Consider the following 100125-nt stretch of genomic DNA (forward strand, 5'->3'; position numbering starts at 1 on the left):
AACTTTGATTTTTAATAGAATGCGCTAAAAAGCGAATGGATTAGGTAGAATTACATTCAAATACCTAACGGCTAAGCACTTACATCTCCGCCCTAAAGGACGGAGTTTTTCGTGCTAGTGGGATAAAATCTTAAAAATCTTTATTGACAACGCCCTCCTTTTCTAATCCTTATATTTTTAAACTAATGAAACTTGATACAAATAGACTTAATAATCCTTATAATTATAATCTTATGTTTGGTTTTATGGCTTGACTTATCCCTAAAAATGCGCTATAGTTGTGTCGCTTAATAACAATAAGCGCTAAATTTCTATTTTATTTATCAAAACTTAGGAGAACTGAAATGAAGTTTCAACCATTAGGAGAAAGGGTCTTAGTAGAAAGACTTGAAGAAGAGAACAAAACCAGTTCAGGCATCATCATCCCTGATAACGCTAAAGAAAAGCCTTTAATGGGCGTAATCAAAGCCGTTAGCCATAAAATCAGTGAAGGTTGCAAATGCGTTAAAGAAGGCGATGTGATCGCTTTTGGCAAATACAAAGGCGCAGAAATCGTTTTAGACGGCACTGAATACATGGTGTTAGAACTAGAAGACATTCTAGGTATTGTGGGCTCAGGCTCTTGCTGTCATACAGGTGATCATGACCATAAACATGCTAAAGAGCATGAAGCTTGCTGTCATGATCACAAAAAACACTAAAAAACATTATTATTAAGGATACAAAATGGCAAAAGAAATCAAATTTTCAGATAGCGCAAGAAACCTTTTATTTGAAGGCGTGAGGCAACTCCATGACGCTGTTAAAGTAACCATGGGGCCAAGAGGCAGGAACGTGTTGATCCAAAAAAGCTATGGCGCTCCAAGCATCACCAAAGATGGCGTGAGCGTGGCTAAAGAGATTGAATTAAGTTGCCCGGTGGCTAACATGGGCGCTCAACTCGTTAAAGAAGTAGCGAGCAAAACCGCTGATGCTGCCGGCGATGGCACGACCACAGCGACCGTGCTGGCTTATAGCATTTTTAAAGAAGGTTTGAGGAATATCACGGCTGGGGCTAACCCTATTGAAGTGAAACGAGGCATGGATAAAGCCGCTGAAGCGATCATTAATGAGCTTAAAAAAGCGAGCAAAAAAGTAGGCGGTAAAGAAGAAATCACCCAAGTAGCGACCATTTCTGCAAACTCCGATCACAATATCGGGAAACTCATCGCTGACGCTATGGAAAAAGTGGGTAAAGACGGCGTGATCACCGTTGAAGAAGCTAAGGGCATTGAAGACGAATTAGATGTCGTAGAAGGCATGCAATTTGATAGAGGCTATCTCTCCCCTTATTTTGTAACCAACGCTGAGAAAATGACCGCTCAATTAGATAACGCTTACATCCTTTTAACGGATAAAAAAATCTCTAGCATGAAAGACATTCTCCCCCTATTGGAAAAAACCATGAAAGAGGGCAAACCGCTTTTAATCATCGCTGAAGACATTGAGGGCGAAGCTTTAACGACTCTAGTGGTGAATAAATTAAGAGGCGTGTTGAATATCGCAGCGGTTAAGGCTCCAGGCTTTGGGGACAGGAGAAAAGAAATGCTCAAAGACATCGCTATTTTAACCGGCGGTCAAGTCATTAGCGAAGAATTAGGCTTGAGTCTAGAAAACGCTGAAGTGGAGTTTTTAGGCAAAGCCGGAAGGATTGTGATTGACAAAGACAACACCACGATCGTAGATGGCAAAGGCCATAGCGATGATGTTAAAGACAGAGTCGCGCAAATCAAAACCCAAATTGCAAGCACGACAAGCGATTATGACAAAGAAAAATTGCAAGAAAGATTGGCTAAACTCTCTGGCGGTGTGGCTGTGATTAAAGTGGGCGCTGCGAGTGAAGTGGAAATGAAAGAGAAAAAAGACCGGGTGGATGATGCGTTGAGCGCGACTAAAGCGGCGGTTGAAGAAGGCATTGTGATTGGCGGCGGTGCGGCTCTCATTCGTGCGGCTCAAAAAGTGCATTTGAATTTACACGATGATGAAAAAGTGGGCTATGAAATCATCATGCGCGCCATTAAAGCCCCACTAGCTCAAATCGCTATTAACGCTGGTTATGATGGCGGTGTGGTCGTGAATGAAGTAGAAAAACACGAAGGGCATTTTGGTTTTAACGCTAGCAATGGCAAGTATGTGGACATGTTTAAAGAAGGCATTATTGACCCCTTAAAAGTAGAAAGGATCGCTTTACAAAATGCGGTTTCGGTTTCAAGCCTGCTTTTAACCACAGAAGCCACCGTGCATGAAATCAAAGAAGAAAAAGCGGCCCCAGCAATGCCTGATATGGGTGGCATGGGCGGTATGGGAGGCATGGGCGGCATGATGTAAGCCCCCTTGCTTTTTGTATCATCTGCTTTTAAAATCCCTCTTCTAAAATCCCCCCTTTTGGGGGGCTTTCATTTGATAAAACCGCTCGCTTTTAAAAACGCGCAACAAAAATCTCTGTTAAGCTTTTATCATTAGCGCTCCATTAAAACAAAATCTAAAAACTCTTTCCAATACCACCCAAACAAACGCGCAAAAAATGCAAAAATTCTAAATTTTCTCCAAATGACAAAAAAAAAAAAACGATTTCATGCTATAATGCTTTTAATACATTCTTAATGTATAAAATTCCAATCACTCAATTTAATTTCAAGGAGAATATTTATGAAAAAAACCCTTTTACTCTCTCTCTCTCTCTCGCTTCATCGCTTTTAAACGCTGAAGACAACGGCTTTTTTATCAGCGCGGGCTATCAGATCGGTGAAGCCGCTCAAATGGTGAAAAACACCGGCGAATTGAAAAAACTCTCAGACACTTATGAGAATTTGAGCAACCTTTTAAACAATTTCAACAACCTCAATCAGGCGGTAACGAACGCGAGCAGCCCTTCAGAAATCAATGCGGCGATCGATAATTTAAAAGCCAACACGCAAGGGCTGACTGGCGAAAAAACCAATTCCCCGGCGTATCAAGCGGTGTATTTGGCGTTGAATGCTGCGGTGGGGCTGTGGAACGTGATAGCCTATAATGTCCAATGCGGTCCTGGTAAGAGTGGGCAAGCAAGCGTAACCTTTGATGGCCAACCAGGACACAATTCAAGCTCCATCAATTGCAATTTAACCGGTTATAACAACGGGGTTAGCGGCCCTTTATCCATTGATAATTTTAAACAGCTTAATCAAGCTTATCAGGTTCTTCAACAAGCGTTAAAACAAGGGGTACCCACTTTGAACAACACGAATCAAAAGATAGAAGTCAAAGTAACAACGCAAACTAATGGATCTAATAAAAGTGAAACTACTACTACTACTACTACTACTAATGACGCTCAAACCCTTTTGCAAGAAGCCAGTAAAATGATAAGCGTCCTCACTACAAACTGCCCATGGGTCAATCACAATCCAGGACAAAATGGAGGCGCGCCGTGGGGTTTAGATACGGCAGGGAATGTGTGTCAGGTTTTTGCCACGGAATTTAGCGCCGTTACTAGCATGATCAAAAACGCCCAAGAAATCGTAACGCAAGCTCAAAGCCTTAACGCTAACCAAAACAATCAAAACGCGCCACAAGATTTCAATCCTTACACCTCTGCTGATAGGGCTTTCGCTCAAAACATGCTCAATCACGCGCAAGCGCAAGCCAAGATGCTTGAACTAGCCGCTCAAATGAAAAAAGACCTTAACGCTATCCCAAGCCAATTTATCACAAATTACTTGGCAGCTTGTAGAACTGATGGCACAACACCTAATCAAGGGGTTACTAACAACACTTGGGGGGCCGGTTGCGCGTATGTGGAAGAGACGATAACGGCTTTAAACAACAGCCTTGCGCATTTTGGCACTCAAGCCGAGCAAATCAAGCAATCTGAGTTGTTGGCGCGCACGATACTTGATTTTAGAGGCAGCCTTAGCACTTTAAACAACACTTATAACAGCATCACCACGACCGCTTCAAACACGCCCAATTCCCCATTCCTTAAAAATTTGATAAGCCAATCCACTAACCCTAATAACCCTGGGGGCTTACAGGCCGTTTATCAAGTCAACCAAAGCGCTTATTCGCAATTATTAAGCGCCACGCAAGAATTAGGGCATAACCCTTTCAGACGCGTTGGATTAATCAGCTCTCAAACCAATAATGGTGCCATGAATGGGATCGGCGTGCAAGTGGGCTATAAGCAATTCTTTGGTGAAAAAAGAAGATGGGGATTAAGGTATTACGGCTTTTTTGACTATAACCATGCTTATATCAAATCCAGTTTTTTCAACTCCGCCTCTGATGTGTTCACTTATGGGGTAGGAACAGATGTCCTCTATAACTTTATCAACGATAAAGCCACCAAAAACAATAAGATTTCTTTTGGGGTGTTTGGGGGTATCGCCTTAGCCGGCACTTCGTGGCTCAATTCCCAATACGTGAATTTAGCGACCTTCAATAATTTCTATAGTGCTAAAATGAACGTGGCAAATTTCCAATTCTTATTCAATTTGGGCTTGAGAATGAACCTCGCTAAAAACAAAAAGAAAGCGAGCGATCATGCCGCTCAGCATGGCGTGGAATTGGGCGTGAAGATCCCCACGATCAACACGAATTACTATTCTTTGCTAGGCACTCAACTCCAATACCGCAGGCTTTATAGCGTGTATTTGAATTATGTGTTCGCTTACTAATATCTGGCTCTTTGTGAAACTCCCTTTTTGAACCCTCTTTCTTTTTAGGGGGTCAAGCGTAAAATTCACCCCTATCCCTTTAGAAAATAAAATAAAAGAAAATGCGTTTTACAACAAAATGAGATCTAAACAATAAAACAAAACCCCATTTTTTAAAAATGAAATTTTTTAAACAAAAAAGCATTAAATCCTAATAAGATTTGTTAGATCTTGATAAAGCTTTTTTAAAACCCCAAAAACAATACTAACCAATAACAAAAACGCATCTATTGTGATCCTTATAGCATAAAACCAAGTTTTTATTTAAGCAAAAATCTGTTATGCCGTTTTAAAAGCGTGTCGTTTCTATAAAAACCGCAATATTTTTCAGTTATTCTTGACAAGCGTTAAAAAAAATTGTATCATTATCTTTTTGTGAGACCCGTTAGCTCAGCTGGTAGAGCAATTCCCTTTTAAGGAATGGGCCGTTGGTTCAAATCCAACACGGGTCACCATGAGCATCGTGGCTCCTTCATCTAGTGGTTAGGATACCACCCTTTCACGGTGGTTACAGGGGTTCAAATCCCCTAGGAGTCACCACTCTTTTATACGGGTTTAGTTGGATTTATCTCAATATTTTGGTCGCTTAGCTCAGTTGGTAGAGCGCTACCCTTACAAGGTAGATGTCATAAGTTCGAGTCTTATAGCGACCACCATGACTAATCTTCAAGCTATTTTAGGCTATGGGGTTTGGATAGGGAGCGGTAGTTCAGCTGGTTAGAATATCTGCCTGTCACGCAGGGGGTCGCGGGTTCGAGTCCCGTCCGCTCCGCCACCAAGAACTTTTTAAATCATTTTCTACGCTTTATTTCCAATATAATAGTCAATCGTTAAAAATGACCCTTTCATCTAGTGGCCAAGGATACCACCCTTTCACGGTGGAAACGGAAGTTCAAATCTTTCAAGGGTCGCCACAAAGATTTCAAACTACACCCACAAATTATCTAAAAGCCTGGTTTTACCCGCACGAGCCGCCACTAAAATGAGCGTGTTAGCCGGCTCTATGGTTTTTAAAGGCTCTAGCTTGTGGTTACAACATTCCAAATAATCCACTTCTAAATTTTTTAAAATTTCAAGCCCTAGTTTTTTAAGCTTTTCGCACGCTTTTTCGCCCTTATCTATGGCCTGCTTGATATTTTCTAAAGCTTTTGGAATGGCTAGGGCTTGTTTTCTTTCTGTGGCATTCAAATACACATTCCTAGAGCTTAAAGCCAAATGATCGCTATCGCGCATAATCTCGCATGGCGCTATTTCAATGTCTAAAAGCAAATCTTTAACTAAATGCTGGATGATTAAAAGCTGTTGGGCGTCCTTTTTGCCAAAATACGCTCTGGTAGGATTGATAAGATGGAACAATTTTAACACGACCTGAACAACCCCATCAAAATGCCCCTTACGCACCGCTCCCTCTAAAGAATGGGATAAAAATTTAGGGGCGTAGAGTTTTAGGCGTTGCTCTATTTCATAGGGATACATTTCGTCAATTTTAGGCAAAAATACCGCATTAACGCCCAATCCTTCACATAAAGCCAAATCCTTTTCTAAAGGGCGCGGGTAAGCGCTAAAATCTTCGTTAGCCCCAAATTGCGTGGGATTGACAAAAACGCTTACAATCGTGTGGGAATTTTCTTTCAAACTCCTTTCTATCAGGCTTTGATGCCCTTTGTGTAAAGCCCCCATAGTCGGCACAAACCCCACGCTTTCTTTCAAACTTTTACGATATTCTCTTAAAGCAGCAATCGTTTCTAACACCCGCATTTAACAATCCTTTAAAAGCTCTAAAACCACTTCTCTAGGCTCTTTAGCCTGATAAATGGGGCGGCCCACCACGATAAAATCGCTTGAATTTTGTTTAGCTTCTTTAGCGTTCGCCACCCTTTCTTGATCTTCTTTATCGTTTTGATCCAGCCTTATGCCAGGGGTTAAAGTCAAAAAGTCCTTACCTAAAGCCTCTTTAATCGCTAAGCTTTCAAACACCGAACACACCACCCCATCAATCCCACTCTCTTTACCCATAGCGCTCAATTTTATCGCTTGCGTTTTTAAAGGGGCGTTATACACCATCAAAAATTCCTCTTCGCTAAAGCTGGTTAAAGCGCTCACGCCCATAATCAAGGGGCGTTTTTTAAGAGCGTTTAAGCGTTGCATTAAAATGGTTAGCGCGCTTTTAGCGCTGCTTAAATGCACGGTGAGCATGTCAATTTCTAATTTCGCGCATTCTAGCGCGGCATTTGCCATAGTATAAGGAATATCATAAAGCTTCAAATCCAAAAAGATCTTAAAATTTTCATCAATCTTTCTGATTTCATCTAAAAAAACAGCCCCATCCCTTATAAAAGATCTAAGCCCCACCTTAGCCCATAAATCTAAGCCTTTTAATTCTTGCAATAAAGAAAGGTTGTCCTCTTTTTTTTCTAAATCCAATGCGACACATAATTGCATGAAAGCCCTTTAAAGTGTAAAATAACGCCATTATAACAAAAAGAAATGCAAGATTTTTAGCTATGATTAGCGTTTTAAAATGAAAACCAAGTTTAAAAAAAATGAGATTTAAGGGTTAAAGAGTGAAAGCGTTTTTAGGAGCGTTAGAGTTTCAAGAGAATGAATATGAAGAGCTTAAAGAGCTTTATGAGAGTTTAAAAACCAAGCAGAAGCCCCACACTTTGTTCATTTCTTGCGTGGATTCACGAGTCGTGCCTAATCTAATCACTGGCACCCAACCGGGCGAATTGTATGTGATCTGCAACATGGGCAATGTGATCCCCCCTAAAACAAGCTATAAAAAGTCCCTTTCTACTATTGCGAGCATTGAATACGCTATCGCGCATGTGGGCATTCAAAACTTAATCATTTGCGGGCATAGCGATTGTGGGGCTTGCGGGAGCATTCATTTAATTAATGATGAAACCACCAAAGCTAAAACCCCTTACATTGCAGATTGGATACAATTCTTAGAGCCTGTTAAAGAAGAATTAAAAAACCACCCGCAATTCAGCAACCATTTCGCCAAGCGTTCATGGCTTACAGAGCGTTTGAATGCGCGCTTGCAACTCAACAACCTCTTAAGCTATGATTTCATTCAAGAAAGAGTAATAAATAACGAATTAAAAATTTTTGGTTGGCACTATATCATAGAAACAGGCAGGATTTATAATTATAATTTTGAAAGCCATTTTTTTGAGCCGATTGAAGAAACCATTAAACAAAGGATAAGTCATGAAAACTTCTAGCACAAAAACCCCTAAATCCGTTTTAATCGCTGGGCCATGCGTCATTGAGAGTTTAGAAAATCTAAGAAGTATCGCTACTAAACTACAACCCCTAGCCAACAACGAGCGGTTGGATTTCTATTTCAAAGCGAGTTTTGATAAGGCGAACCGCACGAGTTTAGAGAGCTACAGAGGGCCTGGTTTAGAAAAAGGCCTAGAAATGTTACAAACCATCAAAGATGAATTTGGCTATAAGATTTTAACCGATGTGCATGAGAGCTATCAAGCAAGCGTGGCAGCCAAAGTAGCGGATATTTTACAAATCCCGGCGTTTTTGTGCCGCCAAACGGATCTGATTGTAGCAGTGAGCCAGACTAACGCTATTGTCAATATCAAAAAAGGGCAATTCATGAACCCAAAAGACATGCAATATTCTGTCTTAAAAGCCCTTAAAACAAGAGATAGTAGCATTCAAAGCCCCACTTATGAAACGGCGTTGAAAAATGGCGTGTGGCTGTGTGAAAGGGGGAGCAGCTTTGGGTATGGGAATTTAGTGGTGGATATGCGTTCTTTAAAAATCATGCGAGAGTTTGCACCGGTGATTTTTGACGCTACCCATAGCGTGCAAATGCCAGGGGGAGCGAATGGGAAAAGTTCAGGAGACAGCTCTTTTGCCCCTATTTTAGCCAGAGCGGCGGCTGCGGTGGGGATTGATGGGTTATTCGCTGAAACGCACATTGATCCTAAAAACGCCCTAAGCGATGGGGCGAACATGCTCAAACCTGATGAGTTAGAACAATTAGTAACCGACATGTTAAAAATCCAAAATTTATTTTAAAGGAATTTCATGCGAATCATAGAAGGGAAATTGCAATTACAAGGGAATGAAAAAATCGCTATTTTAACCTCGCGCTTCAATCATATCATCACAGACAGATTAAAAGAAGGGGCGATGGATTGCTTTAAAAGGCATGGGGGCGATGAGGATCTTTTAGACATCGTGTTGGTGCCTGGGGCTTATGAATTGCCTTTGATTTTAGACAAATTGTTAGAGAGCGGAAAATACGATGGCGTGTGCGTTTTAGGAGCCATTATTAGAGGGGGGACTCCGCATTTTGACTATGTGAGCGCGGAAGCGACTAAGGGCATTGCCAGTGCGATGCTCAAATACAGCATGCCGGTAAGCTTTGGCGTGCTTACCACGGACAATATTGAACAAGCGATTGAAAGAGCGGGCAGTAAAGCCGGCAATAAGGGCTTTGAAGCGATGAGCACCCTCATTGAATTGTTGAGCTTGTGCCAAACCCTCAAGGGTTAAAATGGCGACACGAACTCAAGCCAGGGGGGCTGTGGTTGAATTGTTGTATGCGTTTGAGAGCGGTAATGAAGAAATTAAAAAAATCGCTTCCAGCATGTTAGAAGAAAAAAAGATTAAAAACAACCAGTTGGCTTTTGCCTTAAGCCTTTTTAATGGCGTGTTAGAAAGAATCAATGAAATTGACGCTCTCATTGAACCGCATTTGAAAGACTGGGATTTCAAGCGATTAGGGAGCATGGAAAAGGCGATTTTACGCTTAGGAGCGTATGAAATTGGCTTCACGCCCACACAAAACCCTATCATCATCAATGAATGCATAGAGCTTGGCAAACTCTACGCTGAGCCTAACACCCCTAAATTTTTAAACGCTATCTTGGATTCTTTGAGCAGAAAGCTCGCTCAAAAACCCTTGAATTGAGGGCGTTTTATATTTAATAGTTTTAAAAAATGATGCTATAACCACTAATCACTAATCACTCATCACTTCACTAAAGAGGGGGTTGGTGGGATTTGAGTGAGCGGTAGAAATAAATTAAAGGAGCAAGTTGTGATTTATATGTTAGTTGTATTTTTTTCCATGATTAGCGTTTTTCTTGAAGGGTAGAGTTTTTTCGGCTGTATTCAGCTTTATTCTTTGGATCATTTTTGGTTATAATATTTTTGCTTTTGTTTTTTCAGGAGGTGGAGTTTTCGGTATTTCTTTGATTTTAGAGTCATTTTTTTTGTGGGTAATACTGACTGTTTGGTGCTGTTTAGTCATGCATTCAGATCAGAAGCAAGAAGACATGGAACAACTTATTAATGTTATTAATGGAATTGTTAAAGCAAATTCCGGTAAATCTTTACACCTAGAAACACAACAAACAAATGAAGCTAATGATATGAAACAATCTATTGGTGAAACCTCTAAAACAAATTCTAACGAAGCTGATGCAACCCGCATTCTTATTTGTGTATTTATTTTCTTTTTAGCCATTATTTTATTAGTTGCTTTTTTTATAAAAGGAGGATACCAATTAAGCAATAACCCAAGCATTGATGCTAAAAACCCTAGCCATAAGAATTACAAAAAAAAATGATAATAACCGCTCCAAATCGCTTAACCCATAATAACCCTGAATAAAAGGGCAAAAAGTAAAGGTTAGAAAAAATGGGGATAAAAATCCCCCTTTAATGTTTAATGTTTAAAAGAATTGATGCTTTAAAGCAATCTTAAGAGCGTTGGGCTTTTGAGTTTAAGCCTTTTTAGAATATTAAGTATAGTTTTAGACAAATGATATTAAAATCAGTAATCACTTTAGAAAAACAGCGATGGGGTGCGAAAAGTCGTTTGTTTTTAATAAGTGATAAAACAATATAAAGGAATAATATGGCATACAAATATGATAGAGACTTGGAATTTTTAAAGCAACTGGAATCTAGTGATTTATTGGATTTGTTCGAGGTGCTTGTTTTTGGTAAAGACGGCGAAAAAAGACACAATGAAAAACTGACAAGCTCTATAGAATACAAAAGGCATGGCGATGATTACGCTAAATACGCAGAAAGAATCGCTGAAGAGTTGCAATACTATGGGAGCAATAGTTTTGCGAGTTTCATTAAAGGCGAAGGAGTCTTATACAAAGAAATCCTATGCGATGTGTGCGATAAATTAAAGGTCAATTACAACAAGAAAACCGAAACGACTTTAATTGAACAAAACATGCTTTCTAAAATCTTAGAAAGAAGTTTGGAAGAAATGGATGATGAAGAAGTGAAAGAAATGTGCGATGAATTGTCCATAAAAAACACGGACAATTTAAACAGACAAGCCTTAAGCGCGGCGACTTTAACGCTGTTTAAAATGGGAGGCTTTAAATCTTATCAATTAGCGGTCATTGTTGCGAATGCGGTCGCAAAAACCATTCTAGGGCGTGGTTTATCGCTTGCGGGCAATCAAGTGCTTACAAGAACTCTGAGCTTTTTAACAGGTCCTGTTGGCTGGATCATTACAGGCGTATGGACAGCGATTGATATTGCAGGGCCGGCTTATAGGGTAACCATACCGGCATGCATTGTGGTTGCCACTTTACGCCTAAAAACACAGCAAGCCAGTGAAGATAAGAAGTCGTTGCAAATAGAATCCATTTAAGCTTTTTTTTAGGGAAAAGGGTATAGAATGGAGACCTAGATGCGAAAACGCATCTAGTTTTTATTTTAATTTAAGGGAGACACAATGAGTAACAGTTGCAGCAATCAAAACCACAATCAAAAAGGTGATGCTAAAAATCAAAACAGCGAAAGTTGTCAAAAAAATAGCCAAAACCAAGCTAATCAATGCAACGCTAACCACGAACATAAAAACGATAAAAAATAAGGGTTAGAGGGTTAAAGGAGGGGGTTTCTTGTGCCAAAAATCAAAGTGGCGTTTCATTAAATTAGCCCTACCCAAAGAAAAAATCAATAAATTTCTGCTTCCAAATCAGATTTGTTTTACATTATTAACATTCGCTTTATTGATATAACGAGTGAAATCGCCATCGCTAACGCTAGAATTAGGCATTCCTATCCAAAATGATAAAGCGTATCAAAACATTTTAATTATTATCATCATTCTTTGGTTGTAAATCAATAAAACCCATTAGCATTTGTAACGCAATATTCATGCGCAGTTAGCGGGTGTGCTTGATCTTTTTAGGGCGTTAGACATGATTTTAAAAAATGATGCTGTAATCACTAATCACTAATCACTAATCACTAATCACTAAAAAAGGGTTTGGTGGGATTTGAGCAGGCGGTAGAAATAAAATTAAAGGGATTGCATGGCTACAGATACGATAGCGATTTGGCATTTTTAAAGCGATTAAGCTCTAGCGATTTGAAAGATTTGTTTGATGCGCTTGTTTATGACAAAGATGGCGAAAAAAGATTTACTGAAAGATTAACGCTTTCAGAAGAATACAAAAGACATGGCAATGATTACGCTAAATACGCAGAAAGAATCGCTGAAGAATTGCAGTGTTATGGGGGCAATACTTTTATTAATTTTTTTAGAAACGAAGGGGTCTTATACAAAGAGATTTTGTGTGAAGTGTGCAATAAATTAAAAGTCAATTACAACAAAAAGTCTGACACAACTTTGATTGAAGAAAACATGCTCTCTAGCATTTTACAAAAAAGTTTGGAAAAAATGAGCGATGAGGAGATTAGAGAGCTTTGCGATGAATTGGGCATGACAAATATTGATAAAGTGATTGGTGAGAACAAACAAATCCTAATCGCATCTGTTTTAATGCTGTTTAAAGCGGGTGGCTCTCATTCTTATGCGTTGGCTGTATCTGTTGCAGATGCAATGGTAAAAAAACTCTAGGGCATGGTTTATCATCTGTGGTGGGTAAAGTCGCGCTTAAAAAAACTCTAGGCATTTTAGCTGGCCCTATTGGTTGGGTCATTACAGGCGCATTAGTGAGCGTCAATCTTGCAGGGCCGGCTTATAGGGTAACCGTGCCTGCATGCGTTTTGATCGCCGCCTTACGCAAAAAATTGAAAGCGAAATAAGAAGCAAAACAGAAAGCTGAACAAGAAGCAAATAAAATTAAGAAAATGTGGTATCTAGCTATTACTTTTCTTATTGGTCTAGCTGTTTTAGCTGTTTTTTTCATCAAAGGAAAACACCATTCAAGCAATGACCCAAGCAATAACCCAAAAAGCGGTGTTGAAAACCTTAAAAACCCTAGCCACAACAATTAAAGAATGGCAACAACCGCTCCAAAACACAAAACCACCCCAAGCACAAAAACAACAAGGGAGCGGAGGTTAAAGAGCGTTAAGGAGAGTAAAATCCCCTTTTAGCGTTTGAGAGAATTGACCGTCTGGAGCATGGCGTCAGCGGTTTGAATGCTTTTAGAATTGGCTTCATAAGCCCTTTGAGCGGTGATTAGATCGGTCATTTCTTCTACCAATCTCACATTACTAAGCTCCAAAAAGCCTTGCCTTAACTTGCCTAAGCCTTGAGAATCCGGGTTGCCCACAATCGCATCGCCGCTAGCGTTGGTGATGGAAAACAAATTATCCCCCATAGAATGAAGCCCCGCTGGGTTGACAAAATTAGCCAAAGTGATTTGCCCAATCACATTAGAAGTCGTTTGCAAGCCTTGAGTCACGCTCACCGTGCCATCCACACCGATATTTACTTGCGTGGTGTCTTCAGGCAAAGTGATTTGAGGGATGAGGAGATAGCCCTCGCTTGTTACAAGATTGCCCTGCTCGTCTAGCTTAAAATTCCCGCTTCTTGTATAAGCGGTGGTGCCATCAGGCAATTGGACTTGAAAAAAGCCTTTGCCCGTAATGGCGACATCTAAATTATTTTCCGTTTCTTTAGGGCTGCCTTGCGAAAACATTTTGGTAATCGCGCTAGGGCGCACGCCTAAGCCCACTTCCATGCCATCTGGCGATAAAGTCGTGTTGCTTGTGTTGGTGCCGGCGTATTGCATCGCTTGGTAAAACAAGTCGTTAAAATCCGCACGAGATTTTTTAAATCCGGTGGTATTGACATTGGCGATATTGTTTGAAGTGGTGTCAATGTGCGTTTGTTGGGCGAGCATCCCTGAAGTGGCGCTATAGAGAGAGCGGAGCATGATTTTACCTTTAAACTAAAACTTAACAACCTAAAATTGTAACCAAAATAAGATTAAATTTGACTAAAACATGCTTTTTTAACACCCTCTTTTTTAAGCTCTTGCCTCAAAATAACCGATACTTGACGCTATTGATAAATTTTAGGGCGTTTTATCATGCGCTTTCTTTTTGTATCCATTCACTCAAAACTTTTTAACAGCGTTCTTGGCGAAATGTTAGCCTTTTCTAAAGGGACAAAGCGCTTTTTTTGATAAGCTTCTAGGCTGGATCGCCCTATCATGGCGGCATTATCGCTGCAAAATTCTAAAGGGGCTAAAACAAGCTTGCAATCAAACGCATCGCACAAGTTTTCAAACGCCTTTCTTAAAGCAAGATTCTGGCTCGCTCCCCCCACAATGCCAAAAATTTTAGGGCGTTTGATTTTAAAATAGCGTTTGGTTTGCTGGATTAAATGCTCAATAGCCACGCTTTGAAAATGATAGCCAATCTTTTGTTTTACCTCATCATTCAAGTTATGGGCGTTTTTTTCAACCTCCAAACGCACCGCATTTTTTAAACCTGAAAAACTAAAAGCCAGATTCGGGCTGTTTTTTAAAGGGATAGAAAACATTAAAGGCTCGTTTGGATGCGCATAATCAAGGGCTAATTTTTCCACTATAGGGCCTCCTGGATAGCCTAAATCAAGCATTTTAGAAACCTTATCAAAACTCTCCCCAAAGCTATCGTCCAAACTCGTGGCAACGATTTTAATATTCTCATAATCTCTAGCCTCTAAAATCAAAGAATGCCCCCCAGAGACTAAGAGCACGCTTAAAGGCATGCAGGTTTGTTTTTCATTGATAAAGAGCGAATACACATGCCCTCTCAAATGATCTTCTAAAATCAAGGGCAAATTCAAAGACAAACTCAAGGCTTTTGCCATCATCAAACCTTCTATTAAAGTAACGCTCAAACCTGGCTGATTCGTGATAGCGATGGCTTTGAGCTTGGAAAAATCCTTATTCAAGCTTATTTTAATGCGTTCCAATAAAAGCGGCAAATTCTCAGCATGCAAGCGCGATGCAAGCTCAGGCACAACGCCCCCATAAGAGCTGTGGTGCTTTTCTTGAGAGATTTTAAAATGAGCGATAAGTTGAGCGTCCTTTATTCTTGTAAGGGCTAAAGAGCTGTCATCGCAAGAACTTTCAATGCTTAAAATCATGTCTTTATCTTTGGGTGGTGTTTTTGCTTGAATTATACCTTGTTAGCAACACTCTAAAGCCTTTAAACCAAAACTAAAAAGTGGATTTACAAAAATACCAATGACAAAAATACCAATGAATAGAAAGCTAGAATTAAACATTGAGCATGAAGAATAAAGAGATGAAATCTAAAATTAAAGCTTTGAATGAAATAAGCCCCTTTTTAGAAAAAGCCTTTAAGCTAAGTATTTGATCGCGTTCAAATAGCTTTTGTTGTTCGCTTTGTTTTGATAAGCAATATCAAACGCCGTGCCGTGGTCAGTGGAGGCGCGTAAAATGGGGGCGTTCAAACTCACATTGATGCTTTCATCAAAATAGAGCGCTTTTAAAGGGGCTAGCCCCACATCATGGCTCATGCTCACATAAAAGGGGGTTATTTTGCGTTTATTAGGGGCAAAAGCGCTATCAGCCGGTAAGGGCCCCAAAAAGCATTCAAAGCCCAGCGTTTGGTTGCTCTTTTGAATGGCTTTTAAAATCTTTTCATCTTCTTTTCCAAACAAGCCCTCTTCACCCGCATGGGGGTTAAAACCACACACTTGAACGATTTTGGCTTGAGTGCTTTTTTGAAACGCTAATAAAAACTTAACTAACGCCTCTACTTGAATGAGTTGAGAAACCGCGCTTAAAGGCACATGGTCGCTAAATAGCCCCACAAAGAGTTTTGAACACCCAAGCATCATAATAATTTGATGATCTTTATAGCGTTGTTTTAAAAAATCGGTATGCCCCATAAAAGGGATTTGAGCTTGTTGCCATGCGAGTTTGTTGATAGGCAAAGTGCAAATGCCATCCACTTCTTTACTATCCGCTAACTCGCAAGCCTTTTTAAAACTCTCAAAACTATACGCCCCGCTTTGAGCGCTGACTTTGCCTATCGTGCTAGAGTTTAATAAGGGTAAGGGGGCATCAATAGCGAGCGCATTAAGCGTTTTAGTTTCATAAGCGTTAGCAAGCAATTGATTGGCCCGCTCTAAAAGTTCGCCATCAATGAGATACAACGGCTCACAAAGCACGCTCACTTCCTTATGGCTTTTTAAAATCAATTCTAAGCCTACGCCTTGAATGTCCCCGCAACTGATCGCAATTTTCTTTTTAGCCATTTTATCGCTTGATAAGTTGCGCCATTTCTAAAATCGCTTTTTCTAAGCCCACTAAAACCGCTTTTGAAACCACGCTATGACCGATATTAAGCTCTCTTAAAGAGGGGATTTTTAACAATTCTTTCACATTAGTATAATTCAACCCATGCCCCGCGCACGCCGTGATGCCCATAAAAAACGCTTCTTTGCTCATCCTCCTTAATTGCAAAAAGGCGTTGTGCAATTCTTCTTTCAATTCTTTGGGGCATTTGTCTTTGAGCGCGCTAATGGCATGGATTTGATTGTTAGCGTTAGAATATAAAGCGTTGTGCAAATTCGCATACACCCCAGTGTGGAACTCCACTTGCTTGACTTGATGCTCCCTTGCAAAATGCAGAGAGTCTTTTAAAGGATCAATAAACAAAGACACTTCAATGCCTTTATTGTGATACGCTCTAATGACCTCTCCTAAACCCTTTAATGAGCAATCCAATCCCCCCTCTGTCGTAACCTCATTTCTGTTTTCAGGCACGATCGTAACTTTACTGGGCTTATTTTTCAAAGAGCATAAAAAATCAGTGATTTCAGCATTAATAGAGCATTCAATATTAATAGGCAAGGGGCTTATTTCAAGCAACTTCAAAACATCTTCATTTTGAATGTGCCGTCTGTCTTCTCTTAAATGAATGGTGATTAAATCCACTTTATGGGTGTTTTTAGCGATGAACAGAGCCTCTAAAATCTCAGGCTCATAAGTCTTTCTTATCTCTCTTAAAGTCACAATGTGATCAATATTCAATCCAAAACGCATGGCTATCCTTTATTTTATAATAATGATTTTTGGAATTGTAACATAAAACCCGCTTCTTACACCTATAAGATTTTATCATCAAGCTATCTTTTGCTATAATACCAAAAAACAAAATACCAATTAAATCCAATAAAAAGTGTTGTGGGTGCTATATTTTTTAACCAGTTTATTTATTTGCTCTTTGATTATTTTGTGGTCTAAAAAATCCATGCTCTTTGTGGATAACGCTAATAAAATACAAGGCTTCCATCATGCAAGAACCCCACGAGCCGGGGGGCTTGGGATCTTTCTTTCTTTTGCGTTGGCTTATCTTCTTGAGCCTTTTGAAGCGCCTTTTAAGGGGTTTTTTGTTTTCTTAGGGCTATCGCTAGTGTTTTTGAGCGGTTTTTTAGAAGACATTAACCTTTCATTAAGCCCCAAAATACGCCTTATTTTGCAAGCCGTAGGGGTTATTTGCATCATCTCATCAACGCCTTTAGTGGTGAGCGATTTTTCGCCCCTTTTTAGCTTGCCTTATTTTATCGCTTTTTTATTCGCTATTTTTATGCTGGTGGGTATCAGCAACGCTATTAATATTATTGATGGGTTTAACGGGCTTGCATCAGGGATTTGCACGATTACTCTTTTAGTCATCCATTATATAGAGCCTAGCAGTTTGGCGTGCCTATTAGCTTACATGGTGCTTGGGTTTATGGTGTTAAATTTCCCTTTAGGAAAGATTTTTTTAGGCGATGGGGGGGCGTATTTTTTGGGTTTGGTGTGCGGGATTTCCCTTTTACATTTGAGTTTAGAGCAAAAAATCAGCGTGTTTTTTGGGCTCAATTTAATGCTTTATCCGGTCATAGAGGTGCTTTTTAGTATCCTAAGGCGCAAAATAAAACGCCAGAAAGCCACCATGCCGGATAATTTGCATTTGCACACCCTTTTATTTAAATTCTTGCAACAACGCTCTTTCAATTACCCCAACCCTTTATGCACGCTTATCCTTATTCTATGCAACCTGCCTTTTATTTTAATAAGCGTCTTTTTCCGCTTAAATCCTTACGCGCTCATTGTCATTAGCCTGGTCTTTATCGCATGCTATTTAATAGGCTATGCTTATTTGAACAGGCAAGTTTGTGCTTTAGAAAAGCGAGCGTTTCAATGAAAAAGCTCAAAAATCTTTTTTTGATCCTGCTCTTATGGGTCTATCCTTTAAGGAGTGAGCCGATCAATGAGGGGGCATACATTTTAGAAGAGATTGGCGATGTGCTTAGGTTTTTGCCTATTTTTGTAGGCACGGTTAGTTTGGCGATGCGCGATTATAGAGGGTTAGGGGAATTAGCGGTCGGCACATTAGTCACTCAAGGCGTGATTTATGGCCTTAAAGGAGCTTTTAGCAACGCCCATAAAGATGGGGCTAGAGTGGAATTTGCTAAACGCCCATGTTGTAATTCTTGGAGAGGCATGCCAAGCGGGCATGCTGGGGGGGCGTTTAGCGCGGCTGGGTTTGTGTATTACCGCTATGGGTGGAAGCCGGCTCTTCCTGTGATCGCTCTTGCAATCCTCACTGACGCTAGCAGAGTGGTGGCAAGACAACACACGATCTTGCAAGTTACGATCGGCAGCCTTATCGCATGGGGGTTTGCTTATTTATTCACTTCACGCTACAAACCTAAGCAATGGATGCTCTACCCTGAAATTTCTAGCGATTTTAAGGGCAGTAGCCGCTATGGGGTGAGCTTTTCTTATCGATGGTAAAGGGATAAAGTGCTAAAAAAATTATTATTCATTGCGCTCTTTTTAGGGTTTTTAAGAGCGGAAGGCGAACATTATGAAATCATCGTTGAGCTTTCAAAGGCTTTTTTGAAAGCCCAAGAAGTTTTGACTGCGATCCATCAAGCTTATAAAACCTGCATAGAAACCGGGCATGATCGCACCCAAATACGCCTTCAAAGCGCTTTTTTAGAGAACTTGTCTCAAACAGAACAGCAATTTGATGACTATTTTGAAAAGGATTTTAAAAGCGTAGAAGTTTTAAAAACCTTGCTTAAAAACCTCCAATCGTTAGAAAAAACTTCCAACAAACTCGCATGCGTTGCCCCAAAAAACGCTAAAAATTTTGAAATTTTAGAGGGAGCGATAACGCAAATCATAGACTTAGAAAAACAGATGGATAAATTTATCAATAAAAACTAACATAAGCTATGATATAGTTTATTTTCACAAAATCTCCAAGGAAAATTGATGCAACATGAAATCCCTATTGCCTTTGCCTTTGATAAAAACTACCTAAAAACAGGGGCTGTTGCCCTTTACTCACTGCTTGATGCCCATCGTGCAGTTGAAAGAATAATTTTTAGTATCTATGTATTCTATAGCGGTTTGAATGAAGATGATTTAAACAGGCTCCAAGAAACTATCAAGCCTTTCAAACATTTTGCCACTTTAAAATGCCAAGATATTAGTGCCACTCTTGATTCTTTGCCCACCATCACGGATAGCACATGGGTTAATCGCTATTCTAGAATGATTTTGGTTAAATACTTTCTCCCTAGTTTATTCCCCCAATACAGCAAAATGATTTGGTCTGATGTGGATGTGGTCTTTTGCAGAGCTTTCGCTGATGATTTTATCGCTTTAGACACAAGCGAATCTTTTCATTTGAGTGGTGTGATAAGTTTAGTATCACAATCAGTTACAGAGGGGTTTTGGTTTTGCAATTTGGATTACATGCGAGAGCACTCTTTTACCCAACAGGTCTTAGAAAAATTTAAAATTCAAGTAATGCGTCCATATTTTAAAGAACCTACATTAATACACCATTTGCATGCCTATATTAGAGAACTTCCCTTACATTATTGTGTTTTGCCTTATTATTATTAAGAAGAACTTGATGATTTGAGACATAAAGCTTCCTTGCCCATTTGCTTTAAAATCATCCACCAAGACAAACCCAATGAATTTATCTATCGCCAGCAAATCCCCTATGAGATCTCTCAAATTCAAGACATTCTTTCAAACCCTATTATCATGCACTATGAATCTGATAAAGATACTCTTGGAATCTACAGTGGCAAACCTCGGGAGTTCCCTTTAGGGAATCAATACCACCTGTGGTTAGAAATGCTTGCACACACTCCATTTTGGAAAGACTTCACTCTAGAAATGCAAAAAAACGCGTAGAATACCAAGATATTGCTCAAAAAATCCATTATTTTTCTCAAGATAAGCGTCTTTATGAAGTGAGCATACGCTCCATTAAGGTTTTTGCATCTCATTACTATAATTTAGTGATCAAAGAACGATGGTCTAAACCGATAAAAACTTTCTTTCAAAAAAAATTTTTTCAAAAAAAGTTCTAATTTGTTGGAATCACAAGGCGAAACCAAATCCCTAATACTTATGCTTTCTTAGGCGTTTCACCACATAATCCCCTGTGCTTTGAATGATTTGCACTAAAACAATAATCACGACCACCGCATAAAAAAGCACATCGCCCCTATAACTTTGATAGCCAATCCTAATAGCTAAATCCCCCAAGCCCCCAGCCCCTAACGCTCCTGCCATAGCCGAATAGCCTATTAAAGAAATTAAGGTGATGGTGATATTATTCGCTAAAGAGGGCAGGCTCTCTAAAAGCATCATTTTAACGACTTCCAAATGAGACGCTCCCAAACTTAAAGTGGTTTCAATCTTGCCATGCTCTACTTCCATTAAAGAATTTTCAAAAAGCTTTGCGACAAAAGGAATGGCTGAAATGGCTAGCGGGATAATGCTTGCGCTAGAGCCAATGCTCGTGCCAATCAAAAAGCGCGATAAAGGCAAGAGCAAAATAATGAGAATGATAAAAGGGAAAGAGCGAGTCATGTTGATAGAAGTGTCTAAAATTTTATGCAAAAGGGGTTTGTTTAACAAATGCCCTTTTTTACTCACTAACAATAAAACCCCCAAAGGCAAGCCAAAAACAACCGCCAAAAAGCTCGCTACAAACACCATATAAAGCGTTTCTAGCGTGGCTTGAATGAGCATTTGAGAAATCATTTTAATCCTTTAATTTTTCCACTTGTAAGCCTAAAGCGTTTAAATACTCTAAAGCCCTTTGAGTCTCTGCAACACTGCCTAAAAACCGCACCACTAAATACCCTATATCTTTAGTCGTAAGCTCTTCAATATTGCCTGAAATGATACTCACATCTATTTTAAAACGCCTGATCAAATTAGAAATGATCGGTTCGTCTAAATGCTCCCCTAAAAACACAATGCGATAAACGTCTTGCGATTTTTGATCCCCATGCTCGTTTTTGATGCCAAGCAATTCTTTAGTAACGGCATGTTTAGGGTTAGCAAAAATTTCTTCTACTGAGCCTCTTTCTACGATTTCGCCGCTGCTGATCACACACATTTGATTGCACAATTCTTTAACCACTTCAATCTGGTGTGTGATGAAAACGACGCTCAAATTGAGCTTTTTTTGAATGCCGCTTAAAAGCGTTAAAATAGAATGCGTGGTTTTAGAATCCAGCGCGGATGTGGCTTCATCGCAAAGCAACAAATCAGGGCAATTCGCTAAACTCCTAGCGATCGCCACTCGTTGTTTTTGCCCACCGCTGAGCTGTTTAGGATAAAAATGCATTTTATCTTCTAGCCCCACTAATTCCAACAATTCATGCACTCTTGATTTGATCTTATTTTTTTCCCATCGGGCGATTTCTAAAGCGAAAGCGACATTTTCAAACACGTTTTTAGCGCTCAATAAATTGAAATGCTGGAAAATCATGCCTATTTTTTGGCGCGCTTTTTGCAATTCTTTAGGCTTTAAGTTTAATAGATTGACCCCATTGACTAAAACTTCGCCAGAACTAGGACGCTCTAAACAATTGATTAGGCGAATGAGCGTGGATTTCCCCGCCCCTGAATAGCCTATCACGCCTAAAATATCGCCTTTTTTTAATTCCAAATTCACGCCTTTTAGAGCATGGAATCCGTTTTCATAAATCTTTTCAATGTTTTTTAATTCTACTACCATCGTTTTAACTTTACATCCCGATCACTTGGACATTTGCGCGTTATTTTCCACGCTATTGAGCCATAAAAACACTTGCACCACGCTTTCATACAATTCTTCAGGTATCGTGCAGTCTAATTCCACCTTTAAAAGCGAATCCACCAGCATGGGGTTAGAAAAGAGCGCTATATCGTATTCCTTAGCTTTTTGAATGATCCTTTTAGCCACTTCGCCCACCCCGCTTGCGATCACTTTTGGGGCATGATCTTGCCCCATGTTATAGGCTAGAGCGGCGGCTTTTATGGTTTTATTCATCTAATACCCTAAAGTCAAAGAATCAGCGTCATTCCAAGAGAAATTTTTTTCAAACCCTTTTGTTTTTTTCAAAATAGACGCAACGCTACGAACCAACATGTCCGTTTCAATATTCACGCGCCGTTTGAGTTTATAAGTCTTAAAAAGGGTGTTTTCTAAAGTGTAAGGGATAATCGTTAGCCAAAACCCCTTTTCTTCTACTTTGCTTAAAGTCAAACTCACCCCATCAATGGCGATAGAACCTTGCTCAACGCACAATAAAAGCGTTTCTTCAGAAGCGCTGATGAAAAAATCCACTTGATTAGCGTTGTGAATGATTTTTTCAATGACCCCGATAGCGTCAATATGCCCTTGCACAAAATGCCCATCCAAACTCGCATCGGCTTTTAAGGCTGGCTCAATATGGACTAAATCCTTGTAATTTTCTAACGCTACGCTGTTTTGGGTTTTCTGGCTCAATTCCACGCTAAAATGCGTTTTTGAACTTTCTATGGCGGTCAAACACGCCCCATTAATTGCAATGCTGTCGCCAAGCTTGGGATTGAGATCGCTCTCTATGCTTAAAATATTGTTGTGGAAACTTTTCACTTTAGCTATTTGATGGATTAGACCGCTGAACATCGTTAATGATTATTTTCCTTATGTTAGAATGCTTAAGTATTGTAACATATTAAATAAAACCATAGGATAGAAGCATGTTTATTGATACGCATTGCCATTTGGATCACAAGGACTATGAAAACGATTTAGAAGAAGTGTTAAAAGAAAGCCTGGAAAAAGGCGTTACTCAATGCGTGATTCCGGGCGCGGACATGAAAGATTTGAATAGAGCGGTAGAGATTAGCGAAAAATTTGAAGGCGTGTTTTTTGCCATAGGCGCTCACCCTTATGATGTGGAGAGCTTTGATGAAAGCCTGTTTGAAAAATTTGTCAGCCATCAAAAATGCGTGGCGATAGGCGAATGCGGACTGGATTACTACCGCTTGCCTGAATTAAATGAGAGAGAGAGTTATAAAAGCAAGCAAAAAGAAATCTTTAAAAGACAGATTGAATTTTCTATCCAACACAACAAGCCCTTGATTATCCATATTAGAGAGGCGAGTTTTGATAGTTTGAATCTTTTAAAAAGCTATCCTAAGGCTTTTGGGGTGTTGCATTGCTTTAACGCTGATAACATGCTTTTAGAATTGAGCGATCGTTTTTATTATGGAATAGGAGGGGTTAGCACTTTTAAAAACGCTAAAAGACTGGTAGAGATCCTCCCTAAAATCCCTAAAAACAGGCTTCTTTTAGAAACGGATTCGCCTTATTTGACCCCACACCCTTTTAGAGGTACTAGGAATAGCCCTACTTATATCCCTTTAATCGCTCAAAAAATTGCCGAAATCATCCACATAGAGACTGAAGAGCTCGCTTCTTTAAGCACGCATAACGCTCAAACGCTCTTTAGTTTCCCCTAAAATTAGGGCTTGTTAGAAAGCGTTATTCAAGTTTAGTTATAATCAAGGCTATTTTAAAAGCTGAATAGCTGTAGTTATTAGGATGCGATGTCAAAAAGAATGAAGTGTTTTAGTCAAAAATGGTTGGTTTTTTTTGTTACCCTTTTATTGGCTTCTTTAGGCCATGCGAAAATGGCTTTTGAATCTAATATTGACACCAAAGCGCTAGAGGCTTTTGGGGTTAATGCGGGCTTTTTATCCCAAATGCCAAACGCTTTAAAGAAAATGAATAAAGAAGAGGAATGGAAAAAGTTAGTCAAAAGATTTGATGTGAATTACCAGTTCATCCCCATCATTAAAAACATGCTCATAGAAGCGAGCGTGCCGCAGGAATTTTTGTTTTTAGCCATGGCCGAGTCTAAATTTTCATCAAGGGCTTATAGCAGGAAAAAAGCGGTAGGGATTTGGCAATTCATGCCAAGCACGGCTAAAGAATTAGGGCTTAAGGTCAATCATTACATTGACGAAAGAAGAGATCCTATTAAAAGCACTCAAGCGGCGATCACTTATTTGAAACGGCTCTACAAGCAAACCGGAGAGTGGTATTTGGTCGCTATGGCGTATAATTACGGCTTACGCAAGGTTCAAAACGCTATTAAAGCCGCCGGCACTTCGGACATTAAGATTTTGTTGGATGAAGATAAAAAATACCTCCCTAAAGAGACACGAGAGTATATCCGCTCCATTCTAAGCCTGGCGTTAAAATTCAACAGCCTAGACAACCTCAAAGATAAAGAATACTTGCTCAATCGTGGGGCGAGGGTGAGTTTGGTGGGCGTCCCGTTTAAAAGGCACACTTCATTAGTCCAAGTGGCCAAAAATTTGAATTTGAGTTTAGAAACCTTAAAATCCTACAACCACCAATTCCGCTATAACATTCTGCCCTCTAAAGACCCCACCTACACCATTTATATCCCTTATGAAAAACTCGCCCTTTTCAAACAACGCCAACTCAAACAAAATAAAAACGCTCAAGCTAATCCTAAAAGCCCTTTTATCACCCATGTGGTCTTGCCTAAAGAAACCCTATCTTCTATCGCTAAACGCTATCAAGTCAGTATTTCCAGTATCCAATTAGCCAATAATCTCAAAGATTCTAATATTTTTATCCACCAACGCTTGATCATCCCCACCAATAAGAAATTGATCGCTACAAGGGAATTTTAATGGGTTTGGCGTTAAAAAAAGTTTGTTTTTTAGGCGTTATTTTGTTGATTAGCGCTTGTGCGGTTAAAAAAGAGGGAATAAAGAATTTGTCTTATAAGCATGAAAGCTTGCGCGCTTATGAAAACGCTAAAGACTATGATCCGACAACCAAAAAAGCCACCTATAAGCGCAATTTTTTTGAACGCCATTTCAAACACCACTCCGATTCGCAAGATAGCAATACAAAACAACCCCTAGATAACGGCATGCGCGATTCTAGCGCGATCCAAAGGGCCACCATGCGCCCTTATCAAGTGGGGGGCAAGTGGTATTACCCCACTAAAGTGGATTTAGGCGAAAAATTTGATGGCGTTGCGAGCTGGTATGGCCCCAATTTCCATGCCAAAAAAACCAGTAATGGGGAAATTTATAACATGTATGCCCACACCGCTGCGCACAAGACTTTACCCATGAACACCGTGGTGAAAGTCATCAATGTTGATAATAACTTAAGCACCATTGTGCGCATTAATGATAGAGGGCCTTTTGTGAGCGATCGCATCATTGATTTGTCTAATGCGGCCGCTAGGGATATTGACATGGTTAAAAAAGGCACGGCCAGCGTGCGTCTTATTGTTTTGGGCTTTGGTGGGGTTATCTCCACGCAATACGAACAATCCTTTAACGCCAGCTCTTCAAAGATCTTACACAAGGAATTTAAAGTCGGCGAGAGCGAAAAAAGCGTGAGCGGAGGGAAATTTTCTTTACAAATGGGGGCTTTTAGAAACCAAATAGGCGCTCAAACTTTAGCGGATAAATTGCAAGCAGAGAATAAGAATTACAGCGTCAAGGTTGCTTTTAAAGACGATTTGTATAAAGTTTTAGTTCAAGGGTTTCAAAGCGAAGAAGAGGCTAGGGATTTTATGAAAAAATATAACCAGAATGCGGTTTTAACGAGAGAATGATTAAGTTATTGCTTTTAGATGTGGATGGCACGCTCACAGACGGATCGTTGTATTTTGATGAAAATTTTCACGAAATCAAGGCTTTTAATGTCAAAGACGGGCTTGGCATGGTGCTATGGCAAAAATTAGGCAAAAAAATCGCTATCATTACAGGAAGAACTTCAATCATGGTGAAAAAACGCATGGAGAGTTTGGGCGTTCAGTTTGTTTTTATGGGCGTTGAAAATAAAAACGCCGTTATAGAGCGGCTTAAAAAAGACTTGCAATTGAGCGCGCAAGAAATCGCATGCGTGGGCGATGATTATAACGATTTAGGCATGTTTAAGGCATGCGCTTGGAGTTTCGCTCCTTTTGATGCGCACCCCTTGCTTAAAAGCAAGGCCTATAAAGTGTTGCAAAATTCAGGGGGCAAGGGGGCCGTTAGGGAAGCGATTGATTATCTTTTAACATTAGAAGGCTTGCAAGATGAAGCGCTCAAGCTTTATCTCTAATAGCGTTTTAAACTTTTTTGTGGTTTTGTCTTTCATCACGATAGGGCTAGTCTTTTTCTTTTTGCGTTCCCAACCCACTAGCGTGGTCTCTAAAGAAAATATCCCTAAAATTGAATTAGAAAATTTTAAAGCGTTTCAAATCAACGATAAAATCCTTGATCTTTCCATAGAGGGTAAAAAAGCTTTACAATACGATGATTACGAAATCTTTTTTGATTCCAAAATCAAACGCTATGATGAAGACACCATTGAAAGCGTTGAATCCCCTAAAGCCAAGCGGCAGCAGGATTTGTATTTCTTCCCTAATGGGGTTACTTATAAAAGAAGCGATGATTCTAGTTTTTGGAGCGAAACAGGGATTTACAACCATAAAGAGCAAAATTTTAAAGGCAAGGGCCGTTTCATCCTCACTTCAAAAGACAGCAAGATTGAGGGGCTTGACATTTCTTATTCGCATGCTTTAGCCATTATTGAAGCTCAAAGCATTCAAGCTAATTTATTCTTAGATGAAATCAAACAAAGCCAGAAAGAAAAGAAAAAATTCCCCACTTTCAAAGGAGGGTTTTAATGCGTTGGTGGTGTTTTTTGGTGTGTTGTTTTGGTATTTTAAGCGTGATGAGCGCTCAAAAAACAGACAATAAAGGTTTGAAAAAAGAAAGAGAACTTTTAGAGATTACTGGCAATAAATTTGTAGCGAACGACAAAACCAAAACCGCCGTTATTCAAGGCAATGTGCAGATCAAAAAAGGTAAAGACCGGTTGTTTGCGGATAAGGTTAGCGTGTTTTTAAACGATAAACGAAAGCCTGAACGCTATGAAGCCACAGGGAACACGCATTTTAATATCTTTACAGAAGATAATCGTGAAATCAGCGGGAGCGCTGACAAGCTCATTTATAACGCACTGAATGGGGAATACAAATTATTGCAAAATGCGGTGGTTAGAGAAGTGGGGAAATCTAATGTCATCACCGGCGATGAAATCATTTTAAACAAAGCTAAGGGTTATGCTGATGTGTTGGGGAGCGCGAAACGGCCCGCTAAATTCGTGTTTGATATGGAAGACATTAATGAAGAAAATCGTAAGGCGAAACAAAAAAAGAAGGACGCTAAGGAAAAACCATGATCGCTATTAAAGACGCTCATTTTCTCACTTCTTCAAGCCAACTTTTTCAATGCCCTGCGAGCTTGACTTCTGAGATGGTCATTTTAGGGCGCAGCAATGTAGGCAAAAGCTCGTTTATTAATACCTTGTTAGGAAAAAATCTCGCCAAAAGCTCAGCGACGCCGGGAAAAACCCGTTTAGCGAATTTTTTTTCCACCACTTGGGAAGATAAAGAAAACGCCTTAACGACCACTTTTAATGTGATTGATTTGCCCGGGTTTGGCTACGCTAAAGTTTCTAAAAGCCTGAAAAAAGAATGGGAGGGGTTTTTATGGGAATTGTTGAGCGTTAGGGTTTCTATCAAACTTTTTATCCATTTAGTGGATGCGCGCCATTTGGATTTAGAAATTGATAAAAACGCTAAAGAAAACATTCAAGCCCTTTTAAGGCCTGATCAAGCCTACCTTACTCTTTTTACGAAATTTGACAAGTTGAATAAAAACGAGCAACACCGCCTTTTTTTAAACGCTCCTAAACCTTTTTTAATCAATACCACCCATTTTAACGCTCTTTCTTCAAAATACCCAACCCTTGAAATAGTGCGTCAAACCCTTTTGAAATACTTGATCACTAACCCTTCATAAGCCACAAAACCATGCTCTCTTTAAAACAAGATTCCTTTTTTTTCTTATGTTTAGGGATCTTGGGTTTTTATTTTTATAGCCTTTTGAGAGACTTAATGCCTTTTTTACCCCCCATGATTGGGTTTTTATTCTTGTTTTATGCGAAAAAATACGATCATTTTTTACCCAGTTTGAGCGTGTTTGGCTGTTTGTTTTGGTTTGAAAGCATGCATTTAAAGACTTTAGGCGTTTTAGCTTTATTGTTTTTAATCTACCATCAAATCGTTTATAAAAACTCTTTAAAGCTTTTTAATGACGGCTTTTTATTCAAAACTTTGCATGTTTTTTTGGTTTATTATCTCTATTTATCGCGCTTTTTTTCGGTGTCTTTGGATTTGAAGATGATCGGCTTTCTCGCTCTTTTTGCTTTAATAGAGAGCGCTTTGTGGGGTTTGTATGAAAAATCTTCGCTATAAGCTTTTGCTCTTTGTTTTTATAGGGTTTTGGGGGTTATTGGTTTTAAATTTATTTATTTTAAGCGTTAAAAATCAAGAATACTATGAAAAATTGGCCGAACGAAACATGACCAAAAAAGAATTTCTAGTCCCTACAAGGGGCGATATTACAGACAGAAACCATGAATTTTTAGCCACTAACGAATTGGTGTTTGGCGTGTTTTTGCCCAGTAGACTGAAACAAAAAGAACTTTTGGAAAAAATTGAAATCATCCAAAAGTTTTTCCCTAACTTTTCCAAAGAAACGCTTTTAAACAATTACCAAAAAGAAAATTCGCTCTATAACCACAACCTCATTAAAGTGGTGGGATTCATTCCTTATGCCGCCATGCAACCTCTTTATGCCAAACTCATCCAAACTCAAGGCATTTTTGTGCGCCCTTTAGACAAGCGCTACTACCCTAATAACGCTTTAGCTTCGCATGTTTTAGGCTATGTGGGGGTGGCAAGCTTGCAAGATTTGAAAGACGATGAAGAGAATCAATACAGCCAGATTGTGGGCAAAACCGGCATTGAAAAAGAATACAACAAGCTTTTACAAGGCAAGGTGGGCTATAAAATCATGCGTGTCAATGCACTCAATCAGGAATTAGCCACTTTAGAAGTAGTGCCGCCAAGCACCAATAACCACTTGCAATTGAGTTTAGACAAACGCTTGCAAAAAGAAGCGGACAAGCTCTTTGAAAATAAAAGGGGGGCTATTTTAGTGATGAACGCAGAAAATGGGGAATTGCTCGTTGCAGGAAGTTACCCTGAATACAATTTGAACGATTTTGTAGGCGGGATCAGTCAAGACAAATGGCAAAAACTTCAAGATGATATTTATAACCCCTTATTAAACCGCTTCGCTAACGCCTTGTATCCGCCGGGATCTGTGGTTAAAATGGGCGTGGGCTTGAGCTTTTTAGAAAACCTTCATATCACAGAAAACACCACCATACCCACCCCCCCTTTTATTGAAGTGGGTAAGCGCAAATTCAGGGACTGGAAAAAAACAGGGCATGGCAATTCCAATTTGTATAAAGCGATTAGGGAGTCGGTGGACGTGTATTTTTATAAGTTTGGGCTTGAAATCTCTATAGAAAAACTCTCTAAAACTTTAAGGGAAGTGGGCTTTGGGGAAAAAACGGGCGTTGATTTGCCGAATGAATTTGTGGGGATTGTGCCGGATAATTTGTGGAAACTCAAACGCTTCAATCAAGATTGGCGCGTTGGGGACACGCTCATTACCGCTATTGGGCAAGGCTCTTTTTTAGCCACGCCCTTACAAGTGCTAGCCTATACGGGACTCATTGCGACAGGCAAACTGGCAACGCCTCATTTTGCTATCCATAACAAACAACCGCTCAAAGACCCCCTAAATAGTTTTCAAAAAAAGAAGCTCCAAGCCTTGCGCGTGGGCATGTATGAAGTGTGCAACCATAAAGACGGCACCGCTTATCATTCCACAAGAGGTTCTAAGGTTACCTTAGCGTGTAAAACCGGCACTGCGCAAGTCGTGGAAATCGCTCAAAACATCGTCAACCGCATGAAAGAAAAGGATATGGAATATTTCCATCGATCCCATGCGTGGATTACCGCATTCTTGCCTTATGAAAAACCCAAATACGCTATCACTATTTTAGTAGAACATGGGGAAGGGGGGTCAAAACTAGGGGGCCTGTTAGTGAAGATGAGTAATAAACTCTATGAGCTTGGCTATCTTTAATAAAATTTTAAATCTTTTCAAAAACGCAACCTTCTAAACGCTAAAGACCATCAGCCAACCTGTTTCCAACTCATTCCACCGCTCTATAACTCATTCTAATGGGTGGTTTAAAACTGGTCTTTATTAAAAACATTCTAAAAGCGTAACTTTAATGAGATTTAGGCTTGCTGTATGTTTGGCTTTGTTTTAATCGCATATTGACAGCTGAAGTCTTGTTTAATGTTTTTAAAAAATGGGGTTTTAGTTGTTTTGCTTCATCGTTTTAGATTTTATCATTATTTTCTTAAAGGATAAGGGGGGTTATTTTGCGCCATTTCCCCCTTTAAGAAATAACGCTTTTAAGAAATTGCTACTTGATTAGTGCAAGCTCTTTTCGTTTTATTTTAAAAATACTTTTAGCGTTTTTAATGCTCAATAAGAAAAGAACTTTTGATTAGCACCTATAAAGCACCCCATTCATCTTAAAGATGGATTTTACCCAAATGGCTTAAAAAGCCGGGATAATCGCCCCTTTATAGGTATCCAAAATAAATTTCCTGGTCTTTTCACTCTGCAAAGCTTCAATCAGCGCTTTTATGGCTTCATCTTGCGCGTTATCCTCACGAGCGGCTATTAGATTGGCATAAGGCGAGTCCTTGTCTTCTGAAAATAAAGCCCCAGTGAGTTTTGCTTGCAAGGCATAATTCCCTGTTACAATAGCCCCATCCACATCCCCTAAAACCTTAGGCAATAGCGCGGCTTCTAAAGGCTTGATTTTGATGTTGTAAGGATTTTTGACAATATCAAACTCCGTAGCGTATAGATTGCTTGGGTCTTTGAGAGCGATAAGGCCTTGCTTATGCAGTAAAATCAACGCCCTGCCTTGATTGGCCGGATCATTTGGTACAGCAATCACTGAGCCTTTTTTAAGGTTTTTAATGTCTGTGATTTTTTGAGAATAAAATCTTAAAGGCTCCACATGGATATTGGCCAAACCAACAAGGTGCATTTTTCTGTCCAAATTAAACCGATCCAAATAAGGGCGGTGCTGGAAGTAATTCGCGTCTAAAGAGCCGTCATTGAGCGCTAAATTAGGCAACACATAATCGGTAAAAGACACGATCACTAATTTGATCCCTTTCTCTTTCAAATCGTCCACGACTGATTGCAAGATTTGCGCATGCGGCACAGGGTTAGCGCCCACTTTAAGCTCACGAGTGATTTTGTGGTCTTCTTTTTTTTCTTTGTGGTGTTTGGCGTCCAAAAGGTTAAACAAACCTAGAGCAATTATTCCCACACTAATAACACGCTTGAATGCATTCATAAAAACCCCTTTATTAACAAAATTAATTCAAAAATGATAAAAAGATAAAACGATACAAAAATTTTAGAAACTGGCAAAGAATAAAAAGAAAAGGATTCAACCAAGAAAAACGAAGTTTCTCTTGATCAAACAGCGAATTGAACCATCAAAGCTTAATGGAATTTTCTTTAAGATATTCTGCAACGCCTTGGTGAGTTGCTTTCATACCTTTATCGCCTTTTCTCCAGCCTGCTGGGCATACTTCACCATGTTCTTCAAAGTGCAAGAGAGCGTCTACCATGCGAAGCATTTCATCTGCATTCCTACCTAATGGCAAGTCATTGATCACTGCGTGTCTTACTTTCATGTTTTTGTCAATCAAAAAAGCTCCTCTCAAAGCGATCGCTTCTTCAAACAGCACATCATAGTCTCTAGAAATGCTCTTAGTAATATCAGCCACCATAGGGAAAGTTACTTGACCAATACCGCCTTTTTCTACAGGGGTGTTTTTCCATGCAAAATGCACTTGTTCGCTGTCAATAGACACGCCAATCACATTAAAGCCTTTTTCTTGGAAGTCTTTCACTCTTTTGTCAAACGCAATGATTTCTGTAGGGCATACAAAAGTAAAATCTTTTGGCCAAAAGAAAAGAACCGCACCGCTCTTACCTAAATTTTTAGAAAGCTCAAAGTGTTCATCAACCTCATTGTTTCCTAAAACGGCAGGCGCTTTAAAATCGGGGGCAAGTTTTGTAACTAACATATACAACTCCTTAAGTGTTTTAAAATTTTGTTGGATCAAAATTAAACCTGAATAGATTTAATTTTATTATGCTTTCCACTCAATCAGCGGAAACATGGTGGAGTATATTCTTAAAAAGTTAATGAAAAGATATTTCCTTTTAAATTTTAAGATTTTGTGAAAAAAAGTTTCATTTTTACTGCTTGTATTTCCTTGAATAGTGTTATAATCGCTTCATAAATCATACGAAAGGAATTGTTATGCTAATCGCTCGCTTTAAAAAAGCTTTAATCTCTTGTTCTTTAGGGATTCTTCTTGTTTCATCGTTATTAGGCGTGGCTAACGCTTCTAATCAAGAAATCCAAGTCAAGGATTATTTCGGGGAGCAAACTATAAAGCTTCCTGTTTCTAAAATAATCTACTTGGGTAGCTTTGCAGAAGTGCCTGCCATGTTCAATACTTGGGATAGGGTCGTGGGCATTTCGGATTACGCTTTTAAATCTGATATTGTTAAAGCCACTCTCAAAGATCCTAAACGCATTAAACCCATGAGCAGTGATCATGTGGCGGCGTTGAATGTGGAGCTTTTAAAAAAACTTAGCCCTGATCTTGTGGTAACCTTTGTGGGTAACCCTAAAGCGGTAGAGCATGCGAAAAAATTTGGGATATCATTTCTTTCTTTCCAAGAAAAAACCATTGCAGAAGTCATGGAAGATATTGACGCTCAAGCTACGGTCTTAGAAATTGACGCTTCTAAAAAACTCGCCAAAATGCAAGAAACTTTGGATTTTATTGCCGAGCGTTTGAAAGGTGTCAAAAAGAAAAAAGGGGTGGAGCTTTTCCACAAAGCCAACAAGATCAGTGGCCATCAAGCCCTCGATTCAGATATTTTAGAAAAAGGGGGCATAGACAATTTTGGCTTGAAATACGTTAAGTTTGGGCGCGCTGACATTAGCGTGGAAAAAATCGTTAAAGAAAACCCTGAGATTATCTTTATTTGGTGGATAAGCCCGCTTAGCCCTGAAGACGTGTTAAACAACCCCAAATTTGCTACTATTAAAGCCATTAAAAACAAGCAAGTTTATAAGCTCCCCACAATGGATATAGGCGGTCCTAGAGCCCCACTCATTAGCCTTTTTATCGCTCTAAAAGCCCACCCTGAAGCGTTTAAGGGTGTGGATATTAATGCGATGGTTAAAGACTACTATAAAGTGGTTTTTGATTTGAATGATGCAGAAATTGAACCCTTTTTATGGCATTAATTTTTAAAAAAGGATAAGCTTTTTAGCCCTTCGTGTATCGTGCTAGGCTTAGAACAAGCCTTGTAGCTAAAATTTTCTTCCCTAATTTTTATCTTATCTTTAACTTTTAAGATTTTATGAAAAATAGTTTCATTTTTACTATTGTTATTTTCTTAGTAATGTTATAATCGCTTTATAAATCATACAAAAAGGATCGTTATGTTAGTTACTCGCTTTAAAAAAGCTTTCATTTCTTATTCTTTAGGTGCACTTGTCGCTTCATTATTATTGAATGTGTGCAACGCTTCAGCGCAAGAAGTCAAAGTCAAGGATTATTTTGGGGAGCAAACGATAAAGCTTCCTGTTTCTAAAATAGCCTATATAGGGAGCTATGTAGAAGTGCCTGCCATGCTTAATGTTTGGAATAGGGTTGTAGGCGTTTCGGATTACGCTTTTAAAGACGACATTGTCAAAGCCACTCTCAAAGGCGAAGATCTTAAACGCGTCAAACACATGAGCACTGATCATACAGTCGCTCTAAATGTAGAGCTTTTAAAAAAACTTAGCCCCGATCTTGTGGTAACCTTTGTGGGCAACCCTAAAGCGGTAGAGCATGCGAAAAAATTTGGTATATCATTCCTTTCTTTTCAAGAGACAACGATTGCAGAGGCCATGCAGGCCATGCAAGCTCAAGCTACGGTCTTAGAAATTGACGCTTCTAAAAAATTCGCCAAAATGCAAGAAACTTTGGATTTTATTGCTGAGCGTTTGAAAAATGTTAAAAAGAAAAAAGGGGTGGAGCTTTTCCATAAAGCCAATAAAATCAGCGGCCATCAAGCCATTAGCTCAGATATTTTAGAAAAAGGGGGTATAGACAATTTTGGCTTGAAATACGTTAAGTTTGGGCGCGCTGACATTAGCGTGGAAAAAATCGTTAAAGAAAACCCTGAGATTATCTTTATTTGGTGGGTAAGCCCGCTTAGCCCTGAAGATGTGTTAAACAACCCCAAATTTGCTACTATTAAAGCCATTAAAAACAAGCAAGTTTATAAACTCCCCACAATGGATATTGGCGGGCCAAGAGCCCCGCTCATTAGTCTTTTTATCGCCTTAAAAGCCCACCCTGAAGCGTTTAAAGGCGTGGATATTAATGCGATAGTCAAAGACTATTATAAGGTGGTTTTTGATTTGAATGATGCAGAGATTGAACCCTTTTTATGGCACTGATTTTTAAAAAAAGGGCGATATTTTTTAGCCTTTGGTGTATCGTGCTAGGCTTAGAACAAGCCCTATAGCGATACAATTCGCTAGAAGCGAACTCCCTCCATAGCTCAAAAACGGCACCGCTAGACCTTTAACCGGAAGAATCCCGCCCACCCCAAAGGCGTTGATCACCAAAGAAAACCCTATTAGTAGCACCACGCCCACGCAAAATAGCGAATATTTTGGCTCTTTCAAGCGGTTAGCGATCCTAAAAATCAAAACAATCAAAACAGAAAACAAAATAAAACAAACGCATAACCCCAAAAACCCCCATTCTTCGGCGATCCCAGCTAAGACCATGTCCGTATGCACTTCGCTCAAAAACCCAAGCTTGATTTGCCCTAGCCCAAGCCCTTGCCCAAACAACCCCCCATTATGCATGGCATTGCCCGCATGAAAGACTTGATAGGATTCGGGCAAGTCGCTTATTCTAAGAGCGTTCGCTAATCTATCCGGCAAGAGCGTGAAAAGCGAATTTTGCAAATTAGACCACCACAATTTCAGGCGCAAAATCCTATGAGCGCTTGTAACAATCGCTAAAACGCTGATCGCAAACGCCCCTGAAACAATCAAGCCAAACAAATGCGCGCTCCCCCCAGAAAAAACCAACAACACCGCTAAAACCGCTCCCAAAAGAACGATCTGCCCCAAATCGTTTTGCAAAACCCCTACCCCAATCGCTAAGGCTACAAACACCACCGAATAAGGCACAAAAGTGATGAGTTCTTCTTTGACATTAGCCTTTTCTTTTGCCACAAAGGTGCGAGACAAACTCCACGCAAGAAAAAAGGTGAAACCAATCTTTAAAAACTCCAAAGGCGCTAGAGAGAAAAACCCAAAACGGATCCAGCGCTTCGCCCCCCCAGCGCTACTGGAAAGGCTTTCTGGCAAAAAAAACATGCCAATAATGAGTAGTGATGGGACAAAAAGGAGAAAAAACCCCAAACGGCTAAACCACTTGCTAGGATCAACCCTAGACAACCCCCACATGATAACAATCCCTATGATCGCGCTTGAAAGCTGGCGTATGAAAAAATGGAATTCCCCATAATGATACAGCACCACTGTGGTGTAAGTTGAGAGCGAATAGCTCATCAATACCCCCAAAAAAATCAATAGCGAAGTGCAAAAAAACAGGTTTCTGTCTGTAATCATTAGGATTTCCTTATTTTGGTTTTTGAATAGGCGTTATTTTAAGGTATTTTAGGGGTATTTTACACTATAATGGCTCTGAATTGGCTTATCGCTCAAGCTTAAGCATGCTTTGAAATTGATCGCATTCTTTAAGTGAAAAAGCGAGCCGGTTTTGGAATGCTTTTTGCATGTTATGAATTTGCAAGGGTTTAAAAAGGGGTTTTAATGGATTTTTCTAAAGCGTTTGGATTGGTTTATAAAGCGTTGGATTATAGGGCTTTAAGGCAGGATATGATCGCTTCTAACATCGCTAATGTGGATACCCCCTTTTACAGGCCAAAGGATTTGGATTTTGAAAGCGTTTTAGCGGAGAAAAAAGCAGAAATTTTTGAAAACCAATCCAGTAAAGTTTTGCCTTTAGCCCACACTAACCCTAGGCATTTAGACTTTGAAAATAGCGCTAAAGAGGGGGCAAGCCTTTTTTTTAGAGATGGGCATTTGGCTAAAAATGATGGCAACAGCGTGGATTTAGACATAGAAACGAGTGAAATGGGCAAGAACTCTACCATGTATTTAGCCTTGAGTTCAGCCTTAAAAAAGTATCGAGGCGTGATCAATTACGCCATTGATTCCAGTAAGAATTTATAGTTAAGGGAAAGCATGTTTTTATCTTCTTTTGATATTAGCGGTTATGGTTTGTCCGCCCAACGCTTAAGGGCTAATTTGATTTCTTCTAATATCGCTAACGCTAACACCACGCGCACGAGCGAAGGAGGTCCTTATAGGAGGCAAGAAGCGGTGTTTAAGGCTTTTGATTTCAATGAGATTTTAAACCAAAAAATCGCCCAAAACAATCAAATTACCCCCTATGAAGACCCCCTAGATGAAGGCGATGACAACCCCTTAATCCCTATCACAAGCGTGGTGGTGGATAAGATTGTGCGCGATGATAACGAGCCTTTGATGAAATACGATCCCAGCCACCCTGACGCTAACGCTCAAGGCTATGTGGCTTACCCCAATGTGAATGCGGTGGTTGAAATGGCGGACTTAGTGGAAGCGACTAGAGCTTATCAAGCCAATGTTGCAGCCTTTCAAAGCGCTAAAAACATGGCGCAAAATGCGATTGGCATGTTACAAACATGAACGATTTTCAACAATTTATGGTAGTATAAGAAAATTTAGGTAGTATTAGCCAAAGATCAGTAGAATACAGAAATGAATAAAATATTTAATAGAGTTAAATTTTTAAAAAAGAGCTTAAGGAGGTTCTATGCAAGCCATACACAATGACAAAAGCTTATTGAGTCCTTTCTCTGAGCTTAACACGGACAACAGGACTAAAAGAGAAGAATCAGGTAGCACCTTTAAAGAACAAAAAGGTGGGGAGTTTTCCAAACTCTTAAAACAATCTATCAATGAGCTTAACAACACTCAAGAGCAATCTGATAAAGCCTTAGCCGACATGGCGACAGGGCAAATCAAGGACTTGCACCAAGCAGCTATCGCCATAGGGAAGGCTGAAACGAGCATGAAACTCATGCTTGAAGTGCGTAACAAAGCGATCAGCGCTTATAAAGAGCTTTTGAGAACGCAGATCTAGTCTCTTAAGTGGCGTCTCTTTAAATGATCGCTTGGTCTTTTTTAAAGAGAGGGTTTGTTTTTGTTACGCCCCATTTTAACAGATTTTACCATCAAAAATTCATGCTCTCATGCGTTGTGAAAATCCAACGCCACGCCATTTTCAAGTAAGCGCTTATGGATAATAAGAATATTGATCCTTACTTCAACCCAGAGCAATTTTTAGAAACCAAAAAATACAAGGGTTCTGTTACGGCTTTAATCTTTTTATTGCTTTTTTTTATTTTTTTAATGGTGGCTTTTAAAAAAGCTTTTTTTGCGCAAGCCAACATGCCTAATCTAGTGATGAGCAAACAAGACACTGCGACTAGAGGGACTATCTATAGTCAAGACAACTACAGCCTGGCCACTTCGCAAACCCTTTTCAAACTGGGCTTTGACACGAGGTTTTTAAACCCGGATAAAGAAGATTTTTTCATTGATTTCCTTTCTATTTATAGCAATACCCCTAAAGAGTCCCTAAAAGACGCGCTCAATACGAAAGGCTACACGATTTTAGCTTACAATCTCACGCCCAATATGGCCGCTAATATTAGAGACTTGAATAAGAAATTTTTAGCTTTTGGGGTTTTTCAAAATTTCAAAGACGCGCACGATAAAGTGTGGCAAAAGCAAGGGCTAAACATTGAAGTGAGCGGCGTTTCCAGGCATTACCCTTATCAAAATAGCCTAGAGCCTATCATTGGCTATGTGCAAAAACAAGAAGAAGACAAGCTCACTTTAACTACCGGTAAGAAAGGCGTTGAAAAATCTCAAGATCACTTGCTTAAAGCCCAGCAAAATGGCATAAGAACAGGCAAAAGAGATGTGAGTTTTAACTTTATCCAAAACCACTCTTACACAGAGATTGAAAGGCTTGATGGCTATGAGGTGTATTTGAGCATTCCTTTAAAACTCCAAAAAGAAATTGAAACCCTATTAGATAAAACCAAAGACAAACTCAAGGCTAAAGAAATCCTAGTGGGCATTATCAACCCTAAAAGCGGGGAAATCTTATCGCTGGCTTCAAGCAAGCGCTTCAATCCTAACGCCATTAAAACTAGCGATTATGAAAGCTTGAATTTGAGCGTTGCTGAAAAGGTTTTTGAGCCAGGCAGCACGATCAAACCCATTGTTTATTCACTGCTGTTAGACAAGAATCTAATCAACCCTAAAGAACGCATTGATTTAAACCATGGCTATTACCAATTAGGAAAATACACCATTAAAGACGACTTTATCCCCAGTAAAAAAGCCGTTGTGGAAGACATTTTGATCCAATCTAGCAATGTGGGCATGATAAAAATCAGTAAAAACTTAAACCCAGAGGATTTCTATAACGGGCTTTTAGGCTATGGATTTTCTCAAAAAACCGGCATTGATTTATCCTTAGAAGCCACAGGAAAGATCCCTCCTTTGTCCGCTTTCAAGCGTGAAGTGTTAAAGGGGAGCGTCTCTTATGGCTATGGGTTGAACGCGACTTTTTTGCAGCTTTTAAGGGCTTATGCGGTGTTTTCTAATGAAGGCAAATTGACTACCCCCTATTTAGTGCAACGAGAAACCGCCCCTAATGGCGATATTTACATCCCTAGCCCCAAACCCACCTTTCAAGTCATCAACCCAAAAAGCGCTAGGAAAATGAAAGAAACCTTAATCAAAGTGGTGCGTTATGGCACAGGCAAAAACGCTCAATTTGAAGGGCTATACATAGGGGGCAAAACAGGCACGGCTAGGGTTGCCAAAAACGGGAGTTATAGCGCAGAGTCCTACAACAGCTCTTTTTTTGGGTTCGCTGAAGATGAAAGGCAGGTTTTTACTATCGGCGTGGTTATCTTAGGCTCGCACGGCAAGGAAGAATATTACGCTAGCAAGATTGCAGCCCCTATTTTTAAAGAAATCACCGAAATTTTAGTGCGTTACAATTATCTATCGCCCTCTATTGCGATTCAAAACATGCTGGAGAAAAACCGCTTTAAGATAAAATAAAAGGCTCTTTTCAACCCAAACCCCAAAAAGGAGTCTTAAGTTGCCGGCTCTGTGGCATTAAGGCCAAATTTAGAGGACAGATTAGAAAAAATCTGTTTAAGTTAGGTTGAACCCAATTAAATAAAATGAGATTTGCATGATCCCTAGAAAGACAATCAAAACTAACCCTTAAATCAAAAAGAATGCGGATTAGCTTGCTATTATAATTTAAACGCAAGGTTTACAACAGGTGAGCGTTCAAAATTTAATCAAAATAATGTAAAATTAGAGCGAATATAAAAAATTGGCAGTATCAACTTAGGCTCATTAAAAGGCGAAATTCAAATGATTAAAAGCATAGAGATTGAAAATTACAAAAATTTCAAACACCTTAAAATGGAAAATTTTAAATAAAGAAAGTTGAAAGGTTAGAAGAAACAACCTTTAAAGGTTGTTTGCTAAAATCTCACTTCATTTGCAAAGCCACTTCTTCAGCGAAATTTTCTGCCTTTTTCTCAATGCCTTCGCCCAATTCAAAACGTGCATACTCAGTGATTTTTAAATCATCATCCCACTCTTTGGAACAATCAGCAATGACTTGAGCGATAGTTTTTTTATCGTCCATGACATAGAATTGCCCTAAAAGGGTTAGGCGTTGATCAATAAGGGTGTTATCAGCGATAAACCTTTCCATTTTTCCAGGAACGATTTTATCCCAGATTTTTTCAGGCTTGCCCTGCTCTTTTAATTCGTCTTCAAAAGCCTTTTTTTGACGGGCTAAAACTTCATCGCTCAATTCAATGCGACTCCCAAAAGCGGGGATGTTTTTCAAAGGTTTACCCAATCGTTTAGCCTCTTCGTTGTCTTTTTCAATTTCAGCGATCAAGGCTAAAGTTTCTTTTTTGACAAAATCAAGGCTAAAGTCTTTGCAATCTAGCACTTGAGGCTTCATCGCTGCGGCATGCATAGCGATGTTTCTAGCTAGTTCAACCACTTTTGGAGCGTTTTTTTCATTATCGTATTTTATACCGATTAACACGCCCACTCTAGCGTTAGAATGTGCATAACCATTGATGATATGAGAGCTAGGGGCTTTTAAATGAGTGATTTTCCTCACTAAAATGTTTTCACCAATCACAGCGATTTGAGAGTGCAAATACTCTTCAAAAGGCTTGTTGTCTAATAGGCTTTTAAGCAACTCTTCTGTGGTATGGATATGGTGGGCTTTGATCGTTTCTAAAGTTTTTTTAACCAATTCCTTAAAGCCCTCATTTTTAGCCACAAAATCCGTTTCGCTATTGATTTCTACCATCATCGCGCTTTTAAAATCAGGTGCTACTTCTAAAGCGACCACGCCCTCAGCAGCGATCCTATCGGCTTTTTTGGCGGCTTTACTCAAGCCTTTTTCGCGCAAGAAATCAATGGCCTTTTGCAAATCCCCAGCCACTTCCACAAGGGCTTTTTTGCAATCCATCATGCCCGCATCGGTTAAATCCCTTAATTTTTTGACTAGTTGAGCGCTAATTCCTGACATTATTCGGCTCCTTGAGTGATTTCTTTTTGGATTTCAGCGAGCATTTCTTCTTTTTCTTCATTGCTCACGAACTCTATCTCTTCGCTATTTTCATCCGCATGGACGATTTCTTCTTGCATGAGTTCTCGCCCCTCTAAAATCGCTTCGCTCATTTCTTTACAAAATAGCCTGATAGAGCGGATCGCATCGTCATTTCCAGGAATGGGGTAATCCACTAAATCAGGATCGCAGTTGGTGTCTAAGGGAGCCACGATAGGGATATGGAGTTTCCTCGCTTCAGCGACAGCGATTTTTTCTTTAGCCACATCAATCACAAAAATCATATCAGGGATTTTTTTCATGTGGCGCACCCCACCAAGATACTTGTCTAGCTTTTCTTTTTTCCTTAAAATCATGAGTTTTTCTTTTTTAGTCAATAGATCAATTTGACCGCTATTTTCCATTTCTTCAATGATTTCTAATTTTCTCACCGATTTTCTAATGGTGCTAAAATTAGTCAGCATGCCACCAAGCCAGCGGTAATTGACATAAGGGACTTGAATGCTTTCAGCAAATTCTTTCAAAGTCTCATTGGCTTGTTTTTTAGTGCCTACAAACATGATGCTCTTGCCTTGAGCGCTCGCATCGCGCACGATGTTATAAGTGTATCTAAAATAGCGCAAAGTTTTTTGCAAATCAATAATATGGATATTTTTCCTAACGCCAAAAATGAATTTTTTGGTTTTAGGGTTCCAACGCCTTGTTTGGTGTCCAAAATGCACACCGCATTCTAATAAATCTTTCATGGTTACCATGAGAATATTCTCCTTAAAGTTATTTTGGTTCTCTTCCTCCATGCTCATTTGATTCTTAAATTCTTAAGAACACCTAAATACAAGGATTAGCATGTGTGAATTTGACGCTGTCTTTGCCTTTGTTCCTATTAAAATGATAGAAAAACGACAAAACCCTATGATTATAGCAAAAGATTAGGGTTTTTTAGCTTAAGTAAAAAAGGCTTTTAGGTTATAATAAAGACAAAATAGAATTTTAGGATAGCTATAATGGATACAAAAAGACAATGCATGGCTTTAAAGGCTTCAGCAGGGAGCGGGAAGACTTTCGCTTTGAGCGTGCGGTTTTTGGCCCTATTGTTTAAGGGGGCTAATCCTAGCGAGATTTTAACGCTCACTTTCACTAAAAAAGCCACCGCCGAAATGAAAGAGCGCATTTTAGACTATTTAAAAATTTTGCAAAAAGAAGACCTTGAAAATGAAAAAGAAAAATCCCAAAATATCTTAAAAGAATTAGAAGAAAAATACCATTTAAACCCTGATTTGGTGCGAAATAGCGCTCCAAAAATCTACCAACGCTTTTTAAACGCTGAAATCAGAATCAGCACTATTGATGCGTTTTTTCAAAGCATTTTAAGGAAATTTTGCTGGTTTGTGGGGTTGAGTGCGAATTTTGAAGTCAATGAAGACACCAAAGCGCACCAGCAACAGCTTAATGAGAGTTTCTTGAGCGCTTTAAATAACAAACAGCTTGAAGAATTGAGCGTTTTTATCGCTCAATGCTTAAGTTATGAGAGTTACACAAGCGATTCTATTTTAGAGCGGTTGCGTTTTTTAAAAAACAAGCTCTATTTATTTGATCCTAATAAGAAAGAGCCTGCATTTGATGAAGAGGGTTTTTTAGAAAAACTAAGGAGCTTAAACAACCAAATTCAAAGCATAGAAACGGCGTCAGATAGGGCTAAAACAGCCATTAAATGCGATAGTTTTAGGGGATTTTTAAACAGCTCTTTAACATGGCTTGAAAAAAAGAGCGAATATCAATCTTTCAAAAAACTCAAAAGTGAAATCCCCACTTTAGAGAGCGAATGTGAAGAGATTGAAAACGATTTAAAACGCTATTATGAAGCCAAAGAAACCGCAATATTTAAAAAATTCCCTAAATTCATCCAGCTTTATGATAAAGCCACTTCTAAAATCCAAGCCCTGGATTTTGATGCGATTAAAGATAAAGTCCATGTCTTATTGAATGGTTATGAAGAGATGCCGGCAGAGTTTTTTTATTTCAGGTTGGACAGCAAGATCGCGCACATTTTGATTGATGAATTTCAAGACACGAGCTTGAACGATTATAAGATTTTAGCCCCTTTTATTGATGAGATTAAAGCCGGGATAGGGCAAGCTAAATGGCACAGGAGCGTGTTTTTTGTGGGCGATGTCAAGCAGAGCATTTATGCCTTTAGGGGGAGTTTTAGTTCTTTGTTTGAAAGCGTTGCTAAGGATTTTTACCACGATAATTTACAATTCAACCACCGCAGTTCGCCTTTGATCATTAATTATGTGAACACCATTTTTAAAAAGGCTTATCAAAATTCCCCCACCGCTTATTTGGAACAAAAATACCCTAAAACTTCTCAAAATAAACATGCTACAGACGGCTATATTAAAGTCTCTTTAGTGGCTGATGAAAGAGAATTGTTATTAGAACAAATCTTACAAGAAGCTCAAAACCTTTTAGAACATCGTATTGATCCTAAAAACATTACCATTTTATGCGCCACCAATAAGGACGCTTTAGAAATCAAAAATTATTTGCAAGAGTATTTGAGCGCAATTTGCCCAAGCACGGAATCTAGCGCTAATTTGTCTCAATTTGTAGAATCCAAAATCATTAAGAACGCTTTAGAATACGCTCTAGCGGAAGAACCTTACAAGCCTTTTTATAAGCACAGCGTTTTAAAACTCGCTGGATACTTGCATGATGATGTGATCGCTTTGCCTGGTTTTAACCCTAAAAAAGAGAGCGTGGCAGGCTTTGTGTGGAAGGTGATGGAATTGTTTGAGCTTTATGGAGAGCCTGCGCAAAGCTGCTTGGAATTAGCGGTTGGGTGCGAAGATGCCGATGGATTTTTAGAAAAATTAGAGGCTAAATCGATCGCTTCTTTCAATTCAAAAGGCGCTCAAATCATGACCATCCATGGATCTAAAGGCATGCAATTCCCTTATGTGATCGTGTGCGAACGCTTGGGCAAGCCTAATTCAAGCCATTCCAATCAACTCCTTGAAGAATATAATGGCACAGAGCTTGCACGCCTTTATTACAGAATGAAAAATCGTGAGGTCGTAGATAAAGATTACGCTAGGGCTTTAGACAAAGAAGAAGCGGCTAAAGATCACGAAGAAACCAATGTGTATTATGTCGCATTCACTAGGGCTGAGTTAGGGCTGATTGTCGTGGCCAAAGACAAAAAAGAAAGCAAAAAAGAAAGCAAGCAAGAAAGCAAAAACAAAACAATGCACGAAAAATTGGATCTTGCACCTTTAGAAGAGGGAGAAATTACGCCGGTTATTTCTCCACAAAAAGAGCCTTTAATTACAAGCACTCTCATCAAGCCCCATGCCTATGGCGAGCAAGTCCAAGAGATAGAAGAAGAGCCTAACGATTATGAAAAGAATAACGACCAAGAAGCGATCAATTTTGGTATCGCTTTGCACAAGGGATTAGAATACCAATACGCTTATAACATTCCTAAAAAAAGCGTTTTAAAATATTTAAACTACCATCATGGTTTTTATGGTTTGGATCACCAAGCGTTAGAAGAGAGTTTAGAGCTTTTTGAAAACGATGCAGAGATACAAGCTCTTTTTAAAAATTATGCCTTAAGGGGTGAAGTGGCTTTTTTATTTGAAGGGGTTGTGTCTAGGATTGATGTTTTATTGTGGGATAAGGGGCAAAATTTGTATGTTTTAGATTATAAAAGCTCTCAAAATTACCAGCAAAGCCATAAGGCGCAAGTGTCTCATTACGCTGCGTTTTTGAAAACTCAAGCCCCCCATTTTAAGATACAAGCAGGCATCATTTACGCTCATAAAAGACTGCTTGAAAAATTATGGGTCTGAAATTAAAAATTTTAAGGTTGTCTATGAATCTCAAAAAAACAGAAAACGCGCTCAGTTTGACGCTTAAGAACTTCATTAAAAGCGAATCTTTTGGAGGGATTTTCCTCTTTTTGAACGCTGTTTTAGCGATGGTGGTGGCTAATTCGTTTTTGAAAGAAAGTTATTTTGCGCTATGGCACACCCCTTTTGGGTTCCAAATAGGGGATTTTTTCATCGGCTTTAGTTTGCACAACTGGATTGATGATGTCTTAATGGCGTTATTTTTTTTAATGATAGGTTTAGAGATCAAGCGAGAATTGTTGTTTGGGGAATTATCCAGTTTCAAAAAAGCTTCTTTCCCTGTGATTGCGGCTCTTGGGGGCATGATAGCCCCAGGATTGATTTATTTTTTCCTTAACGCTGATACGCCCTCTCAGCATGGTTTTGGGATCCCTATGGCGACGGATATTGCGTTCGCTTTAGGCGTAATCATGCTTTTAGGCAAGAGGGTGCCAACCGCCTTAAAGGTTTTTTTAATCACTCTAGCGGTGGCTGATGACTTGGGGGCTATTGTGGTGATCGCGCTCTTTTATACCACGAATTTAAAATTCGCATGGCTTTTAGGGGCTTTAGGGGTGGTTCTTATTTTAGCGGTATTGAACCGCCTGAATATCCGATCGCTCATCCCCTACTTGCTTTTAGGGGTGTTGCTTTGGTTTTGCGTGCATGAGAGTGGTATCCATGCGACAATCGCTGCAGTGGTTCTAGCTTTTATGATACCGGTGAAAATCCCTAAAGATTCTAAAAATGTAGAGCTTTTGGAATTAGGCAAACGATACGCAGAAACGAGTTCAGGAGCGCTTTTGACTAAAGAGCAGCAAGAAATCTTGCATTCTATTGAAGAAAAAGCGAGCGCTTTACAAAGCCCTTTAGAAAGGTTGGAGCATTTTCTAGCCCCCATTAGCGGGTATTTCATCATGCCCTTATTCGCGTTCGCAAACGCTGGGGTGAGCGTTGATTCTAGCATCAATTTAGAAGTGGATAAGGTGCTTTTAGGGGTTATTTTAGGGCTTTGTTTGGGCAAGCCTCTAGGGATTTTCCTAATCACTTTCATAGGCGAAAAGCTTAAAATCACCGCGCGCCCTAAAGGCATCAGCTGGTGGCATATTTTAGGGGCTGGGCTTTTGGCAGGGATTGGCTTTACCATGTCTATGTTTATTTCTAATCTGGCTTTCACGAGCGAGCATAAGGACGCTATGGAAGTGGCAAAGATTGCGATTTTGCTCGGATCTTTGATTTCTGGGATCATAGGTGCTTTGTATTTATTCGCACTAGACAAAAGAGCGGCTTTAAAGAAATAGCTAAAAATGCTATAATTTGAGATTAAAACATCTTTTAAGGAAATTAAATGGGACAAATTAAAGACATTCTAACGACGCTTTTACCCCTTGTGGTGTTGTTTCTTATTTTTTATTTTTTGATCGTTCGCCCGCAACGCCAGCAACAAAAAAAGCACAAAGAAATGATAGAGGGTTTGACTAAGGGCGATAAAATCGTTACTCAAGGAGGGTTCATCGTTGAGGTGCTTAAAGCGGAAGCGAATTTTTTTAGCGTGAAACTCAATGATGACACCACCGCTAAACTTTCTAAAAACTATGTAGCGTTCAAATTAGACGAAGAAGTGGCGCAAAATAACAACTAATGAAACTTTTTAACCCTCGCTTAATCGTTTTTATTTGCGCTCTTCTTTTAGGGGTAGGGTTTTCTGTGCCTTCTTTGCTAGAAACTAAAGGCCCTAAAATCACTTTAGGCTTGGATTTAAGGGGGGGGTTAAACATGCTTTTAGGGGTGCAAACCGATGAAGCTTTAAAAAACAAGTATTTAAGCTTGGCGTCCGCTTTAGAATACAACGCTAAAAAGCAAAATATCTTGCTTAAAGACATTAAATCCAGTTTAGAAGGAATCAGTTTTGAGCTTTTAGATGAAGATGAAGCGAAAAAATTAGACGCGCTTTTATTGGAATTGCAAGGCCATAGCCAGTTTGAAATCAAAAAAGAAGCGGAGTTTTATAGCGTGAAACTCACCCCTTTAGAACAAGAAGAATTGCGTAAAAACACGATTTTGCAAGTGATAGGGATCATCCGTAACCGCTTGGATCAATTTGGTTTGGCAGAGCCTATAGTTATCCAGCAAGGTAAAGAAGAAATTTCAGTGCAATTGCCTGGCATTAAGACTTTAGAAGAAGAACGGCGCGCTAAAGACTTGATTTCAAGGTCCGCTCATTTGCAGATGATGGCGGTGGATGAAGAACACAATAAAGATGCGATGAAAATGACGGATTTAGAGGCTCAAAAATTAGGCAGCGTGTTGTTGTCTGATGTGGAAATGGGGGGTAAAATCTTGCTCAAAGCGATCCCTATTTTAGATGGCGAAATGCTTACAGATGCGAAAGTGGTGTATGATCAAAACAACCAGCCGGTGGTGAGCTTCACGCTTGATGTGCAAGGGGCTAAGATTTTTGGGGATTTCTCAGGCGCGAATGTGGGCAAACGCATGGCGATCGTTTTAGACAATAAGGTTTATTCAGCCCCGGTGATCAGAGAGCGTATTGGCGGAGGGAGCGGGCAGATTAGCGGGAATTTTAGCGTGGCTCAAGCGAGCGATTTAGCGATCGCTTTAAGGAGTGGGGCGATGAGCGCTCCCATTCAGGTTTTAGAAAAAAGGATTATAGGCCCGAGTTTAGGGAAAGACAGCGTTAAAACTTCCATTATCGCTCTGGTTGGAGGCTTTATTTTAGTGATGGGCTTTATGGCGCTTTATTACTCCATGGCGGGAGTGATCGCTTGCATAGCGTTAGTGGTCAATCTTTTTTTGATTGTGGCGGTCATGGCGATTTTTGGAGCGACGCTGACTTTACCGGGAATGGCGGGGATTGTTTTAACCGTGGGGATTGCCGTGGATGCTAATATCATTATCAATGAGCGCATTAGAGAAGTCTTAAGAGAGAATGAGGGCATCGCTAAGGCGATCCATTTAGGCTATATCAATGCGAGTAGAGCGATTTTTGATTCCAATATCACTTCCTTGATCGCTTCGGTGTTATTATACGCTTATGGCACAGGAGCGATTAAAGGCTTTGCTCTCACCACAGGCATTGGGATTTTAGCCTCTATTATTACCGCTATTATAGGCACGCAAGGGATTTATCAAGCCCTTTTACCTAAACTCACCCAAACAAAAAGCCTTTATTTTTGGTTTGGCGTGAATAAAAGAGCTTAGGAGGTTTTATGGAATTATTCAAACAAACTAGAATCTTAAGCTTCATGCGTTATTCCAATTACGGGGTGGTTGTTTCAGCGATCTTAGTTCTTCTAGCGTTGGGGCTTTTGTTTTTTAAAGGGTTTTCTTTAGGGATTGATTTTGCGGGGGGGAGTTTGGTGCAAGTGCGTTACGCTCAAAACGCCCCCGTTAAAGAAGTGCGCGATCTGTTTGAAAAAGAAGCTCGCTTTAAAGGCGTGCAAGTGAGCGAATTTGGCTCTAAAGAAGAAATTTTAATCAAATTCCCTTTTGTAGAAACGGCCGAAAATGAAGATTTGAACGCTATCGTGGCTAACATTTTAAAACCCAGTGGCGATTTTGAAATCCGTAAATTTGACACCGTGGGCCCTAGAGTGGGGAGCGAGTTGAAAGAAAAGGGCATTTTGTCGCTGATTTTAGCGCTAATGGCGATCATGGTTTATGTGAGTTTCCGCTATGAATGGCGTTTCGCTTTAGCGAGCGTTATTGCACTTGTGCATGACGTGATTTTAGTGGCAAGCTCAGTGATTGTTTTTAAGATTGATATGAATTTGGAAGTGATTGCGGCCTTGCTCACCTTGATCGGGTATTCTATTAATGATACGATCATTATTTTTGATCGGATCAGAGAAGAGATGCTCTCTCAAAAAACCAAAAATGCCATTCAAGCCATTGATGAAGCCATTTCTAGCACGCTCACGCGCACGCTTTTAACTTCTTTAACCGTGTTTTTTGTGGTGTTGATTTTGTGCGTGTTTGGGAGTAAGATCATCATTGGCTTTTCATTGCCCATGCTAATAGGCACGATTGTAGGGACTTACAGCTCTATTTTCATCGCCCCTAAAGTAGCGTTATTGTTAGGCTTTGATATGGGTAAATATTATGAGAATGAGGCTAGAAAAATCAAAAAAGCTCAAGAGAAAGAAAAAATGCGCCGTCTGTATGAGGGCGGTCAAGTTTAAGGAGTTTCTATGGATTGGGGTCGGGTCGTTCATGTGCTGTTCAGCCTTATTTCTTTAACCACCATTGCAGGGTTTTTGTATGAGCCTAACACGGTGGTGTTGTTTGTAGCGTTAGCTTTAAATCTTATTTCTGTTACGCTCAAAATTGGGGTGATCAAGCGTTTCGCTTCAGAGCTATTGGCCAGCTCTTTAGCCACCGTGTTGCACCTCATACCGGCGTTTGTGTTTTTACAGATCTTAAATAATTTGGTTACAGCTTACATGCTCATGATTGGGGCGTTGATTAGTAACGCTTTCAGCCTCATCTTTTTGTTGATTGAAAGCGTTGTAACGAGCGAAACGGATTAAGGGGTAACGATGGATTTTATCAATATAGAAAAAAAATGGCAAGAATTTTGGTGGAAAAATAAGAGTTTTGAACCTAAAGACGATTTTAATCTCCCTAAAAAATACATTCTAAGCATGCTGCCTTATCCTAGTGGGGAAATCCACATGGGGCATGTGCGCAATTACACCATTGGCGATGCTTTGGCGCGTTATTATCGTTTGCACCATTATAATGTGTTACACCCTATGGGGTTTGATTCTTTTGGGATGCCTGCAGAAAATGCGGCCATTAAGCATGGTATCCACCCTAAAACCTGGACTTATGAAAACATTGAAGCCATGCAAAAAGAGTTTGAAGCTTTAGGGTTTTCTTTTTCTAAAAACAGGGAATTTGCCACTTCAGATCCGGATTACACGAAATTTGAACAGCAATTTTTCATTGACTTGTGGGAAAAGGGGCTAATTTATCGCAAGAAAGCCATGCTCAATTGGTGCCCTAACGACAAAACCGTTTTAGCTAATGAGCAAGTCATTGATGGGAGGTGTTGGCGTTGCGATACGGAAGTCATTCAAAAAGAACTCTATCAATATTATTTGAAGATCACAAATTACGCTGAAGAATTGCTAAAAGACTTAGAAACTTTAGAAAATCATTGGCCTTCTCAAGTCCTAATCATGCAAAAAAACTGGATAGGGAAATCTAGCGGGTTGCAATTTGGTTTTAAAATCGCTGATGAGTGCTTGAAAGCTTGCAACGGCATTCAAGAAATTGAAGTTTTTACCACAAGAGCGGATACTATTTATGGTGTAACTTACATTGCGATCGCCCCAGAACACCCTTTAGTAGAGCATGCCATTAAGCGAGTGAGCCAAGAAGATTCAAAGATTATTAAAGCGATTTTAAACACGACTCAAAGAGAAAGAGCCTTAGAGAAAAAAGGGGCGTTTTTAGGCGTTTATGCTATCCACCCTTTAACGAAGCAAAAAATCCCTGTTTGGGTGGCTAATTTCGCCCTAGCTAATTATGGTTCTGGGGCGTTAATGGGCGTGCCAGCCTGCGATGAAAGGGATTTTGAATTCGCCAATCTTTATCATATCCCTATTAAAGTGATCACTCAAAGTTCTCAAAGTTTGCCCCACACCAAAGAAGAGGTTTTAAAAAATAGCGGGGAGTGGAGCGATCTTTCTAGCTCAGTGGCCAGAGAAAAAATCATCGCTTATTTTGAAAAAGAAAACCTCGGTAAAAGGGTCATTAACTACCGCTTGCAAGATTGGGGAGTGAGCCGTCAAAGGTATTGGGGAGCGCCCATTCCTATGATTCATTGCAAAAATTGCGGGATTGTGCCTGAAACCCAACTGCCGGTAACTTTACCTGAAGACATTGTGATTGATGGGGAGGGCAATCCGTTAGAAAAGCATGCGAGTTGGAAATTCGCTCAATGCCCTAAATGCCACAAAGACGCTTTAAGAGAAACAGACACCATGGATACTTTCATCCAATCCAGTTGGTATTTCTTGCGCTACACCACCCCCAAAAATCAGCGTGAAAATCAAGCGTTTGATCAAAACTACTTGAAGTATTTCATGCCAGTGGACACTTATATTGGCGGTATTGAACATGCGATTTTGCACTTGTTATACGCGCGCTTTTTCACTAAGGCTTTAAGGGATTTGGGCTATCTCAATTTAGATGAGCCTTTCAAACAGCTCATCACTCAAGGCATGGTCTTAAAAGATGGCGCTAAAATGAGCAAATCTAAAGGCAATGTCGTTAGCCCCAAAGAAATACTTAAAAAATACGGGGCCGATGCCGCAAGGCTTTTTATCCTTTTTGCTGCCCCGCCGGCTAAAGAATTGGAATGGAATGACAACGCTTTAGAAGGCGCGCACCGGTTTATCAAGCGCTTATATGACAAAGCGAATGCCATTACCCCTACCAATTCTAAGCCTGAATTTAAAGAAGTCAGCCTGAATGAAGCGCAAAAATTAGCCCGCAAAAAAGTCTATGAAGCGTTAAAAAAATCGCATGAAATTTTCAATAAGGCTGAAAGCGCTTACGCGTTTAACACTTTGATCGCAAGTTGCATGGAGGCTTTAAACGCTTTGAGTGCGCAAAGTGATGAGCGGATTTTATGCGAGGGTTATTTTGTGTTGTTGCAAATTTTAGAGCCTATTATCCCACACACCGCATGGGAGTTGAGTGAGAGGCTTTTTAAAAGAGAGAATTTCAAACCTATAGAAGTAGATGAAAGCGCTTTGATGGAAGACTTTATGACTTTAGGGCTTACCATTAATGGCAAAAGGCGTGCGGAATTGAAAGTCAATATTAACGCTAGTAAAGAAGAAATTATTGTTTTGGCTAAAAAAGAATTAGAGAAATATTTAGAAAACGCGAGCGTTAAAAAAGAAATTTATGTGCCTAATAAGCTTGTTAATTTTGTTATCGCATGAGAGCTTTACTTTTTTTTATTTTGTTGTTTTGGTTCAAGGGCTGTGGGTATAAACCCATCGCCACTTACGCTCAAAACGCGCTTGGCGATAGCGTGTATGTAAAACTCATTGTGAATTTGCCTAACCCTGAAAACTCTGTAGAGTTTAAAGACTTGATGAATCGTTTAGTCGTGCAACGCTTCCAAAACCGCTTAGCGAGTGAAAAGGATGCGGATTCTATCATTATCATAGAAATCACGAATGTAACCGATACGAGCATCACGCAAAATAAAGAAGGTTTTACGACTTTCTATCGCGCAACCGTGTCTGTGAATTACACCTACGATAACAAAAGAGGCACACAAAAGACTTTTCAAAATAGCGGGTATTATAATTACGCTGTGAATTTGCAAGACCCCCTTAATACCTACCAGAACCGCTATTACGCTATCAATCAGGCTGTGGAGCAAACTTTGACTAAATTTGTGGCTCAAATCGCTTATGAGGGGAAATTCAATAATGAAAAATAGCCCTTTGAATGGATTGAATGGATTAAAGGCGTTTTTAGAAACAAAGCCTAAAGAATACCATAAGTTTGACCCTAGCCGTTTCATTCAAATTTATAAAGATTTTAAAAACGCTTTTTTTGAGATTCAAGCGAAAGTCATTCACATTGTAGGGACTAATGGCAAGGGCAGCACAGGGCGGTTTTTAACCCTTTTATTAGCCGATCAAAATTTTAAGGTATTGCATTTCACCTCCCCTCATGTTTTTGAATTTAGGGAGCGCTTTTTTGTGAATGGCTCTGTTGTTGAAGAAAGCGTTTTAGAAAACGCCCACCAGCAATTGCAATCACACGCTTTCAGCAACGCTTGCTCGTATTTTGAATACGCTACCTTACTAGCCGTCATGCTCGCTAAAGATTGCGATTATTTGGTTTTAGAAGCAGGGCTTGGGGGGGAGTTTGACAGCACGAACGCTTTAGAAAAAACCCTAAGCGTTTTCACCCCCATTGATTACGATCATAAGGAATTTTTAGGGGATAGTTTAGAAAGCATTGCGACTACTAAATTAAAAGCGATGGGCCCTCTTAATATCATCGCTCCCCAACAAGAATTGGTTTTAAATGTGGCTCAAAAAATCGCCAAAGAAAAACACGCAAAATTGATTGTGGTTCAAAATGAAATTTCAAAAGGAGTAAGAGATTATATTGAACGCCACCATTTAGCCCATTTTTTAGCGATGAATTTGGAAGTGGCCCTAAAAGCGTTTGAAACGCTATTGCCATGCAATAAACAAGAAGTTTTAAAAAATCTAAAGCCCCTAAATTTAATCGGCCGTTGCGAGCTTTTAAGCCCTAACATTTTAATAGACGTGGGGCATAACCCCCATAGCGCTAAAGCCTTAAAAGAAGAAATCAAGCGCGTTTTTAACGCTCCAATCGTTTTGATTTATAATTGCTATCAAGATAAAGACGCTTTTTTGGTGCTAGAAATTTTAAAGCCTGTCATTAAAAAGGTTTTGATTTTAGAATTGCACCAAGAAAGAATTATCCAATTAGAAAAGCTTAAAGGGATTTTAGAAACTTTAGGGTTAGAACACGCTTTGTTTGAAGATTTGGAAGAAAATGAAAATTATTTGGTGTATGGCTCATTTCTGGTAGCCAACGCTTTTTATGAACGCTATCAAAAGAAGAGGGATTGATGCCGCAAAACCAGCTTGTGATCACCATCATTGATGAATCAGGCTCTAAACAGCTCAAATTTTCTAAAAATTTAAAACGCAACCTCATCATTGCTGTTGTCATTCTTTTATTGATCGTGGGGCTTGGCGTAGGGTTTTTAAAATTTTTAATCGCTAAAATGGATACGATGACAAGCGAGAGGAATGCGGTTTTAAGGGATTTTAGGGATTTGTATCAAAAAAATTACACTTTGACAAAAGAGATTAAAAACAAGCGAGAAGAGCTCTTTATTGTGGGGCAAAAGATTCGCGGGTTGGAATCCTTGATTGAAGTCAAAAGAGGGGCCAATGGGGGCGTGCATCTTTATGATGAAGTGGATTTAGAAAATTTGAATTTGGCTCAAAAACATTTAGCGCTCATGCTCATTCCTAATGGCATGCCCCTAAAAACTTATAGCGCGATCAAACCCACCAAAGAAAGGAACCACCCCATTAAAAAAATTAAGGGCGTTGAATCCGGGATTGATTTTATCGCACCATTAAACACGCCTATTTATGCGAGCGCTGATGGGATTGTGGATTTTGTGAGGACCAATTCTAATGTGGGGTATGGGAACTTGGTGCGCATTGAGCATGCGTTTGGTTTTAGCTCCATTTACACGCATTTAGATCATGTCAATGTGCAACCCAAAAGCTTTATCCAAAAAGGGCAGTTGGTTGGCTATAGCGGGAAGAGCGGTAATAGCGGCGGTGAAAAATTGCATTATGAAGTGCGCTTTTTGGGTAAAATTTTAGACGCAGAAAAATTTCTAACATGGGATTTGGATCATTTCCAAAGCGCTTTAGAAGAAAATAAATTTATTGAATGGAAGAATCTGTTTTGGGTTTTAGAAGACATCGTCCAGCTCCAAGAGCATGTGGATAAAGACGCGCTCATAAGCCAGTAAGGATTTTAGTGTTTTTAGACAGGCGTTTGATTGTGATGGTTACGGACTCTAAAGGAAGCCGTTATATTAATGTTCATATCTTATTCCGTCAAATTGGCCTATATGCGCTTTTGAGCGTTGTGGGATCTTTATTGTTTTTAGGCATTTCGTTACTGGTTTTAAATAAAGAAATTAGAAATATTGAAAAGCAGCATGCTTTAATCACTAAAGAATTTGAGAAAAAAAAAGAGACTAATGAAAAGCTTTCTTTGCAAATGGATGAATTTTTAGACGATTTGCAACTTTCAGGGGAGCGCATCAACGATTTAGAAGAAGTGGTGGGGGTGAATAGGCCTGAAGAAGAAAAAGAAGAGGGTAATTTTTCCAGCCGTTTGGATGTGGCTGGGATTACCGGGCTTCAAAAAAGCTTTATCATGCGTCTTATCCCTAATGACTACCCGCTAGAATCCTATCGGCGCGTTTCAGCTGCCTTTAATAAAAGAATCCACCCTATTTTGCATGTGCTGCACAACCATACCGGGCTTGACTTGAGCACCGCTATTAACACCCCTGTGTATGCGAGCGCGAGCGGGGTAGTGGGGTTAGCGAGCAAAGGGTGGAATGGGGGGTATGGGAATTTGATTAAAGTTTTCCACCCTTTTGGTTTTAAAACCTACTACGCCCATTTGAATAAAATCGTCGTAAAAACGGGCGAATTTGTCAAAAAAGGGCAGTTGATTGGGTATAGTGGTAATACAGGAATGAGTACAGGGCCGCATTTGCATTATGAAGTGCGCTTCTTAGATCAACCCATAAACCCCATGAGTTTCACCAAATGGAACATGAAAAATTTTGAAGAAGTTTTCAATAAAGAAAGGAGCATCAGATGGCAATCTTTGATAACAATAATAAATCGGCTAATGCAAAAACAGGACCAGCGACTATCATCGCTCAAGGCACAAAAATAAAGGGTGAGCTTCATTTGGATTACCATTTGCATGTGGATGGCGAATTAGAGGGGGTGGTGCATTCTAAAAGCACGGTGGTGATCGGGCAAACCGGCTCGGTAGTGGGTGAGATTTTCGCTAATAAATTAGTGGTCAGTGGCAAGTTCACTGGCACGGTGGAAGCGGAAGTGGTAGAAATCATGCCTTTAGGACGCCTTGATGGTAAGATCTCTAGTCAAGAGCTTGTGGTGGAAAGGAAAGGGATTTTGATTGGGGAGACTCGCCCTAAAAACCTTCAAGGGGGCGCGTTGTTGATCAATGAGCAAGAAAAGAAAATTGAAAATAAATAGGGAATGATCCAATCTAGCCTTTATAAAGCCTTAAATGAAGGCTTTGATTATCAAATACTCGCTTGTAAGGATTTTAAAGAATCCAAGCTCGCTAAAGAAGTCATAAGCTATGTTAAACCAAATACCAAAGCCATTCTTTTCCCAGAGTTTAGGGCTAAAAAAAACGACGATTTGCGTTCATTTTTTGAAGAATTTTTACAGCTTTTAGGGGCTTTGAGGGAGTTTTATCAGGCCTTAGAAAACAAACAAGAAGCGATCATCATTGCCCCTATTAGCGCTTTATTGCACCCTTTACCTAAAAAAGAACTTTTAGAGAGCTTTAAAATCACTCTTTTAGAAAAATATAACCTTAAGGATTTGAAAGACAAACTCTTTTATTATGGCTATGAAATTTTAGACTTAGTGGAAGTGGAGGGCGAAGCGAGCTTTAGGGGGGATATTGTGGATATTTATATACCTAATTCTAAGGCGTATCGCTTGAGTTTTTTTGACACGGAATGTGAGAGCATCAAGGAATTGGATCCCACCACTCAAATGAGTCTCAAAGAAGATTTGTTAGAAATTGAAATCCCCCCCACGCTTTTTAGCTTGGACGAATCATCTTATAAGGATCTAAAAACAAAAGTGGAACAAAGCCCCTTAAATAGCTTTTCTAAAGATTTAACCAGTTTTGGTTTGTGGTTTTTAGGAGAAAAAGCAAACGATTTATTGGGCGTTTATCAAAGCATCATAAGCCCTAGAGCTTTAGAAGAAATTCAAGAATTAGCGAGCTTAAACGAATTGGATGATGAGCGTTTCAAATTTTTAAAGGTTTTAGAAAACGCGCAAGGCTATGAAGATTTAGAAATCCATGCGCATGCCCTAGAAGGCTTTATCGCTTTGCATTCGCACCATAAAATCACGCTCCTAGCCCCTAATAAAACGATTTTAGACAACGCAATAAGCACGCTTGAAAGAAGCAGCATGGAATGCGTCATCGCCCCCTTTGTGTTAAATTTTAAAACCCCTGATGGGATTTTTATCTCGCTCAATTCCTTTGAAAGGAAGAAAAAGCATAGAAAATCCAAGCTCGCTTTGAACGAGTTGAATCCGGGTGAATGGGTGGTGCATGATGATTATGGGGTGGGCGTGTTTTCTCAATTAGTCCAACACAGCGTTTTAGGGAGCAAGAGGGATTTTTTAGAAATCGCTTATTTGGGCGAAGACAAACTGCTATTACCGGTAGAAAACCTGCATCTCATCGCTCGCTATGTGGCGCAAAGCGATAGCGTGCCAGCTAAAGACCGGCTAGGGAAAGGGAGTTTCCTCAAACTAAAAGCTAAAGTCAGGACTAAGCTTTTAGAGATTGCGGGAAAGATCATTGAATTAGCGGCTGAACGCAATTTAATTTTGGGTAAAAAGATGGATGTGCATTTAGCGGAGTTGGAAGTCTTTAAATCGCATGCGGGGTTTGAATACACCAGCGATCAAGAAAAGGCTATCGCTGAAATTTCAAGGGATTTAAGCTCTCACAGGGTGATGGACAGACTTTTGAGTGGGGATGTGGGTTTTGGGAAAACAGAAGTGGCGATGCATGCGATTTTTTGCGCGTTTTTAAACGGCTTTCAAAGCGTTCTAGTCGTGCCTACTACTTTATTAGCGCACCAGCATTTTGAGACTTTAAGGGCGCGTTTTGAAAATTTTGGCGTTAAAGTGGCTCGTTTGGACAGGTATATTAAAACCAGCGAAAAAAACAAGCTTTTAAAGGCGGTGGAATTAGGGCTAGTTGATGCGCTAATAGGCACGCATGCGATTTTAGGCGCGAAGTTTAAAAACTTGGGCTTAATGGTCGTAGATGAAGAGCATAAATTTGGCGTGAAACAAAAAGAAGCTTTAAAAGAATTGAGTAAAAGCGTGCATTTTTTAAGCATGTCCGCTACGCCTATCCCGCGCACTCTAAATATGGCGCTCTCTCAAATTAAAGGCATTAGCTCTTTAAAAACCCCGCCCACAGACAGAAAACCCAGCCGCACTTTTTTGAAAGAAAAAAATGACGAACTCTTAAAAGAGATTATTTACAGAGAATTACGCCGTAACGGGCAAATTTTTTACATCCATAACCACATCGCTAGCATTTCAAAAGTCAAAACCAAGCTAGAAGGTTTAATCCCTAAACTCAAAATCGCTATTTTGCATTCCCAGATTAACGCTAGTGAGAGCGAAGAAATCATGCTAGAGTTTGCTAAGGGGAACTATCAGGTTTTATTATGCACTTCTATTGTGGAATCAGGGATTCATTTGCCTAACGCTAACACGATTATTATAGATAATGCGCAAAATTTCGGGCTGGCTGATTTGCACCAATTAAGAGGGCGTGTGGGGAGAGGCAAAAAAGAAGGCTTTTGCTATTTCCTCATAGAAGATCAAAAAAGTTTGAACGAACAGGCCCTAAAACGCTTGCTCGCTTTGGAAAAAAATTCGTATTTGGGCAGTGGGGAGAGTATCGCTTATCATGATTTAGAAATCAGGGGGGGAGGGAATTTGCTTGGGCAAGATCAGAGCGGGCATATTAAAAATATCGGTTATGCGCTCTATACGCGCATGCTTGAAGACGCGATTTATGAATTGAGTGGGGGGAAGAAAAGGCTTGAAAAAAGCGTAGAGATCCAACTTGGCGTGAGCGCTTTTTTAAACCCTGAACTCATTGCAAGCGATAGTTTGAGGTTGGATTTATACCGCCGTTTGAGTTTGTGTGAAAATACAGATGAGGTGGGGCAAATCCATGAAGAAATAGAAGACAGATTTGGCAAAACAGACGATTTGAGCGCTCAATTTTTGCAAATCATTACGCTTAAAATTCTAGCCAACCAGCTTGGCATCATTAAACTTTCTAATTTCAATCAAAACATCACCATCACTTATGGTGATGAGAAGAAAGAAAGCCTGAAAGCCCCAAGCAAAGACGATAACGATATTTTAGAAACCCTTTTGAAACATTTGCGCACTCAAATTTCTTTAAAGCGGCGTTAAAAGCGTTTGATTTTAGCCTCAATTTGTTATTTTAAAAAGATTATTAAGAGAGTTTGTTGTAGAATAGGGATTTGCTAGGCCTTTAGTCGTTAAAAGGTAATTATCATTAAGGAGTTTTTTAATCATGGCAGATATTCAAAGGCGTGATTTTTTAGGAATGAGCCTTGCTAGCGTTACAGCTATAGGGGCGATAGCGAGTCTGGTAGCGATGAAAAAGACTTGGGATCCGCTTCCAAGCGTTGTTTCAGCCGGTTTTACGACCATAGATGTGGCGAACATGCAAGAAGGGCAGTTTTCCACCGTGGAATGGCGTGGGAAACCGGTCTATATCCTCAAGCGTTCTAAAAAAGAGGGCTTTAATGAAAAGCGCGATTTTAAAGTTGGCGAGAGCGTTTTTACCACAGCCATTCAAATTTGCACGCATTTAGGGTGTATCCCCACTTATCAAGATGAAGAAAAAGGCTTTTTATGCCCATGCCATGGGGGGCGTTTCACGGCTGATGGCGTGAATATTGCCGGCACCCCCCCTCCACGCCCTTTTGATATCCCGCCTTTTAAAATTGAAGGCACTAAAATCACTTTTGGTGAAGCCGGGGCTGAATACAAGAAAATGATGGCTAAAGCGTAAGGAGAGTTCCATGGCAGAGATAAAAAAAGCGAAGAATTTAGGCGAATGGCTGGACATGCGTCTTGGCACTAACAAGCTTGTTAAAGTGCTAATGACAGAATATTGGATCCCTAAAAACATCAATTTTTTATGGGCGATGGGGGTGATCTTATTGACCCTTTTTGGCGTGCTTGTGGTCTCAGGGATTTTCTTGCTCATGTATTACAAGCCTGATGCGAAAATGGCGTTTGATAGCGTGAATTTCACCATCATGCAAGAAGTGGCTTATGGCTGGCTTTGGCGCCACATGCATGCCACGGCAGCGAGCATGATTTTTGTCATCATTTATATCCACATGTTTGTTGGCATCTATTATGGCTCTTACAAAAAGGGTCGTGAGATGATTTGGATTAGCGGGATGATTTTGTTTGTGGTCTTTAGCGCGGAAGCCTTTAGCGGGTATATGCTGCCTTGGGGGCAGATGAGTTATTGGGCCGCAGCGGTTATCACCAATTTATTTGGAGGCATTCCTTTCATTGGGGCTGATGTGGTGGAGTGGATTAGGGGCAATTATGTTGTGGCTGATTCCACTTTAACGCGCTTTTTCATGCTCCATGTGTTTTTACTGCCCATTGCGATCATTCTACTTGTTGGGGTGCATTTTTATTCTTTACGCATCCCGCATGTCAATAACCAAGAAGGCGAAGAAATTGACTTTGAATTGGAAGAAAAGAAATTCATTGAAGGCAAGAAAAAAGAATCCAAAGTCATTCCTTTTTGGCCGGTGTTCTTGTCTAAAGATATTTTTGTGGTTTGCGCGTTCATGGTCTTTTTCTTTTACTTGGTGTGTTACCACTATGATTTTGCGATGGATCCTATCAACTTTGAAAGGGCTAACAGCCTTAAAACGCCGCCTCACATTTACCCTGAATGGTATTTCTTGTGGAGCTATGAAGTCTTAAGGGGCTTTTTCTTTAGCGCTGATTTAGGGCTAATGGCTTTTGGCGTGGCGCAAGTGATCTTTTTCTTACTGCCCTTTTTAGACAGAAGCCCAGTCGTCGCTCCTGCACACAAACGGCCTGCGTTTGAGGCGTGGTTTTGGCTTTTAATCATTGATATGATTGTTTTAACGATCTATGGTAAATTGCCTCCGCTTGGGATTGGTAAATACATTGGTTTAGCGGGTTCAATCACTTTTTTAGCCCTTTTCTTTGTGGTATTGCCCATTATCACTATCGCTGAGAGCAAGAAACAAGGGGGTGTTAGATGAAAGAATTTAAGATTTTAATCATCCTTATTGTGGTGATAGGCGTGATTTATTATGGGGTTGAGCCTTATGCGCATTCGGTGATGCACCCTAAAGTCGCTCCGGCGGATTTTGCTTTCAAGGATTTAGAGCCGATGGATTTAAAAAATGGCGACGCTAATAAGGGTAAACAGCTTGTAGCCGAAAATTGCACCGCTTGCCATGGCATTAAATCCCAAAACATTCCAGCCCCTATGGACAGCCTTAGCGCGAGCAACTCTTTTGGGGTCGTGCCACCGGATTTAAGCCATGTGGCGGGGGTTTTGAACGCGAATTTCTTAGCCCACTTCATCAAAGACCCTGTGAAAACGGCGAAATTGAGCCATAAATTCAACGATGAAAGGCCCTATCCTATGCCGGCGTTTTCTCAATTTAGCGATCAAGATTTGAGCGATATTGTGGCGTATCTCACTTCTATTTTGCCTAAAAGTTTGAGCGATAAGGAAGTGTTTGCTCAAAGCTGTCAAAGGTGTCATAGCTTGGATTACGCTAAAGACAAGGCCTTTAGTGATCCTAAAGATTTGGCCAATTATTTAGGCTCTCATGCGCCTGATTTGTCCATGATGATTAGGGCTAAGGGCGAACATGGCTTGAATGTTTTCATCAACGATCCGCAAAAGCTTTTGCCTGGCACGGCCATGCCTAGAGTGGGATTGAATGAAAAAGCTCAAAAACAAGTCATTTCTTATTTGGAAAAAGCGGGCGATAGGAAAAAGCATGAAAGGAATACTTTAGGGATTAAGATCATGATTTTCTTTGCGGTGCTGTCGTTCTTGGCTTATGCGTGGAAAAGAAAAGTTTGGAGCGAAGTGCATTGAATTAAAAAAGGGGGAGGAGAGCATGTAAGGGGCTTTTTCTATGAGACTGATCATCAATTTCTTTATATTAAAAATAAACTCGTGTTCTACAAGAAATAGATAAATGGGCAATAAACATGCTAATGAGTGAGTGTTTTCAAAAATTCCAAGACATTCTGTTCTCTTAAAATGTGATTATGCGAAAAGAAGCTTTCAATCTGGTGGTGGTTAGAAAATTCCTTTTTATGCTCATAAGCTTTTCTGATGTAGGGGGCAAACCCAAAAGGGTTTTCTAAATCCTTTAAGGCGTTTTTCAAACTTTCTTCATCTTTATCTAAAGTATCAAAATACTTGAGTAAGACTTCTCTGGTTTCATAACTCAAAATATCTGATCCTTTAAAAAAAGTGATGTTTGCATTAGCGACTCCATACACATAAATCGCATTGGGTTTAGGCAGGTTTGAATTCCACATGGGGCGAGATGTTTGAAGGTTTTTTTCACCCTTATCGTTTTTAGAAAACTTGATTTCAATCCCCACCACATGATCAAAAATAAAAACCAAAAAATCAGGGTAATTTTGTGAGCCAAAAGGTTGGTATAAAAAATGGCTTGTAAGGTTTGAAAAAGGGTTTTTAAGGGTGTGTGGGTGGTTTTTTTCTAAAACTTGCTTTTTGAGTTGGTTAAAAGCGGTTTTGATTTCCTTATTAGGCTTTTCTTCAATATGGCTTAATTTTTCTGTTAAATCGCCGTTGATTTCGCTAAAGTGTTTTTTTAATTCATTCCTAAATTGGTTTTCAAACTGCTCCCCTGTGCTAGAACTTGCAAAAAACTTTCTTTTATTGGTAATTTCTTGAAACACTTTTTCAAGCATGCATTTCCTTTAATTTGCAATATTCTTCCACAAAATCATAAGTAGAAAACCCTAAAACTTGCGTGTTTTTATGAGCGAGTTTGTTGAAATCAATTTTATGGATAATCATTAAAGCTTCTTTAGAATGGGCTTTGATGAAAAAATATTGTCGGTTTTTAATCAGTAAATTTGCATTGGTGATCTTTTCGTTGTAATCATAAAAGCCTTGTCTCACCACCGCAAAATCCCATTGGTATTTTTCTTTGTTGAAATATTTAAGGGTGTGTGGCGTGTTGTTATGAATGTAAGTAATAAAGTCACTATGGCGGATTTTTGGGGGTGCAATGATGCGCTCGTCTTTAAGATTTAGGGCGATATTTTTATGCATATAGATTTGAAAAACGCATTTCACATCATAGGGCCGTTCATTAAAAATAAAAGCGTTTTTCTCTAAAGGGGCGTTTAAAACCAATTTTGCACGCTTATCAATGTGTTTTTGAATGGAATAGCGTTTGAATAAATTGGGCAAAATAAACGCTACAATAGGCACTTCGTTTAAAGATTTGTTTAAAAAATCTAGGGCTAATTTCCCTCTATGCCCAAAAGGAGGGTTGCCAATAATAATACGCTTTTTGTTAAACTCAATCAATTCCAACAAATAATCTTTTTTTTGAATGCCTTGAGCTTTAGGGGCAATATCAAGGGCAAGACAATCAGCAATCCCTAATTCTTTTAATGCATCAACAAAGCTCCCACTCCCTGCACTTGGCTCTAAAAAATGGAATGCGTTTAAGTCTAGCCCTAGATTTTGAACGATGAGTTCTCTTAATGAATCCAAGCAAAATCGCGCGATTTTGGGGTGGGTGTAAAAAGCGTCTAAATTCTTTTGCAAGAGAGCATTACTAGCCATTTTAATCCCATTTTAATTGAAATCAAACCCGCCCGCTTCGCCTAAACTCATGCTTTCATAAGCCGCATCCACATAGCTGTTGCGGATCTCGCATTTTAAAACCTTCTCGCATTTCAAGCAGCTTGTTACTTGCTTTTCCTCTTGGCATGCTTGCAATTTCAAAAGAGCGTCATTGAAACGCTCTTCATATTCTAATTTTTTAGCGCTATTTTGCATCATTCTCCCTTTAAATATTTTTCTAAAATTTGAGCTTCATGCGGACTAGCTAAATAGCATTCGCTTTTTTCATGGTAATTTTCTACGCTTTGCTCTAGCAAACGCTTTTTAACCCCCTTATCAAAATAAAACGCTTCCCCTTTAGCTTTTTCAATGATCAAGGCTAAAGGAAAGACTTCAAAAAGCTTTCGCAATTTCTTTTGTGGGTAGGAAAACATTCCGCCCTTTTTAACCAACACATGATGGACATCAGCCACCATAGATCCTGAGTATCGTAAGCGGTAATTTTCTGCAAAAAACTCTTCTAAAGCCTTTTTTAAGCCCAAAGAAAAATCCTTTTGATTGCCTCCGCTAGCGACGATTTTACCCTTATTTTCTAAAACGATGGTTTCTATAAAATGGAACTTGTTTTGATAAAAAGCGTAACGATAAACTTCTTCTAAAGCCACCACTAATTCTATTTTATGCCCAAAAACCACATAAAGGCTTGCGACTAGATTTTGCGCCTTATAATCCTTTTCATAAATCCCTATAATCGTGCCTACTAAGAAATTCGCCTCCATCACTGAACTCCCGTCTAGTGGATCATAAGCGATCAAATAAGAGCCGTTTTCTTTAGTAACAGGCGTTTCTTTTTCTTCGCTAAAAACGCTTTTGATGTTTTCTAAACTCAAAAAATTTTCTTCTAAAAATTTGTCTAGGGCTAAATCCGCTTTAATAGGCGTATCACCGCTGCTGTTTTCTAGCTTAGTGTAACTCCCAGCGTCTGGCTTTTCTAAAATTTCTTGGGCTTTTTTAACCCCTTTTTCTAAAAGACTGATGATTTCTATAACGATGTTTGCATGCTTGCCTTTAAAATGTTTGTAATCCATAAAAACCCTTTTATGATTTGATTAAAGATGCTAATATTTTACTTTAAAACATTGGAAATAGGGAAGTATTTTGAAAGTAGCCCCGAGCCTTTTGAGCGCTGATTTTATGCATTTAGCCAAAGAGATAGAGAGCGTGAGTAACGCTGATTTTTTGCATGTGGATGTGATGGATGGGCATTATGTGCCTAATTTAACGATGGGGCCTGTGGTTTTAGAGAATGTTACTCAAATGAGCCAAGTGCCTTTAGACGTGCATTTAATGGTAGAAAATGCGAGCTTTTTTGTGGGATTATTCGCTCCTTTAAACCCGCAAATCATCAGCATTCATGCAGAAAATGAAAAGCACCCCCACAGGGTGTTGCAACTCATTAGAAATTCAGGCATCACGCCAGGCATTGTCCTAAACCCCCACACGCATGAAGAAAGCGTTAAATACTTGCTAGAAAGCGTGGGGCTAGTGCTTTTAATGAGCGTGAATCCGGGCTTTGGCGGGCAGAAGTTTTTAGATCTGGTGCTAGAAAAATGCCTGAAAGTCAAGGAATTGATCAAACGCTACAACCCTAGCTGTCTTTTAGAAGTGGATGGGGGCGTGAATGATAAAAATATCTTTGAACTCCAACAAGCGGGCGTGGATGTGGTGGTTTCAGGGAGTTATATTTTTAAATCCAAAGATCGTAAGCTAGCTATTGAAGGCTTACAGAATGCTAGACAGCCTCTTGCATAAAGATATTCAAGCCCTAATCGCTCGCTTAAAGCACCAGGATTTAAGCTTGGGCATGCTAGAAAAATCGCTCTCTCGCCTTATTTATGATGAAATCAATTTGGAATATTTAAAAGCGTGTGGGCTTAATTTCGTAGAAACGAGCGAAAATTTAATCACGCTCAAAAACCTTAAAACCCCCCTTAAAGATGAGGTTTTTTCCTTTATTGATTTAGAGACCACCGGCTCTTGCCCCCTAAAACATGAGATTTTAGAAATCGGGGCCGTGCAAGTGAAGGGGGGGGAAATTATCAATCGTTTTGAAACCCTTGTGAAAGTCAAAAGCGTGCCTGATTATATCGCTGAGCTTACAGGCATCACTTATGAAGACACCCTAAACGCCCCAAGCGCGCATGAAGCCTTACAAGAATTGCGTATTTTTTTAGGCAATAGCGTGTTTGTGGCCCACAACGCTAATTTTGATTACAACTTTTTAGGGCGTTATTTTGTGGAAAAATTGCATTGCCCCTTATTGAATTTAAAGCTTTGCACTTTGGATTTATCCAAACGCGCCATTTTGTCCATGCGTTATTCTTTGAGTTTTTTAAAAGAGCTTTTAGGGTTTGGCATAGAAGTCAGCCACAGAGCCTATGCGGACGCTTTAGCGAGCTATAAACTCTTTGAAATATGCCTATTAAACTTGCCCAGCTACATCAAAACGACGATGGATTTGATTGATTTTTCCAAATGCGCTAACACTTTGATCAAAAGACCCCCAAGATCCAAATACCAAGAGATTCCATCGCCATTTTCTCTTTTTGAGAGGACAAAGGGCTTGTTAGATATCATAAAAGCAACCAGTTAAACGAAAGCTGTTTAATGGGATTTAATAGGGCTAGGATTTTATTGTTTTTGTTCTTTGAGAATATCGCATGCTTCTTTTAATCCTAGCTTGCAACTCTTTTCAAGGTTTTCTGTCGTTTGCTTTTCATCCTTTGCTACGCCTTTACCCTCATTATAAAACGCTGCTAGAGCGTAACACCCTTTAGCGTCGTTCAATTCACAAGCTTTGGCAGAATATTCAAAAGCTTTTTTAAGATCCTTTGTTACGCCTTCACCATCACGATAAAACTCTCCTACAAGCGTGCATGTTAGAGCTTCGTTTAATTCGCAAGCTTTAGAGTAATATCCAAAAGCTTTTTTAAGATCTTGCGTTACGCTTTCACCAAGAAAATAATCCCCTCCTAATTTAGAACACCCTTCACCATTATTCAACTCGCAAGCTTTAGAGTAATATTTGAAAGCTTTTTTAAAATTTTGTGTTACGCCTTCACCATTATGATAAATATCCCCTAAAATCGCACAGCCATCGCCATAGTTTAACTCGCAAGCTTTAGAATAATATTCTAGATCTTTTTTATCTTTTTTCAAACCCTTTATCATATCGTTATAAAAAGTTGCTGACAGCATACACCCCTCAACATTATTTAACTTACAAGATTTAGAGTAATATTCTAAAGCATTTTTAAGATCGTTTGCATTAAAATAAAACTCTGCTAAGTCCTTGCATTTTTCAGCATCGTTTGATTTGCAAGCTTTAGCAGTAGCGGTGTGTTCAAGAGCTTTTTCAATGCTTTCTCTTGCACTTCCTTTTAGGATGACTTTAGAATAAGCCTCTCTTAAGATCGCGCAACCATCAGCATCGTTTAATCTACAAGCTTTTTCAAAGTATTCCTTAGCCCTAGTGAAATCTTTATCCGTGTAAATAGTGATACCTGAAAATATAAGCTCTTTAGGGTTTGACTCTGCCATTAACCCCCCTAAACACAACGCCCCCAAACACAAAACCCTAAAAACCGCTTTTTTGACACCCCTTAACATGACGCATTCCCTTTTGTTAAAAATATAAGATTCTATTGTGATTGATATTGATAGCTAAAATCTTTTAATGTTTAAAAAACGGAGACTTGATTATTTTATTTTAAACTCATGAAAGGATAGGGGTTATTCGCGACACCCTACCCCACAATATCCAGCAAATGTTCTTCATGCCACAATTCAATTTCTTCTTCTTCCAAGCCAAACGCCTTAGCCCTTCGGCTGTTTGGATAGCGGTTTTTGGAACCTTCTTTAGAGTCCTTATCGCTAATAGCTTGCATGTTTTCTAACGCCCTTGTTTCTTGGGCTAATTCAAGCTTGCTTTGAAAGCTTTGCGCTAAATCCAGCATATCACTTCTTGCACCCTGTTGGATAGCAGAATTTAAAGGAGCGTTTTGATTGATATAAGTTACATTGCCTAAAGCGGAAACACCCATGCTAACCTCCTTAAGTGTTTAAGTGTCCTTTAGACTAATAGTTCGGTATTTTGAGTAAATGACATTAGCTCCTTTGATGATTTTGACAAATTTTCGTTGCGTGTAGTCAATTTCGTAACCATTAAACGCATCTTTTTGCATTTTAATCAACATTTTGGCTAATTCTAAAATGATCTCATCTTTGGGCGTATTCTTTTGGCAAAAAACGATCAAATGCGATCCAGGAATACCTCGCACATGCATCCACAAATCATTCGCCCTTGCGTCTTGTAAGAGTTTGATGTTCTCTTTTTGGTTTTTCCCTAAACCGATTTTAAAATCCTTATAATACAGCACTTCATACCCGCTCATCGGGCGTTTGATTTTAGGATGTTTGACCGGCATAAACATTTCTAAAACGCTTTCTTCTGTAGCGTCTCTAACATAGTTGATTTGATTTTCTTTAAAAGCGATTTTTTCTTTCAAATTCTCTTCTTCTAAATACAAGAATTGCGATTTTTGTTTCTTTTTCTTGCTGAGAGTGAATTTTTTATTGATAAAGGCGTTTAAGGGCATGCTTTTATCAATTTCAATCGCGCATTCCTTATCTTCAAAATCCTTTAAAACCACGCAACTTTCATGCTTATGGATTAAATGCTGGTAAGTGAGCAACAATGAGGCTTGAGTTTGCAATTCTTTCGCTTCCAATTGTAAATTTTTAGGATCTTCTAGTTTTTCTAATTTTTCTTTCAAGCGTTCTTTTTGGGCGTTTAATCGCTTGATGATTTGATTTTTCTTGTGTTCTAATTCTTTATGCTGATAGGATAAAAAATCTTTTTCTAAAATCTCTAACAATCCCTTAAAATCCAAATCCTCTTCTTGATGCTCGTAAATATTAGGAGGCAATGCCCCTAAAATATCGTTTTTAGCGACCCTGTCATTAAAACGAAAGGCTTCTATCACGCATTTTTCTTGATCTAAAATCATAAGGTTGGCTTTTTTAGGGATCATTTCTAAACGCAAAATAAAATTTTCACTCTTATAAGCTAAATCTTTAGCGCCCTTGATTTCTAAAATCCGATCGTTATCAATGACGTTTGCTTGTAAAATTTTGGCGTTTTTGGTGAATTTATTCAAACAAAAATCTAGCGCTAGGGTGTTTTTTAAAACGCTCTCTGGGGGTTTTTTGGACAAACCGATATAAGGCGCACTCAAATCCACAACAAAGGCGTGTTTTTCTTTAGAAAAAGTCTCTAATAAAAAGCTAGACGCGCTCAAGCGTTTGAGGCTAAAATGCGTTTGAGCTTTTAAAAATTCGCTGAATTTCTTTAAAAGAAAAAATTTCATTCTTGCGCCTTTAATTTTTCTTTAGCGAAAGAAATCGCGCTCTCAATATTTTCGCTCCCCCCTATCATGCGCGCGATTTCTAAAACCCTTTCTTCGTTACTAAGGGTTTTTGCAAGGCTTTTGTGGTTTTCTTTAAACACCAAAATATGGTTTTTAGCGAGCGCTGGGATATGGACTTGGTGCGAAATGGCAAAGATTTGCGAATGGCTGCTTAAGGTTTCAAGGGCTTTAGAGACCGCCAAACTCTCTTCACCGCTCAAATTGGAATCCATTTCGTCTAACACCAACACGCCTTTAAAATCCTTTAAAAACTCCATTTCTAAAAGCATGAACGCCAACCTCAAACGGCTGTATTCCCCGGAGCTTAAGGTTTCTAATTGGGAATTTTGTAAATGTAAAACGAGTTTTTGAGCGCCTTTTTCGCTCATGGGGGCTTCTTCTAAAACCAAACTAGGGCTTTTTAAGAGCAAATCTTTAGCCTTATCGCTTAAAAGAGCGTTAAAACCGGCTAAATACTCTTTTCTAAAGCCGCCTATTTCTTCGCACAATTTCAAGCATTCGGTTTTTAATTGCTCTATTTCTTTGTGGTAAGTTTCGCAATGATGGTCAATTTCTTTTAAGTTATGCAGTTCGTTTTTAACATGCACTAATCGTTCTTTAGCATGCATAATGCTCCCATAATCCTTAATGATCCCGCTTAGCATGCCAAGTCTTTCTAATACTTTTTCAATATCCAAACGCTCGCACTCTTCTAATTTAGCCTGCTCTTTTTCCAATAGAGCGCTCGCTTCTAATAAAGCACTTTTTAAAAACTCCGCGCTATGGCCCACGCTCTCTAAAGCATGCGTGATTTTGTGGGTATTTTCTAGCACCTCTAACGCCAGAGCGATTTTATCGTTCAGTTTTTCCTTACTAGAGAGCAATTTTTTTTGCTCTAAAAGGCGTTCGTATTCATCTTCTTTTAAATCCAGCCTCTCTAATTTCATTTTTTCAAAATTCAATCGTTCTTCTAAATCCTTTTGGAAACGCTTTTTATCCTCTAACGATCGCCTTTCTTTTTCTAGCTTTTCTAAGCGGGTGAATTTTTCTTCAAGCGCGCCTAAAAGGGGACTAAACGCCTTGTTTTCGTTTTGGATATAGCCATCTAGTAAGGAGAGCATTAAAGTATCATTGAGTTCATTTTGGCTGAATCTGTCGTTAGACAAGCGTTTGATCAAACCTTTTAATAACGCTTTGAGCGTGTTTTTAGACAGGCTTGTTTGGTTTAAAAAATAGCGCGTTTTTTCTTTTTTAATCACGCTGATGACTAAAGGTTCGTGGTTATCTTCTCTAAAAATGCCGTATTCTTCAGTGTCTAAAAAAGGCGCGATCAATTCCACTTCAATGTTTGAAGCGTTGCTCTCTTTAAGCCCAAACGCCCCTAAAAGGCTCGCAATCAGAACGCTTTTGCCCACCCCACTAGCCCCACTAATCGCGCTCAAGCCGTCTTTAAACTCCAGATCCAGCTTTTCAAAAACGGCGTTTTGACGCACTTTTAAGCGTGTGATTTGAGCGTTATTGAAATCTCGCATGTTTTTTACCCTTTTTTATCTTTTTTTGCTAGGGCTTTCCCCCCATAACAGCTTTTCTTTAAGCACTTTAAAATAATCCCTTGAATTTTTTTGTAAGAGCTTGGTGGTCGTGGGGCTTTTTTGAATGTATAGGGGTTGGTTGGCTTTTAAATCATAGGTGGCTTGCCCATCAATGACCACAAGAGCGTCCTCATGAGCGCAAAAACTCAAACAAAATTCCGCCCCTAACACTAGGGGGCGTTGCGTTAAGGAAAAATCGCACAAGGGCGTTAAAATATAGCTCTGACTTAAGGCATGCACAATCGGCCCATGAGCACTCAAATTATAAGCGGTTGAGCCTAGGGGCGTGGCAATGATAAGCCCATCGCCTTTATAAGTGTTAAAGGGCGTATGGCCCACGCACGCTTTGATGTCTAAAACCCCTAAAGCTTTTTTTTTAGCGATCACGATTTCATTGATCGCATAAAAAGAGGTTTTTCCAATACGACCCTCTAAAGCCAGATGCTCTTCTAATTTGATCCTGTTTTGCTTGAGATCTTGTAAGAAATCTTTCAACCCGTTCAATTCAACCGCGCTCAAAAACCCTAAATTCCCTATTCTAACCCCAAAACATGGCTTATTGTAAGAATGCGTCATTCTTAAAGCCCCTAAAATCGTGCCATCGCCCCCTAAACATAAAAACGCATAGGCTTTTTCTACCAATCGTTCATCTTTTGCTCCATCAAGGCTATCAATCATAAAGCTTCCAAACCCCTCACCTTTTAAAAGCTTTAAAACCCATTCTTTAGCTCGCTCCAGCTCTTCAAAAAGAGGGTTTTGATAATGAGTAGGCCGCACAAACACGCCGATAGTTTGATGTGAATCTTTCATGCGTATATTGTATCTTAAAGCTTGAAACAAAATTTTAAAAAAGGAGGTTTTAGCCGCTTTTTTATCATCTTATGTAAAATTCATAAGGAGTTTTTATTTTTATTAATGTTTCATTCTTTAATCGTTTTTAATTGTTTTTTGGGTATTCTTTTTAAGAATGTAAGCATTATGTTAAGGAATCACACATGAAAAAATTTTTTTCTCAATCTTTGTTAGCTTTGATTGTTTCTGTCAATGCGCTACTAGCTATGGATGGTAATGGCGTTTTTTTAGGGGCGGGTTATTTGCAAGGACAAGCACAAATGCATGCGGATATTAATTCTCAAAAACAAGCCACTAACGCTACGATCAAGGGCTTTGACGCGCTTTTAGGGTATCAGTTTTTCTTTGGGAAATACTTTGGCTTGCGCGCTTATGGGTTTTTTGATTACGCCCACGCTAATTCCATTAGGCTTAAGAACCCTAACTATAACAACGAAGTGGCGCAATTGGCGGGTCAAATTCTTGGGAAACAAGAAATCAATCGTTTAACGAGCCTCGCTGATCCCAAAACTTTTGAACCCAACATGCTCACTTATGGGGGGGCTATGGATGTGATGGTTAATGTCATTAATAATGGCATCATGAGTTTGGGGGCTTTTGGTGGGGTGCAATTGGCCGGCAATTCATGGCTTATGGCGACGCCGAGCTTTGAGGGCATTTTAGTGGAACAAGCTTTGGTGAGCAAAAAAGCCACTTCTTTCCAATTTTTATTCAATGTGGGGGCTCGCTTAAGGATCTTAAAGCATTCCAGCATTGAAGCGGGCGTGAAATTCCCCATGCTAAAGAAAAACCCCTATATCACCGCGAAAAATTTGGATATAGGGTTTAGGCGCGTGTATTCGTGGTATGTGAATTATGTGTTCACTTTCTAGGGGTGCGTCCCTAGAGCGTTAGAACGCTCTCAATGATTCCAATCAGCTCTTCTTTTCTTTTTTCTAAGCTTTTGGGTGTCCATTCTGTGTAGTGGCACACATCGTTTTTAGTCATGTCATAGCAAGTCATCACCCTAAAAGTTTTCTTATTGTCTAGCACGATAGTTCTCCCCATATAGATTTCTTTTTTTTCTTTGAAATCTTGGTTTAAAACTTGGCTTAAAGCTTTGGTGTTTTTCTTGCCCCCTAAAAGCGTGAGGTTGGCTAAAGAATGCGTGTATAATTCCCTTTCTTCTTCGCTAAAGTCTTTAACCCATTGGCTTGAAGGATCAGGATTTTCGGGCGAAATGCGTTCAACATGCAAATCGTCATCCATTTTAATATAAGCGGGGTTGGCGTTATCGCTCATGAAATATTCCACTAAAATGAGAATGGGTTTGAGGCATGAAAGTCTTTTATTGTAGAGTTTTTTATACAAGTTGTTATCTTCTAGGTTTTCCTTAAAGCGTTGTAATACATTATAGTCATCTAAATATTTTTTCACAATAGAAGTGATGTAATCCATGCTTTTCTTTTCTTTTAGGGCATTAATGATGTTGCAACAAGTTTGATTAATTTGAGGTTTTGTCCGCCCTGCAATCCAATGTTGGTAGCAAAACTTGACCAACAACTCCTTTAAAGCCTCTATGTCTTGATTGTTATAATGGTGTAACAAACTGGCGCACAAAATAACACGCCAATAATCAGAGGCCACATAAGAAAGCAAGTAGGCGTATCTGTCTTGCATTTCTAATATCTCGCAATAAGCGTTGTAAAAATCTTCTACGCCCTTAAGGTATTCTAAAGGGGTTTTGTTAAGCTTGTTAAACCAAGTAACGAGTCTTTTTTCCGTCTTTTCTTTAGAAGTTACCGGATTGAGATAGGTTAAATACCAACTGAATAAGGTTTCTATCTTTAAATCATTGTCTGAGCATTTTTGATACAGATCATTCCAACGAGACACAAATTCTTCTCGCTCATGCTCTTTAGCGTGTTTTAACAATTCCCCCTTAAAAATATCCGTCGCATTCAAAGCCAAACCCCTAGCGTTTAAAACATTAAAAATCCTTAACGCCTTGTCTGCATCAGGGCAAGTGATGGCGATAAAGACGACCCTAAAATACAGCCACTCAATGAAATCGTTAATGTCTTCAATCTCTTTTTTCCTAAGATAGTTTTTTAAACAAATCGCATTTTTTAGGTAATTGTTCTTAGTGCTACTTATAGGAACATCATTGAAAGAAGTTAAGGCGTATTGAAAATCTTTTTTAGAATTAAACCACATAGCGTTAAAATTCAACCGATCTTTTTTCCCATACTTAGTGATCAAGCTTTCTTGCAAATAGTCTTTGCTCTCTTCGGTTAAACGCTCAGAATAGAGAGCGGATAAAACTTTTGCCAGCAGAATGAAAGTGCTTAAGCGTTGCTGGCCATCTACAATATCATAGGTTTTGGCCTTTTTAGAATCTTCACTGATTAGAATTAAAACTAATGAGCCGCAAAAATAATCGCTTTCTCTGTCATCTTCATAATTAAAAAACAAATCGTCTAAAAGCTTTTCGCAGTTTTCTTCTGTCCATTGATAAGGGCGTTGGTAGATTGGGATTTGATAGTAGAGTTCGTCTTTTAAAATATCCCTTAGGTGAGAATCATTGCTTTCAATTTTTGCCATAAAAACCCCTTGTATGATTTAGGGTAGATTATAACATTAAAAAGTGTTTTTTTTTTTTGAAATATTTCCACACATAAAGGTGCATGGTTTATCGCCATGCTCTTTTTAAAGCTCGCTTCAAAGCTCCTTTAAAATCTCTAGAGGCGATTTGAACGCCAGATTGAACGCTTTAGCGATGCCTTCTTGGGTGATGTAGCCGTTATAAGCGCTCAAGCCTCCAAGCGTGTTCGCCACGATTTTAGTGTTGGCTGTTAAAAAACCTTTTAAGCCATGCTCTAAATAATACAACAAATACGGCACGCTCGCATGGCTATAAGCCGTAGAACTCGTTTTAGCGACAATCCCTGGCATGTTCGGCACGCCATAATGCAACAAATCCTCTTCCACATACACCGGGTCAGAATGGCTTGTTTGGCGTATGGTCTCTATGCACCCCCCTAAATCGCAAGCCACATCAATGACTACCCCTTGTTTTTGCATGTATTTTAAATGCCTTCTTAAGATCACTTTAGGGGTTTGGCTCGCTGTAACTAGCACCGCTCCCACTAGCCCCACCGCCCCGTTTAAGGCTTGAATGATATTGGCTTCATTCACGCTTAAGACTTCTAAATCATACAGATGATAATAGGGGTGGTTTTGTAATTTAGCGTAGTCTAATTCTAAAATCGTTACTTTAGCCCCCATTTGGCTTAAGACTTTCGCGCTCTCCATGCCAACCACACCGCCCCCAATTACGACGATTTTAGCCCTTTGCGCCCCGGATAAACCCCCTAGCATGACCCCCTTACCCATAAACCCCTTAACATGCTCTAAAGCCAGCAAATAATGCTGGATTAAATGCGCGGCCAACCTCCCAGCCACCACGCTCATAGGCGCTAAAATAGGGTAGTCGTTTTTAGGCCCGGCAATGGTTTCAGTGCAAATAGAAGTGATTTTTTTATCTATAAACATTTCGCACAAGCTTTTTTGATACGCTAAATCCAAATAACTAAACAGAGTCGCTTTTTCTTTGAGCAAAGGGTATTCATGCTCTAAAGGCTCTTTGCATTTGACCACCAAATCCTGCCCCCACGCCGTTTTAGAATCCACGATTTTAGCCCCCACGCTTTCATACGCTTCGTTACTATAACCGCTATTAGCGCCCGCACTATTTTGAACTAAAACCCCCACGCCCTTTTGCGTGATTAGCGCCGCATCATCAGGCACCAAAGCCACTCGAGATTCCAAATCCATGCTTTCTTTGACTAGCCCAATAGTCATGTTAATCCTTTTAAATAGTAGTGTCAGTTATGATTATATTCGCTCAATAAGATTATTTGAGTGTTTTTCTGTCAAAAACTTGAATGGTTTTACTCTTTTACACAATGAAATTACTCTATTTATTATCCATTTTCTTAATTAATAATTGATTGTTAATTTTGGTTTAGAATAGAGATCATTAGAGGGGATTTGAAGGAGTTATAAAATGATTTTAGTAGGATTAGAAGCGGAGTTAGGAGCGTCAAAAAGAGGCACCGATAAAGGGGTTAGGCGTTTGAGAGAAGTTTTGAGTAAAACGCATGGCGATGTGATTAAAGGCATGCAAACGATCACTCAAGAGCGGTGCGTGCTTTATAAAGAGTTTAGATACGCTAATAATTTTGAAGATTACTACCTTTTTTGTAAAGAAAATCTGATCCCTTGCATGCAAGAAGTGTTTGAGAAAAAAGAATTCCCTTTGATCTTAAGCTCAGAGCATGCGAACATGTTTGGGATTTTCCAAGCCTTTAGGAGCGTTCATAAGGACAAAAAAATAGGGATTTTGTATTTAGACGCGCATGCGGATATTCACACGGCTTATGACAGCGATACAAAGCATATCCACGGCATGCCTTTAGGCATGGTTTTAAATCGTGTCCGTAGCGGGTTTAATCATATGAACGAAAGCGAAGAAAAGGCATGGCAAAAGCTCTGCTCTTTGGGGTTGGAAAAGGGAGGGTTAGAAATTGATCCTAAATGTTTGGTGTATTTTGGGGTAAGAAGCACCGAACAGAGCGAAAGAGATGTGATTAAGGAATTAGAAATCCCTTTATTTAGCGTGGGCGCGATAAGAGAAAACATGCAAGAAGTGCTTCAAAAAACCAAAGAATTGTTAAAAGCGGTGGATATTATTTACTTGAGTCTGGATTTAGACATTATGGATGGCAAGCTTTTTACTTCTACCGGCGTGCGTGAAAATAACGGGCTGAGTTTTGATGAATTAAAGCAATTACTGGACTTGCTTTTAGAAAGTTTTAAAGACCGATTAGGGGCGGTTGAGGTAACCGAATACAACCCCACGGTGAGTATAAAACACAATAACGAAGAAGAAAAGCAGGTTTTAGAGATCTTAGATCTCATCATCAATCGCTGTAAAATTAAAGACAAGGAGCGATCTTTTGCAATGAGCAGCTGATCGCTTTTCAAACACAACGATAAAAAGTTGGATAAGGGGCAGTGTTTAGATGAAAAATTAAACCACTTTGAGCGTCAAAAAATGTCTTGTGTGTTTTGAGAACGCATGCAAGCTTGTCGTGTGTCAAAAATGGGTATTTTCTACTAAAACCAAGCGAAATCAAAAAAAAAAAAGATTTTCATGGGATTAATAAAATTTTAAGAATTTTATGATATAATTCTGCAAATTGTTAAGTTTTTTTTATTTTTATTACTTAATAATAAGAAAGCGTTCGTTATTAGTGCGATTTTACTTGAAAAATTTAAACCATTTTTTAATCCAAAATACAAGGAGTTGGCGTTGCATAAAAAAGTTCTGTTGGCTTTAACTGCTAGTTTGATTTGCCAAGAGTCTTTGTTCGCTAAGGAAAAAGATTACACTTTGGGCAAGGTTTCTACTGCCGGCAAAAAGGATAGATCTGATTATTCTGGGCAGGTCAATTTGGGTTATAGCGGGATTACCGCGCCTAAGAGTTGGCAAGATGAAGAAGTGAAAAAATACACAGGAAGCCGCACGGTGATCTCTAATAAAGCGCTCACCCAACAAGCTAACCAAAGCATTGAAGAAGCTTTACAGAATGTCCCCGGTCTGCAAATTAGGAATGCGACAGGTGTAGGGGCTATGCCCACTATCCAAATCCGTGGCTTTGGAGCTGGGGGTTCAGGGCATAGCGATGCGACGCTGATGTTAGTCAATGGTATTCCTGTCTATATGGCCCCCTACGCTCACATTGAGCTAGACATTTTCCCTGTTACCTTTCAAGCCATTGATCGCATTGATGTGATTAAGGGTGGAGGCAGCGTGCAATACGGGCCTAACACTTATGGGGGTATTGTCAATATCATCACTAAGCCTATCCCTACTCAATGGGAAAACCAAGCGGCTGAAAGGATCACTTATTGGGCTAAGGCTAGAAACGCCGGGTTTGCCGCTCCCCCTGATAAAACCGGTGATCCTTCTTTTATCAAGTCTTTGGGCAATAACCTCCTCTATAACACCTATGTGAGGAGCGGAGGGATGATCAATAAGCATGTGGGTATCCAAGCGCAAGCTAACTGGGTTAGAGGACAAGGCTTTAGGGACAATAGCCCCTCTAACATTTCAAACTATTGGCTGGATGGGGTCTATGACATCAATGAAAACATATGGGATTAAAGCCTATTACCAATACTACGATTTTGCTATCGCTCAACCGGGATCACTCAGCGAGCAAGATTACAAAATAAACCGCTTCGCTAATCTACGCCCCTTAAACCAAAAAGGCGGGCGCTCGCAACGCTTTGGGGCTGTGTATGAAAACCGCTTCGGGGATTTAGACAGAGTGGGTGGGACTTTTAGCTTCACCTACTATGGGCAGTTGATGACTAGGGACTTTCAAGTGAGCTCTAGCTACAATAGCGCTAACATGGTTACTTGCTTTAGCGAAGCGGCATGCAGGGCGGCAGGACTTCCGGCAGGGTATAACTTGGCTGTGCCTTATTATGCCACTAACTACAATGGCTGGGCAGAAGTAGAAAACCCTGTGCGCTCTATTAACAACGCTTTTGAGCCTAAAGTGAATCTGATCGTCAATACCGGGAAAATCAAGCAAACCTTTATCATGGGCTTGCGTTTCATGACCACCACTTTTTTACAGCGCCAATACTTAAACACCAATGAATGCGCCACCAAAACGAGCGGTGAGGGGGCAGGATTCTTGTGTGAGGGTGCTAATGTGATGAGCGGTTGGAAACCCCACATCAAGCATGGCGTTTATAGAAACTGGAATAACTGGCGTAACAATTACACAGCGGTTTATTTGAGCGATCGCATTGAAGCTTGGGACGGGCGCTTTTTTATTGTGCCTGGTTTGCGCTACGCTTTTGTGCAATACAACAACGAAAATGCGGCTAACTGGATGCAAATCCCTGAGAAGGATTTAAGAAAAATCAAGCACATGAACAATTGGATGCCCTCAACCAACATTGGCTTTATCCCTGTGCAAGGCGATCACAATGTGCTTACCTACTTCAACTACCAACGCTCTTTCGTCCCGCCTCAATTAGATGTTTTGAGCTATGGAGGAGCGGAGTATTTCACCCAACACTTTGACACTGTGGAAGCAGGAGCGCGCTACACCTATAAAGATAAATTCAGCTTCAATGCGGACTACTTTAGGATTTGGGCGCGCGATTTTGCCACCGGGCAGTATTCAGTCTATACGAGTGGGCCCATGAAGGGTAATGTGCGCCCCATTAATGGCTATTCTCAAGGCGTGGAGCTGGAATTGTATTACAGGCCTATTAGAGGGTTGCAATTCCATGCCGCTTTCAACTACATTGACACTCGTGTAACTAGCCATGGCCCTTTAACAGACTTGAACGGGGATGTGCTAAAAGGGACTAGCTATAACAAGCATTTCCCTTTTGTAAGCCCTTTCCAGTTCATTCTTGACGCTCGTTACAATTGGCGTAAAACCACCATTGGTATTTCTAGCTATTTTTATAGCCGCGCTTATAGCGGGATTAGCAACAGCGCAGCAGGAGGCTATTATGGGATGCAATACTATAGTGGGGGGAACAACTATGAAAGCGTTCTTGATAGCGGTTATCAATGCGAAGCTTGGTGTATGACCCAACATGAAGGGCTATTGCCTTGGTATTGGGTGTGGAATATCCAAGTGAGCCAAATTTTCTGGGAAAACGGACGACACAGAGTTACAGGAAGCTTGCAAATCAATAACATCTTCAACATGAAGTATTATTTTACCGGGATTGGCTCTAGCCCTGCAGGCTTGCAACCTGCACCTGGAAGATCGGTTACAGCGTATTTGAACTACACTTTCTAAAGGCTTTAAAAAGGAAGGGGGTTATTGCACTATGATGAGCCGCTCAAATCAGCCGCTTAGCAATTTTATTGAAATGATGAAATCTTTATTTAAGAATATTCCAAATAAGTTTCTTTGAGGCTGGCCTTAGCCCTTTGCCAATCAGGCAAATACAAACTCAGCAAATCCCTAAAATATTCGTTATGGTGGCGTGCTTTTAAATGCAATAATTCATGCACAACCACATATTCAATGCCCTTTCTAGGCGCTTTAGCCAATTCCAAATTAAAAAGTAGGGTGCGTTTAGCAATATTACAACTCCCCCATATCCGTTTCATTTTTTGGATTCTAAAGCTTCGTATGCTTTCGTTTAAAATCTTTTCGTATTGGTTGATGTAGGTTTGTATTTTTTCTCTTAAGACTTGTCTGTAATAGTTTTCTAACACTTTTAAGCGGTTTTCTAAGCTTGTCTTTTGATGGACATGCAAGATTAAATATTTAGGGCTTTGGAGGACGAAGTGTTTTTTTATAGTGTGTTCAATCTTTAACAAATAGCGTTTCCCAAAAAGATAATGGCTTTCTCTTTCTAGCATTCCTCTTTGGCTTTGTCTGTTTTGGTTTAAAAAATTTTGTTGCTGTTCTTTTATCCAAGGGAGTCTTTTAATCAAAGAAAGCCTAAGGCTCTCATCGTTTAAAGCTAGGGGGCAAGACACATGCACAGAGCCATCAGGCGGGCAAACGCTAATGTGTAAATGCTTAATATCCTTTTTTTCTATAATAATGTTGGTATCGTTTAAAGTCAAACAATAAGCGTTCATTAACGATACTCTTCTATGTTTTTGGCTAAATTGAAGATGTTTTCCAACCAACCCTCATCGTTTATGATTTTTCTTAAAGCGATTTTAAGGTTTTTTTCTTTTTGATTATGCCCCACCCAACCATCTTTTTTATTACCCCTTATGCATGCGTCTGTTTCTAGGGCTAAGGCTTCATTTTGATCTAAATTATCATAGAGGGTTTTTAAAGCGTTAGTGTTGATCTTTTTAGGGTAATTTCTATTTTCTTTATTAATAACTTTTTTGGCTAAGTCGCAGATTTGTTGCAAGTATTCCAAATAGGTTAATTTCTTTTCTCTAAACTGGTTGATCAAATCGTTTAAAAGCGAAGATAATTTTTCGTAATACTTAGGATCGCTCGCTTCTTTTTCTACAATGCGTTTTTTGGTGTTATTAGCGATGCTTTCTGCCATAGAGCTTTCATTTTTAAACGCTTGAGAAAGCTCCTTGTTGAAATCATTAATATCCATTTGGGCTAAAACTTCGCACAGCCCTTGATCTTCTATTTGGAATAACACCTCGCTATCCATGGTCTTAATGTAAGCGTCTAAAATCCGGCGCATGTCTTCATTGTAGCTTTTTAAATCCACGCTATCCCCACTGCTTAAGCCAATCACCTTTTGTAAATGCCTGTAAAATTCCACTTCTTGTTTGATTTTTTGCGTTTCTTCTTTAGAATAAATGGGCTTTTCTAAGTTGTTCAATTCCACAAACATTCTTAAAAACGCGCCAACAAGCTGGTAAAACAACCGCCTTTTTTGAGCGCTCTTTTCTAAATTATCCCCACAAAAATAAGCGATATAATCCTCTTCATCTTTTGGCTCTTTCACGCCTTCGCAAAGCGATTTCAACTGATCTCTAGTTTCTTCTAATTTTTTCTTAATCTTTTGGGCTTTGTCAGAGATCAGCCCTTGAATGTCTTCTCTTTCATAGTTTTCAAACGCTTTATTAGTGTAATCGCTGTGCGCTTCTTGTAAGCTATCAAACAAATCCTTATAGTCTATGATACAGCCAAAATCCTTATCTTCGCTATCCAATCTATTCACCCTGCACACCGCTTGAAAAAGCTTATGATCTTGCATTTTCTTATCCATGTATAAATAAGTGAGGCTTGGCGCATCAAAACCGGTCAATAGCTTATCCACCACGATCAATAGCTTCATTCTATTAGGCTCATTAATAAAACGCTCTTTAACTTTTTCTTCAAACTCTTTAATTTGATTAAGAGCTTTTTTCTCATCTTTTTCATTAAAAAAGTTTTGCAGCATTGTGCAATAAATGCGGTATTGATAACTCTCTTCGCTCTCATCGCTCCCGCAATCTTTCAGATCAGCGATACTGGGTTCATAGCTTGTGATCACAGCCACCTTATCCTTTAATTCTGTTTTTAAAAAGAGTTCAAAATACCGGCATGCGTTATACACGCTTTCAGCCACCAGCATGGCATTCCCCTTTTCACTCCTTAATCGTGGGAGTTTTGCCATATCCAATACAATATCTTGCACAATACGAGCTAATCTGTCTTTAGTGGAAAAAACTTTTTGCAAATTAACCCATTTCTTTTTAAGCTCTGTTTTAGCCGTCTCATTCAAGCCTTGGGTTTTCAATTCAAAATATTCGTCTAGCTTTTCAGGGCTACTGACATATTGATCCACGCTTCTGGCTTCATAATTTAAATCCAGCACCACCCTATCGCTAACGGCTTCATTAAATTTATAGCAATGGATATAATTCCCAAACACTTCCTGGCTTGTCTTTTTCTCTTGTTTCAATAAAGGCGTGCCGCTAAAGGCGATAAAAATCGCATTAGGGAGCAGGCTTTTCATGGCTTTATGCAATTTACCGCTTTGGGTTCTGTGGCATTCATCCACTAAAACAACCCATTCCTTTAAAACAGGTTGTTTTTTTAAATCTTCTAAGTCGTTGTCATCAAACTTATGCACAAGCGAGCCAACCAAAAATTCCTTATTTTCAAACAGCGCGCTCAATAAATCCTTCTTGCTGTCTGCGCGATAAAGATCCTCGCCTATCCCACTAAACACGCCTTGAATTTGAGCGTCTAATTCCCTCCTGTCCGTAACGATTAAAATCCTTGCTTGTTTGAGATTCTTTCTTAGCCATTGAGTGAGCCACACCATAGTTAAGCTCTTACCGCTGCCTTGCGTGTGCCAGATAATCCCCCCTTCTTTTCTTTGGATAAATTCTTGCGTTTTTTTAATTGCAAAATATTGGTGGAACCGGGCGCATTTCTTTTGCCCCTTATCAAAAATCAAAAAATCATGGATAAATTCTAAAAACCTTTCTTTTTTTAGAAAACATTCAATCGTCTCAAACAAATTTTTTAAAACGCCTTCTTCTTTCCAAGAAAGGTAGTGTTTTTCTTTAGTTTCTATGACGCCATATCTTAGCCCTTGACTTTCATTGCCCGCCATAACCAATTGGATCGTTTTAAAAAAATCTCTAATAAACTCTTTCTTCTGGTTGTCTAAATTTTGTCTAATACCGCTTTCCACGCTCACGCTGGATTTTTTCAATTCTAGCACCCCTAAAGCGATCCCATTAATATAAAGCACCACATCCGGCCGCTTCATGTTTGGCCCTTTAACGCTCACTTCTTCAGCCACGCTAAATTCATTCTTAGAAACGTCTTTCCAATCAATGAGATAAGTCGTTTGGAAGTTTTCATTCTGGCTTATCTTAGTTTTCACGCCATAAATCAAAAGCTCGTAAAATGTTTGATTCGCTTCGTATAAATCGTTTTTTAAAGCGTTATGGATTTTCTGCTCAATTTTATGCCACCTTTCATCATTGATTTTTTGATTTTTAATTAGCCATGCTTTTAGGCTTTCTTTATTGATGTTTTCATTATCGCTCTTTGTTAAATCCCCTAAATACGCATAGCCCATTGCTTTAAAAGTTTCTATGACTTGATTTTGAACTTCCCTTTCTGTTTTCATCATAAACCCCTTAAGAACGCTTTTTATCGCTTTATATTATAATCCTAAAAACAAAATAGGGCGGTCAAAATGGCGATCAAAAAAAGCGAATTGTATAGCTCTTTATGGGCTGGAGCGGATAGCTTAAGGGGCGGAATGGATGCGAGCGAGTATAAAAACTACGTTTTGAACCTGCTTTTTTTAAAATACATCAGCGATAAAGCCAGAAGTAATATGGATAGCGAAATAGAAGTGCCACAAGGGTGCTTTTATGAAGACATCCTCGCTTTAGAGGGCGATAAGGAAATAGGCGACAAGCTCAATAAAATCATCGCCAAGATCGCAGAGCGAAACAAATTAGAAGGCGTGATTGACAGCGTGGATTTTAACGATAACGCTAAGCTTGGCGAGGGTAAGGCGATGACAGACACCCTTTCTAATTTGGTCAAAATCTTTGCGGATTTAAGTTTGGGCGCGCATGGGGCTTTAGACGATGATTTATTGGGCGACGCTTACGAATATTTAATGCGCCATTTCGCCAGCGAGTCCGGTAAATCCAAAGGGCAGTTTTACACCCCTAGCGAAGTTTCGCTTTTATTATCCCTTTTGCTTGGCATTGATGAAAACACCAAACAAGATAAAAGCATTTATGATCCCACTTGCGGGAGCGGTTCGTTATTATTAAAAGCTTCTAGTTTGGCCGGCAAAAAGGGTTTAACTATCTATGGTCAAGAAAAAGACATTTCCACCACAGCCCTTTGCAGAATGAATATGATTTTACACAATAGCGCTGATGCTAATATTGCTAAAGGGGGTTTTAGCACCCTTTCTAACCCCCTTTTTACTACTGAAAATGGCATGCTAAAAACCTTTGATTATGTCGTGGCTAACCCTCCTTTTAGCTTGAAAAATTGGACTGATGGGCTAAGCATAGACCCTAAAAGCAAGCAAGTCATTAAATAGTTTCAATCGCTTTGAAGACGGCACGCCCCCTGAAAAAAATGGCGATTTCGCTTTTTTGCTCCACATCATCAAGTCCTTAAAAGACACAGGTAAAGGGGCAGTGATTTTACCCCATGGGGTGCTATTTAGGGGAAATGCTGAAGCACAAATTAGAAAAAATCTTTTAACAAAAGGCTATATTAAAGGCGTGATAGGCCTAGCCCCTAATCTTTTTTATGGCACTTCCATTCCTGCATGCGTGATTGTTTTAGACAAAGAAAACGCGCATGCCAGAAAGGGCGTTTTTTTGATCGATGCGAGCAAGGATTTTAAAAAAGACGGCAATAAAAACCGCTTAAGGGATCAAGATGTCCAAAAAATGATAGACACTTTTAACGCTTACAAAGAAATCCCTCATTATTCCAAAATGGTGAGCCTAGAAGAAATTAGCGCTAACGACTATAACTTGAATATCCCGCGCTACATTGCCGCCAAGCAAGAATTGGAAAAAGACTTGTTCGCTTTAATCAACAGCCCTAGTTATTTGCCCAAAAACGAAATTGAAGCCTACGCCCCTTATTTTCAAGTGTTTAAAGAGCTTAAAAACACGCTTTTTAAAAAGAGCGATAAAGAGGGTTATTACGCTTTAAAAACAGAATGCGAAAACATCAAAGAATTAATCACCCAAAGCTTAGAATACCAAACCTTCCACGCTTCTGTTTTGAGCGCTTTTGACCGATTGGAACTATTTACAACTTTTAATGATTTAGAGCCAGGTTTTAACCCAAAAACCCTCATAGAAAGCGTTTGTTCAAAGGTTTTAAAAGAATTTGAAAAAGTGGGAATTTTAGACAAATACGGCGTGTACCAGCTCTTCAAAGATTACTACAACGAAGTCTTGCAAGACGATTGGTTCCTCATCTCATTCAATGGCTTTAGAAGCGCTAAAGAATTAAGGAAATTAACCCCCCTAAAAGACAAAAACAAAAAGGCCAATTATTTGGAGGAGCCGGATTTTGTCATTCAAAAAACCTACTACAAAAGCGATCTAATCCCTAAAAACTTGATCAAACAACGCTTTTTTGAAAAAGAAACAAAAGAATTAGAAGAATTAGAAAACGCCCTCAATGAAAAAGAGGCCCTTTTAGATGAATTTATAGAAGAGCATTCTAATGAACAGGGGCTTTTTGATGGATTGAAAATCAATGAAAGCGTTTTGAAAAAAGAGCTAAAAAACGCCACCGATTTAGAAGATGAAAAAACCCTAAAAACCGCTTTAGAATGGCTAGAGGCTAAAAACAAGGCACTAAAAATGAAAAATAAAGCTTATGAGGAGCTGGAATTAAAAGCGTTCCACCAGTATAAAAACCTTGAAATCAATGAAATTAAGGATCTCATCATCCAAGACATCCAAGACAAATGGCTCAACAGCTTGAAAAACGCCCTAGAAAACAAGATTTTAAAACGCACCAACGCTTTTATTAGCGCTCTTAATGAAATCATTTCAAGCTACTCTAACAGCTTGTTAGAACTAGACAAAGAAGTCAAAGAGAGCGAATCAAAAGTTTTAGAGCATTTGAAAGATTTGGGGTTAATGGGGTGATGGAACGCATGGACGCGTTAACAACGCCCTTACCAAAGGCTTGGCAAAAAGTAAAGCTTGGGGATATAGGAATAACTATAAGTGGATTAGCAGGAAAAACAAAGCAAGATTTTATCAATGGCAATGCTAAATATATTACATTTTTGAATGTTTTAAATAATGTCATAATAGATACTTCTATACTAGAAAATGTAAAAATATACCCAAATGAAAAACAAAATTCCTTTAAAAAATATGATTTATTTTTTAATACTTCTTCAGAAACTCCAAAAGAAGTAGGCATGTGTGCCGTGCTTTTAGATGATATAGACCAAGTCTTTTTGAATAGTTTTTGTTTTGGTTTTAGAATATTTGACAAGGCAGTTGATAGCTTGTTTTTATCATACTTAATTAATAGCGAAATAGGCAGAAAAGCTTTTGAAAATTTAGCACAAGGTTCAACACGATACAATTTATCAAAGAGTGGTTTTAATAATGCTTGCCTTATTTTACCCCCTCTAAACGAACAAATCGCTATCGCTAACGTTTTAAGCGCTTTGGATAATGAAATCATTAGCCTTAAAAACAAAAAACGCCAATTTGAAAACATCAAAAAAGCTTTAAACCACGATTTAATGAGCGCTAAAATCAGGGTTTTAAAAAAATAAAACGCCCCAAAAGTCAAGGACAAACCCGCTTATAAAGGAAACCCCCAAGCTTTTCAACTTAGGGGAACGCTCTTAGAAAAATCAGCGTTTCACAGAAACGATCACTTTAAGCCCCAAAAAAGCAAACTCAAAGTATAATGATCTCCAAGAGCGTTTGTTATGTGTCTTAGGCATAACATGCTCCTTTTAAGGTAGTTTGCCCCATATCGCAACTATGGGGCGTGATGAAATCCTACAACAAACCCCCTTAAAACTTTTAATTTTACAAACGCTAAAACAAGATTAAAAAATTGAATGAAAAGATTAAAAATAAAACGCCCCAAAAGTCAAGGACAAACCACCCACAAGGAAACCCCTAAGCTTAAAAGCTTAGGGGAACTTTGGCTAATATATTACTTTTCTATAGAAAAGACCACTTTAAACCCCTTAAAAGAGATTTTAATGTATAATACTAGCCAAGAGTTTTTATCATGTTTTCTTCGCATGATAAACCCTTTTAACCGTGATTTGCCCCATAATGCAACTATGGGGCGTGATGAAATCCTACAACAAACCCCCTTAAAATTCCTCATTCTACAAACGCTAAAACAAGATTAAAAAAAATGTGAATGAAAAGATAAAAAAATGAAACGCCCCAAAAGTCAAGGGCAAACCCGCTTTTTAAAGGAAACCCCTAAGCTTTTCAACTCAGGGGAACGCTCTTAGAAAAATCAGCGTTTCACAGAAACGATCACTTTAAGCCCCAAAAAAGCAAACTCAAAGTATAATGATCTCCAAGAGCGTTTGTTATGTGTCTTAGGCATAACATGCTCCTTTTGACATAGGATTTGCCCCATAAAGCCACTTATGGGGCGTGATGAAATCCTACAACAAACCCCCTTAAAATCTCATCTAATCAAACGCAAAAACAAGGCGTTTTAAAAACATCAAAAAATGAGCATTATTAAGCGGCATTGTTTAAAACTAATGTTTCAAACAATCTTCAAACAAATATTGATGCTCGCCAGGTAAGGCGTCAAATAAGGCTTTGGCTAAATCTTGCATTTCTTTTAAGGCTTTATTACTGCTCCTTAAAGTCAATAAATTTTGCAAGCTCCTAGCGTTAATGCTATAAGCTAAATGCGTTTTATAGCTTTCAGGCATGGCGTATTTGGCTAAATCGTTTTTAATGTTATGCTCGCTCAATAAAACCCTTAGATTTTCCAAAGCTAAAACGCTCATTGCATTCACTTTTTCATTATCCACGAACACTAAAAACTCTTTAGCTCTTTCTAAATTCGTTTCATTAAGGGGTAAAAAGCTCTCCACTTCTTTCAATTCCCTTAAAGTGTAACGGCTTGATTTCACGCTCAAGCTCGCTATTCGATGCCGGCTCAATTCTTGCAACGCCCCCCTACTCAAACCCTTGATTTCAAAATTGTAATAAAGATGCTCTAAAGTGGAAGAATGCCTGAAAATATTCCCCACCCTGTGGATCAAATCCTTATCCTTACAACCTCCATTATCACTGTATTCAAAGCTCTGCCAGCAAGTGCGGATCGCTTGGCTCGCAATGTCTAAAGGGGTGTAGTGCTTACAAATCACTTCCATTATTTGACTCCTAATATCGCTTTTTATTCCACGGTAACGCTTTTAGCCAAGTTTCTTGGGTGATCCACATCGTGGTTCAAACGCATAGCGATTTCTAAGGCTAAAAGCTGCATCGCTAAATTCATGCGGAAAAATTCTTCCATGTAGCTTTCGCTCTCTTCTAATTGGATAAAATCATCAGCGATCTCTAAAATTTCAGAACTTAACACGCAAATCGTAGAATCCCTAGCACTCAATTCTTCAATATTGCTTTTGGTTTTATCAAATAACAGATGCTTAGACAATAGAGCAATGGTAAAAAGATTGGAATCCACTAACGCAATAGGCCCATGCTTCATCTCCGCGCTCGCATACCCCTCAGCATGCAAGTAGCTGATTTCTTTAAGTTTCAACGCTCCTTCTAAAGCGAGCGGGTAAAACACATCACGGCCAATATAAAAAAAGCCATGCCCATGCAAGTAGCGTTTGGATAAGCGCTTGATTTTTTCATGCAATTTAGGCTCTACTTTCATCGCATTCACGCTATTGAGCATGTTTTTAGCCTGGATCTTTTCTTCTTCTTTAGAGATAGTCCCTAGCTGTTTGCCTAGATACACGCTCAAAAGCCATAAAAGCATCACCTGCGAAGAAAACGCCTTAGTGGATGCCACGCTCCTTTCTACCCCCGCTCTAATTAAAAGCGTGTGATCACTAATGCGGCTCATCATGCTAAAAGGAGCGTTACACAAACTGATGGTTTTAAGCCCTTGGGCTTTGGCTAATTTTAAAGCCTCCAAAGTGTCAGCGGTTTCCCCGCTTTGAGAAATCGCTATAAAAAGCTCGTTAGGGTTGCTTTTAAAATGGGCGTAGCGGTATTCGCTCGCTAAAATGCTCCTCGCTCTTATTTTGGTCAATCTTTCAAACAAATACACGCTCGCCAAACTCGCATGGTAACTGCTCCCGCAAGAACACAGCGTGATCTCGCTCACATTTTCCAAAAATTCAGGATCGATCTCGCAATACACATTCAAGGCTTCCAAGCGCCCCTCTAAGCACTCTAACAAACTGCTGTGCTGCTCATAAATCTCTTTTTCTAAATAATTCCTAAAATCCCCTTTAGAATAATCCTTATTTTCAAAAGCGTAATCTTTCATGTTTTCAATATTTTTTAAATCTTTAAAATTTTCTAAAGAAATCTGCCCCACGCTGTTTTCTTCTAAAATGACAAATTGATCCACTTTAGGGGCTAACACGCTCAAACTGGACGCAAAAAACACCCCCTCTTTGCCCTTACCCACAACTAAAGGCGAAGAAGATTTAGCGTAAAACAAGCTCTCTTTAGCCCTTTTATGGAGCATTAAAATCGCGTAACTCCCTTTTAAAAGGCTGATGCTTTTTTCAAAGGCTTTCAATAAATCGCTCTCGCTTTTAAGCGTTTCTTCTAATAAATGCGCAATGACTTCCGTGTCCGTTTGGCTCAAAAACGCATGCCCTTTATTTTCTAATTCTTTTTTCAAGCTCGCGTAATTTTCAATGATGCCATTATGCACTAAGGCTAAATTTTCTGTAAAATGCGGGTGGGCGTTCGTGCTGCTTGGTTTGCCATGCGTTGCCCATCTGGTGTGAGCGATACTCACGCCAAAATCCAAAAACTCTTTATTTTTAAGCTCCAATCTAAGGTTTTCTAATTTCCCTTGAGTTTTAAACACTTCCAAATAATCATTGCTCAATACGGCTAAACCCGCACTGTCATAACCTCTGTATTCCAATTCCTTTAAGCCCTCTAAAAGAACGGATTTTTTCTCGCTATCCCCTATATAACCTACAATCCCACACATTTAAAACACCAATAACCCTTTTTTGATTTTATTTAAAGCGTTAATAAGCTCCTTCAATCGCTCCACTTCTTCGCTTAGTTGCGCAAAAAACGCTTCATTCACGCCCTTTGGCATGTCCATGCTCCCTCTTTTAATTTCAATAAAATCCCCCAAACTCAAATTCGCCAATTTTAAAAGCATTTCAATTTCATTTTGCGAATCTTCAATATCCGCTAAAATCTTGCGTATTTTTTCAAACATGTGATCGCCTTTAATTTAGAATGCTCCATGATAGCTAAACTATTAAATTATTAAACTATCAATGATGTTTTCTAAAATCTGTTTGACTTTGGCGTGGTTTTCTTTAAATTCCTTATGCGCGTTAAGCCCTACATAATTACTCACGCAAAAAATCCCTTTAGCCTTCAAAGAAAACGCCTTAGCCACGCTTAAAACGCTAAAAAACTCCATGTTTTCTAATAAAACGCCCTTTTGAACCATTTTTTTAGCAAACATTTCGCTCGTGTGGATGTAGTTACTGCTATTCACGCCCACCCTTTCAAAAAGAGCCTTCTCTTCAGTTTCTATGTGAATGAAATTATCCAAAGGCGTGTAGCTGTTTAAATGGCTAAAACTCTCTTCAATTTGATAGCCGCAAACGCTTTCAAACACGCTTAAAAGCTCCATTTCTGGGCTATAACTCCCCGCGCTCCCTATAAAAATAAGGCTTTCTGTATCAGGGTTTTTTAAACACATTCTCGTTAAATTAATCGCGCTTCCTATCAAGCCCACACCAATAGGCACCGCTTTTTTTAAAGTTTCATTCCTTCCAGCGCAAAGCAGCATGAAAATCCTTTTTTTTGCATCCATTAGCTTATTATAAAGCAATCATTATAGACAAACCCTTAAAAGAAACACCTTAATTTTAAGGCTTCATTCACATTTCATTCACATGTTATTCCTTTTTCATTCACCACTTATTCACGCTATAATAACGCCATGGATACCAACAACAATATTGAAAAAGAAATCTTGGCACTAGTCAAACAAAAAGTTAGTCTCATAGAGTATGAAAATTACTTTAGCCAACTCAAATACAACCCTAACGCGAGCAAGAGCGATATTGCCTTTTTTTATGTCCCCAACAAAGTCTTATGCACCACGATTACGGCTAAATACGGCGCGTTGCTTAAAGAAATTTTAAGCCAAAATAAAGTCGGCATGCATTTAGCCCATAGCGTGGATGTGCGTATTGAAGTAGCACCTAAAATCCAAATTAACGCCCAAGCTAATATCAATTATAAAGCGGTAAAAACGAGCGTCAAAGACTCTTACACTTTTGAAAATTTTGTCGTAGGCTCATGCAATAACACCGTTTATGAAATCGCTAAAAAAGTCGCCCAAAGCGATACCCCCCCTTATAACCCGGTGCTTTTTTATGGCGGCACAGGGTTAGGCAAAACGCACATTTTAAACGCTATCGGTAACCATGCCCTAGAAAAGCATAAAAAAGTCGTGTTAGTCACTTCAGAAGATTTTTTGACAGACTTTTTAAAGCATTTAGACAACAAAACCATGGATTCTTTTAAAGCAAAATACCGCCATTGCGACTTTTTCTTGTTAGATGACGCTCAATTTTTGCAAGGAAAACCCAAACTAGAAGAAGAATTTTTCCACACTTTCAACGAATTGCACGCCAACAGCAAACAAATCGTATTGATTTCAGACCGATCGCCTAAAAACATCGCCGGCTTAGAAGATCGCTTAAAATCGCGCTTTGAATGGGGGATAACCGCTAAAGTCATGCCCCCTGATTTAGAAACCAAACTTTCCATTGTCAAACAAAAATGCCAACTCAATCAAATCATTTTGCCTGAAGAAGTGATGGAATACATCGCCCAACACATCAGCGACAATATCCGCCAAATGGAAGGCGCAATCATTAAAATCAGCGTGAATGCGAACTTGATGAACGCTCCCATTGATTTGAACCTCGCTAAAACCGTTTTAGAAGATTTGCAAAAAGATCATGCTGAAGGCTCAAGCTTGGAAAATATCTTGCTCGCTGTCGCGCAAAGCTTGAATCTCAAATCCAGCGAAATCAAAGTCTCTTCGCGCCAAAAAAATGTCGCTTTGGCGAGAAAATTAGTCGTGTATTTCGCCAGGCTTTATACCCCTAACCCCACGCTCTCGCTCGCTCAGTTTTTGGATTTAAAGGATCATTCAAGCATTTCTAAAATGTATTCTAGCGTTAAAAAAATGCTTGAAGAAGAAAAAAACCCTTTTATCTTAAGCCTTAGAGAAGAAATCAAAAACCGCCTGAACGAATTGAACGATAAAAAAACCGCTTTCAATTCAAGTGAATGAAAAAAGGCTTATGAAAAAGCGTTTCATTCACTCTTTTTCAAATCCTACAACCCCCCTAAAACGCGTGCCTCTAAAGCTTTTTAATTTTTCATTCCATTCATTCACGCCCCTACTACTGTTACTAATTATTATTAATTAAAGTGTTACCTATCTATAACTTATTTATGACTTTTACTAAACCTTTTTTTAAGATATAATCCAAAAATCTAAAATAAAAAGGAATAAGCATGAAAAAATCCCTTTGTCTGTCTTTTTTTCTGACTTTCTCTAACCCTCTTCAAGCCCTTGTGATCGAGCTTTTAGAAGAGATCAAAACTTCGCCGCATAAAGGCACTTTTAAGGCTAAAGTCCTTGATTCTAAAGAACCAAAACAAGTTTTAGGCGTTTATAATATCTCCCCACACAAAAAACTCACGCTCACTATCACCCACATATCCACTGCAATTGTCTATCAACCCCTTGATGAAAAACTTTCTTTAGAAACGACCTTAAGCCCTAACCGCCCTACTATCCCTAGAAACACCCAAATCGTTTTTTCTTCAAAAGAATTGAAAGAGTCGCACGCGCACCAAATACCTTCTTTAAACGCACCCATGCAAAAACCACAAAATAAACCCAGCTCATCGCAACAATCCCCTCAAAACTTTTCCTATCCAGAATCCAAACTAGGCTCTAAAAACTCTAAAAACAGCCTTTTACAACCCTTAGTAACTCCTAACAAAGTAAGCCATGCTAATGAAGTTAAAACGCCAACAAATGACGCTAATCCCCCTTTAAAACATTCTTCAGAAGATCAAGAAAACAACCTTTTTGTAGCGCCACCCACTGAAAAAACGCTCCCTAACAACACCCCTAACGCTGATATTAGTGAAAACAATGAAAGCAATGAGAATAAGGATAATGTGGAAAAACAAGCGATTAGAGATCCTAATATTAAAGAATTTGCATGCGGGAAGTGGGTCTATGACGATGAAAATTTACAAGCTTACCGCCCAAGCATTTTAAAACGCGTTGATGAAGACAAACAGACTGCGACAGATATTACCCCTTGCGATTACAGCACCGCTGAAAATAAAAGCGGTAAAATCACTACCCCCTATACTAAAATCTCTGTTCATAAAACAGAGCCTTTAGAAGAGCCTCAAACTTTTGAAGCTAAAAATAATTTCGCCATTCTCCAAGCCAGAAGCTCTACAGAAAAATGCAAAAGGGCTAGAGCAAGAAAAGACGGCACGACTAGGCAATGCTATCTGATAGAAGAGCCTTTAAAACAAGCATGGGAGAGTGAGTATGAAATCACCACGCAATTAGTGAAAGCCGTATATGAACGCCCCAAACAAGACGATCAAATAGAGCCGACTTTTTATGAAACCAGCGAATTGGCTTATTATTCCACACGAAAAAGCGAAATAACGCATAACGAATTGAATTTGAATGAAAAATTCATGGAATTTGTGGAAGTGTATGAGGGGCATTATTTAAACGATATAATCAAAGAGAGCAGCGAATACAAAGAATGGGTTAAAAACCATGTGCGCTTTAAAGAAGGGGTGTGCATGGCCTTAGAAATAGAAGAGCAACCACGAGCTAAAAGCACGCCTTTGAGCATTGAAAACTCTCGTGTGGTGTGTGTCAAAAAGGGGAATTATTTATTCAACGAAGTTTGAAATGGTGGCTTGAGGCGGAATCGAACCACCGACACGAAGATTTTCAGTCTTCTGCTCTACCGACTGAGCTATCAAGCCAAGCAAAAAACAATTATTACATAAAAAAGGTAAAATAAAGCTTAATTTTTAAAAAAATGACTAAAAAGATATAATTCACTCAAAATCAAACAAGGATTAAAATGAAATTGATTTCATGGAATGTGAACGGGTTAAGGGCTTGCATGACTAAGGGCTTTATGGATTTTTTTAATAGCGTTGATGCGGATATTTTTTGCATTCAAGAATCTAAAATGCAGCAAGAACAAAACACTTTTGAATTTAAAGGGTATTTTGATTTTTGGAATTGCGCGATTAAAAAGGGTTATTCTGGGGTGGTAACTTTCACTAAAAAAGAGCCTTTAAGCGTGAGCTATGGTATTAATATAGAAGAGCATGATAAAGAAGGGCGTGTGGTAACTTGCGAATTTGAGTCGTTTTATTTAGTGAATGTTTATACCCCTAATTCCCAACAAGCCCTATCCAGGCTTAGTTATCGCATGAGTTGGGAAGTGGAATTCAAGAAATTTTTAAAAGCTTTAGAATTGAAAAAACCCGTCATTGTGTGCGGGGATTTGAATGTGGCCCACAATGAAATTGATTTAGAAAACCCTAAAACCAACCGAAAAAACGCCGGCTTTAGCGATGAAGAGAGAGAAAAATTCAACGAGCTTTTGAACGCTGGTTTCATTGACACTTTCCGTTATTTTTACCCTAACAAAGAAAAGGCTTACACCTGGTGGAGTTATATGCAACAAGCAAGGGATAAAGACATTGGTTGGCGCATTGATTATTTTTTATGCTCTAATCCTTTAAAAACGCGCTTAAAAGACGCTTTAATCTATAAAGATATTTTAGGGAGCGATCATTGTCCGGTGGGGTTGGAATTAGTTTAAAGGTAGAAAGTGTGCGAAATAAAGACGGAAAAAAGCCTTACAAAGGGTGAGTCGTATTCAAAAGCAAAAGGCCATTTGACTCCCACTTCAATACTAGCGTCATGGTGGAATAGCACGGTTTGGAATTTAAACCCTACTAAACCCAACATCCTAAAATTTGAAGTTTTGAGCGAAAACCCTTGAATGCTACGCCAGTCGTCAATGATGAAATTCGCGCTGTGTTTGGAAATCGTCCATGTGTTTTCAGCAACTTGCATGCCATAAAAAAGGGAAAATACATACAAGGGGTTTTTATTGTATTCTACGATCAAATCCCCTCCAAAGCCGTAAGTGAACATGTTCGCTTGAGCGCCCGTTCTTTTATTGAGGATGACATTCCCATAATCCATAAAAAAGTAATAGCGCGAATAAAACCAGTAGTTAGTGGGGTTAATCTCCCAGCCTAGAGAAAAGCTCGCCCCTTCAATCGTGCGTTTGAGATCGTTGTATTTTTTCATGATCATTTTCCCCACCTGGTATTGAGAAGCCACATAAAAACGGCTTTTGGCTTGCATAATGGTGGGGTTTAAAAAATAAACGCTTAAAAATAAAGGGGTTACTTTTTTAAATAAATCCTTTGAAAAAAGTTTCACACTTTAATACTTCCTATTGAGTGGGGAGTTGAGATTGTCTTGGTGGTTAGTGGCTCGTTGCAAAACATTGTTCGTTCTTTTTTGCGAAGGATCAGCGTTTTCTTCATTATTGATTTCATCAATTTTATTTTCGTTATTGATCAGATCATTCACCTCTTTGGTGGCTTTTTCATCTTCTTCTTCATGTTCAATTTTTTTTATATCCTTATTCGCTTGATTGATTGGATTGTTTTGAGTGGTTTTAGTGTTGTTTTGGTGCGATTGGGACGATTTTTTAGGCTCGTCTTTGCATGCGCTAAACAGGCTTAAAACAAAAGAGATAGCGATAAAATGAGTGATTTTAGATTTCATCGATTAAATTTCCTTAAGTCAATGTATAATTTGACTATCTTATCATAAAAACGATTAAGGATTGGCTAGGGTAAGAACAAATTGCAAGAAACAGATAACTTATTAAAAACATTGGATGTGAAATCGCTTTTAGAAGCCTTGCTTGTTTATACGCCCAAAGGTTATAAAGATTTAAATTTATTAGAGCGTTTTGAAACGGGCTTGAGCGGCGTTTTAGAAGTGGGTATTTTAGAGAAAAGAAACTACGCCAAAGTTTTAAAGATTTTCGCCTATTCCAAACGATTTTACAAAAATTTAGAGCTTGTTTTTTTCAATTACAGCGCGTTCCATCACAGCCAGTTTAAAACCGGTGAGAGTTTGTTCATTTATGGTAAATTAGAGCAAAGCTCTTTTAATCAAGCTTATATCATTAACACGCCTAAAATCCTTACCGAATTTGGCAAAATTTCTTTAATTTTTAAAAAAGTTAAAAATCATAAAAAAATACAAGAAAATTTACAAAAACTCCTTTCGTTAGAAAATTTAAAAAAGGAAGGCGTTAAAGAAAATATCGCGCGTTTATTGTTAGAAATCTTTTTCCCCACGCCGCATTTTGTCAAGGATTTTGAAACGAATAAAAATTTTCCTTCACAACATTTAAATGCATTAAAATACATTGAAATGCTTTTTTATATGAAAAATTTAGAGCGCAAAAAATTGCAATTCAGTGCTAAAATCGCATGCCCCAATAATAGCGAACGCTTGAAAGCGTTTATCGCTTCTTTACCCTTCAAACTCACGCGCGATCAACAAAACGCCATTAAAGAAATCCAAAGCGATCTCACTAGCTCCATAGCGTGCAAGCGTTTGATTATAGGCGATGTGGGGTGCGGGAAAACGATGGTGATTTTAGCGAGCATGGTATTAGCCTACCCTAATAAAACCCTTTTAATGGCGCCCACTTCCATTCTCGCTAAACAGCTTTATAACGAAGCCTTAAAATTTTTACCCCCTTATTTTGAAGTGGAATTACTGCTTGGCGGGAGCCGCAAGAAGCGATCCAATCATTTGTTTGAAACAATCACTCATGTGGTTATCGGCACGCAAGCGTTGTTGTTTGATAAGCGCGATTTGAATGAATTCGCACTAGTGATCACTGATGAGCAGCACCGATTTGGCACAAAACAGCGCTACCAATTAGAAAAAATGGCAAGCAGTAAGGGCAATAAACCCCATTCTTTGCAATTTTCCGCTACCCCCATTCCTCGCACTCTGGCTTTAGCCAAAAGCGCGTTTGTGAAAACGACCATGATTAGAGAAATCCCTTACCCTAAAGAAATTGAAACTTTAGTCTTGCATAAAAGAGATTTTAAAATAGTGATGGAAAAAATCAGCGAAGAAATCGCTAAAAACCACCAAGTCATTGTCGTCTATCCGCTGGTGAATGAAAGCGAAAAAATCCCGTATTTATCGCTCAGTGAGGGGGCAAGTTTTTGGCAAAAACGCTTTAAAAACGTTTATACCACTTCAGGGCAAGATAAAAATAAAGAAGAAGTGATTGAAGAATTTAGAGAGTCTGGGAGCATTCTTTTAGCGACTACGCTCATTGAGGTGGGCATTTCTTTACCACGATTGAGCGTTATGGTGATTTTAGCGCCCGAAAGGTTAGGCTTAGCGACTTTGCACCAGTTAAGGGGGCGCGTGTCTCGTAACGGATTGAAAGGCTATTGTTTTTTATGCACGATCCAAGAAGAAAACGAACGATTGGAAAAATTTGCTGATGAATTGGACGGCTTTAAAATCGCTGAATTGGATTTAGAATACAGAAAAAGCGGGGATTTACTCCAGGGAGGGGAGCAGAGCGGGAATAGTTTTGAATACATTGACTTAGCCAAAGATGAAAACATTATCGCTGAAGTGAAACGGGATTTTTTAAAGGCCGCTAGCGTTTCACGGGGAACATTTGAAAATTAAGGTGGAATTGGATAATTTAAATCATTATAAAATAAAGGATAGAGATGCAAAATAAAGAAATTGGTGGAGAAAAAAGCGTTAATGAAAAAAATGTAGAGGTTTTCAATCGTTATTTTCCCGGTTGCTTGAGCATGGAAAATGACAACCAACTCACGCTGGATACAAAAAAATTAAAAGCGTTGCTAGGGGATTTTAGCGAGATAAAAGAAGAGGGCTATGGGTTGGATTTTGTGGGTAAGAAAATCGCCTTAAATCAAGCTTTTAAGAAAAATCATAAGATTTTAAAGCCCTTAAACGAATCCACTAGCAAGCACGTTCTCATCAAGGGCGATAATTTAGACGCTCTCAAAATCTTAAAACAAAGCTATAGTGAAAAAATCAAAATGATTTACATTGACCCTCCTTACAACACGAAAAAGAATTTTATCTATGGCGATGATTTTTCGCAATCCAATGAAGAGGTTTTAAAACAATTGGATTATTCTAAAGAAAAACTGGATTATATCAAAAATCTTTTTGGGTTAAAAAGCCATAGCGGGTGGCTTAGTTTCATGTATCCCAGATTGCTGCTCGCTAGAGATTTGCTCAAACAAGACGGCGTGATTTTTATTTCTATTGACGATAACGAAGCCGCCCAACTCAAACTTTTATGCGATGAGATTTTTGGGGAGGGGAATTTTTTATCATCTTTGACTTGGCTTAAAGGTAACGCTCAAAATGATGCGCAATATTTTCAAAACAATTACGAAAATATTCTTGTTTATGCAAAGCATGTTGAAGCGCTCAGTCTTAATCGCATGGCTTCAAAAAAAGAAGTCAAGGTATTTTGTGAAAATGATAAATATTATTATGAGGGAGCTGGGCTTACAACAGGCGGAGCTGGAGGGACTTTAAACGCACGAGCAAATTTAGGTTATAGTATTTACTATAATCCTAAAACGCTAGATTTTTTAGGTGTAGATGACTATGATAAAAAATTAGCAAAAAGTAGTAATGATGAAAATCTAGTTTATAGCGATAGACAAGACTTATTAAAACAAGGCTATGAAATCATAAGACCACCCAAAAAGGGTGTTGGACTTGGGCGTTGGACTTGGGCGTTGGATACTTTTAATAGTAATAAAAATATTATTTCTATTAAAAAAAATAGTAGAAATGAATATGTAATTTGTAAAAAAGAATTTTTAGATAAAAAGCAAGTTCAACAAAATGAAAACGGCGAATTTTACGCTATTTTAGACAAATCATCGCCCGCAAGAAATGTGATAGAAAATATCGGCGGTGGTAATGGGACAAAAGAAGTTAATGCCCTTTTTAATCAAAAGATTTTTTCTAACCCCAAACCCTTAAAACTCATTAACCGACTGATTGAATTATCCACTAACGAGGGTGACATCATCTTAGATTTTTTTGCCGGGAGCGGGACAACCGCGCATGCCGTGTTAGAGAGTAATAAGAGCGATTATCAAAAATTAAGTGAGGGGGGGGGGGTTATTTAATGGCTTGAACGCCGCATTTAAAGAAAGGCGCTTCATTCTCGTCCAATTAGATGAAAAAATTGATCCCAAGAAAAACAAAAGCGCGCATGATTTTTGTTTGAACACCTTAAAATCTGAATCCCCAAGCATTTTTGACATCACCCAAGAAAGGATTAAAAGAGCGGGGGCTAAAATCCAAGAAGCTTGCCCCAATTTAGATGTGGGGTTTAGAGCGTTTGAAATCGTTGATGATGAAACGCATGCGAACGATAAAAATCTCAGTCAAGCCAATCAAAAGGATTTGTTCGCTTATTCTAACCCTGAAAAAATGCAAACTCAAACGATTTTAATCAAGCTTTTAGGCTGCGAGGGTTTGGATCTCACTACGCCTATAATTTGCTTGATTGAAAACGCCTTGTATCTGGCTCAAAATACGGCTTTCATTGTGGGGGATATGGAAATGAGTGAGGTTTTAGAAAACTTGAAAGATAAAGGGGTGGAAAAAATTAGCGTGTATATGCCAGCTATCAGTAACGACAGGCTGTGTTTGGAATTGGGCAGTAATTTGTTGGATTTGAAATTAGAGAGCGGCGATTTAAAGATTAGGGGGTAGAGATGAAAATCAAATTCAAACGATTGGATTATCAAGAAAAATGTTTGAATCAAATTTTAGGGGTGTTTAAGGGGATCTATTTGAGAGAGCCAGAAAATGACGCTCAAAGGATTGCTAACCCTGTTTTTGAAACAGAAGCGATCAAGGATCTTTTATTAGAAAATATTGAGGATTTACGATCCGAGCCAAAAATAACCCAGGGAAGCGTGGGGATTGAGAAGTCGCTAAACTGCGATATTTTAATGGAAACAGGCACCGGGAAGACCTTTTGCTTTTTGGAGTGCGTTTATGCCTTGCACAAAAACTACCATTTGTCAAAATTTATCGTTTTAACGCCAAGCAACGCCATTAAATTAGGGGTTTTAAAGAGCGTTGAAATCACCAGAGAATTTTTTAAAAGCGAGTATTCTAACACGCATTTAGAAAGTTATGAAAATGCAGAAAGATTCATTCTAGCGAGCAACCGTGAAACCACCCCTTGCTAAAGCAAGGAGCTTCCTAACTAAAGCGCCCTAATGGACACTAACACGAAAGGCTTTGTTCTTTAAAGTCTGCATGGATATTTCCTACCCCAAAAAGACTTAACCCTTTG

87 protein-coding genes, 6 tRNA genes and 10 pseudogenes are annotated in these 100125 nt (G+C 39.2%); 67 read left to right on the forward strand and 36 right to left on the reverse strand.

What is annotated here, in order from left to right; translation table 11 throughout:
* The first annotated feature begins 344 nt into the window (after positions 1 to 344).
* From groES to IC572_RS03815, 8 genes are all read left to right on the forward strand, one after another.
* Positions 345 to 701 carry a co-chaperone GroES gene (gene groES / locus IC572_RS03780; protein ID WP_187855131.1) on the forward strand — a complete coding sequence of 119 codons (357 nt, stop codon included), beginning with the start codon at positions 345 to 347 and terminating at the stop codon, positions 699 to 701.
* Positions 702 to 726: 25 nt separating this feature from the next.
* Complete coding sequence (gene groL, locus IC572_RS03785; RefSeq protein ID WP_001040278.1) at positions 727 to 2367, forward strand: chaperonin GroEL; 1641 nt, start codon at positions 727 to 729, stop codon at positions 2365 to 2367.
* A gap of 275 nt (positions 2368 to 2642) precedes the next feature.
* Complete coding sequence (gene hopZ, locus IC572_RS03790; RefSeq protein WP_232263333.1) at positions 2643 to 4694, forward strand: Hop family adhesin HopZ; 2052 nt, start codon at positions 2643 to 2645, stop codon at positions 4692 to 4694.
* Positions 4695 to 5112: 418 nt separating this feature from the next.
* Positions 5113 to 5188: transfer RNA gene (locus tag IC572_RS03795), tRNA-Lys, on the forward strand.
* A gap of 10 nt (positions 5189 to 5198) precedes the next feature.
* Positions 5199 to 5273: transfer RNA gene (locus IC572_RS03800), tRNA-Glu, on the forward strand.
* 40 nt (positions 5274 to 5313) lie between these two features.
* Positions 5314 to 5389: transfer RNA gene (locus IC572_RS03805), tRNA-Val, on the forward strand.
* Between the two features lie 42 nt (positions 5390 to 5431).
* Positions 5432 to 5508 (forward strand) — tRNA-Asp (locus IC572_RS03810).
* A 63-nt stretch (positions 5509 to 5571) separates the two neighbouring features.
* A tRNA-Glu gene (locus tag IC572_RS03815) sits at positions 5572 to 5647 on the forward strand.
* A 13-nt stretch (positions 5648 to 5660) separates the two neighbouring features.
* Here the strand turns inward: IC572_RS03815 and panC are convergent.
* Both panC and pyrF read right to left on the reverse strand, forming a co-directional pair.
* Positions 5661 to 6491 carry a pantoate--beta-alanine ligase gene (gene panC / locus IC572_RS03820; RefSeq protein WP_187855132.1) on the reverse strand — a complete coding sequence of 277 codons (831 nt, stop codon included), beginning with the start codon at positions 6489 to 6491 and terminating at the stop codon, positions 5661 to 5663.
* The gene (gene pyrF, locus IC572_RS03825) at positions 6492 to 7175 is read right to left on the reverse strand and encodes an orotidine-5'-phosphate decarboxylase (RefSeq protein WP_187855133.1); all 684 of its coding nucleotides are present in this window, start codon (positions 7173 to 7175) and stop codon (positions 6492 to 6494) included.
* 122 nt (positions 7176 to 7297) lie between these two features.
* Here pyrF and IC572_RS03830 point away from each other — a divergent pair, with 122 nt between their 5' ends.
* From IC572_RS03830 to IC572_RS03865, 8 genes and pseudogenes are all read left to right on the forward strand, one after another.
* Positions 7298 to 7963 (forward strand): carbonic anhydrase, encoded by a 666-nt coding sequence (locus tag IC572_RS03830; protein ID WP_187855134.1) that lies wholly within the window; start codon positions 7298 to 7300, stop codon positions 7961 to 7963.
* Complete coding sequence (gene kdsA, locus IC572_RS03835) at positions 7950 to 8780, forward strand: 3-deoxy-8-phosphooctulonate synthase (RefSeq protein WP_187855135.1); 831 nt, start codon at positions 7950 to 7952, stop codon at positions 8778 to 8780. The genes IC572_RS03830 and kdsA overlap by 14 nt, the downstream gene beginning before the upstream one ends.
* Positions 8781 to 8789: 9 nt before the next feature.
* Entirely contained in the window at positions 8790 to 9260 is a 471-nt protein-coding gene (gene ribH / locus IC572_RS03840) for a 6,7-dimethyl-8-ribityllumazine synthase (protein ID WP_131142177.1), read from the forward strand.
* 1 nt (position 9261) lies between these two features.
* Complete coding sequence (gene nusB, locus IC572_RS03845; RefSeq protein WP_000235752.1) at positions 9262 to 9678, forward strand: transcription antitermination factor NusB; 417 nt, start codon at positions 9262 to 9264, stop codon at positions 9676 to 9678.
* A gap of 129 nt (positions 9679 to 9807) precedes the next feature.
* Positions 9808 to 10370, forward strand: a pseudogene (locus IC572_RS03850) (flagellar biosynthesis protein FlgG).
* Positions 10371 to 10629: 259 nt separating this feature from the next.
* The gene (locus IC572_RS03855) at positions 10630 to 11391 is read left to right on the forward strand and encodes a YaaW family protein (RefSeq protein ID WP_000323696.1); all 762 of its coding nucleotides are present in this window, start codon (positions 10630 to 10632) and stop codon (positions 11389 to 11391) included.
* 84 nt (positions 11392 to 11475) lie between these two features.
* Entirely contained in the window at positions 11476 to 11616 is a 141-nt protein-coding gene (locus IC572_RS03860; protein ID WP_000071340.1) for a hypothetical protein, read from the forward strand.
* 468 nt (positions 11617 to 12084) lie between these two features.
* A pseudogene (locus tag IC572_RS03865) lies at positions 12085 to 12989 on the forward strand (YaaW family protein).
* A gap of 98 nt (positions 12990 to 13087) precedes the next feature.
* Here the strand turns inward: IC572_RS03865 and flgG are convergent.
* The 4 genes from flgG to pdxJ form a co-directional block, all read right to left on the reverse strand.
* Complete coding sequence (gene flgG, locus IC572_RS03870) at positions 13088 to 13876, reverse strand: flagellar basal-body rod protein FlgG (RefSeq protein WP_000946437.1); 789 nt, start codon at positions 13874 to 13876, stop codon at positions 13088 to 13090.
* A 179-nt stretch (positions 13877 to 14055) separates the two neighbouring features.
* Positions 14056 to 15078: a tRNA (adenosine(37)-N6)-threonylcarbamoyltransferase complex transferase subunit TsaD gene (gene tsaD, locus IC572_RS03875; protein ID WP_187855136.1), complete on the reverse strand. Its 1023-nt coding sequence runs from the start codon at positions 15076 to 15078 to the stop codon at positions 14056 to 14058.
* A gap of 216 nt (positions 15079 to 15294) precedes the next feature.
* A complete protein-coding gene (gene pdxA / locus IC572_RS03880) occupies positions 15295 to 16218 on the reverse strand; it encodes a 4-hydroxythreonine-4-phosphate dehydrogenase (RefSeq protein WP_187855137.1) in 924 nt (307 codons plus the stop codon).
* A gap of 1 nt (position 16219) precedes the next feature.
* Entirely contained in the window at positions 16220 to 17008 is a 789-nt protein-coding gene (pdxJ, locus tag IC572_RS03885; protein WP_187855138.1) for a pyridoxine 5'-phosphate synthase, read from the reverse strand.
* A 136-nt stretch (positions 17009 to 17144) separates the two neighbouring features.
* Between pdxJ and wecA the strand changes: the two genes are divergently transcribed.
* The 4 genes and pseudogenes from wecA to IC572_RS07910 all read left to right on the forward strand — a co-directional run bounded on the left by wecA (position 17145) and on the right by IC572_RS07910 (position 20352).
* Positions 17145 to 18155, forward strand: a complete 1011-nt coding sequence (gene wecA / locus IC572_RS03890) for an undecaprenylphosphate N-acetylglucosaminyl transferase WecA (protein ID WP_187855139.1) — start codon at positions 17145 to 17147, stop codon at positions 18153 to 18155.
* Positions 18152 to 18748 carry a lipid A 4'-phosphatase gene (gene lpxF, locus IC572_RS03895; protein WP_121013240.1) on the forward strand — a complete coding sequence of 199 codons (597 nt, stop codon included), beginning with the start codon at positions 18152 to 18154 and terminating at the stop codon, positions 18746 to 18748. The genes wecA and lpxF overlap by 4 nt, the downstream gene beginning before the upstream one ends.
* Before the next feature lie 9 nt (positions 18749 to 18757).
* Positions 18758 to 19186: a hypothetical protein gene (locus IC572_RS03900; protein WP_187855140.1), complete on the forward strand. Its 429-nt coding sequence runs from the start codon at positions 18758 to 18760 to the stop codon at positions 19184 to 19186.
* Positions 19187 to 19234: 48 nt separating this feature from the next.
* Positions 19235 to 20352: pseudogene (locus tag IC572_RS07910) on the forward strand (glycosyltransferase).
* 31 nt (positions 20353 to 20383) lie between these two features.
* On the opposite strand, the gene metI reads toward IC572_RS07910, so the two are convergent.
* The 4 genes from metI to ribE are packed head-to-tail and all read right to left on the reverse strand — an operon-like array spanning position 20384 to position 22931.
* Entirely contained in the window at positions 20384 to 21031 is a 648-nt protein-coding gene (metI, locus tag IC572_RS03910; protein WP_033587815.1) for a methionine ABC transporter permease, read from the reverse strand.
* A 1-nt stretch (position 21032) separates the two neighbouring features.
* On the reverse strand, positions 21033 to 22016 hold the full coding sequence (locus IC572_RS03915) for a methionine ABC transporter ATP-binding protein (protein WP_187855141.1): 984 nt from the start codon (positions 22014 to 22016) through the stop codon (positions 21033 to 21035).
* 21 nt (positions 22017 to 22037) lie between these two features.
* Positions 22038 to 22310: a FlhB-like flagellar biosynthesis protein gene (locus tag IC572_RS03920; RefSeq protein WP_001044054.1), complete on the reverse strand. Its 273-nt coding sequence runs from the start codon at positions 22308 to 22310 to the stop codon at positions 22038 to 22040.
* Positions 22311 to 22931, reverse strand: a complete 621-nt coding sequence (gene ribE / locus IC572_RS03925) for a riboflavin synthase (RefSeq protein ID WP_000491033.1) — start codon at positions 22929 to 22931, stop codon at positions 22311 to 22313.
* Positions 22932 to 23005: 74 nt separating this feature from the next.
* Here ribE and IC572_RS03930 point away from each other — a divergent pair, with 74 nt between their 5' ends.
* From IC572_RS03930 to mrdA, 9 genes are all read left to right on the forward strand, one after another.
* Positions 23006 to 23770 (forward strand): TatD family hydrolase, encoded by a 765-nt coding sequence (locus tag IC572_RS03930; protein WP_187855142.1) that lies wholly within the window; start codon positions 23006 to 23008, stop codon positions 23768 to 23770.
* Positions 23771 to 23857: 87 nt separating this feature from the next.
* On the forward strand, positions 23858 to 24976 hold the full coding sequence (locus tag IC572_RS03935; RefSeq protein ID WP_187855143.1) for a lytic transglycosylase domain-containing protein: 1119 nt from the start codon (positions 23858 to 23860) through the stop codon (positions 24974 to 24976).
* Positions 24976 to 25920: a septal ring lytic transglycosylase RlpA family protein gene (locus IC572_RS03940; protein WP_033740516.1), complete on the forward strand. Its 945-nt coding sequence runs from the start codon at positions 24976 to 24978 to the stop codon at positions 25918 to 25920. Before IC572_RS03935 ends, IC572_RS03940 begins: the two co-directional genes overlap by 1 nt.
* Positions 25917 to 26411 carry a KdsC family phosphatase gene (locus IC572_RS03945; protein WP_187855144.1) on the forward strand — a complete coding sequence of 165 codons (495 nt, stop codon included), beginning with the start codon at positions 25917 to 25919 and terminating at the stop codon, positions 26409 to 26411. The genes IC572_RS03940 and IC572_RS03945 overlap by 4 nt, the downstream gene beginning before the upstream one ends.
* Entirely contained in the window at positions 26386 to 26979 is a 594-nt protein-coding gene (locus IC572_RS03950) for a hypothetical protein (RefSeq protein ID WP_187855145.1), read from the forward strand. Before IC572_RS03945 ends, IC572_RS03950 begins: the two co-directional genes overlap by 26 nt.
* The gene (gene lptA, locus IC572_RS03955) at positions 26979 to 27536 is read left to right on the forward strand and encodes a lipopolysaccharide transport periplasmic protein LptA (protein ID WP_187855146.1); all 558 of its coding nucleotides are present in this window, start codon (positions 26979 to 26981) and stop codon (positions 27534 to 27536) included. The genes IC572_RS03950 and lptA overlap by 1 nt, the downstream gene beginning before the upstream one ends.
* Positions 27533 to 28159, forward strand: coding sequence for a ribosome biogenesis GTP-binding protein YihA/YsxC (yihA, locus tag IC572_RS03960; RefSeq protein WP_165522768.1), 627 nt, complete (start codon positions 27533 to 27535; stop codon positions 28157 to 28159). Before lptA ends, yihA begins: the two co-directional genes overlap by 4 nt.
* An 11-nt stretch (positions 28160 to 28170) precedes the next feature.
* On the forward strand, positions 28171 to 28614 hold the full coding sequence (locus IC572_RS03965; RefSeq protein WP_040157131.1) for a hypothetical protein: 444 nt from the start codon (positions 28171 to 28173) through the stop codon (positions 28612 to 28614).
* Positions 28595 to 30361 carry a penicillin-binding protein 2 gene (gene mrdA, locus IC572_RS03970; RefSeq protein ID WP_187855147.1) on the forward strand — a complete coding sequence of 589 codons (1767 nt, stop codon included), beginning with the start codon at positions 28595 to 28597 and terminating at the stop codon, positions 30359 to 30361. The genes IC572_RS03965 and mrdA overlap by 20 nt, the downstream gene beginning before the upstream one ends.
* A gap of 487 nt (positions 30362 to 30848) precedes the next feature.
* Here the strand turns inward: mrdA and IC572_RS03975 are convergent, their stop codons facing one another.
* Complete coding sequence (locus IC572_RS03975) at positions 30849 to 31664, reverse strand: MetQ/NlpA family ABC transporter substrate-binding protein (RefSeq protein ID WP_039082362.1); 816 nt, start codon at positions 31662 to 31664, stop codon at positions 30849 to 30851.
* Between the two features lie 145 nt (positions 31665 to 31809).
* On the reverse strand, positions 31810 to 32406 hold the full coding sequence (locus IC572_RS03980) for a peroxiredoxin (protein WP_001921498.1): 597 nt from the start codon (positions 32404 to 32406) through the stop codon (positions 31810 to 31812).
* A 239-nt stretch (positions 32407 to 32645) separates the two neighbouring features.
* Between IC572_RS03980 and IC572_RS03985 the strand changes: the two genes are divergently transcribed.
* Together IC572_RS03985 and IC572_RS03990 are read left to right on the forward strand one after the other, a co-directional pair.
* Positions 32646 to 33647 (forward strand): ABC transporter substrate-binding protein, encoded by a 1002-nt coding sequence (locus IC572_RS03985; protein ID WP_187855148.1) that lies wholly within the window; start codon positions 32646 to 32648, stop codon positions 33645 to 33647.
* Between the two features lie 198 nt (positions 33648 to 33845).
* A complete protein-coding gene (locus IC572_RS03990) occupies positions 33846 to 34853 on the forward strand; it encodes an ABC transporter substrate-binding protein (protein ID WP_187855149.1) in 1008 nt (335 codons plus the stop codon).
* A gap of 24 nt (positions 34854 to 34877) precedes the next feature.
* Here IC572_RS03990 and IC572_RS03995 read toward each other — a convergent pair whose 3' ends face one another.
* Positions 34878 to 36044 carry an FtsW/RodA/SpoVE family cell cycle protein gene (locus IC572_RS03995; protein ID WP_187855150.1) on the reverse strand — a complete coding sequence of 389 codons (1167 nt, stop codon included), beginning with the start codon at positions 36042 to 36044 and terminating at the stop codon, positions 34878 to 34880.
* Between the two features lie 204 nt (positions 36045 to 36248).
* Here IC572_RS03995 and flgB point away from each other — a divergent pair, with 204 nt between their 5' ends.
* From flgB to IC572_RS08060, 6 genes and pseudogenes are all read left to right on the forward strand, one after another.
* Positions 36249 to 36671: a flagellar basal body rod protein FlgB gene (gene flgB / locus IC572_RS04000; RefSeq protein WP_000347749.1), complete on the forward strand. Its 423-nt coding sequence runs from the start codon at positions 36249 to 36251 to the stop codon at positions 36669 to 36671.
* A gap of 12 nt (positions 36672 to 36683) precedes the next feature.
* Complete coding sequence (gene flgC / locus IC572_RS04005; protein WP_033777127.1) at positions 36684 to 37169, forward strand: flagellar basal body rod protein FlgC; 486 nt, start codon at positions 36684 to 36686, stop codon at positions 37167 to 37169.
* Between the two features lie 127 nt (positions 37170 to 37296).
* Positions 37297 to 37626, forward strand: a complete 330-nt coding sequence (gene fliE, locus IC572_RS04010; RefSeq protein WP_001147918.1) for a flagellar hook-basal body complex protein FliE — start codon at positions 37297 to 37299, stop codon at positions 37624 to 37626.
* A gap of 23 nt (positions 37627 to 37649) precedes the next feature.
* The gene (locus IC572_RS04015; RefSeq protein WP_121045883.1) at positions 37650 to 37775 is read left to right on the forward strand and encodes a transcriptional regulator; all 126 of its coding nucleotides are present in this window, start codon (positions 37650 to 37652) and stop codon (positions 37773 to 37775) included.
* Between the two features lie 6 nt (positions 37776 to 37781).
* Positions 37782 to 39629, forward strand: coding sequence for a peptidoglycan D,D-transpeptidase FtsI family protein (locus tag IC572_RS04020; protein ID WP_187855151.1), 1848 nt, complete (start codon positions 37782 to 37784; stop codon positions 39627 to 39629).
* Positions 39630 to 39953: 324 nt separating this feature from the next.
* Positions 39954 to 40019 (forward strand): annotated as a pseudogene (locus IC572_RS08060) (AAA family ATPase); the annotation flags it as partial.
* Between the two features lie 55 nt (positions 40020 to 40074).
* Here the strand turns inward: IC572_RS08060 and tsf are convergent.
* Both tsf and rpsB read right to left on the reverse strand, forming a co-directional pair.
* Complete coding sequence (tsf, locus tag IC572_RS04025; RefSeq protein WP_187855152.1) at positions 40075 to 41142, reverse strand: translation elongation factor Ts; 1068 nt, start codon at positions 41140 to 41142, stop codon at positions 40075 to 40077.
* A complete protein-coding gene (rpsB, locus tag IC572_RS04030; protein ID WP_000258276.1) occupies positions 41142 to 41936 on the reverse strand; it encodes a 30S ribosomal protein S2 in 795 nt (264 codons plus the stop codon). Before rpsB ends, tsf begins: the two co-directional genes overlap by 1 nt.
* 249 nt (positions 41937 to 42185) lie before the next feature.
* Here rpsB and IC572_RS04035 point away from each other — a divergent pair, with 249 nt between their 5' ends.
* The 16 genes from IC572_RS04035 to IC572_RS04110 all read left to right on the forward strand — a co-directional run bounded on the left by IC572_RS04035 (position 42186) and on the right by IC572_RS04110 (position 61676).
* On the forward strand, positions 42186 to 45035 hold the full coding sequence (locus IC572_RS04035; RefSeq protein ID WP_187855153.1) for a RecB-like helicase: 2850 nt from the start codon (positions 42186 to 42188) through the stop codon (positions 45033 to 45035).
* A gap of 23 nt (positions 45036 to 45058) precedes the next feature.
* Positions 45059 to 46375: a sodium/proton antiporter NhaA gene (gene nhaA / locus IC572_RS04040; RefSeq protein ID WP_187855154.1), complete on the forward strand. Its 1317-nt coding sequence runs from the start codon at positions 45059 to 45061 to the stop codon at positions 46373 to 46375.
* Between the two features lie 47 nt (positions 46376 to 46422).
* Entirely contained in the window at positions 46423 to 46716 is a 294-nt protein-coding gene (yajC, locus tag IC572_RS04045; RefSeq protein ID WP_128035270.1) for a preprotein translocase subunit YajC, read from the forward strand.
* Entirely contained in the window at positions 46716 to 48293 is a 1578-nt protein-coding gene (secD, locus tag IC572_RS04050) for a protein translocase subunit SecD (protein ID WP_187855155.1), read from the forward strand. The genes yajC and secD overlap by 1 nt, the downstream gene beginning before the upstream one ends.
* A gap of 8 nt (positions 48294 to 48301) precedes the next feature.
* Complete coding sequence (secF, locus tag IC572_RS04055; RefSeq protein WP_151090095.1) at positions 48302 to 49273, forward strand: protein translocase subunit SecF; 972 nt, start codon at positions 48302 to 48304, stop codon at positions 49271 to 49273.
* 9 nt (positions 49274 to 49282) lie between these two features.
* On the forward strand, positions 49283 to 49621 hold the full coding sequence (locus tag IC572_RS04060; RefSeq protein ID WP_000383778.1) for a DUF6394 family protein: 339 nt from the start codon (positions 49283 to 49285) through the stop codon (positions 49619 to 49621).
* 9 nt (positions 49622 to 49630) lie between these two features.
* Positions 49631 to 52051 (forward strand): leucine--tRNA ligase, encoded by a 2421-nt coding sequence (gene leuS, locus IC572_RS04065; protein WP_187855156.1) that lies wholly within the window; start codon positions 49631 to 49633, stop codon positions 52049 to 52051.
* Positions 52048 to 52560 carry an LPS assembly lipoprotein LptE gene (gene lptE / locus IC572_RS04070; protein ID WP_120817557.1) on the forward strand — a complete coding sequence of 171 codons (513 nt, stop codon included), beginning with the start codon at positions 52048 to 52050 and terminating at the stop codon, positions 52558 to 52560. The genes leuS and lptE overlap by 4 nt, the downstream gene beginning before the upstream one ends.
* A complete protein-coding gene (locus tag IC572_RS04075; protein ID WP_187855157.1) occupies positions 52550 to 53734 on the forward strand; it encodes a bifunctional folylpolyglutamate synthase/dihydrofolate synthase in 1185 nt (394 codons plus the stop codon). Before lptE ends, IC572_RS04075 begins: the two co-directional genes overlap by 11 nt.
* On the forward strand, positions 53734 to 54660 hold the full coding sequence (gene csd2 / locus IC572_RS04080; RefSeq protein ID WP_187855158.1) for a M23B family cell shape-determining DD-metalloendopeptidase Csd2: 927 nt from the start codon (positions 53734 to 53736) through the stop codon (positions 54658 to 54660). The genes IC572_RS04075 and csd2 overlap by 1 nt, the downstream gene beginning before the upstream one ends.
* 8 nt (positions 54661 to 54668) lie before the next feature.
* On the forward strand, positions 54669 to 55607 hold the full coding sequence (csd1, locus tag IC572_RS04085; RefSeq protein WP_053574656.1) for a peptidoglycan DD-metalloendopeptidase Csd1: 939 nt from the start codon (positions 54669 to 54671) through the stop codon (positions 55605 to 55607).
* Positions 55526 to 55936: a bactofilin family protein gene (locus tag IC572_RS04090; RefSeq protein WP_000963940.1), complete on the forward strand. Its 411-nt coding sequence runs from the start codon at positions 55526 to 55528 to the stop codon at positions 55934 to 55936. Before csd1 ends, IC572_RS04090 begins: the two co-directional genes overlap by 82 nt.
* A gap of 3 nt (positions 55937 to 55939) precedes the next feature.
* Positions 55940 to 58945, forward strand: coding sequence for a transcription-repair coupling factor (mfd, locus tag IC572_RS04095; protein WP_187855159.1), 3006 nt, complete (start codon positions 55940 to 55942; stop codon positions 58943 to 58945).
* 124 nt (positions 58946 to 59069) lie between these two features.
* Positions 59070 to 59573 (forward strand): ubiquinol-cytochrome c reductase iron-sulfur subunit, encoded by a 504-nt coding sequence (locus IC572_RS04100; RefSeq protein WP_000763652.1) that lies wholly within the window; start codon positions 59070 to 59072, stop codon positions 59571 to 59573.
* A gap of 10 nt (positions 59574 to 59583) precedes the next feature.
* Positions 59584 to 60822 carry a cytochrome b gene (locus IC572_RS04105; RefSeq protein WP_000807881.1) on the forward strand — a complete coding sequence of 413 codons (1239 nt, stop codon included), beginning with the start codon at positions 59584 to 59586 and terminating at the stop codon, positions 60820 to 60822.
* Complete coding sequence (locus IC572_RS04110) at positions 60819 to 61676, forward strand: cytochrome c1 (RefSeq protein ID WP_187855160.1); 858 nt, start codon at positions 60819 to 60821, stop codon at positions 61674 to 61676. The genes IC572_RS04105 and IC572_RS04110 overlap by 4 nt, the downstream gene beginning before the upstream one ends.
* A gap of 119 nt (positions 61677 to 61795) precedes the next feature.
* On the opposite strand, the gene IC572_RS04115 is transcribed toward IC572_RS04110, so the two are convergent.
* From IC572_RS04115 to IC572_RS04130, 4 genes are read right to left on the reverse strand one after another with little or no spacing between them, the layout of a single operon-like run.
* Positions 61796 to 62527 (reverse strand): type II restriction endonuclease, encoded by a 732-nt coding sequence (locus IC572_RS04115; protein WP_187855161.1) that lies wholly within the window; start codon positions 62525 to 62527, stop codon positions 61796 to 61798.
* The gene (locus IC572_RS04120; RefSeq protein ID WP_187855162.1) at positions 62520 to 63416 is read right to left on the reverse strand and encodes an SAM-dependent methyltransferase; all 897 of its coding nucleotides are present in this window, start codon (positions 63414 to 63416) and stop codon (positions 62520 to 62522) included. Before IC572_RS04120 ends, IC572_RS04115 begins: the two co-directional genes overlap by 8 nt.
* A gap of 12 nt (positions 63417 to 63428) precedes the next feature.
* On the reverse strand, positions 63429 to 63632 hold the full coding sequence (locus IC572_RS04125) for a hypothetical protein (protein ID WP_001887733.1): 204 nt from the start codon (positions 63630 to 63632) through the stop codon (positions 63429 to 63431).
* Positions 63632 to 64504, reverse strand: a complete 873-nt coding sequence (locus tag IC572_RS04130) for a class 1 fructose-bisphosphatase (RefSeq protein WP_187855163.1) — start codon at positions 64502 to 64504, stop codon at positions 63632 to 63634. The genes IC572_RS04125 and IC572_RS04130 overlap by 1 nt, the downstream gene beginning before the upstream one ends.
* Before the next feature lie 70 nt (positions 64505 to 64574).
* Between IC572_RS04130 and rpe the strand changes: the two genes are divergently transcribed.
* Together rpe and IC572_RS04140 are read left to right on the forward strand one after the other, a co-directional pair.
* A complete protein-coding gene (gene rpe, locus IC572_RS04135) occupies positions 64575 to 65228 on the forward strand; it encodes a ribulose-phosphate 3-epimerase (RefSeq protein ID WP_187855164.1) in 654 nt (217 codons plus the stop codon).
* The gene (locus IC572_RS04140) at positions 65206 to 66069 is read left to right on the forward strand and encodes a 3'-5' exonuclease (protein WP_187855165.1); all 864 of its coding nucleotides are present in this window, start codon (positions 65206 to 65208) and stop codon (positions 66067 to 66069) included. Before rpe ends, IC572_RS04140 begins: the two co-directional genes overlap by 23 nt.
* A gap of 38 nt (positions 66070 to 66107) precedes the next feature.
* Here IC572_RS04140 and hcpG read toward each other — a convergent pair whose 3' ends face one another.
* From hcpG to IC572_RS04165, 5 genes are all read right to left on the reverse strand, one after another.
* Positions 66108 to 67085 (reverse strand): Sel1-like repeat protein HcpG, encoded by a 978-nt coding sequence (gene hcpG, locus IC572_RS04145; RefSeq protein ID WP_000943874.1) that lies wholly within the window; start codon positions 67083 to 67085, stop codon positions 66108 to 66110.
* A 137-nt stretch (positions 67086 to 67222) separates the two neighbouring features.
* A complete protein-coding gene (locus tag IC572_RS04150; protein WP_077232570.1) occupies positions 67223 to 67519 on the reverse strand; it encodes a hypothetical protein in 297 nt (98 codons plus the stop codon).
* Positions 67520 to 67537: 18 nt separating this feature from the next.
* Complete coding sequence (locus IC572_RS04155) at positions 67538 to 68845, reverse strand: NFACT family protein (RefSeq protein ID WP_187855166.1); 1308 nt, start codon at positions 68843 to 68845, stop codon at positions 67538 to 67540.
* A complete protein-coding gene (locus IC572_RS04160) occupies positions 68842 to 70416 on the reverse strand; it encodes a DNA repair protein RecN (RefSeq protein WP_187855167.1) in 1575 nt (524 codons plus the stop codon). Before IC572_RS04160 ends, IC572_RS04155 begins: the two co-directional genes overlap by 4 nt.
* Positions 70417 to 70431: 15 nt before the next feature.
* Positions 70432 to 71286, reverse strand: coding sequence for an NAD(+)/NADH kinase (locus IC572_RS04165; protein ID WP_187855168.1), 855 nt, complete (start codon positions 71284 to 71286; stop codon positions 70432 to 70434).
* Between the two features lie 185 nt (positions 71287 to 71471).
* On the opposite strand from IC572_RS04165, the gene IC572_RS04170 reads away from it, so the two are divergent.
* The gene (locus IC572_RS04170) at positions 71472 to 72200 is read left to right on the forward strand and encodes an outer membrane protein (RefSeq protein WP_187855169.1); all 729 of its coding nucleotides are present in this window, start codon (positions 71472 to 71474) and stop codon (positions 72198 to 72200) included.
* A gap of 10 nt (positions 72201 to 72210) precedes the next feature.
* Here the strand turns inward: IC572_RS04170 and IC572_RS04175 are convergent, their stop codons facing one another.
* The gene (locus IC572_RS04175) at positions 72211 to 73911 is read right to left on the reverse strand and encodes a DUF262 domain-containing protein (protein WP_187855170.1); all 1701 of its coding nucleotides are present in this window, start codon (positions 73909 to 73911) and stop codon (positions 72211 to 72213) included.
* Between the two features lie 117 nt (positions 73912 to 74028).
* Complete coding sequence (locus IC572_RS04180; RefSeq protein ID WP_187855171.1) at positions 74029 to 75171, reverse strand: alanine dehydrogenase; 1143 nt, start codon at positions 75169 to 75171, stop codon at positions 74029 to 74031.
* Positions 75172 to 75376: 205 nt separating this feature from the next.
* Here IC572_RS04180 and rocF point away from each other — a divergent pair, with 205 nt between their 5' ends.
* Both rocF and IC572_RS04190 read left to right on the forward strand, forming a co-directional pair.
* A complete protein-coding gene (gene rocF, locus IC572_RS04185) occupies positions 75377 to 76345 on the forward strand; it encodes an arginase (protein ID WP_187855172.1) in 969 nt (322 codons plus the stop codon).
* A gap of 339 nt (positions 76346 to 76684) precedes the next feature.
* Positions 76685 to 79211: pseudogene (locus IC572_RS04190) on the forward strand (TonB-dependent receptor family protein).
* A gap of 89 nt (positions 79212 to 79300) precedes the next feature.
* On the opposite strand, the gene IC572_RS04195 reads toward IC572_RS04190, so the two are convergent.
* The gene (locus tag IC572_RS04195; RefSeq protein WP_187855173.1) at positions 79301 to 80008 is read right to left on the reverse strand and encodes a YgjP family zinc-dependent metalloprotease; all 708 of its coding nucleotides are present in this window, start codon (positions 80006 to 80008) and stop codon (positions 79301 to 79303) included.
* Positions 80008 to 82983 (reverse strand): type I restriction endonuclease subunit R, encoded by a 2976-nt coding sequence (locus IC572_RS04200; RefSeq protein WP_187855174.1) that lies wholly within the window; start codon positions 82981 to 82983, stop codon positions 80008 to 80010. The genes IC572_RS04195 and IC572_RS04200 overlap by 1 nt, the downstream gene beginning before the upstream one ends.
* A 69-nt stretch (positions 82984 to 83052) precedes the next feature.
* Here IC572_RS04200 and IC572_RS04205 point away from each other — a divergent pair.
* From IC572_RS04205 to IC572_RS07995, 3 genes and pseudogenes are all read left to right on the forward strand, one after another.
* A pseudogene (locus tag IC572_RS04205) lies at positions 83053 to 85507 on the forward strand (type I restriction-modification system subunit M).
* A 35-nt stretch (positions 85508 to 85542) separates the two neighbouring features.
* Positions 85543 to 86154 (forward strand): annotated as a pseudogene (locus IC572_RS04210) (restriction endonuclease subunit S); the annotation flags it as partial.
* Between the two features lie 309 nt (positions 86155 to 86463).
* A complete protein-coding gene (locus IC572_RS07995; protein WP_187855184.1) occupies positions 86464 to 86751 on the forward strand; it encodes a cag pathogenicity island protein in 288 nt (95 codons plus the stop codon).
* 366 nt (positions 86752 to 87117) lie between these two features.
* Here the strand turns inward: IC572_RS07995 and thyX are convergent, their stop codons facing one another.
* From thyX to IC572_RS04235, 4 genes are read right to left on the reverse strand one after another with little or no spacing between them, the layout of a single operon-like run.
* Positions 87118 to 87744: an FAD-dependent thymidylate synthase gene (gene thyX, locus IC572_RS04220; RefSeq protein WP_000451960.1), complete on the reverse strand. Its 627-nt coding sequence runs from the start codon at positions 87742 to 87744 to the stop codon at positions 87118 to 87120.
* Positions 87745 to 87767: 23 nt separating this feature from the next.
* A complete protein-coding gene (gene glmS / locus IC572_RS04225) occupies positions 87768 to 89561 on the reverse strand; it encodes a glutamine--fructose-6-phosphate transaminase (isomerizing) (protein WP_187855175.1) in 1794 nt (597 codons plus the stop codon).
* Positions 89562 to 89801: a DUF2443 domain-containing protein gene (locus IC572_RS04230; RefSeq protein ID WP_120905622.1), complete on the reverse strand. Its 240-nt coding sequence runs from the start codon at positions 89799 to 89801 to the stop codon at positions 89562 to 89564.
* Between the two features lie 42 nt (positions 89802 to 89843).
* Positions 89844 to 90386, reverse strand: a complete 543-nt coding sequence (locus IC572_RS04235) for a nucleoside phosphorylase-I family protein (RefSeq protein WP_187855176.1) — start codon at positions 90384 to 90386, stop codon at positions 89844 to 89846.
* A 153-nt stretch (positions 90387 to 90539) separates the two neighbouring features.
* On the opposite strand from IC572_RS04235, the gene dnaA reads away from it, so the two are divergent.
* Both dnaA and IC572_RS04245 read left to right on the forward strand, forming a co-directional pair.
* A complete protein-coding gene (gene dnaA, locus IC572_RS04240) occupies positions 90540 to 91907 on the forward strand; it encodes a chromosomal replication initiator protein DnaA (RefSeq protein WP_187855177.1) in 1368 nt (455 codons plus the stop codon).
* A 227-nt stretch (positions 91908 to 92134) separates the two neighbouring features.
* Positions 92135 to 93574: a competence protein gene (locus IC572_RS04245; protein WP_187855178.1), complete on the forward strand. Its 1440-nt coding sequence runs from the start codon at positions 92135 to 92137 to the stop codon at positions 93572 to 93574.
* Positions 93575 to 93576: 2 nt separating this feature from the next.
* On the opposite strand, the gene IC572_RS04250 is transcribed toward IC572_RS04245, so the two are convergent.
* A tRNA-Phe gene (locus tag IC572_RS04250) sits at positions 93577 to 93652 on the reverse strand.
* Positions 93653 to 93753: 101 nt separating this feature from the next.
* Here IC572_RS04250 and IC572_RS04255 point away from each other — a divergent pair.
* Complete coding sequence (locus tag IC572_RS04255) at positions 93754 to 94506, forward strand: exodeoxyribonuclease III (RefSeq protein ID WP_187855179.1); 753 nt, start codon at positions 93754 to 93756, stop codon at positions 94504 to 94506.
* Here the strand turns inward: IC572_RS04255 and IC572_RS04260 are convergent.
* The gene (locus IC572_RS04260; RefSeq protein WP_187855180.1) at positions 94503 to 95138 is read right to left on the reverse strand and encodes an outer membrane protein; all 636 of its coding nucleotides are present in this window, start codon (positions 95136 to 95138) and stop codon (positions 94503 to 94505) included. The two genes, IC572_RS04255 and IC572_RS04260, sit on opposite strands and share 4 nt — an antisense overlap.
* 3 nt (positions 95139 to 95141) lie before the next feature.
* Complete coding sequence (locus IC572_RS04265) at positions 95142 to 95489, reverse strand: hypothetical protein (RefSeq protein WP_000837036.1); 348 nt, start codon at positions 95487 to 95489, stop codon at positions 95142 to 95144.
* Between the two features lie 81 nt (positions 95490 to 95570).
* Here IC572_RS04265 and recG point away from each other — a divergent pair, with 81 nt between their 5' ends.
* The 3 genes and pseudogenes from recG to IC572_RS04280 form a co-directional block, all read left to right on the forward strand.
* Positions 95571 to 97442, forward strand: a complete 1872-nt coding sequence (gene recG, locus IC572_RS04270) for an ATP-dependent DNA helicase RecG (RefSeq protein ID WP_187855181.1) — start codon at positions 95571 to 95573, stop codon at positions 97440 to 97442.
* A 44-nt stretch (positions 97443 to 97486) separates the two neighbouring features.
* Positions 97487 to 99533, forward strand: a pseudogene (locus tag IC572_RS04275) (site-specific DNA-methyltransferase).
* 2 nt (positions 99534 to 99535) lie between these two features.
* Positions 99536 to 100003: pseudogene (locus IC572_RS04280) on the forward strand (DEAD/DEAH box helicase family protein); the annotation flags it as partial.
* Between the two features lie 52 nt (positions 100004 to 100055).
* Here IC572_RS04280 and IC572_RS08000 read toward each other — a convergent pair.
* Positions 100056 to 100125: pseudogene (locus IC572_RS08000) on the reverse strand (RNA-guided endonuclease InsQ/TnpB family protein); the annotation flags it as partial.

Source organism: Helicobacter pylori (genome assembly GCF_014496485.1).
GTDB classification, from domain to species: Bacteria; Campylobacterota; Campylobacteria; order Campylobacterales; family Helicobacteraceae; genus Helicobacter; species Helicobacter pylori_DD.

Coding starts and splice junctions, on each gene's coding strand:
- groES (WP_187855131.1), top strand. CDS start 345: ATGAAGTTTCAACCATTAGGAGAAAGGGTCTTAGTAGAAAGACTTGAA.
- groL (WP_001040278.1), top strand. CDS start 727: ATGGCAAAAGAAATCAAATTTTCAGATAGCGCAAGAAACCTTTTATTT.
- hopZ (WP_232263333.1), top strand. CDS start 2,643: ATGTATAAAATTCCAATCACTCAATTTAATTTCAAGGAGAATATTTAT.
- panC (WP_187855132.1), bottom strand. CDS start 6,491: ATGCGGGTGTTAGAAACGATTGCTGCTTTAAGAGAATATCGTAAAAGT.
- pyrF (WP_187855133.1), bottom strand. CDS start 7,175: ATGCAATTATGTGTCGCATTGGATTTAGAAAAAAAAGAGGACAACCTT.
- kdsA (WP_187855135.1), top strand. CDS start 7,950: ATGAAAACTTCTAGCACAAAAACCCCTAAATCCGTTTTAATCGCTGGG.
- ribH (WP_131142177.1), top strand. CDS start 8,790: ATGCGAATCATAGAAGGGAAATTGCAATTACAAGGGAATGAAAAAATC.
- nusB (WP_000235752.1), top strand. CDS start 9,262: ATGGCGACACGAACTCAAGCCAGGGGGGCTGTGGTTGAATTGTTGTAT.
- IC572_RS03855 (WP_000323696.1), top strand. CDS start 10,630: ATGGCATACAAATATGATAGAGACTTGGAATTTTTAAAGCAACTGGAA.
- IC572_RS03860 (WP_000071340.1), top strand. CDS start 11,476: ATGAGTAACAGTTGCAGCAATCAAAACCACAATCAAAAAGGTGATGCT.
- flgG (WP_000946437.1), bottom strand. CDS start 13,876: ATGCTCCGCTCTCTCTATAGCGCCACTTCAGGGATGCTCGCCCAACAA.
- tsaD (WP_187855136.1), bottom strand. CDS start 15,078: ATGATTTTAAGCATTGAAAGTTCTTGCGATGACAGCTCTTTAGCCCTT.
- pdxA (WP_187855137.1), bottom strand. CDS start 16,218: ATGGCTAAAAAGAAAATTGCGATCAGTTGCGGGGACATTCAAGGCGTA.
- pdxJ (WP_187855138.1), bottom strand. CDS start 17,008: ATGCGTTTTGGATTGAATATTGATCACATTGTGACTTTAAGAGAGATA.
- lpxF (WP_121013240.1), top strand. CDS start 18,152: ATGAAAAAGCTCAAAAATCTTTTTTTGATCCTGCTCTTATGGGTCTAT.
- metI (WP_033587815.1), bottom strand. CDS start 21,031: ATGATTTCTCAAATGCTCATTCAAGCCACGCTAGAAACGCTTTATATG.
- IC572_RS03915 (WP_187855141.1), bottom strand. CDS start 22,016: ATGGTAGTAGAATTAAAAAACATTGAAAAGATTTATGAAAACGGATTC.
- IC572_RS03920 (WP_001044054.1), bottom strand. CDS start 22,310: ATGAATAAAACCATAAAAGCCGCCGCTCTAGCCTATAACATGGGGCAA.
- ribE (WP_000491033.1), bottom strand. CDS start 22,931: ATGTTCAGCGGTCTAATCCATCAAATAGCTAAAGTGAAAAGTTTCCAC.
- IC572_RS03930 (WP_187855142.1), top strand. CDS start 23,006: ATGTTTATTGATACGCATTGCCATTTGGATCACAAGGACTATGAAAAC.
- IC572_RS03935 (WP_187855143.1), top strand. CDS start 23,858: ATGTCAAAAAGAATGAAGTGTTTTAGTCAAAAATGGTTGGTTTTTTTT.
- IC572_RS03940 (WP_033740516.1), top strand. CDS start 24,976: ATGGGTTTGGCGTTAAAAAAAGTTTGTTTTTTAGGCGTTATTTTGTTG.
- IC572_RS03945 (WP_187855144.1), top strand. CDS start 25,917: ATGATTAAGTTATTGCTTTTAGATGTGGATGGCACGCTCACAGACGGA.
- IC572_RS03950 (WP_187855145.1), top strand. CDS start 26,386: ATGAAGCGCTCAAGCTTTATCTCTAATAGCGTTTTAAACTTTTTTGTG.
- lptA (WP_187855146.1), top strand. CDS start 26,979: ATGCGTTGGTGGTGTTTTTTGGTGTGTTGTTTTGGTATTTTAAGCGTG.
- yihA (WP_165522768.1), top strand. CDS start 27,533: ATGATCGCTATTAAAGACGCTCATTTTCTCACTTCTTCAAGCCAACTT.
- IC572_RS03965 (WP_040157131.1), top strand. CDS start 28,171: ATGCTCTCTTTAAAACAAGATTCCTTTTTTTTCTTATGTTTAGGGATC.
- mrdA (WP_187855147.1), top strand. CDS start 28,595: ATGAAAAATCTTCGCTATAAGCTTTTGCTCTTTGTTTTTATAGGGTTT.
- IC572_RS03975 (WP_039082362.1), bottom strand. CDS start 31,664: ATGAATGCATTCAAGCGTGTTATTAGTGTGGGAATAATTGCTCTAGGT.
- IC572_RS03980 (WP_001921498.1), bottom strand. CDS start 32,406: ATGTTAGTTACAAAACTTGCCCCCGATTTTAAAGCGCCTGCCGTTTTA.
- IC572_RS03985 (WP_187855148.1), top strand. CDS start 32,646: ATGCTAATCGCTCGCTTTAAAAAAGCTTTAATCTCTTGTTCTTTAGGG.
- IC572_RS03990 (WP_187855149.1), top strand. CDS start 33,846: ATGTTAGTTACTCGCTTTAAAAAAGCTTTCATTTCTTATTCTTTAGGT.
- IC572_RS03995 (WP_187855150.1), bottom strand. CDS start 36,044: ATGATTACAGACAGAAACCTGTTTTTTTGCACTTCGCTATTGATTTTT.
- flgB (WP_000347749.1), top strand. CDS start 36,249: ATGGATTTTTCTAAAGCGTTTGGATTGGTTTATAAAGCGTTGGATTAT.
- flgC (WP_033777127.1), top strand. CDS start 36,684: ATGTTTTTATCTTCTTTTGATATTAGCGGTTATGGTTTGTCCGCCCAA.
- fliE (WP_001147918.1), top strand. CDS start 37,297: ATGCAAGCCATACACAATGACAAAAGCTTATTGAGTCCTTTCTCTGAG.
- IC572_RS04015 (WP_121045883.1), top strand. CDS start 37,650: ATGATCGCTTGGTCTTTTTTAAAGAGAGGGTTTGTTTTTGTTACGCCC.
- IC572_RS04020 (WP_187855151.1), top strand. CDS start 37,782: ATGGATAATAAGAATATTGATCCTTACTTCAACCCAGAGCAATTTTTA.
- tsf (WP_187855152.1), bottom strand. CDS start 41,142: ATGTCAGGAATTAGCGCTCAACTAGTCAAAAAATTAAGGGATTTAACC.
- rpsB (WP_000258276.1), bottom strand. CDS start 41,936: ATGGTAACCATGAAAGATTTATTAGAATGCGGTGTGCATTTTGGACAC.
- IC572_RS04035 (WP_187855153.1), top strand. CDS start 42,186: ATGGATACAAAAAGACAATGCATGGCTTTAAAGGCTTCAGCAGGGAGC.
- nhaA (WP_187855154.1), top strand. CDS start 45,059: ATGAATCTCAAAAAAACAGAAAACGCGCTCAGTTTGACGCTTAAGAAC.
- yajC (WP_128035270.1), top strand. CDS start 46,423: ATGGGACAAATTAAAGACATTCTAACGACGCTTTTACCCCTTGTGGTG.
- secD (WP_187855155.1), top strand. CDS start 46,716: ATGAAACTTTTTAACCCTCGCTTAATCGTTTTTATTTGCGCTCTTCTT.
- secF (WP_151090095.1), top strand. CDS start 48,302: ATGGAATTATTCAAACAAACTAGAATCTTAAGCTTCATGCGTTATTCC.
- IC572_RS04060 (WP_000383778.1), top strand. CDS start 49,283: ATGGATTGGGGTCGGGTCGTTCATGTGCTGTTCAGCCTTATTTCTTTA.
- leuS (WP_187855156.1), top strand. CDS start 49,631: ATGGATTTTATCAATATAGAAAAAAAATGGCAAGAATTTTGGTGGAAA.
- lptE (WP_120817557.1), top strand. CDS start 52,048: ATGAGAGCTTTACTTTTTTTTATTTTGTTGTTTTGGTTCAAGGGCTGT.
- IC572_RS04075 (WP_187855157.1), top strand. CDS start 52,550: ATGAAAAATAGCCCTTTGAATGGATTGAATGGATTAAAGGCGTTTTTA.
- csd2 (WP_187855158.1), top strand. CDS start 53,734: ATGCCGCAAAACCAGCTTGTGATCACCATCATTGATGAATCAGGCTCT.
- IC572_RS04090 (WP_000963940.1), top strand. CDS start 55,526: ATGGCAATCTTTGATAACAATAATAAATCGGCTAATGCAAAAACAGGA.
- mfd (WP_187855159.1), top strand. CDS start 55,940: ATGATCCAATCTAGCCTTTATAAAGCCTTAAATGAAGGCTTTGATTAT.
- IC572_RS04100 (WP_000763652.1), top strand. CDS start 59,070: ATGGCAGATATTCAAAGGCGTGATTTTTTAGGAATGAGCCTTGCTAGC.
- IC572_RS04105 (WP_000807881.1), top strand. CDS start 59,584: ATGGCAGAGATAAAAAAAGCGAAGAATTTAGGCGAATGGCTGGACATG.
- IC572_RS04110 (WP_187855160.1), top strand. CDS start 60,819: ATGAAAGAATTTAAGATTTTAATCATCCTTATTGTGGTGATAGGCGTG.
- IC572_RS04115 (WP_187855161.1), bottom strand. CDS start 62,527: ATGCTTGAAAAAGTGTTTCAAGAAATTACCAATAAAAGAAAGTTTTTT.
- IC572_RS04120 (WP_187855162.1), bottom strand. CDS start 63,416: ATGGCTAGTAATGCTCTCTTGCAAAAGAATTTAGACGCTTTTTACACC.
- IC572_RS04125 (WP_001887733.1), bottom strand. CDS start 63,632: ATGCAAAATAGCGCTAAAAAATTAGAATATGAAGAGCGTTTCAATGAC.
- IC572_RS04130 (WP_187855163.1), bottom strand. CDS start 64,504: ATGGATTACAAACATTTTAAAGGCAAGCATGCAAACATCGTTATAGAA.
- IC572_RS04140 (WP_187855165.1), top strand. CDS start 65,206: ATGCTAGACAGCCTCTTGCATAAAGATATTCAAGCCCTAATCGCTCGC.
- hcpG (WP_000943874.1), bottom strand. CDS start 67,085: ATGTTAAGGGGTGTCAAAAAAGCGGTTTTTAGGGTTTTGTGTTTGGGG.
- IC572_RS04150 (WP_077232570.1), bottom strand. CDS start 67,519: ATGGGTGTTTCCGCTTTAGGCAATGTAACTTATATCAATCAAAACGCT.
- IC572_RS04155 (WP_187855166.1), bottom strand. CDS start 68,845: ATGAAATTTTTTCTTTTAAAGAAATTCAGCGAATTTTTAAAAGCTCAA.
- IC572_RS04160 (WP_187855167.1), bottom strand. CDS start 70,416: ATGCGAGATTTCAATAACGCTCAAATCACACGCTTAAAAGTGCGTCAA.
- IC572_RS04165 (WP_187855168.1), bottom strand. CDS start 71,286: ATGAAAGATTCACATCAAACTATCGGCGTGTTTGTGCGGCCTACTCAT.
- IC572_RS04170 (WP_187855169.1), top strand. CDS start 71,472: ATGAAAAAATTTTTTTCTCAATCTTTGTTAGCTTTGATTGTTTCTGTC.
- IC572_RS04175 (WP_187855170.1), bottom strand. CDS start 73,911: ATGGCAAAAATTGAAAGCAATGATTCTCACCTAAGGGATATTTTAAAA.
- IC572_RS04180 (WP_187855171.1), bottom strand. CDS start 75,171: ATGACTATTGGGCTAGTCAAAGAAAGCATGGATTTGGAATCTCGAGTG.
- rocF (WP_187855172.1), top strand. CDS start 75,377: ATGATTTTAGTAGGATTAGAAGCGGAGTTAGGAGCGTCAAAAAGAGGC.
- IC572_RS04195 (WP_187855173.1), bottom strand. CDS start 80,008: ATGAACGCTTATTGTTTGACTTTAAACGATACCAACATTATTATAGAA.
- IC572_RS04200 (WP_187855174.1), bottom strand. CDS start 82,983: ATGAAAACAGAAAGGGAAGTTCAAAATCAAGTCATAGAAACTTTTAAA.
- thyX (WP_000451960.1), bottom strand. CDS start 87,744: ATGGAAGTGATTTGTAAGCACTACACCCCTTTAGACATTGCGAGCCAA.
- glmS (WP_187855175.1), bottom strand. CDS start 89,561: ATGTGTGGGATTGTAGGTTATATAGGGGATAGCGAGAAAAAATCCGTT.
- IC572_RS04230 (WP_120905622.1), bottom strand. CDS start 89,801: ATGTTTGAAAAAATACGCAAGATTTTAGCGGATATTGAAGATTCGCAA.
- IC572_RS04235 (WP_187855176.1), bottom strand. CDS start 90,386: ATGCTGCTTTGCGCTGGAAGGAATGAAACTTTAAAAAAAGCGGTGCCT.
- dnaA (WP_187855177.1), top strand. CDS start 90,540: ATGGATACCAACAACAATATTGAAAAAGAAATCTTGGCACTAGTCAAA.
- IC572_RS04245 (WP_187855178.1), top strand. CDS start 92,135: ATGAAAAAATCCCTTTGTCTGTCTTTTTTTCTGACTTTCTCTAACCCT.
- IC572_RS04255 (WP_187855179.1), top strand. CDS start 93,754: ATGAAATTGATTTCATGGAATGTGAACGGGTTAAGGGCTTGCATGACT.
- IC572_RS04265 (WP_000837036.1), bottom strand. CDS start 95,489: ATGAAATCTAAAATCACTCATTTTATCGCTATCTCTTTTGTTTTAAGC.